We start from the raw sequence: 115,343 nt of genomic DNA, 5'->3' as shown, positions 1-115,343 counted from the left end.
GATAGCGTACCGGCATGAATAACGGATTGCGGCGACCATCCGGATACACACGATGATCCACCAGACGCAAGGCCTCATCGGCGACACCCGGCAGCGCCATGGGGTGGAGCTCGGCATTGTTGGCGAAATACTCGAAGTAGTTGCCGAAGTTGCTCCAGAACAGACGTGGCGAGGCGCCGCTCAGGCAGGAGAGCATCTCGATCAGCGGGGATACATGGCCCTGGAAAAGTGTCTCGAAGCGCTGGAAGGCATCCAGTGACGGCAGTGGCGTGCCTTCATGGGGAAGCACCAGGCGTCGGGTGCAGCCATGCTCATCGCTCTGGATGGCCATCTCGTCGAGGGTAACGGGAAGGTCGCGCTCGAGCAGCAGGTTGGCGGCCAGCGCCGGGACAACAACCGCGGCGAAGTGCCACTGGGACCAGATCGAGGCGATGGCCTTGATGTCATTGCCCTGGTGCTGGGCGGCAAGACGTTCGAGGCGCTCCTCGATAACGTTGGCGTCGAGCAGCTGGTCTGCAGGCAGTGCATCCTCCGGCAGCGTGCTACTGACCAGTGGTGGTGTCAGTTGCTCGAGAGGACCGCAATAGAGGCGGGAGAGGGCGGAGGTCATGGCACACTTTCCTGAAGCTGCTGGTAGCCTGACGCTGGCATCAGCTGATTGGGAGTAGCAGACTCCAGTATGCATTGAATGCGAATTGTTATCAAACATGCCTTGTCAGCCGACGTCGTTCAGCCTTGAAACGCGAGCAGTTCTGTACAGCGGAGTCATTCAGCCTGGCGCGGGGCTTCGGTGGGTCGTTGCCCCGGTGTGTGGAGATAGCCCGGTATGTAGCGATAGCCCGGTATGTAGCGATAGCCCGACATGTAGAGAGAAGGTCTGACTCAGCAGCAGGTCTGAGGCGCCGGGTGTTGAGATGAGTCGGGCTGAGATGAATGGGATTGAGGAGCGGGCTGCGGGTCGGTCTGAAGCTCCTCGATATGGCTGACGGTCCAGACAAGGCTGGGCGTCGGCCCTTCGTCGAGGTCCTTGCAGGTATCGACACGCAGGATGCTGATTGCCCTGCAACTGACCTGAAGACGCTGGGTGCTGCCGTCGTCATGTTGGCAATGCCACACCAACTGGCGATGTTCGTCATCTCCCTGATCGCTTTCCAGTGTCAACTCAGGCTGTCTGGGGCGAAGGTCGGTACGCTTCAACACGGCCAATTGGGCGCTCTGTTGCACGGCACTGAGTTGCGAGTCACCACGATAGCAGGGCAGATAACGTTGGCCTCTGGACTCGGCAACCAGCAGTGGCAAGGCTTGTTCAGGGCTGATGCGGCCATATTTGCGTACCGGTGACAGCACAATCATGCTTGCCGCCAGCCGGCATCCTCCGAGATGTGAGCTTTCCCACACCTTGAAGGGTAACTGGTGCTCGCCCACGGCCTTTTCCAGTGCCTGCCAGGCGGCATAACCGAATTTCGCGCAACACTTGTCCTTCTTGCCATGGGTGCAGCACAGCACCAGATCCTCGCTGACCTTGCCTGCCTGCCAGGCATCCAACGACCTGCCGGCCTGCCAGGCATCGAGAAAGGTTTCCAGATCGTCGCGCACTACATCAAAGGACAGGCGCTCGGGCATCAGGTAGATCCGATGGATATCGGACGGCTGGTCCCGGCGATGGATCAGGTTGATGCGGCGACCGCTGGCGGCAATGGCATCGAGGCGCTCGATCATCGAGTCGGGCATATCGTTGGCATGGCGCAGGCTGCGTTTCCACTTGGCGCGAGGCCAACTGATCAGCATGTTGGGCGCCGGATGAGCGGCAGTCCCGGCCAGCGGGTCGCCCTGTTGTCGACTGAGTTCGGTGCAGAAGCGATGGCTCATGACATTCGGTGCTCCGTTCCAGGGCTGTCACCGGCGGTATCTAGTGTTGGTGAGGAGGGGCGAACACGCTGCGGTACACAGATCAGGCTACCGCTGCGTGGGTCGCGGATCACCTCGGCATCAAGCTCGAAGACTCGTTTGAGGTTGGCGGCGGTGAAGACCTGTTGTGGCGTCCCACTCTCGACAATACGCCCATCACGCATCATCACCAAATGGTCCGCGTAGGCCGCTGCCAGGTTGAGGTCATGCAGCACCACCAGCAGCGTACGACCGTGTTCATGGGCCAGCCGCGTGAGCAGTTCGAGCAGGTCGACCTGTACCTTGAGATCAAGGAAGGTCGTCGGCTCGTCGAGCAGAATCAGGTCGGTGTTCTGGGCCAGCACCATGGCGATCCAGCAGCGTTGACGCTGGCCGCCGGAGAGGGCATCGACGCCCCGTTCGGCAAAATCGGTGACATCGGTATAGGCCATGGCATCGGCAATGGCACGTTCATCCTCTGCAGAATCCCGGCGCCACAACCGCTGATGGGGAAAGCGCCCCATGGCGACCAACTGACGCACGGTCAGGCCCTCGGGCGCCGTGGGACCCTGGGGCAGGATACCGAGACGGCAGGCCACATCCCGCGAGGAGCGCTGATGGATATCCTTGCCATCGAGGAGGATCTGCCCGCCGCTGGGCTTGAGTGTACGGGCCAGTGTCTTGAGCAGCGTCGACTTACCGCTACCGTTGGGACCCAGCAGTATCGTGACCTTGCCTTCGGCAACACTCAGGTCGACATCATCCAGCACTCGCCGCGATTCATAGCCGGCATGCAGGCCTTCGCCACATAGGCGAGGAGAAGCAGTAGGTCTGGGCGGTGTGACGGGCATGGATAACCGGCTCGATGGATGGTCATGGAAGCTGCTGCACACTATGACAAAACATTCTCATTTTCAATCGAAGGCGTGATCCTCTGGGAGCTGGACAGGGCGCTGGAAGGACGGTTGGAAGGCGGTCTGACGGAGGCGAGCCGGAGAGACGCTGAGGCCGTGACCATGGGACATTGGCGATAGCTGTGGTGATCTCGATGGAGGCACGAGGCCGTGCTGGTATGGGGAGGAGAAACTATGCCAATACAGGTAGACAGAATGTGCCTCAATTCTTTAAGATAATCATTCTCATTACGATAATCTCCAATATCTTGAGCTCCAGCTCTGTTTTGAGCAATAACAAGGGATACACCATTCAATGAAACGCCATGCACTCTGGCCGACAGTGTCCATGCTTGGGTTGGCCGTCTCTGCTCCGGGCCTTGCTCAGGAGGCCAACCCCGCTGAGCCAGCCTTTTCCGAACAGTCCGGTGTTTCCGAGCAGCCAGCCACTTCCGAGCAGCCGGGTACTTCTGAACAGACTAGTGCACGGACGGAACCCGCAGATGTGATGGTGGTAACGGCCTCGCGTACCGGGACCACGGTTGAGGACTCCCCGCAGACCGTGCGTATCATCACCAACGAGGAAATCCAGCAGCAGCTGCAGGTGACCACCGATTCCTCGCAGATCCTGAGCAACCTGCTACCGTCCTACTCGCCGAGCCGTCAGAAGATGAGCGGCAGTGGCGAGACCTTGCGTGGCAGGCGGCCGCTGATCCTGATCGACGGTATTCCACAGTCCAACCCGCTGCGTCCCACCGGCCGCGAAGCCCACACCATCGATTATTCGATGGTCGATCACATCGAGGTGATCCAGGGAGCCAATGCCACCAACGGCATCGGCGCTGCCGGCGGCGTCATCAATATCATCACGCGTCGCCCGGAGCCGGGGTCGTTCAATCAGCACGTCGATGTACAGATGACCACGCCGACCAGTCAGCTCAAGTCCGAGACCAACAGTTACAAGGTCAACTATGGCCTGAGTGGTAATGCCGGAGACTTCGATTACCTGTTCTCTGTCGGCTATGAGGATCAGGGGATGTTCCTCGATGGTGATGGCGACTACATCGGGGTCGATAACACCCAGGGCGACCTGATGGATTCGCGCAGCTACGACATCCTCGGCAAGCTGGCTTACTGGATCGATGATAATCAGCGCCTGCAGTTCACCGTCAATCATTATGATATCGAAGGCAACGGCGATTACGTCAGTGTTACCGGTGATCGGGAAAATGGTGTCCCGACCACTTCCGAAAGTGGCACACCGGAAGGCGACGCCCCCTTCAACGAGGTCTGGACCACTGGCCTGAGTTACGACAACTACGACCTTGAAGGTATGCACCTCAGTGCCCTTGCGTACTATCAGGACTACCAGTCGCTATTTGGTGCCACCGATTCCGGTAACTTCCAGGATCCGTCGATTGCGCCAGATGGTACGCTTTACGATCAAAGCATGGCCGAGACCCAGAAATGGGGCACCAAGCTGTCGTTGACCAACGACCAGTTATGGGACGAGCGTCTCAAGATCACTGGCGGCCTGGACACTATGGTCGACGAGACCGAGCAGTATCTGTGGCTGACCGATCGCACCTATGTGCCACCGATTCAGTACACTGATATCTCGCCGTTCCTGCAGTTCGAATTGCGTCCGGTGGATTCACTGCTGCTTTCGGCAGGGGTGCGTTATGAGTATGCCAAGCTAGATATCGACAGCTATCGGACGGTGGCGGCCAATGGCGGCGTTGATGTTGAAGGTGGTTCGCCGAGCTTCGACGAGACTCTGTTCAACTTCGGTGCCGTATGGACGCCAGTGGAGAACTGGAATCTGTTCGCCAACTACTCCGAAGGCTTCTCGGTACCCGATGTAGGGCGAGCACTGCGCGGCATCAGCGAGCCTGGCCGCTCCGTCGATAACTTCGAGAACCTGCGCCCGATCGTGACCGACAACATCGAGACCGGTGTGCGCTACGAAGGCGACCGTCTGGGTGCGGAGCTGAGCTACTACGTCTCGTCCTCCGATTTCGGTGATCGTGTCGAGGAAGTCAATGATGCCTTTGTGTTGAAGCGTGAGGAGACCGAGATCGAAGGGGTGGAAGCCTCTGTGGATTATCAGTTTACCTCCAATCACAAGGGCCGCCTGGCGTATTCGTACATGGACGGCCGCTATGATAGTGACGACAACGGCTCCCTGGATGCCAAGCTCAATGGCCTGAATGTGGCACCGGATCGCCTGATCGCCAGCTGGTCGGCGCGCTGGACTCCGGAGTTCACTTCCTTTGTCCAGGCCAACTATGCCTTCGACAAGAGCTTCGATGAGGAAGAGCGCGAGTTCGATGGCTATCTGCTGGTCGATGCTGCCGTGGGTTATGAGCTGCCGGTCGGTCAGGTGAATGTGGGTGTCGCCAACCTGTTGGACGAGGACTACGTCACTTACTACTCGCAAAGTGCACTGGTCAATGATGACCGTTACTTTGCCGGCCGTGGACGTACGGTCACGCTGGGTTATAGCGTCGACTTCTAGCGTTTGATCTCGAGAAATGAAACAACCTGGTGCTGGCCGTCACGGAAACGACCGGCACCAGGTGTCAAATGAAATCAAGTTCATAATAATACCAATCCAATAACTCTGCAGTGTGACTAGCAATGGAGGCGCTGGTGTCGTGGTGTTGTCGCCATGTTTACCAGACTGTTAATAGGCAAGGAATGTAGCGCAGGGCTCATGTGGTCATCCTGGATCTGAAAGCATCAAGCGATGATCGAGTCAGACGGTAAGTCAACATTGCGGAGCGATTATGGACATCCCCTCAAGACCTTGCTCACCGAGCGAGGCGAGTCGGCATGCGTCCCTGCATGCGCTGATGAACTGCATCATCAAGGAAATCGCCATTCCCGATGGTCTTGTGGAATATCAATGGCCTGATAATTATCAGGGGTTACCATCAAGATATATCGATATTCCACTTCATGTCAGTTGGTCAGAAGAACTTTCATTACTTGTTCTGGTGGACAGGAAGTCTGCTATTGGTAGCCAGTATTATTGTTCAGATGTGTATGTAAAGTCTCCCCGGGACCATGTGTGGCATAGTCCCGATTTCGATACTCTGGTGGTTATGCTTCTGGATAACTGCCGTGTCAACGAAACTTCAGAAACAGGCTCAATAAACAGTGAGTTGAGTGGTCAGGTCTCGCAAAGTCGACAGGTGATGGAAGATGTTCTGCGGCATGCTTCCCTCCATCAGGACTTCCGCCCGCTTCAGGACTATGCGCGCAGTGAACAGGGACTCCTGTTTGGACATCCCAATCATCCGACTCCCAAGGCCAGGCAATGGCCGAATCTGGACAATGCTCACCGTCACGCACCGGAGTTAGGTGGGGAGACAGCGCTTCACCAGTTCGAGGTGCCCCGTGACGGTCTGTGTGTCGAGACCAACCGTATCGGTGCCAGTCAAGCACTGGCGCAGGTGGCTGACCAGTCTCATCGCCAGAGTGCCGAGTATGCGGTGATCAGTATGCATCCGGTCCAGGCTGAACTGTTCCGCCGAGACGAGCGTGTCGCCGCACTGCTGCGCGATGGTGTGATTCGCGACCTTGGGGCAACCGGCCTGATCGCCAGACCCACCGCCTCGATGCGTACCTGGTATATCAAGGACCACGATTACTTCATCAAGGGCTCGCTCAATGTGCGTATTACCAACTGTGTGCGCAAGAATGCCTGGTACGAGCTGGAGAGCACTCTGGTCGTGGACCGCATCATGCACCACCTGGTGCAGCGCGATGATCCTGCGTTGGCAGGGCTGTGTGTCGCCCGGGAGCCAGCGACCCTGTATTGGGCACCGAGTGAGGCGAAAGGTGAGACCCATACCTGGTTTCGTGAGCAGACTGGCATCATCCTGCGCGAGAACTTCTGTCGTGATCAGGGTGCCTCGCGTTGCCTGTTGACCGCGACCCTGTTTGCCCGCGATGCCCAGCTGTCACCACTGGTGATGCCCTTCCTCGGCAACGGCGACTCCCAGGAGATGCCGGATGAGTCGCTGATTCTCGACTGGTTCCGCGACTACCTGGCGGTGTTGATACAGCCGGTACTGGCACTGTTCTTCCGACACGGGATCGTGATGGAGCCGCATCTGCAGAATTGTGTGCTGATTCACGACCAGGGACGTCCGTGTCAGGTGCTGCTGCGTGACTTCGAGGGCGTCAAGCTCACTGAGGACAAGGGAATCGACTGGCTGGCCGGGGAGGGCAATCTTCATCCGCGGGTACGTCAGTCGCTGACCTATAGTCGCGAGCAGGGCTGGAATCGCATCGCCTACTGCCTGTTCATCAACCATCTTTCCGAAGCGATTCTGGCGCTCAGTTGGCAGCGCCCTGCGTTATCCGATGCGCTGTGGGAGCTGGTGCGAGAAGAGCTGGTCCAGGTTCGCGAACAGCTCGATATCGAGACCCCCGAACTGGATGCGCTACTCGATGGCCAGCCGATTCCCTGCAAGACCAACTTCAAGCTGCGACTGATGGCCGAGGCGGATCGCAAGGCTCAGTACGTACAGTTACCCAGCCCGTGGTGCAGAGAGGTGGCGCATGTCTGAGTTCAATATTGCCATCCCCGGGGCGCGTGCGGATCTGCCGCTGAACGTGATTCAGGCGATCAGCAACCAGCGTCGTCAGTTGGCGGATCCCATGGCTGCCTTCTTCTATGACTTGAATGCGCTGTCCGGGCATGCTCGGCAACTCAAGGCTGAGCTGCCCGAGGGTGTCGAGCTGTACTACGCGATCAAGGCCAACAGCGAAGCACCGATCCTCGAGACCCTGGCGCCCATCGTCGATGGATTCGAGTTGTCGTCCGGCGGGGAGATTGCCCGTGCCTGTGGCTGTTCCCAGCCTCGGCCCTGGGTGTTGTCCGGTCCCGGCAAGCTGGATTCGGATATGCGTCAGGCCATCGCCAACGGTATCGAGGCCTTCCATGTCGAGAGTGTGGGTGAGATTGCGCGGTTGCAGAATATCGCCCGTGACATGGGGCAGCCGCAGTCGGTACTGCTGCGTATCAATCCGAGCCTGCCCGAGGCGGCTGGCAGCCGTTTGCAGATGGCTGGAGCTCCCACGCCCTTCGGGATTGATGAGGCTGATCTGGCCGAGGCCGTGCAGGCAGTCGACAACGCCAGTCACCTGAAGTTGGTGGGCTTTCATGTTCATGCCATGTCGCATCAGCAGGACGTCGAGCGTCACCAGCAACTGATCGCCTGGTATCTGGCGCGCTGGCCCGAATGGCAGGCGCTGGCCAGGAATCCCGAGGCGCTGGTGCAACTCAACGTCGGCGGTGGCATTGGGGTCAACTATCTGATTGACCAACCGGGCGGCGAACAGCAGTTCGACTGGCCGGCGTTGTGCCGGTCATTGGAAAGCCAATTGAACGCAATGCATAACCCGCCTCGACTACGCTTCGAGATTGGCCGCTTCCTCACCGCGTTCTGTGGCTATTACGTGATCGAGGTACTGGATCGCAAGTTCAGCCATGGCGAAGGCTTCCTGGTCTGCCGCGGAGGAACCCATCAGTTCCGCCTGCCTGCCGCCCAGAGCCATGACCACCCGGTCATTCATCTGCCCCAGGCGGGGACTGTTGATGGTGAGTCCGGCAGCTGGAGCGTCGTGGGACAGCTATGCACACCCAAGGATGTGCTCAGCCGCCATCGCCATCTGCAGAACGTGGCGGTCGGCGACCTGCTGGTCCTGCCGCTGGCGGGAGCCTACGGCTACAACATCTCCCACGCCGATTTCCTGTGTCATCCGCGCCCCGCGCAGCATTTCATTACCGAGCATCTCATTTCCGACCATGAGACTTCCATGCCACAGCTTTCCCTTGCCGACTGCACCACCCAGAATCCGGCCGATCCACGTGAGACCAGCATTGCTGTCCCCTTCACCGCCGAGGCCCAGTGGCGTCACTATCCGCGTGTCCAGCAGCGCGTGATTGGTCAGTTGCTGCAGACCTTGCTGTACGAGCAGGTCTTGAGCTATCGCGAGGCTTCGCCCTTTCCGCGCGGAGGTGAGCGTGAGTCGTGTAGTGGAGGAGAAAATGCCAATCGCCGTTTTCTGATCGAGCTGGGTGCCAACCTCTATCAGATCGACGGTTGGCAGTGTGACAGCTTCGAACTGATCCGCCTCGACTATGCCTCGATTTGCCTCCTGAGTGCGGATGGCGACGAGCAGTCACCGAGTTTTCAGCAACTGGTCGCCGATCTGAGAGCGCAGTTCGGTCAGGGAGAAGGGGGCGGTAGTGGCGCCATGCAGTCCGGCTTCATCAATGAACTGGAGCAGACCCTGATCAAGGATGCGCAGTCCGCAGCGTATCAGCAGGTGGGGTTGGAGCACCCGCAGCAGTTGGATGCCGATGCTCTTGAGCACTACTTCACCGATGCTCACAGCTATCATCCCTGCTACAAGTCGCGGCTGGGATTCTCGCTGCAGGACAACCACCGCTACGGGCCGGAGTTCGCGCTGCCGATTCGCCTGATGTGGCTGGCGGTGCCGAAGCGACTGGCGCATTGTTCCAGCGTCGATCGCATTGCCACTCGGGAGTTTGTTGATGCCGAGGCGGGGGGTGAAGTACTGGCGCGGTTGGAACGCTGGCTGGAGAGTCGGCAACTGACCCGCGACGACGTGGTGCTGATACCGGTGCACCCCTGGCAGTGGAATCACATCGCAGTGAGTGTCCTGTATCCCGAGCTGTCCCGTGGTGAGGTCCATTGTCTGGGGCAGGGCGAGGCGATCTATTCCGCACAGCAGTCGATTCGTACCCTGGCGCCACGGGATCGCCAGCGGCCCTACGTCAAGCTGGCACTGAGCATCACCAATACCTCGAGCACGCGGATTCTGGCCCGGCACACGGTCACCAACGGCCCGATCATCACCCAGTGGCTGCAGCAGCTGATCGAAACTGATGACACCGCAAGGGGACTGGGATTTGCCATCCTCGGCGAGGTTGCCGGTGCTGCAGTGGATGAGCGTGCCTTTGATGCCTCGCGCTACGCCGGGGTCTACGGCACCCTGGGGGCGATCTGGCGCGAGAACGTCAGCCAGTATCTGCGCCCCGGTGAACAGGCGGTCCCACTGAATGGCCTGAGTCAGCACCAGCGCCATGCCGATGGCTCGCAGACACCCTTCATCCAGCCCTGGATCGAGCGCTTCGGACTCGAAGCCTGGACGCGCCAACTGCTGCAGGTCAGTGTGCTGCCGATCATCCACATGCTGTATGCCGAAGGGCTGGGCATGGAGTCCCACGGCCAGAATATCGTGGTGATTCACCGCGACGGATGGCCGTTGCGTATTGCGCTCAAGGACTTCCATGACGGCGTGCGCTACAGCCCCGAGCATCTGGCTCGCCCCGAGCTGGCTCCGGAGCTGGAGCCGGTGCCTGCCAGTCACGCTGCGCTCAATCGCAACTCCTTCATCATCACCGATGACGTCGAGGCCGTGCGTGATTTCTCCTGCGATGCCTTCTTCTTCATCGCGCTGGCCGAGATGGCGATCTTCCTGCGCCGCCACTTCGCGCTGGAGGAACACGACTTCTGGGCCATGGCAGCCGATGTAGTGATTGCCTACCAGCAGTCCCATCCGCAGCATCGTGAACGTTTCGAGCTGTTTGACGTGTTCGCGCCGACCTATGAAGTGGAAGCCCTGACCAAGCGACGTATGTTCGGTGATGCCGAGCTGCAGGCGCGTCTGGTGCCCAACCCGATGGCCCCCTTCAGGCCGCAGCAGGGTGAGCGGCAGCATGAGCCAGCGGAGGCCCTATGCTGAGGACCAATCTACTCAAGCGAGCGTTGGTCGAGGGCCGCGAGGTCCATGGTGTGATGGCGTCGCTGCCGACGGCGGCATCCATCGAGTTGATCGCCGAGGCCGGCTTCGATTTCGTGATCATCGACACCGAGCATGTGCTGATCAACCCCGAAACCATCGAGCACATGATCCGCACGGCGGAGAGCTACGAGCTGACACCGCTGGTGCGGGTGGCCGACAGTGACCCCAAGGTCATGTTGCGCCTGCTCGATGCCGGTGCTCAGGGCATTGTGCTGCCCAGTATCGAGGATGCCGAAACCCTCGAGCGTGCGGTGGCCGCGTGCCGCTATGCGCCGACCGGCCAGCGCAGCCTCAATGCCGGGCGCCCGGGGTCCTTTGGCAAGTATCCGCTGAAGGACTACGTCACTCGGGCCAATGACCAGATCATGGTGGTGGCCATGATCGAGAGTCGTGCCGGGGTCGACAACATCGACGCCATTGCCGCCGTGCCGGGGCTGGATCTGCTGCTCGAGGGAGCGGCGGATCTCTCCCAGTCGTTGGGCGTCAGTTGGCAGACCCAGCACCCCGACGTCATTGAGTCCCTGCAGCGTGTCGCCGATAGCGCCCAGCGCCATGGCGTTCCCTACTGCGCCTTCCTCCGTGAGCCACAAGCCCAGGCCGACTGGCGCGCCAGAGGTGTGCGCGCCTTCATGCTGGGTGACGAACGCGGCATTGCCTTCCGCGCCTTGAGCCACGCCCTTGCCAGTGCCAGATCCTCTTCAGGAGACATGCCGTCATGAATTCAGCACAAATGCAGCCCGTATCGATGAGCCCTACGTTGATGACCTCCGCACAGACGACCCCTGAAGGGGAAAGCCACAGCAACGCTCAACAGTATGCCGAGAACCAGTTGATGCAGGCGCTGGTGGATGGCCTTTGGGTGGAAGGTTTCTTCGACGGAGTCACCGCCGAATGGCTGACGCCTGAACAGGCTGACTCACTGATCGGTGAGCTGCCCGAGCATACCCTGCTGCCCGAGTCCGTCTTGCTGAGCGAACAAGCCCTGCTGATGGAGCAGGCATCACGCCGCCTGTGGCGTTGGCAGCATGAAGCCGGTGGTTCACTGGTGATGCTGATGCAGCCGGGTATTACCCAGGCCTGGGAGAAGGTTCCCGGCAGCCGCGTTTTCCATGTCGAGGGGAACCCGGCTGGATTGGACCCGGTTGGATTGAACTCGGTTGAATTGAACCATGCCCCGTCCTGGCGTGTACTGACGCCCCGCGAGCTGATGCTGGAAGTCCTCAAGGGACAGAAGGGATTGACCGAAGACAGCCTTGGGCAGGGCGAACGGGTATTCCTCGAGGCACTGCGGGTCAGTGAGGTGCAGACGGCACTGTCGGTGGATCACCGGGTCGATACACGCCAACTGCTCGACCGCACTTCGGCGGAGTTCTTCACCGTCATGGAGCAGTGGGCCTCGCTGCTGGATCGCCCTTATCACCCCACGGCCAAGGCCAAGCAGGGGATGAGTGACAGCGAATACCTGGCCTGGATGGCCGAGTTCGCTCAACCCGTGGCACTGCTCTGGGTGGCCATTCCCCGTGACCAGATGCAGACTGGCGCCGCAGCGAATAATACCGATGGCGGTCCGGCCGCGTGGATGGCCAATGCCGAGACCCGTGACGCTCTCCAGGCTGCCCTGGCTCAGCACGGGCTGGCGGAAACCCATGTTGCTATTCCCGTGCACCCCTGGCAGCATCAGCACGCCCTGCCCAAGTGGCTGGCGCAGGCTTTCGAGGCAGGTCACTGCGTGACGCTGGAGGTCGAGTCCAAACCCTGGCTGGCCACATCCTCACTGCGCTCTCTGGCACCGATGAATGACTCGGCCCATTACCTGAAGCTGCCCATGGCCATCCACTCACTGGGGGCCTCGCGTTACCTGCCGGCGGTGAAGATGCTCAATGGCGACCTCAGCGCACGCCTGCTTCACCAGGCGCGGGACAAGGACGAACGCCTCGCTCGCTCCCTGTATCTGTGCGATGAGGGCAAGTGGTGGGCGTTCATGCCGCCGGACGCGACCCTGTTTGACGAGGCGCCACGTCACCTGTCGGCAATGGTGCGCAGCTATCCGTCACAGCTGCTCGAGGATGACAGCTACCGGCTGATTCCCATGGCAGCGCTGGGTACGCCACTGCCCGAGGGCAACCACCATTTCTTCGATGACTGGTTGGCCCATCGTGGTCTGGAGACGTCTGCCGAGACAGTGACGGGGCTGTTCACCGAGCTCTGCCAGTGCTTCTTCGAGCTCAACCTGCGCATGTTCCGCCTCGGTATGCTGGCCGAGGTGCATGGCCAGAATGCGGTACTGGTGTGGAAGGACGGTCAGTGTGACGGCCTGCTGCTGCGTGACCATGACTCGTTGCGTATCACGGTATCGCGTCTGGAAGAGCACGGTATGGAAGACCCGTGCTACTGCATCAAACCGGGACATGCCAATACCCTGTACCACGATGACCTCGAGGCGCTGCTGTTCTGGATGCAGACGCTGGCGATCCAGGTCAATCTGCGTGCCATCATCGACACTCTGGCTGGACACTACGCGATTCCTGCAGCATCGCTATGGACCGCCATGGCCCAGGTGATCGACAGCCAGATCGAGGCGATACCGTTCTCGGCAGAAGACCGTCAACTGTTGCGTGGCCAACTGTTGGAAGCCGAAGACTGGCCGTACAAGCTGCTGATCGCCCCGATCATCGAGCGTGCCGGTGGTCCCGGCAGCATGCCGTTCGGCACCGGGCGAACCACCAATCCCTTCCGGCAGGTGGCAGTGTTGGAGGAATAGGGCAACCACTGGAGCTGATGTTGCGGTAATGCCAAGGCGGCGCTCGATGAGCGCCGCCGTTTTTCGTACGGGCAGCAGAAAACTCAGACAGCAGCAAATTCAGGCGGCAGCAAATTCAGACTGCGGCAAATTGCGTGAACTCAAGGCAGGTAACGCTACCTCTCTATTACCGAATCCCCTCTTGCTACCGAAACCACTCTGGATGGTCCTGCAGCAGTTGCTGACGCTTCTGTTGTTCCTGTTGCTGCTTGGTCAGGGCGGCTTCGGCGAGGGCGTCGGCGCGGTGCGGTGGGACGATGAACAGGCCGTCGTCGTCGCCGATGATCAGGTCGCCGGGGTTGATGGTTACGCCGTTGATGGCGACGGCGGTGTTGATCTCGCCTTCCAGCTCCAGGGCGCGGGTGGTCAGCGGGCTGGCGCCACGGCTGAATACCGGCAGGTTGAGCCGGGCAATGTGCTTCCAGTCGGTGATCGCGCCGGAGGTGACCACGCCAGCCAGCTGCTTCTGCATGGCGGCGTAGGCGCGAAACTCGCCCCAGCAGGCGCGACGCTCATCGCCGGAGACATCGATCACCAGCACATCCCCGGGGCAGGCCATCTTCAGTGCTTCGCGAATGATGCTGCCATCGCCATGGGGAATACGTACCGTCAGCGCTGGCCCGAGCAGGCGCAGAGGACGACGCACGGGTGTCAGCGAGCTGATGGCCCCGAAGTCGGTCAAGTGACCCAGAGTGGAGGTGTCGATGTCGCGGAAGCGCTCCAGCGTCTCCGTCGGGAAGGCCGTGCTGCGCGGCTGGATATGAAACATCAGTCTCGGGTCCTGTAGAGCAGATAGACGAAGAAGGGCGCGCCGATCCCGGAAACGAAGATACCCGCCGGCAGATCACGGGGCAGGAAGGCCACGCGACCCAGCAGGTCGGCATACAGCAGAATCAGTGCCCCGGTGAGGGCAGCGACCGGCACCAGCCGAGCGAAGCCTCGGCCCACCAGAAGGCTGGCGATATGCGGCGCGATCAGTCCGACGAAACTCAGGCCCCCGGCATAGGCCACGGCGGCACCCGCCAGCGCCACGCTGCAACCGATCAGCACCAGGCGGCTGCGCGCCACATTGACGCCGAGACCGATGGCGACCATATCGCCCAGCCGCAGTGCATCCATGTGCCGGGCATGGCTCAGGGCCAGCGGAATGCACAGCAGCAGCCATGGCAACATGCCCACCACATCCCGCCACTGAGCGGCATAGATGCTGCCGGTGAGCCACACATAGGCATGCATGGCAGCGGCATCGTCACTGATTACGATCAATAGCGTGGTGACCGCCCCCATGGCCGCCGACAGACCAATCCCCACCAGCACCATCCGACCGGGCGCCACGCCTTTTTTCCACGCCAGCGAGAACACCAGCAGCATGGCTGCTGTGGCACCCAGCATGGCCGCTGCCGGCAGCCAGACAATGCTCAGGGTGCCGGTGAGCAGCGCCAGGAACAGTACCGCCAGCAGCGACGCGCCACTGGTGATGCCGATCACATCCGGCGAGGCCAGCGGGTTGCGCACGATGCCCTGGAGGATGGCACCGGCCACGGCCAGCGCTGCGCCGACCAGCACTGCGAGAAGAATACGAGGCAGGCGCAGTTCCCAGACAATAAAGGCGATATCGCTCTGCGCCGGCTGAATCAGTGCTTCAATCACCGCCGCGGGCGCGGTCGGATAACTGCCCAGGCACAGCGAAGCGAAGACACTCGCCAGCAGTACCAGCGATAGAGTCAGCGCGATGCTGATGACACGTCGGCGATCCGATGTTTGTTGTTGATGATCGGGCAGGGCGAGAGACTGACTCATGACGCGCTGGCCCCCCGCCGGGCGAGATGGATGAACAGCGGAGTGCCGAGCAACGCGGTCATGATGCCCACCGGGACCTCCTGGGGCGGCATCAGAAAGCGACCCAGCAGATCCGCCGACAGCAACAGGCTGGCGCCGAGCAGCGCGCAACCGGGCAGCATCCAGCGATGGTCAAGGCCAAAGAGCCCGCGGGCCATATGTGGCACGATCAAGCCAACGAAGCCGATCATGCCTGCGATGGCCACCGAACTGCCGGCCAGCAGGATCACCACCACCCCGAGCAGCAACTTGATGGCCCCGGCATTGATACCCAGCCCGGTGACCATCTCATCCCCCAGCATCAGCGCATTGGCGTGGCGTACCAGGCAGATGCACAACAGCAGCGCGATGGCGAACAGTGGCAGCAATGGCTCGAGGGCGGCAAGATCGCGACCCGCCACCGAGCCTGCCAACCAGTAGAGCACGCTCTCGAACCCCTGCTGGTCGGCGATCAACAGGCCCTGGCTGAAGGACACGAACAGCGCCGTCACTGCCACGCCTGCCAGCACCACACGCAGTGGCGAGAGCTCGCCGTGACGACCACGGCTGAGCAGGAAGACCAGCAGGGCGGCCAGACAGGCACCGGCCAGTGCCGCCCAGACATACTCGGCGGGGGAGCGCAGCTGCAGAATCGACACCGAGACCACCACCAGAAACATCGCCCCGGCGTTGATGCCGAGAATGCCCGGTGAGGCCAGCGGGTTGCGGGTCATGGTCTGCATCAGGGCACCGGCAATGGCCAGACTGGCACCCACCAGACTGGCCACCACCGCCCGAGGCAGGCGCTCGGAGAGCAGGATGATGTGGTTGACCGAGGTGGGGTCGTAATGCCACAGGGCGTCGCCCAGCGCAGTAAGGGGCATCGGGGTATTACCCAGCGCCACACTGGCGACAAAGGCCACCAGCATCAACACGGTCCCCAGGATCAGCCCGAGGATCTTCCAGGATCGGCGGTTCAGCAACGCGTGCTCCATTCAACAGATTCAGTCATTAACGACTAGCTTCGAGCTGGCCCATGTTCGTTCCCGACGAACATGGGCACTTCCCACGTCCCTGTGGGTCGCGAGCTTCGAGCTAGCGTGGCCCAGGGTCTTGGGACCCCTGATCTTGAAGTCCCTGATTTTCAAAACCCTGACTTTCAATACCCTGATTTTCAAAACCATAGTGCGCGTACAGGTCATCCAGCATCAGGTTGGCGGCGAGGATGCCGCCACCCATGATCCAACTCACCGGGTCGACTTCGTAGACTCTTCCGGCCTGTACCGCATCCAGCTGTTGCCACAGCGGATGCGACGACCAGTCACGATAGTTGTCCATGATCGCGGGGTCGTTGGGGTCCAGCAGCAGGAACAGCACATCGGCATTGAGTACCGGTATGTTCTCCTTGCTGGAGAGCTTCATGCCCCAGCCCTCGTCCTCGATGGACTCCGGTTGGGTAAAGCCGATCTCATCGAGAATCGAGCCGGCGAAGCCGGTGCTGTAGATACGCACATGGTCGCTCTTGAAGCGCACCACGGCAGCCTTCTGCGGCCATTCGTCGCCGAGCTTATCGGCAATTCGAATGCGGAAGTCGGCGACCCGCTCATTCCAGTCATCCAGCAACTGATTGGCGCGCTGTTCACGGCCAGTTGCCTCACCGAGCATTCGCAGGCTGTCCCTGAAGTCGAACACCTGACGCTGGGCCACCGTGGGTGCGATACGCTCCAGCAGCGGCCGTACCCGCTCGTGACGGAAGCGAGTGGCCACAATCAGGTCCGGCTTGAGCCAGGCGATCTGTTCCAGGTTGGGTTGGGTCTCGAGACCGACATGTTCGACGCCTTCCAGCTCGTCACGCAGGTAGCGGTACATCGGTCGTTCCATCCAGGAATCGACCACCCCAACCGGGGTGATGCCCAGAGCCACGGCACTGTCGGTGGCGCCCTGATAGAGGGTGACGATGCGCTGAGGCGTGCCCTCGATCCGCGTTTCGCCGAACTCACTGGTGACGGTATGCGTGTCCTGATACAGGTCCTTGGCCAGGCTCATCTGGCTCAGGCTGAAGGGCATTGCCAGTAGCAGGAATGACAGCAGGCGACGCGCCAGTCGCGGTGTGGAAATCATGGACGTGTCCGGCAGGGGGCAGGAGAGGGAGCATCCTGCCGCTGCTCACGGCGCAAGGTCAAGGCCAGCGGGATCATGCAGGCGGTCAGCAGTGCCAGGCCGAGAAAGGCCTCCTGCGAGGCCAGCGTGCTGGCCTGGGCCATGGAGTCACCGGCCGCGAGGCCCTGCGTCAGGCGCAGATCGTAATACAGCGAGAGCACCACCACGCCGAGGGACGACACCAGGCGCCGGGCGATATTGTTCATCGCCGCCCCCTGGGCGAGGCTGGTATCCGGCAGCGCATTGAGACCGACAGTGGTCGACGGCAGATAGGCAAAGCCCTGGCCGACCCCGCGTAGTCCCATCAAGCCGGCCACCATCCAGAACGGAGCCAACTGGCTCTGCAGGCCCATGCCGATCAGGCTGGCAGCGGTAATGAAGAGGCCCCCGGCAACCACCCAGCGCGGTGGATAGCGATCGATCATGCTGCCTGCCAGAGGAGAGCAACAGGCGGCGGCGATGGCGGTGGGCAGGAAGACCAGGCCGGTGGCCAGAGCGCTGAAGCCCAACGCGTGCTGCATCCACAGTGGTACCAGCAGAATACAGCCGAAGGTGATCACTGCCTGCACACAGGCAATGATCACGCTGGTGCGATAGCGGGATACCGCGAACAGGCCGAGATCGAGCAGTGGCTGGGCGACCCGGCGCTCGACACTGACGAAGGCCAGCAACAGCCCGATACCCAGCAGCAGGGGACCTGCGTGGTCGAGACGACTCAGGTCGTCCAGCGATGAGGTGGTACCGAGGCTGAACAGCACAGCCCCCATCCCCAGTGTCACCAGCACAAAACCCAGCGCATCGAAGCGGCGCTGGCGGTTGGGCTTGTCACGCTCGAGGTAGAGGTGTCCGCAGATCAGGGCCGCCAGTGCAAAGGGCAGGTTCATCACGAACAACATCCGCCAGTGGCTGACCTCCAGCAGCAGGCCACCGACGCTGGGGCCAATGGCCGGAGCGATCATCACCGCGAAGCCCCAGATGCCGCTGACCTTGCCGCGTTTGTCGTTCGGGTAGCTGGCAAAGATCAACGACAACGACAACGGAATCATCAACCCCGCCGCGATGCCCTGAATACCACGCGCAAGCAGAATACCGTTCAGCCCCTGAGCCAGACTGCCCAGTAGTGAACCGCCGAGAAACAGCCACAGGCCGATCAGATAGATGCGTCGGCGAGCGAAGCGGTCAGCGAGATAGCCGGTCAACGGCATGGTCATGCCCATGCTGATCAGGAACAGTGTCACCACCCAACTGACCTGCACTGCACTGGCCCCGAACACATTCATCAACTCGGCAATCGCCAGGTTCAGGGCACTGTTGTTGAGGCTGACAGTGAAGGTACCCAGCAGAACGCTGATCAGGACCTTGCTGCCGTGCTGCGATTCTTTCGGCATGGGTTTTGGCTGGGCTTGAGGAGTGAACGGGTAAGACTGAATTCGCAAACTTGAATATTGAGCTCTTGCGGAAAATCTGTGGGCGAATGAGAGTCGCACATCGCACTTGATAATGCAACGCATTATCAAGTGCGGAGAAGTAGCCGGTGGGAAGGATGGTTATTAACCCGGCATGCTTTCATGTTGGGTTTATGGCGGCACAGGGACGTGCCGCCGTCGGCCATCAGGCCGACGCGAGACCGCATCACACCAGCAGATCCGAGCATCTGTGCCAGTGTGGTGCGGACGACAATCAAATCGATCAGGATGAGCTATTTGATTGCCATGTTAATAGTGAGTGGGGATAGACTGCGAGGGGGGGCGATAACGAGGGAGGATAGACAGAGAGGGAGGATAGACAGCGAGAAGAACAGACCTCGGAGAGGGAAAGCCGCGGCGAGGAAAGGCTGCCGTCGCCAGGGACGGCAGCCGTGAGCCGGATCAGAAATCCATCGACCAACTGAGCGTATAGGTGCGACCGCGGCCCTGGTAGTCGTACAGATACTCGGGGCCGTAGTAGGGCGAATAGAACATCGCCGCGCGCTGGCCCCAGACGGTGGAGTATTGCTCGTCGAGCAGGTTGCCGATACCCAGACTCAGGGTACCCACTTCGATGTCCTGGCTCATGGCCAGGTCGAAGGTGGTGTAGCCATCGACCTGGCGGTCCTCGTTGTCCTCGATATTGTGGGCATGGCTGGCCTGCAGCCGTGCGCTGCGACCGGCGTCGTAGTCGTTCCAGCCGACAAAGGCAGTGGCCGAGGACAGGGAGGCGTAGCGGGCATCTCGTTTGACCCAGTCTCCATCGTCATCTTCCTGCTCGGAGCGCACTAGGTGCAGGGTGCCGCCGACCTCGATGCCGTTGTCGAAGTAACGAGTGACCGCCGCTTCCAGGCCGTAGTCACGCTTCTTCTCGTCGACCACGCTGACGCTCAGATCCTCGGCGTTCTCCATCGCCTTGTCCGACCAGGCGTAGTAGAGCGCGGCCTGGGTCATCCAGTCGGCATTGTTGAAACGCCAGCCCAGCTCGACCTGATTGGTCTTGATGGCATCCAGCGGATTCTCGTCGACGCTGACATCCGGGCTCTTGCCGTAGTACTTGGCCGGGTCCGGCAGCTCGAAGCCCTGGCTGAACTGCAGCCAGTTCTGGTTGCCGTTGCCCCAATCGTAGAGAGCACCGAGGTTGGCCAGGGTGGCGTCATAGTCGTTCTCACCACCGGGCACTGTCTTGAAGTCCTCGACCTCGACATCCATATGCTGCTGGCGCAGGCCGCCAGTAAGGGTCAGGCCATCGGTGATCTTCCACTCGCTCTGGGCGAAGGCGGCGTAGGTATCGACCTGATAACTCGGATAGCGCGGCTCGACGCGGCTGTTCTCCTGCACCAGGCCGCCGCTGGCGTTGGAGGTCGGAATATCGAAGTACATCTGGTCGGCATCGAAGGACTCGCGATCCCAGTCCAGACCGTAGTTCAGCGTCACCGTGTTGTTGAAGTCAGCCTCGAACAGCGCCTTGAGACCACCCATATCGGTGTTCTGCTTGGAGGTGCGGAACTCGATGCCATCTGGGGTGGAATAGGGGAAGGCGTGGAAGCTGGATTCTTCCTCGCGGTAGTAACCCTGCAGATAGAAGTTCTGACCCAGTAGATCGGCATGGTGGTACTGCACATTGACCATACGCCGATCCGTCTGGGGCTCACGGTCCGAGCTATAGCCATCACGGATATCGGCGTCGTTGAGATCCGGCACCGGCGCATCGAGGTTGGGGAAGTAGACGTCGCGATCGCCTTCGTAACCGGAGCGATACAGCTGCGCGCCCAGGGTCAGCGTCTGATCCTCGGCCAACTGGACATTGAGGTTGCCCATGATGTCGATGCTGCGGTTGTCCTGCAGATCGGTCTGGGCGATATCCGGGAAGATCTCGTCGCCACTGCCATCGTAGAAGCGACCGTTGTCCTGATAGGCCACCGCCAGGCGCCCATTGACCCGCTCACTGCCACCGCTGACCGACTGCGCCAGACGGTATTGGGCATCGTTGGAGTTGTTGAAGCCCGTGGTCACCCCGGCTTCAGTGGAGAAGTGACGACCGGCGCCTTCTCCCTTGCGGGTGATGATATTGATCAACCCACCGGTAGCACCGCCGCCATACAGGCTGGTGGCACCCGACAGCACCTCGATACGCTCGATATTGAACGGATCAATGGAGTCGAACTGGCGAGACAGGCTGCGCGAACCGTTCATCGACACACCGTCGATCAGCACCTGTGCCGTACGACCACGCATGTTCTGGCCATAGTTGGTACGGCCCTGAGGCGCCAGATCCATGCCCGGCACCAGTTGGCCCAGCGCCGTCTTCAGATCCGCACCGGTGTGCAGTTGAGTATCCAACTGCTCGCGGTCGATGACCCATACCGCACCGGGAATCTCACTGATGGCGCGTGGCGTGCGCGAGCCCACCACCACCATGGTGTCCTGCGTCTGGCTCTCCGCTGGAGCGGCGGAGGTCGCGCTGACCGAGGTGGTACCGCCATCGCCTGAGCTGACGGTTTGGGAACTGATAGTTTCGGAGCTGACAGTTTCGGAGCTGGTGGAGTCCGAACTGGTAGAGTCTGGGCTGATAGAAACAGGCGAGGTCTGGGCAAATGCCAGACCGGGTACCGTGGTGGCAGCCACCAGTACCAGATGGGTCATCCTGGGTGTGTTCATGCTTTGCCTTGAAGGATCCGGGAGAAGTTGTGTTGTTATCGAGGGAGCTGGCGCCTTTCATGCGTCTCGGATGCAGGAGCGCTACCGGCCGCAATATACCGAAATATGCAAGTAATGAGAAGGTTTTGCATTTGTGTTTGCAGATGGCGTCATGTGTAGAAGAGGCCATGCAGGAGAGGCCATGCAGGAAGGGCCATGTAAGGGAAGGACAGAGACGATGGGTTTCATGCAGCAAACTTCTCCCGGATACTCGGGTCTGAACAGCAGTCTTTCATCAGATGGAGAAGCTCATGACCAGTGTGCGCATATTGCAGCAGGGCACCATCCACTGCTTTCCCGCCGGACTGAAGGACAGTGATGGCAACCTCGTCAATGTCGAGGTATCGGCTGTGGCGTATGACGGCAAGAGCCTGATGCTGGCCAGTGACAAGCCGATCCCCGGAGAGGGACGTTCCGCCGTGTTCAAGCTGCCCCTCGACAGCAGCGGGCCGGACGACACCCGGCTGGAATACCTGACCCAGGCGAAGATCAAGCAGGCGGTGAAGTACGAGGATTTCGCACTGACCACCAATGGCCGGTACATGATTGCCACCACCGGCTTCGATCGTATCGACGATCACACCCACGACCTGAACGACTACAACCATCTGCTGGTCTGGCCGGTTGGTGAGCCGGAACAGGTGCAGGTGGTTGACCCCGATCCGCGTGACGGCGTGGAAGGATCACTGGAGCTGCGCCGCAAGATGACGGCTGCCGTGGGTGATCCCTACTACAAGATCGAAGGGCTGGCTGCCATTCCCAGCGACAAGGGCGATGGCCTGCTGCTGTTCGGCATTCGTGAGCAGGGCAGGGCGCACGACGACTTTACCTATCAGCGCCGCGTCATCGGCGCCCACTTCATCGTCAATGACAGCCACAACCTGGAATTCATCGATGCGTTGCACGATGTGTACAGCTTCGACCCCTGTGACCACGAAGGCGTGCGCTATGAGTGTGCCTTGTCGAGCATCGAGTACGACCCCTATCACGGCCAGATCTATCTGCTGACCAGCTTCGAGACCGAAATCGACGGCGAGGAAGTGATCGGTGGTTACCTGTGGGTGATGTCGCTGGAAGATTTCCATGCAGGCAAGGAGCCCACCCTGGTAACGCTGGAAGATGGCACGCCGCTGGAGTTCGAACACAAGGCGGAAGGCCTCGCGGTGCTGGATCGAGAACGGCTGTTCGTCGCCTACGACAACGACCGCAACCACCAGCTCGGCAGCGTCGACGACCGTGATGAGCGCCACTCCTGCGAAGCGCTGTACACCATCCTCGGCCTGGCATGAACCCGACGTGAGCTGAGAGGGGAGCCTGGTGCCTGGTGCAAGACAAGAAAAGTGACCGGATCATGACTCGACCACTGGAAGCACCAGGCCGCTTTGGGTATGATACTGCCCGCGTAGATTTGCCAGGTTGATCAACAGCCTGGCAACCATCGCCACCTTCCTCGCAAGACGGGCCTATAGCTCAGTTGGTTAGAGCAGGGGACTCATAATCCCTTGGTCGCTGGTTCGAGTCCAGCTGGGCCCACCAATAAAATCAGCATCTTACGAATTCTCTCTGGTGAGTCCCATAGTCCAAGGGTACAGTTTCGGTACAGTACCGATTCTTCAGCCTCCTGGAGATTTTCATGGCCACCATCGTCAAGACCCCCTCTGGTAGTTGGAAAGCCGTCATTCAGTGATACCAAGGTACTATCAACCCAACAGGCGTTAATTGCGGAGGCCGCACTCGTCAGAAAGCGCACCTAAGCCAACGGTTACCCCGAGATAGGTAGGGAAAGGTTGTCAGCGGTTGCTGCTTTCTGTCAGCACAGCACGTTTCGTCTTGGGCGCTGGAGTATGAGCGATGAGCTTACCCTTGACAGGCCTGCATAATGGCGCACGCTTCGGTCCAAGTGCCTCAAAGTGTAGAATGCTGACTCAATCATCAAGGCATGGTGCGCAGCCACAATCCCGTGGCAAGTCAGAAGAGTTATCAGAATGACCTTGAAAGAAAGCCAGATCGAGCAGAACTTGATCAGCAAGCTCGAAGAGCTTAAATATACCTACCGTCCCGACATTCGCGACAAAGTCGCGCTGGAGCGGAACTTCCGCGAGAAGTTCGAGGCACTTAACCGCGTCCGCCTAACGGATGCGGAGTTCTCCCGGCTGCGCGATGGAATCATCAACGCGGATGTTTTTCAGGCGGCAAAGACCTTGCGCGAATACGGCTACTTTCAGCGTGAGGATGGCACCCCGTTGCACTACATGCTGGTCAACCTTAAGGATTGGTGCAAAAACGATTTCGAGGTCATCAACCAACTGCGTATCAACACCGACAACAGTCACCACCGCTATGACGTGATCCTACTGATCAACGGTGTGCCTGTGGTGCAGATCGAGCTGAAAACCCTCGGCATCAATCCGCGCCGCGCGATGGAGCAGGTCGTCCAATACAAGAACGAGCCTGGCAATGGCTATGGCAACACGCTGCTGTGCTTCATGCAGTTGTTTATTGTCAGTAACCGAAGCAGCACCTATTACTTTGCCAACAACCACAATCAGCACTTTGCGTTCAATGCCGATGAGCGCTTTTTGCCTATTTATCAGCTGGCCGGCGAAGATAATACCAAAATCACCCATCTGGACGACTTTGCCGACAAGTTTCTCGCCAAATGCACTTTGAGTCAGATGATTAGCCGCTATATGGTACTGGTGGCCAGCGAGCAAAAACTGATGATCATGCGTCCTTACCAGATCTATGCGGTCAAGGCCATTGTCGAGTGCATCCAACAGAACCGGGGCAATGGCTACATCTGGCACACCACCGGCAGTGGCAAGACACTCACCTCCTTCAAGGCTTCTACCCTGCTCAAGGATACCCCAGACATTGAGAAATGCCTGTTTGTGGTGGACCGCAAGGATCTCGATCGTCAAACCCGCGAGGAGTTTAATCGATTTCAGGAAGGCTGCGTTGAGGAGAATACCAACACCGAAACTCTGGTGCGTCGCCTGCTCTCTGAGGACTACGCCGACAAGGTAATCGTTACCACCATCCAGAAGCTCGGCTTGGCGCTGGATGAAACCAGCAAAAAGGCCCAACAGCATAAGGAAAAGGGCCAGCTTACCTACAAAGAACGGCTGGAGCCTCTGCGCGACAAGCGTATCGTAATCATTTTTGACGAATGTCATCGCTCCCAGTTTGGTGACAATCACCAGGCCATCAAGGAATTTTTTCCTAGGGCTCAATTATTTGGCTTTACTGGCACTCCCATTTTTGACGACAACGCCAGCTATAAGCAGATCGACGGCACCGTTGGTTCTTACAAAACCACCAAAGACATCTTTGAAAAGCAACTACACGCCTACACCATCACTCACGCGATTGATGATAAAAACGTGTTGCGCTTCCATATTGACTATTTCAAGCCGGAAAGTCAGAAGAAAAAAGAGCAGGCCCAAGATAATAATAGCAAGGCAAAAGCGAACTCAAGGACCAAGCATGCGCTGACCCAGCAGGCCTCTGCAAGATTGATAGTGGACGCGATTCTGGAGAAGCACAATGCGGCCACCAATCAGCGCCGTTTCAACGCTATACTAGCCACGGCATCTATCAACGATGCCATTAGCTACTACCGGTTGTTCAAAGAGATTCAGGCCGAGCGCTATATCGAAGATCCGGATTATCAGTCGCTGAATGTCGCCTGCGTTTTTTCGCCGCCAGCTAACGGTAATAAGGATATCAAACAACTACAAGAAGATCTTCCCCAGGAGAAGGCTGACAACCAGCAAGAGCCGGAGCGGAAAAAGGCTGCGTTGCAAGAGATTATTTCCGACTACAATGCCCAGTACAGCAGCAATCACAATGTCAACGAGTTCGATCTTTACTATCAGGATGTGCAGCAGCGCATAAAGGAGCAGCAATATCGCAACAGTGATTATCCGCAGAAAAACAAAATCGACATTACGATAGTCGTAGACATGCTGCTTACCGGCTTCGACTCCAAGTACCTTAATACTCTGTACGTGGACAAGAATCTCAAGTACCACGGATTGATCCAGGCCTTCTCACGCACTAACCGCGTGCTCAATGACACCAAGCCCTATGGCAATGTCCTTGACTTTCGTGGGCAGGAGCAGTCCGTGGATGAAGCCATTGCGCTTTTCTCCGGCGAGGATACCGGCCGCTCTCGTGAAATCTGGCTGGTAGACCCAGCTCCCGCGGTGATTGAAAAATACGAAAAAGCCGTCATGGCCATGGAACAGTTTATGGCGCAACACGTTGAACCGAGTGATGAAAAGAGCGGCGTGGTTTTTGAACCTAAAGGCGTCTACAACCTTAAGGGCGATACCGCGCGCATTGAATTCATTAACCGCTTCAAGGAAGTCCAACGCCTGAAAACCCAGCTTGATCAATACACTGACCTGAGTGACGAACAAAAGGAAGCAATCAACACCCTCCTGCCGGAGGATGAGCTGCGTGCGTTGCGTGGCTCCTACCTGGAAACCGCCCAGCGTCTGAAAGAACAGCAAGGCAAAAGCGGTGATCAAGCAAGCGATGCACAGCAGGCCATCGAGCAACTGGATTTCGAGTTCGTGCTTTTTTCCTCCAGTCTGATTGACTACGACTACATCATGGGCCTAGTGGCCCGCTTCAGTCAGGAAGCTCCCGGCAAGCAAACCATGAGCCGCAGCCAGCTGATCAACCTGCTGGGCGCGAACAGTAACCTGATGGATGAACGCGACGATATCATCGCTTATATCAACACTCTGGAAGCAGGCAAGGGGCTGAGCGAACAAGCCATTCGCGAGGGCTACCAGATCTTCAGGTCCCAAAAGGCCCGGGATGAACTGAGTATTTTGGCCGAACGACATGGGCTAATACACGATGCCTTGCAAGCCTTTGTGGACGGTATTCTAAATCGGATGATCTTTGACGGTGAACAGTTAAGCGATTTATTTGAACCACTGGGACTGGGCTGGAAAGCGCGCAGCAAGGCCGAACTGGCACTGATGGAAGAATTGGTACCCTTTTTGAAAAAACAGGCTGGCGGACGTGAAATTTCAGGGTTGGCGGCGTATGAGTAGGGATATGAAGGACGAGAAGCAGACTTTGGTGCCTAGGCTGAGATTTCCCGAGTTCTCAGATGAGTGGGAATACAAAGAGCTTAAACCATTTCTAGAAAACTATTCGGAAAGAGTAGATGCTGCTGGAAATGATTTTCCTATTTATAGTTCCACAAGGACGGGGCTTAAGTTTCAAAAAGATTATTATGATGGGCGAGAGGTCCTGAATGAGGGCGAATACGGCATTGTCCCGGCGGGGTATTTTGTATATCGCCATATGAGTGATGATGCGACTTTTAAGTTCAATATAAATGGTACAGGGCATAGGATAGCTGTAAGCAAAGAATACCCGGTCTTTAAAACGTCGGGCTTGGATTCGCGATTTCTTCTTCACAAACTAAATGATGGTGAAGATTTTAAGCGGTTCGCGGAAGCTCAGAAAAAAGGCGGAACAAGAACTAGGCTCTACTTTAAAACGCTTTGTTCTTGGAGTGCTTTATTTCCAGAGCTTCCCGAACAAAAAAAAATCGCCGACTGCCTCTCGTCTCTCGACACATTGATCGCCTCCCATACGGAGAAGCTCGATGCTCTCAAGACCCACAAAAAAGGTCTAATGCAGCAGTTCTTCCCCCGCGAGGGTGAAAGCGTTCCCCGCCTGCGATTTCCCGAGTTTCAGGATGCGGAGGGGTGGAGGATTCGTGAGCTAGAGTCTTTGACGACGAAAGTTGGTAGTGGAATTACTCCACGAGGTGGAGATAAGAATTACAAGTCAGAAGGGCGACCGTTTATCAGAAGTCAAAATGTCGGGTGGGGTGAGTTGGTCTTAGACGACATTGTGTTCATTGATGAAGAAACCCACAAGTCTTTTGGTTCCACTGAAATCAAAGGTCTCGATGTCCTTCTCAATATAACGGGTGCGTCTATTGGGAGAAGCGCAATCGCTGATCTACGTATTTCTAGTGGGAATGTTAATCAGCATGTTTGTATCATTCGTACTAAACGGCGTGAGTTGAACCCCTTCTTTTTGAATCAATTCCTGTTGTCAGATCGTGGCCAAAACCAGATTGACAGTTTTCAGGCAGGAGGAAACCGGCAAGGGTTGAATTTTGGGCAAATTAGGTCCTTCAAAATTCCAATTCCATCGACTGAAGTAGAACAACAGAAAATCGCTGATTGCCTCTCGTCTTTCGATGCGTTGATCATCGCGCAGTCGGAAAAAATTGACGCCCTAAAGTTCCATAAAAAAGGATTGATGCAGCATCTCTTTCCAAGCCCTGAGGTAGTTGTATGAGCCTAGATGATATTGCAAAAGAAATTCAGGGAATGGATGAGAGTATTGTTCTCATTTATGCATTTAATGGTACAGGAAAAACTCAGCTTTCTGTTGCTTATAAGAATTACACTAAAGAGAGGAATGGTGGTCAGCATTCAGGTGTTTATTATAATGCTTACAGCGAGGATTTGTTTGTTTGGGATAATGATGAAGAAAACGATGGTGCCGATATCAGGCTGAAGATACTGCCAAGTCGTTTGAACCAGTTTCACAGCTTTATTTATGATGATGAAGATGCTGTGATGGAGAAGTTGGCCCAGTATAATCCGTGCTTTAGGTTTAGGTTAAACCCTTACGATGATCTTGAAAAGGGAATTGAGTCGGTCACGTTTTACAATGAGGGCGAAGAAGAAACTCCCATAAAAATTTCACGGGGAGAAGAGCGAATTTTTGTCTGGTGTTTTTTCCTTTCTTTACTAGACGTCGATGGTTGGGCTAACGAGCAGGACGCACATATTTTTATCGATGACCCGGTGTCTAGTCTAGATGATCATAATATTTTTCTGACAGCTGATACTTTATATCAGCTGGTTGAGCAGAGTTATAAGAAGAAGTCTATAATAATAACCACTCATCACATTGGGTTGTTTTCTATTCTAGCCAATCGTTTGACAGAAGGAGAAAAGAGTGGTCGATATAAAAATCTGACGGGGCTGCGTATTTTGAAGCGTACGGACGTAGGTGTAGTACTGGATGTACCACAACGAAATGTTTTCCTTTATCACCTTCATCTACTACAGGTGTTGAAGGAAGCAAGTGATAGACAGCTATACACCTATCACTTCTCCCTGTTGCGACAACTTTTGGAAAATGTTGCATCTTTTTTGGGTACTAGAGCTCCAGGATACACCTTGAGAAAAATTGGGATTGTAAATTCCGAAGAAGTTATGCATGTGATAAATATGCACTCACATAAGTCTGTGTATTATGACCAAACGGAAATGATGAGTGATCATGAGGCTGGTTTGTTTAAGGAAATATATAATAAACTGGTCGAAAAATTTCAATTTAAGTTTTGAATGAGAAATCCATGACCAAGGAACAACTCAACCAACTGGGAAAAACCCTCTGGGCTATCGCTGATGATCTGCGCGGGGCGATGAATGCCGACGATTTTCGCGACTATATGTTGTCATTTCTTTTTCTGCGCTACCTCTCCGATAACTACGAAGCGGCAGCCAGTAAAGAGCTGGGAGTGGATTACCCAAAACTGGATGGGGATGATCGGCGTGCACCACTTTCAGCTTGGTACACAGAAAATACTGAGGATGTTCCCGATTTTGAAAAGCAGATGCGCCGCAAGGTACACTATGTGATCCACCCGGATTACTTGTGGAGAAGTATCTACGAGCGCGCCCGAACCCAGAATGAAGATTTGTTGCAAACCTTGGAGCGGGGGTTTAAATATATCGAAAACGAATCCTTCGCTAGTACCTTTCAGGGCCTGTTTTCCGAGATCAATCTAAACTCGGAAAAGCTGGGTAGAACACCTGCTGACCGGAACAAAAAACTTAGTACTATAATAACAAAAATTGCTGAGGGAATTGCGAAATTTTCCACCGACAGTGACATTTTGGGCGATGCCTACGAATACTTAATCGGTCAGTTTGCTGCTGGTTCCGGCAAGAAGGCTGGGGAGTTCTACACCCCTCAATCGGTCTCCACCATTCTCTCGCGCATCGTCACTCTGGACAGCCAAGAGCCGGCCTCTGGCAAAAAGAAGAAGCTCAATGCGATACTGGATTTCGCCTGTGGTTCTGGTTCGCTGTTGCTCAATGTGCGCCATCAGATGGGGCCGCATGGCATCGGCATGATCTACGGGCAGGAAAAAAATATCACCACCTACAACCTTGCACGCATGAACATGCTGCTGCACGGAGTTAAGGATAACGAGTTCGGTATTCATCATGGCGATTCGCTGACTAACGACTGGAATCTTCTCAATGAGATGAATCCGGCCAAGAAGCTTCAGTGCGATGCAGTTGTCGCTAATCCACCTTTCAGCTACCGTTGGCAGCCCAGTGAAGCGTTAGGCGAGGACTTTCGCTTCAAAAGCTATGGCCTCGCGCCAAAATCAGCGGCGGACTTTGCCTTCCTGCTGCATGGTTTCCACTTCCTTGGTGATGAAGGCACCATGGCCATAATTCTTCCTCATGGCGTGCTTTTTCGTGGCGGTGTGGAACAGCGAATTCGCACCAAGTTACTAAAAGACGCTCACATCGATACTGTCATTGGGTTGCCTGCCAACCTATTCTTTTCTACCAGTATTCCAGTATGTATTCTGGTTCTGAAAAAGTGTAAAAAACCTGATGACGTGCTTTTTGTCAACGCTAGTGAGTGTTTTGAAAAAGGTAAGCGTCAAAATTCCTTACTGCCAGAGCATATCGATAAGATTGTCGATGCCTACCAATATCGCAAGGACGAGGAGCGCTATTCTCGGCGCGTAGGCATGGAGGAAATTGAGAAGAACGATTACAATCTCAATATTTCCCGCTATATCAGTACCGCCAAGCCTGAGCGGGAAGTCGATTTATCAGAGGTTCATAAAAAGCTAGAAGAAATTGAAATGCGAATAACAAAATCTTCCGAGGAACATAATGGTTTTCTCAAGGAGCTTGGCTTGCCCTTGATTTGAGGCTGGCATTCAGCAGACATCCACCAATAATTGAGTGAAAGTCTTCTTTCCACAGCTGTACCAAAGCTTGTGTAGCTGTGGGGAGGGACCACTTTGGAACACTTATAAATGAGGAACAGGGGAAACCATGACCCAAGGGCTCAGCATACGACTCTTTCTGGTGGACGGTACTCCCAATGGTCTGCTGACGGCGGAAATCATGAACTGGACTGGCCATGTGCTCACTGGGCCGCGTAGCAAGTTGAGTGAGTTAGTCCAGCGTCCTGAATGCGGCCGTACGGGTGTGTATTTCCTTGTTGGCTCGGACCCCGAGGGAGGTGCTCGCCCTTTGCTCTACGTTGGTGAAAGTGATGATGTGGGAAATCGGCTGAAGCAACACAACAGGCTTGAGGAGAAGGGCGGTAAGGACTTCTGGGAGAAGGTCTGTCTGGTTACCAGCAAGGACCAGAACCTTACCAAGGCTCATGTGAAGTATCTCGAGAGTTTGTTGATCAAGCATTCACTTGAGTCGGGGCGTTACAAGTTGGTCAATGGCACTGCGCATGACTATGTCGGACTACCCGAGTCAGACAAGGCGGATATGGCGTTCTTCCTTGAGCAGATCCGCACGGTGATGCCGGTGCTTGGGCTCGACTTTCTGCGTGAGCGGTCCACTTCACTGCGAATTTCCTCGGATGAGCCTGATTCACCAGTCGTCAGTACTCCCCGTTTTGTTGCAGAAGTTCCCAAGGTCAAGGCAAAAGCTTATGGGAAGGAAATCGATGGCGAATTCTATGTACTTGCTGGCTCCTTCGCTCGTGGCGAGTGGTCGGGTATCGATGGTGGCTACAAGACCTTGTACATGCAGCTGTGCGAGGAGGGAGTGTTGGTCGGCACGAATAATGGGTTAAAACAGTTCTCCACTGACTACGCCTTTTCCAGTCCTAGCGCTGCATCCGCGATAATTGTCGGGCGCAACTCTAACGGTCGTATCCATTGGAAAGTTGAAAGTTCGGGACATACTTACGCTGCTTGGCAGGACCAACAAGTCAGCGCCGTCACGACGCATGTTGAGGGTAGCATGCAGGATTGATTTGTCTGGCTTCGCATTAACTGATCAATCATTGACTACTGCTGGAAGCCATCAGCAACGTACTACCTGCTAAGGGTAGATGTTCACTATGACCGACAGCGGAAGGGGGGAGTCGAAGCGGTTTGACTCAAATGATGAAATCTTCGCGATGGTTGGGGCAGTTCAGAGCAGCAGAGCAGGCATGCCGGGCGAAGATGGAGAAGAATGCGGAGAAATATCCCGCCGACCAAGTGAAGGGAAGTGCGAAAAAGTACACGCACTATCAGGATTAATGAGATTTGCGGTCGCTTCGCTTTCTGTCGCGATTTCCTCAGCTTGGTGTTGTCCCTCAAGCTGCCGTCCCGCTACAACGTTGCGCCGGGCACCTGGATGTGAACGCGGCGCGCCGAAGTTGACCAGTTGGCCCTGCAACCGTTGCGGTGGGGCTATCCCTTGGCTCGAGCAGGGCCGGAGACGCAGCTGAAGGTTTAAATTCTGTTCTAAAAGCGGCCTTGAATGGCGATTTTGTTCTTGAAGATAAACCAACATGGTTTATTCTTCACTCTGAAGACGGAATTTAAGGCCGCTTTTTAACGTGAAAATAAACCAGCTGCTACACAAGATCCCGTATGGCGCCGTCGTGACGACCGCCTGGCTGGCGTCACACGGCGTCACATCTGATCAGGCGCGTAAGCTGGCCAGCAGTGGCTGGCTGCAACGCGTGGGGCACGGCGCCTACTGCCAAGCGGGGGAGCCTCTTACCTGGGAGAGCGCTGTGTTCGCCCTGCAGGCGAGCGACGGCTCGGGGATGCCACCATTTTGGCCGGGTGGCCAGACGGCCCTGGCACTGCATGGCTTTGCCCACTATCTGCCCATGGGGGAGCGCACGACGCATCTGCATGGCAAGGAGGCCACTCGGCTGCCCCGATGGTTGAGTGACGCCGAGTGGGTAGGGCAGATGGTGCTCCACTCTGAAAAGGGCCTGCCAGCGCAGCTTCCCGGCAGCTTTACGGACTACGCGCCGGATGGCAGGGGCTTCAGTTTGCAGGTATCGACCCCAGAGCGAGCGGTCCTGGAGTGGATCGCCGTAACGTCGAATGAGCTGCTGTTCAGCAGTGAGCTGGTGGACACCTTCGGCGGGCTTAACACGCTGCGCCCGCGCCGGCTGCAGGCATTGCTCGAGGGGTGCCGTTCGGTGAGAACCAAGCGGGCCTTCCTGGTGCTGGCTCGCCACGCCGGGCATGCCTGGTACGGTCGTCTGGAACCACGCCGACTGGACCTCGGCAAAGGCAAGCGGCAGCTCTACCAGGGCGGCAAGCTGGACAGGGAATATCACGTGACGGTGCCGGAGGCGTTCCTGCATGCCTATTGACGCTCGCTACCACGAACAGGTCAGGCTGCTGTTCTCGCTGCTGCCATTCCTCAATGACGAGCCGTGCTTCGCCCTGAAGGGCGGTACGGCCATCAACCTCTTCGTGCAGCCGTTTCCGCGTTTATCGGTCGATATCGACCTGGCCTACCTGCCGCTAGAACCCCGTGACGAAGCACTACAGCGCTGTCGCGAGGCGCTGCAGCGACTGGCACAGGCCTTCAGTGCTCGACTGCGAGGCGTGCAGGCCGAGCTTCAGGATAATCGCCGAGACGAGCTGAGGATCCTGGTGCGCCGAGGGCGTAGCCAAGTGAAGGTAGAGGTATCGCCGGTACTGCGTGGCACTCTTCACCCGCCTCAGGAGCGCGATGCCGTTGAAGCCGTGGAGGACGAGTACGGCTTTGCTGCGGTGCAGGTGGTGTCACTTCCGGACCTGTATGGCGGCAAGATCTGCGCAGCGCTGGACCGCCAGCACCCCAGAGATCTCTTCGATGTGAAGCTGCTGCTGAACCAGGGCGGCCTGGATCGAAGCGTATTCGAAGGCTTCCTGGTCTATCTGCTGGGACATCCCAGACCCTTGAACGAAGTGATCAACCCGCGACTAAAACCGCTGGACGACGTCTACCGACAGGAGTTTGTCGGAATGGCCAGAGTTGACCTTCCTTTGCAGGAGCTGGAGAGCGTCCGCGATGAGCTGCTGTCGCGGCTGGGGCAGCTAATGACCGATGAGGACGTTCGCTTCCTGATGTCCTTCAAGCAGGGAGCGCCTGACTGGGCGCTGCTTCCGCTGCAGGGCGTTGATCGGCTGCCTGCCGTGCGCTGGAAGCTCGCCAACATCCAGAGGATGGGGGCTGACAAGCACCATCGGTCACTGGGCCTGCTTGAGCAGGCCTTAGGCAGGCTTCGCGAATAATGGCTGGGACCCCGGTGATACAGCGGCGTAAGTAGACTTCTCCTGTTATCCCTGAAGCGCTAGGCTGTTACGCATAATTACGCCAGGCGCAGGGGGTGACATGGCGAACAGCGGGGAAGCTCTGTTCCAGCGGGACATCATCGAGGCCATAAGGGCCTATGGCTGGGAGGTCGGCATAGCCGGCGGCTGCGAACATACGGGGGAGGAGGTCAGCGAGCGGGATCTCACCCACTATTACCTCACCAAGCACAATGAGAAGCGCCTGCGTTTAGAAGGGGCTGAAGGCGACTACGGCCTCACCCCGGTCAGCGAGGTGGGCTCCGGCAAGCCCCACGACCCGGAGAAGCAGCGCCTGGCCAAGATTATCGACCGACTTGACGACCTCTACGGCTACGGCGCCGAGGTCAGCGACGACGACAAGCTGCACTTCACCAACGGCATTGTCGAGCGCGACGAAGCGGTCATGATCCAGGTGCAAAACCACAGCGAAGACCAGGTAATGCACGGCCTGTTCCCGAAGAAGGTTACCGACGCCGTGCTCGACGCCCTCAGCGACCAAGAGAAACTCAGCATGCCGCTGCTGGAGAATGATGAGTCAGGAAGGGAGTGTATGTTCTTGATGCTGAAGTTGTTCGCGGGGAAGTCGAGCTGTGACTTACGTTGTCAAAAGTAACCTAAAGATGATGAAAGATGACGACTTCAAAGAACTTATGCCAAACCCGCAGAGAGGATTATATGGCTCTGACCATGTGATTGCGGGCATCCCTATCCCAAAAACGCAAAGGGTGAAATTGTTTGATGAAGATACATGGGAAGAGTTTACTGAAGAGTGGGCTTCGTCTATTAAAAGTTCGTATTATCGGGTAAGACGCTTTGCTGGTGCAGGGGACCAAGGGTTAGATGTTGTAGGGTTCGTGACTTCTACCCAGTTCAGTGATGGGTGGGATAACTATCAATGCAAATTTTATGACCATCCGCTCACCCCTTCCGACGTTTGGGTTGAGTTTGGAAAGGTTATATATTTTTCCTTCCGAGGGGGCTTTCCATCTCCTCGCAAGTACTATTTTGTTGCGCCGCGGCAAGTAGGGACAAAGCTAGGTAAGCTTCTTTCAGATGCACCAAGTTTAAAAGAGGCGTTAAAAGAAAATTGGGGTAAATATTGTGAAAACGGTATTACATCTACAGATAAGGTAAAGCTTGAGGGCGAACTTCTTAAATATTTAGAAGGATTTGATTTTACCATTTTTGATACAGTCTCTCTCGTCCAGATGATTGAGCAGCATGCTACCACACCCTACCATGCTGTGAGGTTTGGCGGTGGGCTTGGTCTCCGACCGCAGCCTGAGATCCCACCAGAAGACACTGTATCTCTTGATCATCGATATGTGCGACAACTTCTTGTCGTTTATGCTCAATCTATTGGTGAGAACCAAAAAATACCGGACTTATCTTTGTTAGATAAGGACCAAAGAATACGGAACAATTTCCAAAGGCAACGAGAAAGTTTTTATCATGCTGAATCTTTGCGAAGCTTTTCTCGAGATACGGTTCCCCCCGGCGTTTTTGAGGCTCTTCAAAATGACATTTATGATGGGGTCGTGGACGTGTGTGAATCCCAACATGAAAGCGGCATGGATAAGCTAAGCTCTACACTTTCCCAGGCTGCAACTGTGGCTGTTAATGCTAGTCCATTAATGAGTGTGACCCGCGTGCGTGATAAACAAGGGATATGCCACCAGTTAGTCAATGACGAAAAGCTAAACTGGAGTGAAGATGATGGATGAGCAGAAAAAGGCAAGTGTCAATATATTTAATAGTGCATTAGAAACAGGGGTTCGCTCGCTAATAATTCTTGTGGCTAATTTTCCTACAGCCTTGGATTTGCAGAGACTTGTGGATTTCGATTATTTGGTTGTCCATTCAGGCGATGTTGACGGCCCAGCGAGTCTTCACCCACCGATTCCAATGAGAGAGGGTGAGCTTCTTATAAGGAGAAATGTTATCGAATCCGGTCTTTCATTAATGATGAGCCGGGGGCTGATTTGTAGAATTGCTTCTTCCGAGGGTATAGCTTACCAAGCTAGCGACTACGCTAAACCATTCATTGATTCACTCGAAACGCCATATGTGCGTGCTCTGCTGGATAGGGCGAACTGGGTTGCGGATGCATTTGGTAATACAGATACAACAGATGTTAATAAGGTGATCAGCAGTTTTTTTGACAAATGGACTACCCAGTTTCACCCACCACAAGGTTTAGGTGGCTAACGATATGCATGAAAAAATTCAATTAAGAAATGTTACCTTTTTGGGGGTCGTGGTCGAGCCAGCCTCAATTTCTTTCAATCAAGGATTGAATGTTGTTTGTGGCGCATCTGATACGGGTAAATCCTTCCTTGTTGAGGCTATAGACTTCCTCTTGGGAGGAAAGGATTTGAGAAGAATCCCTGAACTTGATGGATACGACAGAGCCCGTATAGCAATCCAGTCTTCCAAAAATGGCGCTTGGACTTTTGAGCGGAGCATTGACGGCGGAAACTATCGCGTGTACGAGGGTGTCATCGGCGCACGAACTGACATTGAAGATAGTGGCAAGATAAATGTCAAACATGCGGCTGGTAGAGAGGATAATATTTCAGGCTGGCTTCTCGGCGCAATTGATGTATTAAATAAATCATTGAGAAAGAACGCGCGAGGAGAATGCCGGTCTCTTAGCTTTCGTGATATAGCTAGAATGATTATCGTCAATGAGCAGGAGATTATTCGCCAAGACTCACCGTTTTTAACGGGGCAGTATGTTACCAAAACTTCTGAGAAGTCTGCGTTAAAATTTATGCTCACTGGTACGGATGATGGCGCGGTAGTTTCAACAGATATTCGTAAGCAATCTGAAGCTAATGAAATGGCGAAAGCAGAGCTTCTAGATCAATGGATAATTGATCTAGAAGATGAAATAGCTCAGCATGGTTTCAGCCGTAAAGAGCTTGAGGAACAGCTCGAAAAGCTGGATGTCTCCATTTCATCCAGCAAGCAACAACTTCAATTGGCTCAGACACATCTAAATGAAATGACAACCCGTAGGCGGGAGATTGTTAGGTGCCGCGAGAAGATCAAGGATAGAATAGATGATATTAACAATATGCTTGAGCGTTTCTCTTTGCTAAGGGCTCAATATGTTTCAGACTTACAGCGCTTGATGGCTATTGAAGAGTCTGGGTCGCTATTTGTACATTATGAGCGTAAACCTTGTCCACTTTGCGGTGCTTCACCTGATGCACAGCATAGTGATAATGAATGTGTCGGTGACGTTGAATCTATCGTTATTGCTGCCGCTGCCGAAATGGAGAAGCTTAAAAGGCTGGCAAGCGACCTCGACTCTACTGTCTCTGGATTACGAGATGAATCAGTTAGACTAGCAGAGGAGTTGGTTGATGTTGAGGATGAGTTTTCTGAAGTCGACGGTGAAATAAAAAGCGCTATTGCTCCAGAACTTTCAGGTATGCAGTCAGATTATTCGGAATATGTAGATGCGAGAAGCAGGGTTACGTCCAACCTCTCGCTGTTCTCAAGGTTAGATAAAGTTTATGCGAAAAAAGAAGAGTTGTTCGGCGATACAGATAAATCCGAAGCTGATGATCCGAAGCTTGCTGCGAAGCTACCCACGAAGACTTTACATGATTTTTCAAAAACAGTAGAGAATATATTGACCTCATGGGACTTTCCTGATGCTGGAAGCGTACATTTCGATGAGACAATAATGGACTTTGTTATCAATGGTAAAATTCGTGGTAACAGAGGGAAGGGGCTGAGAGCAATAACTCACGCAGCGGCAACATTAGGGTTGCTGGAGTTCTGTAAAGAGTACTCGCTCCCTCACCCAGGATTTGTGGTACTAGATTCACCACTGCTTGCCTATTATAAGCCTGAGGGTGAAGATGACAGCTTGCAGGGATCTTCTTTGAAACAAAAGTTTTATAAGTACCTGATAGAAGAGCATTCTGATAGTCAGGTAGTGATCATCGAAAATGAACATCCTCCTGAGGCTTTTGAGGATCAGCTTGATTTAACCGTATTCACCAAGAATCCCCAGCAAGGGCGTTTTGGTCTGCTTGCTGTGCATTAGGAATAGTTTAAAAATTAATGGATATTTTTTATAAAAATATATTGGTCGGCTTTTATTTTGCGAGGAAGAACTGTGGCGCTATAATTTTTAAATGTGCGTTCATATTAAAGTGGAGGCCGGATACGCCTCTTAATTATCTGTATAGGCGGATGTCTACATTCTATAAGGGATGCTATGATTGATGTGTTAGATTTTCTTAATCTTGGCAAATGGGCCGCTGTGGTTTTGGTCGTCGTTGTTTTATGGCGATGGGTGTTTAAAGATTTTTCAGAAAAATGGTTTCAGAATAAACTCGATCTTCGAAAACAAGAGGTTGAGTCGGCCCTTCAGATTCAAAAAGATATCGCTATCCGTGAGGCAGAGTTTCAGAAGATAAAGCTGGAGAGAGTTTTGCCGCTTCTGGAAACTATGAACTCTGTTATTTCAGAACACAAATTGATGAATAACTCGTATGCTATCTTGGATAGCGAATAAGGCTGGGATTCCTGAGGGTTTTGAAAAGAAGAGAGTTGATTTGGATGGACAGCTTCTAAAATCTCTTTATGCTTCAGATATATATTTGCCAAACCAGCTTAGAGAAGTGGTTCGTCAGATTAGAAAGATAGTAAGTTGTTCGTGGAAAGATCCATCCTCTATATACTACCTTTTGCTAGAGAAAGGAGGTGTCAGCTGTGTCTATGATGTCTGTAATGATACCAATGATGTCTATGGTGACTTACTAAATTGTTTTTATGATATGTGCAATAAGTATTTAGGAGCGAATGGGGATGATCAAAGTTATATTGACATATTAAATCGTCATGGTTTTTCTAGTGATGTAAAACCTATAAGCCAAAATTCGGCGCAACGCTTCCTTTGGAGCTATATTCTTGTCCATGAATATGTAAGTGGTGAGGAGAGATCAGAAGCGCTTGCTCAAATAGAGCGCGAATATAAGGCGTAAAAAATTGAGGCTTGCTTTATCAAGGTTAGGCACAGTTATATTTTTGATTTCTAATTTTTCTTGGCTATATTGTTTCTTCTATTAGCAGATAAATATATCAGGGAAATATAAATTACCGCTCTTTGCCGTAAGCGGTCAGCATGCCTTTGAGAGAAGCAACCTTGCGCCCCTCAGAGGCATGTTGCTCGAGAGAGTGGTGGTCCCCAAACGGTACACCAGCGGTACACACACCAGCTTCGTGTGCTATCCTTAGCTTTCGCTAAGTTACTGATTCCAAAGAACTGTACCTTTCGCACGATTACGGTCGCTTTCCCTTGTGTATCAGGAGCTTATTGATTTAAAAGCGAACTCATAATCCCTTGGTCGCTGGTTCGAGTCCAACTGGGCCCACCAATGACGTCAGTCAGCTACCCTTCCTGAATATACTCACCTCCCAAGCGCTGCTCATAGTGCATTCTCGGCACCGAGACACGGTGATACGGCTACTCATCACGGCCACATGCCGATGCGGTTCGAGAGGGACTGCGCAACCTCCCCAATAGTTTCCAGGTCTTCGAGCATGCGTTTCCTGCTTCGGCTCGCGTGCGATCTTCATGGCCCTTGTGCTGCTTGCCGTCGAGCGGTAGTCCGGCTAATCCCAGTCATGGGATGAATCTCGGGGCGATTCACTGGAATAATTTCGTTTGTAATCAATGGTTTATTGTTTTTCAGTGGTGCAGAGATATGATGGCAACTTGGATGCATCGAATTGACTGTGAGAGCAGTTGAATTCATAATTCATGTATCACTAAAAACTTCACGGCGAAATCGCTGATTGTTTTCTTTCAATGCAAGCCTTCCACAAAATCGGGGTGCTTTCCTATGGACAAGATCAGGCAGAACACCTTGCATGGTGAGGTCGCCGAGCGGATTCGAAACATGATTTCCCAGGGGACTCTGGTCCCTGGTAGTCGTGTCCCGGAGAAAGCATTGTGTGAGCAGTTCGGGGTGTCTCGAACGCCACTGAGAGAGGCCCTCAAGGTCCTGGCTCATGAAGGCTTTGTTGAGCTCTTACCGAATCGTGGCGCACGGGTAGCCAAGTTAACCAAGGCAACACTCAAGAACACTTTCGAGGTCATGCAGAGCCTCGAGGCGCTAGCTGGCGAACTGGCTGGACAGCGAATTACCGAGGAGGAACTGACCAACATCGAGGCGCTCCATTACCAGATGTTGTCACACTACAAGAGTGGCAATATGTCGGAGTACTTGTTGGTCAATCAGCAGATTCATGAGGCTATCGTTGTGGCCTCTCAGAACGACGTACTCATCGACGTCTACAAGAATCTCAACCATCGTGTGCGGCGGGTGCGTTTCACCGCTGAGCTGAGCAATGACTACTGGTCTCAGGCGGTTAGTGAGCACGAGTCCATGGTCGAGGCGCTACGGGCCCGCGACGGCGCTACCCTCGGGGCGATTCTTCGCCGCCACCTGCGCAACAAGGTGGAGATGTCGGCGCTGGAGGAAATGGCCGAATAACCCTCTACATACCAGGTTACCACCTGTTCAGCGCATCAAGTGCCGAGCAGGTGATAACTGCCTTCATGTGCTTTCCAGGGACACATTCATACGATAGAAACGCACGGCATTGTCGTGAAATAGCTTGAGTCTTTCTGACTCGCTGAAGGACTCGGTGATGGTCATGAAACCCTCGAAGAGGGTGGAGAAGGAAGCGACCAGGCTATCGACCGGAAAATTGCTGGCAAACATGCAGCGTTCCACGCCGAAGCAGTCGATCGTCTCGAGCACGACGCGTCGATTCAGTTCTACCGTCCAGGGCGAACCGGGAACACCGATACCGGAGATTTTCACCGCAACATTGGGTTGCCGGGCTACTGCCGACATGGCTTCTCGCCACCCCCGCAAACCTGCCTCGCTGCGATCCGCAGGAAGTCCGGTATGATTGATGATGATCTGGATGTCCGGATGGCTCGCGGCGAGGTCGGCCGCTTCATGGAAGTGCCACCATGGGCTCTGCAGGTCGAAGGAGAGGCCATGGGCGGCCAGTCGAGCGAAGCCGCGGCGCCAGGTCGGATCACTCATGGATCCCGGGGCGCCGGTCTCCACTTCGTTGGGTGATGGCGCGGCTCGGGGCTTATGGCGAATACCGCGGACTCGTGAATAGCCACAGTGGGCTGCCAATATGTCTTCGACATCCGGCTGGTCGAGGCGTGCCTGGGCCACCATCACGCTGGGCAGCCCCTCTCGTTCAGCCAGTTCATGGACCCAGTGGGTTTCCTGCACGGGTGTCTCGGGATTCCACTCCGTCTCGATGAACACCGACCCAACCACTCGATAGTCTGCCGTGTCGCGCCGGTAATCCTCAGGCAGGTAGTTGTGCCGGATGGCACTGTAATCGCCATAGCGAAACGGAATCATTGGCTCGTCACAGAGCCATGGCAAATAGTTACGCTCAAGGTCCCAGAAGTGCTGGTGAGCATCAATGATGGGAAGTGACTTCATGACGTGCGCTCCGGCGTGACACCTTCCAGAAGCGACACGATGGCGGCGCCATCCAGCTCTCCCTTGCCCTGGGAAACCAGCATGCTGTAGAGGGAGTTGGCGGTACCTGCCATGGGCATGGAAACATTCAAGGCATTGGCGGCGTCCTGCAGCATATGCAGGTCCTTGAGAATCTGCCGGGCATAGCCACGCGGTTCGAAGTCGTTCTCGACCATGCGGGGCAGGAGGTCGTTGAGCAGATTGCTGCCGGCATAGCCCGAGGAGAGGGCATCGGGAATCTTGCTGACATCGATACCGAAACGGTTACCGAGGTTACAGGCTTCGGCGATCACGCAGTAGTTGGAGAGCACCAGCGCCTGGTTGATCAATTTGGTGGCTTGTCCTGCGCCGACCTCACCCATGCGCGTGCATTTTCCCAGGGTGCTCATCAAGGGTTGGATCGCCTCGATGGCGGCCTGATCTCCACCGGCCATGATGGCCAGGCGTCCCTCGGCGGCGGCACCGGGTCCACCTGAAACCGGGGCGTCGACAAATTGCATGCCGGTCCGCTCCATCAAGGTCTTTGCCAGGCGTCTGGTGGTCTCGAGTTCCGTCGTGGAGTGGTCAATCACGGTCTTGCCCTGGCCCTGGGTGACCTCGATGAGGCCTCCCTCACCGAGGAGGACCGCTTCCACGGCAGTCGTGGAGATCACACACACTTGAATGATGTCGGCACGCTCGGCGACCTGGGCCGGCGATTCGGCAATGTCGACGCCCCGGGCTCTTGCGGCCTGGCAGCAGGTGTCGTCGATGTCGTAGCCGATGACCGAATAGCCACTTTCGACGAGGCGCGAGGTGAAGCCAGCCCCCATCTTGCCGAGGCCGATAAAACCGATAATTGGCGTGTTTGTCATTGTATTACTCCTTCATGCAAGGCTGACCATTGGTTGGGGTCACACGACTTAGCGCAGGAAGCTTGGCAGCCACAGCACCAGATCAGTCGAGAAGGTAATGATGGCCAGAGTGATCAGCAGGGGGATGTAGAAGGGCATCAGCGCTTTCAACAGCTGACGCAGTGAAACCTGGGCGATCGATGACACGAGGAACAGGGACAGGCCCATTGGTGGGGTCAGTAACCCGATCATCAGATTGAAGATGGCAACGATGCCCAGATGTACGGGGTCGACACCTGCAAGCACCATGGGGGGCGCCACGATAGGCACGATCAACAGGGTCGCGGTGGTCGAATCAAGGAAGATACCGGCGACAAAGAATATCAGGTTGGCGATGAGCAGCAGCATGAGTGGGTCTTGGGATATCTGCAGTATGAATGCAGCAAACTGCTGAGGAATCTGCTCGACGGACAGGATCCAGCCAAACATCGAGGCGGCGGCCACGATGATCAGTATCGCGCTTGTTGTCTTCAGTGTGGCCATCATCGAGTTTATCAAGTGTGACCAGGTCAGCTCCCTGTAGAAGAGTGAGCTGACCAACAACACATAGGCAGCGGTAACTGCCGCGGCTTCCGTCGGGGTAAACAGGCCCAACAGCATGCCCGAGATCATCAACGAGGGGGCCAGAAGGGCTGGCAGGGCGGGTAGGAACGAGTGATAGAGCTCTCTGGCCGTAGGTAGCCTCGGGGCGCGAGGCATCTTGTGCTTGATGGCCAGAATTGCCGCGGTGATCATGAGTAGTGCTGTGCAGATCAAGGCCGGAACGATCCCGGCGAGAAGCAGCTGCACGATAGAGACGCTGGTGACGGACCCATAGACGATCAACGGAATACTAGGAGGGAATATTGGCCCCACGACGGCTGATGAGGCCGTGACCGCTGCGGAGAAGGGAGCCCCGTAACCCCGTTTCTTCATGGCTTCGATTTCTATCTTTCCCAGCCCGCCCACATCGGCAAGAGATGCGCCTGACATGCCCGAGAATATCAGGCTCGAGAAGATATTGACCTGTGCCAACCCTCCTGGGGCCCTGCCAACCAGTGTATTGGCAAAATGGAAAATTCTGTCGGTGATGCCGGACTGGTTCATCAAGTTCCCGACAAAGATGAAGATGGGCACAGCAACCAATGGAAAACTATCGAGAGAATAGGTGATCCGCTGACCGAGAAGTCCCACCGGAAACCCTTCGATGAGAACATAGACCACGGAAGGGATGAGAATGGCATAAACGACAGGGAACCCAAGCAGGAAAAATACTAAAAAGAACGCCAGTATCATGAAGCCCATTATTTTTTCCTATGCACCGGTGCTGTGTTTAGGGCGTGGAGACTTCAGTCCCTGGCGGAAATGCATGAAAGCTGCTCCGACAAAACCCAGTAAAGTGGTGAGAAAAAAGATCCAGTAGGGAATCTTCAACACGGGAGTTGCCTTGTTAAGATTAGCCAGCACCGTAATGAATGCAGCATAAGCAATGAACAGACAGGCAACGATGGACAGTAGGGCTATGACCTTGCAGAGAAGTATCTTTAATTTTCCGGGAAGCATCTCTCGTAGCTCAGCCATCTCGATGTTTTCACCGCTCGATATGGCCAGCGGATAAGAGGAGAAAACCAGGCAAATCAGCAGGAAGCGAGTGAGCTCTCCCGCGCCAGGAATGGAAAATCCGAATATGGAACGAGTGATAACCTGCATGAAAGGAACAAATATCATGCCTGCCAACAATGCCAGGCAGAAAATTTCCAGCAAATTTTTTCCGGATCTCAAGCTTTTCCCGGTCCTCATGTTTTTTCCGGCGCTCATACTTTCGCCCCCATGTGAAAGGTAGTGTCAGTAAGGACCAGCAGCCCTTACTGACAAACGGTTACTCTATTTCCGAGATCTGTTCGATATAGGGTTCGAAGTTGGGGTAGTCTTCGTTGATTTGTGCAAGAACCTTCTCACGGAAGGCATCCAGATCAAGGTCGTTCTCTTCGGTGACGAAAGTCATGCCCTTTTCCGTCAGCTCCTCAACAAGGCGAGTCTCGCGCTCCTGTGCCCATTGAAGGGATTCCTGGGCTTTTTCCTCGAGAATCCGTGTAATGACTTCCTGGTCACCTTCGTCCAGGGACTGCCATGTGTCCTCGTTGATGAATACCGCCAGTATGGAGTGCATGTGGCCGGTCATCGATACATGCGACTGCACTTCATAAAGGCTGTTGGACATGAGCATGGTCAGCGGGTTTTCCTGGCCAACTACGAGCCCGGTCATTAATGAGGTCGGAAGTTCAGAGACTTCCACGGGAGTTGGCTCGGCACCGAATCCCTTGACCATGGAAATCCATATGTCTAGCGGTACAGCGCGGAAGGGCTTGCCTTCCAGGTCGGCGGGGGAGCGAACGGGGAAGTTGGCAGTAATGTGCCGTGCACCACGGTACATCCGGCCGATGATACGTAAGTTACCTTCTGCGACCAGTTGGTCATTCATCTCGCTGACGACGGGGGATTGAGGATCGGTGGCTTTCAGTGCGTGTGCGGCGTCACGATAGATAAAGGGGGCGTTGAAGACGGCTATATCGGGGACGATCTGGGCGAGCGAGGCAAATTCGTGATGTGCCAGTGAGATCGAACCAAGTGACACACCGTCGACCATTTCAGCAACACCACCAAGCTGGCTAGCCGGGAACAGATCGATCGTTATTTCTCCGTTGGTGGCCTCCTCGATGGCAGCTGATGCTTCCGATGCATAGCGTGTCTGAGAATCGCCCTCCGAACCGACATGGGCATAGCGTAGTGTTTCGGCTGATACGGAGATGGTAGTGAAGCTGAAAGCTAAAGTGGCAATTGTCAGAGCGAGCTTTTTCTTGAGAAACATCTTGTACCTCTCTTTTGTTGACGTGCCGCTAACTTATTGGCGTGCCGCTAGGGCTGATCTTGTTATCGTTCGCCTCTGAGCAATGTCATGCACAGAGTGTGCTACGGATACGCTTTCGTATTTCCATCGTCCCTGGTTGATCGTCCTGGCCGGACAGGAAAGGCATCGAGCTTCGCTTCCTGTACTATATTATTATGAACTCATAATTCATTTTTGCGTTTTGTACTTTCGTCGCTGTTGCCGGTCTGGCGACCGGCATGGTGTCGACAGTAGTATTTCCGCGGGCGTCACGGGCCGGGGTGGTGTAGACGGGGTGATATAGACAGGGCGATCCTGTTCGCGGTTGTGCTTGCCAGTGGTGGACGAATTGGACGAATTGGACGAATTGATCGATGAGTTGAGGCAACAAGCCCGGTTGGCGTTGGTCAGTGAGATTGGCCATGGACATTGCCCAGCAGCGCCATCGGCATCTCACTTTCTTCGCGCCTGGTCTGTCAGGATACTGACCAGTTCAGGCACCGTGGAATGGGCATGGCCCGGGGACTGTGCGTCCTCCAGCACCTGATGGATTCCTGCGGCGGCGCTCTGGGTCGCATTGGTATCCCTGGCCATTGCCAGGTAGTAGCCCAGATCCTTGTGCGCATTGGAGATGCTGAAGCGAAAGCCACTGTCGTCCCGCGCGAGAATGTAGGGCCGCAAGCGCTCCAGGACGGTTCCCGCGCCACCGCCCTGGGCCAGTACGTCGACCAGCACTTCGGCCTCGATACCACCTTGTTCGGCACAGGCCGCCGCTTCCGCCAGCACTGTGGAAAAGCCGATCGATACGAAATTGTGCAGCAGCTTCAGTTTATGGCCCGAGCCCACCGGCCCGGCATGGGTGATATTTTCGGCATAACTCTGCAGCAGGGGGAGTTGGGCTTCGAAGAGTTCACGGTCCCCCCCTACGATCAGGTTGAGTCGCCCCTCTGCGGCTTCCTTGGGGGTACGGGTCATCGGAGCATCCAGGAAACGACCACCCGCGGCTTCCACCGCCTCGGCAATCCGCAGGGTGGAGCTGGGTATCGCCGTCGAGCAATCGATGACAACCCTCCCCGTACGAAGTCCCTCCAGAACGCCGCCATCACTGAACAACACGTCTTCGACCTGAGGAGTGCCTGTCACGCAGAGGATGATGACATCGGAGTCGGCGGCGAGTGCCGCCCCACTGGAGTAGGCGGTTGCTCCCCTTGAGATCAAGTCCTCGACCGGCTGGTTGCCAGGATGTTCCAGGAAGTTCAAGGACCAGCCGTGGCGTTGCAGGCTGCTGGCGATGCCATGCCCCATCAACCCGACGCCGACCATGCCGACCCATTGTTGCTTGCTGCTCATATGCCATGTCCTGTGTCGTTTACCCGGTCGAAATTCAAAGGCCGCCCATGCAGAGATACTTGATCTCGATATAATCATCGATGCCGTACCTGGAGCCTTCGCGACCGATACCGGACTCCTTGATCCCGCCAAAGGGGGCCAACTCGCTGGAGATGATGCCCTCGTTGATACCTACGATGCCGGATTCCAGGGCTTCCGCTACGCGCCAGACGCGCCCTACGTCACGGGTATAGAAGTAGCTGGCCAACCCCAGCGTGGTGTTGTTGGCCTGGCGGATCACGTCATCTTCATCGCTGAAGCGCAACAGCGGGGCCACGGGGCCGAAGGTTTCATCGTGCATGAGCATCGAGTCGGGGGAGACGTTTGTCAGGATCGTCGGTTGGAAGAAATTCCCCTGCAGCTCGTGGCGTTTCCCGCCCAGATAAACGCTAGCCCCCTTGGCTTTCGCATCCTCGATATGTTGCTCCACCTTCTCGACGGCCGCCGGGTTGATCAATGGCCCTAGTGCGACGTTCTCCTCGAGACCGCTGCCTACCTTGAGTGCGCTGACGGCAGAGGCCAGCCGGTCGGCAAAGTCGTCGTAGATCCTGTCGTGAACGAAGATCCGGTTCGCGCAGACACAGGTCTGGCCGGTGTTGCGAAACTTGGAGGCCATCACCCCTGCAACCGCCTGGTCGAGATCGGCATCCTCGAAGATGATGAAGGGCGCATTGCCACCCAGTTCCATCGAGACCTTCTTGACGGTTTTCGCGCACTCGCCGAGTAGTATCTTGCCGACTTCGGTGGAGCCGGTGAAGGAGAGCTTGCGAACGCGTGGGTTGTCGGTCAGCTCGCTACCTACGACGTCCGAGTTCCCCGTGACAACATTCAGCACGCCCCGAGGTACGCCGGCCCGCTCGGCGAGTTCAGCCAGCGCCAGGGCCGAGTAGGGGGTACTTGAAGCGGGTTTGACCACCACGGTGCATCCGGCCGCCATGGCCGCGGCCGCCTTGCGGGTGATCATGGCGTTGGGGAAGTTCCAGGGGGTAATGGCAGCTACCACGCCGACCGGCTCCTTGGTGACAACAATACGTCGATCATTGGCATGAGCCGGGATGATATCGCCATAGATCCGTTTGGCCTCTTCGCCAAACCATTCGATAAAAGAGGCGCCATAGGCGATTTCTCCACGTGCCTCCTGAAGTGGCTTGCCCTGTTCCAGGGTCAGGATCTGAGCCAGATCCTCCTGATGCTCCATGCATAGGTCGAACCAGCGACGAAGGATCGAGGCACGTTGCTTGGCTGTGCTGGCTTTCCACAAGGGAAAGGCACGATCGGCGGCATCAATGGCTGCGCTGACTTCGTCCTTGCTCAGCCTGGGTACCGTACCCAATCGGTTACTGGTGGCCGGATTGGTGACCTCGATGGTGGCCTTTCCTTCGGCCTCTGCCCAGCGTCCATCGATATAGCAGTGTTGTCTGAAAAGGGCGGGATCATTCAGGTTCATGGTATTTCCCGAGTAGTGAGTTTCATGGAACTAGTCGTGGGTTTTAATGAACGAGCCGACATGTGCCGATCGGCCGCTGGCGCAATGTGGGCCGCGATCCTGGCCGTGCTTGATGTCTCTCTGAGTCAACCCTGTCTGAGTCAACCCTGAGCCTGCTGTCTGACATGACCGATAGGAGGGGGGAGTCAACAGGATGATTTAATATGAATTATGAATTCATTATACTAAATGCCACTTTCGTCGATAATTTTCTTGGGTCTGGAGAGGCACATGGAGGACAGGAAGGGAAGGTCGGCTGCTATCGCCAGATTCTCTCAGAGAAATGTCAGTAAAATCAGATTTTTGTGACTGATAAAGCACTGCTTGAGTCTGGTTCTGGAATGTCACTTCCGGGGCTGTCGGTGGTAGCCGGGGCTTCTGGAGGAAGCCGGAACAATGTGTGGGTAGACTAAAGTTCTCATTGATAAAATGAATTATGAGTTCAAAATTACAATAATCATGACTGCGAGGGCAGGCCACAGGGCTTTCGGCCTGGCGGTCCTGGCAGGAGTGCGCTGCAAGAGGATGTTCCGGTGGCCAGTGCTGGACATGCCCGTCGCAGCTATGGGTCTGTACATGCCGTGCAACAATTACAAATCGGAGTGACAGAATGACCAGAATGAAATGGGTAGGGAAAACAGCAATGTCAGGTGTGCTTTGCCTGGCAGTTTTCAGTGGTAGCGCAAGCGCTTGGGAGCCGGAGCGTAATGTTGAATTCATTGTGCCGTATAGCGCCGGCGGAGGCAGTGATATCAATGCGCGCATGCTGGTGGAAGTCATCCGCCAGAATGACTTTGTCGACCAGACGATCCTGGTCAACAACCGACCGGGCGGCTCGGGGGCCGTTGGTAATAGCTATACCTTCAACAAGAGAGGGGATGACCATACCATCATGACCTTCAATGGAGGCCAGATGATGAGCATGGTGACGAACGACGCCGATGTTCAGCTGGAAGACTTGACCCCTCTCGGTACCTTGGCGCTGGATACGCTACTTCTGGGTGTGGCTGCAGATAGTGATATCGAGAATGTCGATGAATTGGTCGAACAAGCGAAGCAGGATCCGGGCAGCGTCACCATTGGCGGTGCTGGAAGAGGAGGAGAGGACCACCTTGCCTTTGCCATGCTCAACTCCAGTCTGGGCGCCGATTTCCAGTACGTTCCCTTCGGCGGCACTGGCGAAGTGACTTCAGCCTTGCTGGGTGGCCATATTGATGCGGCCGTATACAAGCTGGGTTCACGTATGGATCCTGCACAGGTTAGAAGCCTTGCCGCTCTTGCGGAAGAACGCCTGGAAGCCCCCTATGACGATGTCCCCACCTTCGCCGAGCTTGGTCATCCTGATATCAAGCTCATGATTTTCCGCGGCTATGCCGGTCCTCCAGATATGCCTGCGGAAGCCGTAGCCTACTGGGAAGGTGTATTGGAAAAGGCCTCAGAAAGCGAGCAATGGAATAATGACTATATCGATAAGAATAACCTGATTGGTACTTTTGTGGGTGCCGAGGAAAGTGCTGAGTTTTATAGTGAAGAGAAGGCAAGGTATACCGAGAAATTCAAGGAAGTCGGTATCATCGAGTAAAATTTCTGGCGGCGTTATGGTGTTCCTGCTATACCATTCGCCGCCTTTTTTTATGTGATCATTGCAAGCGACTATTTTAATCTTCCGATGTGTAGCGAAACGAGGCTGTCATGGTAAGGGGAGGGGGAAATATGAATATTGAAAAGTCTCCTGAGAAAGAGAGCCTATCCTGTCTTCCGGGTCTAGTCACCATCGGTATTGTGTTGATGGGGGCTGCGTGGGCAGCGCTTGGATACTTCAAGTACGGATTTTGGGTAAATAGTGGCCCTGGAGGTGGGTTCTTCCCGGTTGTAGCAGGATTGGGGGCGGCCGTGCTGGGAATCTATGAGTTCTTGTTCTCTCCTGTAAAAGTCAAAGCTGTGGGAATCAAGGGGCTTTGGCCAGCGGCTGCCATGGCCGTTACAGTAGCCAGTATTCCCTTGATAGGCATGGTGTTGGCCATGGCGTTGTTCATCGTGCTATGGATCCTGATCGTAGAGCGAAAATCCTGGTACAAGGCCGTTCTGACCGGAGCCGGTGCTGGTGCAGCAATTTACCTCGTGTTTTCCCTATGGCTGAAGGTGCCATTCCCTCAAGGATTTTTCCTTGAAATGATAAAATAAAGGGGAAGTCTTCTATGGATATCCTGCAGTCCTTGCTGTTGGGTTTTGCCACCTCTCTGACAGTTCCTAATGTATTTGCTGCGCTGGTCGGGGCCAGCTTGGGTATCATGATCGGCGCGATACCAGGGCTTGGCTCCGTGACCGGTGTTGCCTTGTTATTGCCGCTGACATTTCAAATGGATCCGATCACAGGGATCATCATGCTTGGTGCGCTGTATTATGGTTGCATGTATGGCGGATCTTACAGTGCCATCATGCTCAATATACCCGGTGATGCACCCGCCGTAGTCACGGCCCTGGACGGTTACCCGCTTTCGAAGAAAGGTCAGGCCGGGAAGGCTCTATTCACTGCCAATATTTCTTCTTTCATTGGCGGTACCGTAGGCATTGTGATGCTCACTTTCATGGGAGCAGCCCTGGCCAGGATCGGCTTGATGTTTGGGCCTGCAGAAGTCGCCGCACTCGTGGTCCTTGCTCTCTGCTCCATCGGTTGGCTGCTCGGTGATAGCCCGAAGAAGGGGCTGATCTCGACGTTTGTCGGTGTCATGCTGTCGATGGTGGGCATTGGCTTGGCGTTTGGGCAACCACGCTTCACCTTCGATTCCATGTATTTGCTGAATGGAATTTCCTTCATTCCCCTGGTCATCGGAATGTTCGGGTTTAGCCAGGTGTTGGAAATGATGGTCAACAGGATAGATGCCGAAGGGTTGATGCAGAAAATTGGTCTGCGGAAGAGTCTGTTGGATAGAAGTGAAGTTCGCCGGATTATTCCGGTATCGCTCCGTTCTGGCGTGTTGGGTAACCTTGTAGGGATTCTTCCAGGAGCCGGCGCCACCACCGGCTCTTTCCTGGCGTATGTGCTCGAGAGGAAGGTAGGGCGCAACGGTGATGAGCTTGGTACAGGGAAAATCGAGGGTGTGGCAGCTTCGGAAGCAGGCAACAATGCCGCAGCGGCCGGCTCCTTTGCCCCTCTTCTTTCCCTGGGCATTCCGGGGTCCGGTACTGCCGCCGTCCTATTGGGAGGCTTGATGATGTGGGGCGTACAGCCGGGCCCCATGCTCTTTCAGAACAGCCCTGATTTTGTCTGGGGTCTGATTTCTTCCATGTACCTGGGTAATGTCATGGCGGTACTGGCAGCATTGGCCATTATCCCCTTCCTGGTAAAACTGTTGAGAGTTCCGCCTGCCTTCATGATTCCTGTCATCGCGGTTATCTGTGTAGTGGGGGCCTACAGTGTCAATAACAGCATGTTTGATGTCTGGTTCATGCTGGGGGCCGGGGTAGTGGCCTATTTCATGAATGTCGCCAAATATCCAGTAGCGCCCTTGCTATTGGCCTTTGTACTTACACCCAGGCTTGAGACGAGCCTCCGTCAGGCACTGGATATCTCACGTGGAGATTTCTCGATATTCTTCAATAGCCCAATTGCTCTCACGTTGTTGGGAGTCACTGCATTGTTTGTTGTGTTTCCTTTTGCAAGGAAGCTTCTCCCATCTCAAAAAAGAAAGATGTTGGCAAAATAATCCTGGGAGCCCTCTTTTCAAGGGGAGAGGGCTCTAGATTAATTATCTACTCCTGCTTGTTTTCCCCATTCTTTGGGGAGGTGAAATATACACGATAGATTCAGGCTTGCAGTGGCCTCAGGTGCTCAAGGTAGCGATCCTTGCGCGCTACGTAGCTCTGACTGCTCTCGGCCAGTCCCGCCACTTCCTCCGGTCTTAGGGTCCGCACCACCTTGGCTGGTGAGCCGAGGATGAGTGAGTTGGAGGGAAATTCCTTGTTGGCGGTGACCACCGAGCCGGCTCCGATCAAGCAATTCTCGCCGATCCGGGCGCCGTTGAGGATGGTCGAGTGCATGCCGATCAGGGAGCCGTCACCGATGGTGCAACCATGCAACATGACCAGATGACCGACGGTGACGCCCTGGCCGATGCTCAGAGGAAAGTCGGGGTCGGTATGCAGCACGCAATTTTCCTGGATGTTGCTGTTGGCACCGATATGAATCGGCTCGTTGTCGCCTCGTAGCACGGCTCCCGGCCAGATGCTGACATTCCTGCCCAGCCGGACGTCACCGATGATGGCTGCCTCACGAGCGATGAAAGCGCTGGCATCGTAGCGGGGCGAAAGCTCCTCGAGCGCGTAAGTGGTCATGTCCTGTCTCCTCTTGATGTAGGTCAACGGCTGTTGACTGTTCGGCAGCCGGCAGTGTCGCCGCCCAAACATGAACACGATAGGAAGCTCCGCGGGTGGTGTCAAAGAAATGTATTCATAATTCACATCAGTAGATGGAGTCGGTCTTTCTATAACTTCATGTATTTTCTCTGAAATTCATCTATATGCGGAATAAGGCAGACAAAGGTCTAGTGCCTAAGAATGAATTATGAGTTCATAATTCAAAAAATGAACGATAACATTCTTGAGCCATGTACTGCTATCCAGATGACATGAGGACCTGATCGCACTCTGCTACACCAGCCGTGATTACAAGAGCGCCGTCAGCGCTTTCATCGACAAGACATCACATGCCTGGCCCGGAAAGTAGTGGCGGCTCCATAACAGTTCGTGGCCTTTGCCGATTGCAATACTTTCATATCACAACGAGGTGGTTAGCATGCTTCCATTAACGAAGATGAAGGTTCTCGACATTTCCCAGATCATGGCTGGTCCATACTGCACCATGGTGCTTGGCGATATGGGAGCGGAGGTCATCAAGGTTGAGAAGAAGGGCGGTGATGACAGCCGCCAGATGGGTCCTTACGTCAATGATGAGTCAACCTGCTTTGCACAGATCAACCGCAACAAGAAGAGTATTTCACTGAACCTCAAGGAGGAGGAAGGGCGCGAGATATTCTATCGGCTCGCCCGGGAAGCCGATGTGATAGTAGAGAACTATCGCACCGGTGTGGCAAAGAAACTCCAGGTGGATTACGAAACCATCAAGGCCCTCAATCCTGGCATCATCTACTGTTCCATCTCCGGTTACGGGCAGACCGGCCCTTATAGCCAGAAGGGGGGCTTCGATCTGGTTGCTCAGGGAATGACGGGGTTGATGTCGATGACCGGTGAGCCAGGTCGACGTCCGTTGAAGACCGGCATTGCTGTCTACGATATCGGTGCGGGCATAACCGCCGTCTATTCGATTCTTGCCGCCTACATCCACAAGATGAATACCGGAGAGGGGCAGCACGTAGATGTGGCCATAGCCGAATGCGGTCTTCCCTGGTTCACTTGGGAAGCTGCGGCATATTTCGCGGAAGGTACTGTTCCCGAGCCCACTGGCTGGCGTCATCGAGTATCCGCACCTTATCAGGCCATCGAGGTACAGGATGGCTATATCATGTTGGGTTGTGCCAACCAGCGTACCTGGGAACGTCTCTGTCACGAGGTTATCCATCGTCCGGACTTGTTGAAAGATCCGCGCTTCCGGACTAATCATCTACGTGGACAGAATGTCGAAGAGCTGGAAAGCGTGCTTGAGGAGATATTCGTGCAGCATGGGCGTGAGTACTGGTTATCGAAGTGTGATCAGGCGGGCGTCCCGGCTGGCCCTATCAATAACTTTGCCCAGGCCCTGGAAGACCCACAGTATCAAGCGCGTGGGATGGTGCAGGAAATAGATCACCCGGCAATCGGCAGGATGAAAACTATTGGTTTTGCCAGCAAGCTCTCGGAGACCCCTCCCCAGATACGTCGGCCGGCACCGCTCTATGCCCAACACACTGATGAAATCATGGCTGAGCTGGGCATCGATGAGGCACGCTGTGAGGAGCTACGTCGAAAGGGGATAATCAAGTGACAAGGACAGCATAACAGTCGAGGCGGAGCGTCCATATTCTACTGCTTAGCCGATGTGGGGGCGGTCTCTCGCGACCGAACGACCGACCTGCGGGTAGATTGCACCAGCTTGTAGAATTTACTTTCCATACGAAACCGCAGCGTTTGGAAGGATCCAGGGGCACTCGGCTAGATAACGATGTTGGAAAGCGACGATATCCTGCTCCCATGCGAGCGTGGCCTGGATATCGTCGATGCCGTGTAGTAACCGCTCACGGCTACCTTCATCGATATCGAAGGTCAGGCAGTTATTCTCTTCCCAGCGAATCTCGCAGCGCTCCAGGTCGACCGATAGCTGCGCTTGGGTATTGGATTGGCAGTGAACGACGAGGGTATAGAACGCCTCTTGCTCGAGTTGGATCGGCAATAGGCCGTTGCGCATCGCATTGTTGCGAAAGATATCGGCGATCTTCGTCGAGATGATTACCTGGATACCGTAGTCGACGAAGGCATAGACTGCTCCCTCGCGGGACGAGCCACAGCCGATGTTGTGGCCGGCCAGCACGATGGAGCAAGGCGGCATTGATGCCGGGATTGGCGAATCGACACGCTCGTTGCCGTCCATGTCGTAGCGAGCATCATAGAGCAGATAATGGTGATAGCCGCTATTACGGGGCTTGCGCAAAAAGCGGGCTGGGATGATCTGGTCGGTGTCGATATTTTCGTTGAGCAGAAGCAATGCGGGGCTGGTGATCTGAGATACAGGCTTCATGCGGGCTCTCCTGATACCTGGCGGACATCGACGAGTCGGCCGTGCAAGGCAGCCGCGGCAGCCATTGCCGGGCTCATCAGGTGGGTACGAGCACCAGGACCCTGACGGCCGGGGAAGTTGCGGTTACTGGTGGAGGCGCATCGCTCACCGGGAGCGACGCTGTCGCCGTTCATCGCCACGCACATCGAGCAGCCGCTCTCGCCCCAGTCGGCGCCGGCGGCACGGAACACATCGGCCAGTCCCTCAGCTTCTGCCTGGGCCTTGACGTGATTGGAGCCGGCGACGATCAGTGTCGGCACTTTGACCTTGCCTCCAGCAAGCACTGTCGCGGCGGCATGCAGGTCGCTGATTCGCGAATTGGTACATGAGCCAATGAATACCTGATCGATGGGTAAGTCGCGCAGCGGCTGGCCGGGGACGAGCGCCATGTAGCTCAACGTTGGGTGGTTGTCGTCGAGTTCGGGGACGACGCCGGTGTTGATGGGCAGAGACTGCTCTGGGTTGGTACCCCAGGTAATCCGTGGTTCGACCTCACAGGCGTCGATGACGACGGTCCTGCCGTATTCTGCTCCCGGGTCGCTGTAAAGGCTTTGCCAATACCGTTCGGCCTGTTTCCAGGCTTCGCCCTTGGGGGCGTGTGGCGCTTGGCGTAACCAGTCGAAGGTAGTGTCATCGGGAGCGACCATACCCACCCGAGCGCCGGCTTCGATCGTCATGTTGCACAACGTCATGCGGGCATCCATGGACATCGTGCTGACAGCCGGCCCGGTGTACTCGACGGCGTGATTGGTGGCGCCACCGGTGCCAATCTCGTGAATGATATGCAAGGCCAGGTCCTTGGCGGTCACGCCTTCCCTCAGGTGTCCTTGGATATGGATTCGCATCGTCTGCGGGCGCCGTTGCCAGAGTGTCTGGGTGGCTAGCACGTGCGCGACTTCAGTGGCTCCGATGCCCATGGCCAGAGCGCCGAAAGCGCCATGGGTTGTGGTGTGGGAGTCGCCGCAGACGATGATCAAGCCAGGCAGGGTCAAGCCGAGTTCGGGGGCAGCGACATGCACAATGCCCCGATCCTCATGGCCCAGCCCAAGATAGGTCAGATGATGGCGGCTTGTATTCTCGTCGAGTAGACGAATCATGCCGGCGACCTCGGGGTCGTCCTCGAGACCGGCGAGATTGGAAGGCACATAGTGGTCAGCGATGCCAAAGGTCAGCTCTGGGTGAGCAATCTCGCGCCCGCTACTGTCGAGCTTGTCGAAGGCATGGAAGGAGCCCTCATGGACGAAATGTCGATCGACCCAGAGCAGGTCGAAATCGCCAGAAGTGGCCACCGAATGTTGGCGCCAGATCTTGTCGAAGAGTGTCAGGGCGGGTTGCGACATATTGGGCCTCCGAATCTCATTGGGTCGCGGCACGCCGGCGTTTGAGTACGCCGTTGATGATGCGTGGCGCAAGCGACAGCAGCAGCAAGGCGAGTAACACCAGGGTGATGGGACGGTCGGTGACGAAGCCGATATGACCGCCGCTGATTTGCATGCTGCGCACCAGTTCCCCTTCCGCCATGCCACCTACCAACAAGCCAACGACGGTGGCCGCGACCGGATAACCGTAGCGGCGCATCAGCCAACCGATGATGCCGGTGGCCACCACCGTGATCGGCCCAACCATATTGCCGGTGATGGCATAGGAACCGACGACCGAAAGCACCATGACGATGGGGATCATCAGTTTCAGCGATAGCTTGACGATGTAGCCGGCGAGAAAGATGAATACGCTGCCGATGAACAGCAACAGCAGGGCCTGAGCCATGTTGCCCAGGATCAGTGCGTAGACGATATCGGTATTCTCACGGATGAAGCGCGGACCACCGGTAACGTTGTGCAGTGCGAAGGCACCCAGCAGTACGGCGGTACCGGCGCCGCCGGGCAGGCCAAGGGCAAGCAGGGTGATCATCGAACCACCTTCGGAGCTGCTGTTGGCCGATTCGGCGGCCATCAATCCGTCGGGATTGCCTTTGCCGAAAGATTCCGGCTCTTTTGAGCGTTGCTTGGCGGTGGCATAGGCGGCAAGGTTGGCGATACTCGCGCCAACCCCGGGAATGGCGCCGATAACCGCTCCCATGACACCGCCCCGCAGTAGCTGGAAAGGCTTGCCGAGGGCGTGGCGCATGCCACCGAGAATGTTTCGGAACTTGACCACGCGCAGACGACTGTCATCGACGATGTACTGCTTTCCGATAAGGTTGAACAGTTCCGATGCAGCGAAGAAGCCGATCAGCGCAGGAATCGCCGGAATGCCATCCAGCAAGTACATGCTGCCGAAGGTGCCTCGCATTTGGCCGGCGTCGCTGTAGCCGATGGTACTGATCAGGATGCCGAGTATGCCCGCTGCGATTCCTTTGGAGATACTGGCGTCATTGAGTACGGCGATCAGCGTGACGCCCCAGAGCGCTATTACCAGCATCTCGGTGGGACCGAGTCGCAATACCCAGTGAGAAATGGATTGAACGGTGAGCAGTAGCAGAACGTAGCCCACCAGGGTGCCGAGTACCGACCCAACCAGGCCGATACCGAGTGCCTGGGCGTGTTCGCCACGGCGAGCCATTGGGTAGCCGTCGAAGGTGGTAGCGACTGATGAAGACGTGCCGGGGATATTGAGCATGATGGCGGGAATGGCACCGCCGAAGCCGCCTCCTGTGAAGATGGCGGTGAGAAACAGGATCGCCGGCAGAAAGTCCATATACAGGGTGGCCGGCAGGAAGACGGCCATGGCGATCGAGATCGAGAGCCCGGGAATCGAGCCGAAGAATAGCCCGATGATCAGCCCCGGGGGCACCACCAGCCAGGCACCAGGTGTGCTGAGCAAGTTGATGGCTGCCTGGAAGGCATCGACGTTGATCATGGTGCGTTATGCCTCCTGCTAGATCAGCAGCGTGGGAAGACGGACGTTCAGCAACTCGATGAACACCATTACGACAAGCGCCGATACCGCAAGGGAAAAACCGAGAATGGCCCACCAGCGTTTCTCGCCCTGTAGATAAAGGGCCAGGCTGATGAACACAAAGCTGCCTAGATCGAATCCGATGGTGGGAATCAGTGCCACATACAGCGTTAGAAGCCCCATGAACAGCACGGCGGGCATGGGGGAGGCACCTGACGTGCTGTTTGAGGCATCGTGGGCAGGCATATGGCGGCGGCGATACCAGTCGGTGACCTTGGTCCCCGCATTGATCAGCAGCGCGGTGATACCGATACCCGCTGCTGGAACGATCAACAGCCAGTCAGTGACGCCGCGGGCATCGGCGTGTACATCATGGGCGTAGTAACCGAATGCCGCTGCCAGCGCCAGGGCGAACAGTACGTTACCCAAGGGAAACTGCTCTTTCCGATTCTCCGATGCCATGCTGCACCCCCTACTTGCTTTGAGTGGCCCCGTATCACTTGAGCAGCGGAGCGTACTGTTTGACCACCTCATAGGCTTCGTCGATCAGCGCCTGACTTTCCTCCGGAGTCACCCAGTCAGCGCCAACTGATGCTTCGGCTGCCCACTCCCGGAACTCATCGCTTTGCAGGGTTTCCTTGTAAACCTGAGCGATGCGTTTATAACGCTCGGGATGCTCCTCCTCCAATGAGGCGTGAGCGATGAGACCAGTCACGTTGCCACCGATCAGTGGCAATGGGTCGACACCCATCTCAGCCATCTCATCGTTGAAGAGTGGAGCGTCCCAGTTGTCGCCAGGTCGGTTGTTGACCACGGCCAGTGCACGAACCTCATCGCTGATGGTCAGCGCGGCTTCGGCGGCCAGGATCTCGAAGTCGACTTGATTGCCCGCCAGCGCCGTGCGCAATGGGGCGCCGCCGCTGTAAGTTACGAAGCGCACGTTGTCATGTTCGATGTCGAGGGCATCCATCATCACCAGTGTCTGTAGGTGTCCGCCGTTACCGACGATGATGCCGGAACTCAATTCGCCGGGTTCCCGCATGGCGTCGACCAGCTCTTCCAGGCTCTTGTACGGGCTGTCCTTATGAACGGCGACGATTCCATAGTCGTTCCATTGGGCGCTGAGCAGCTGGAAGTCTTCCCATTTGACCGGGGCTCCACCGATCTCAATGGCGCTGGCCAGGTAGGGTGTCGCTTGCATGACCAACAAGGTCTGTCCGTCGGCGGGCTGCTGCTGAAAGTAAGTGGCACCCAGTGCACCGGCTCCACCGGCACGGTTAACGACACTGACCGGCACATCGAAGCGTGGCGACATGTGCTCAGCGAGGCCTCGGGCCACGCGATCCGCACTGCCCCCAGCATCGAAGGGCACGATAATTTCGATGGGCTCTTCCGGCCAATCCGCCTGGGCAGCGGTGACGACTCCAATGCTTAAAACGAGGCAGGACATACCAGCTGCCAGCTGAGGCAGGCCACGCTTTATCTCTGAGTCAAGAGGCTTCTGGTGAGGTTTCGTGAAGTGGTTCATTTGGCGTCTCTCCAGAGTCGTTATTGTTGACCTTGGCCAAGAACTGGCATGGACTATTGATGCATGGTATTTTTGTTATGTCAATAGGACATGACGGTTGCTTACCGGCAACCCGATTGGAGGGAGATGAGAATGGTAGAGCACGCGAAACGGCACGCTGCAGGTGAGGCGAGCGACCCTTGGCCAAAACACCATCGTGTCTATCTGGTGTTGCGGCAGGAGATTCTGGAGGGGCGTTACACGCCTGATAAACCGTTGCCCAACGAGCTGTTGCTGACCGAGCAGTTCCAGGTGTCACGCATTACCATTCGCAAGGCGATGGAACGCCTGGATCGTGAAGGTTTAGTGGTGCGCTACCGCGGCAAGGGAACCTTTCCGGTGGCATCCAATGAATCGTCGCCGGTTCAGGCGAGCATCTCAGGGGTGATCGAGAACTTGATCGCGATGGGCCTCAAGACCGAAGTCAGGGTGCTCGACTTCAACTACGTGGCGGCATCGGCCAACGTCTCCCAGGCACTGGCGATCCCACCGGGTGCCCTGGTGCAGAAGGCAATACGGGTTCGGAGCCATCGTGATTCGCCATTCTCCCTTCTGACGACCTATGTGCCCGAGGCTATCGGCCGCACTTTCAATCAGGGCGATTTGACCCACCAACCGCTGTTGCTGTTACTCGAACGCGCCGGCGCCAAAGTCACGCGTGCCGAGCAGTCCATCACCGCCAAGCTAGCCACGCCGAAGCAAGCGGAGGTTCTGGAAATGGAGCCGGGAGATGCTTTGCTCTGCATTCGTCGCATCGTATTCGATGAGAACGATCTCCCAGTGGAGTACATCGAGGGCTACTACCGCCCCGATACCTACGAGCATCAGATGTCGCTTGGTCGCCAGATGCACGACGACAGGTGCGTCTGGGAGACACGATAAAGCCTTTTGAATGATCGATAACCACAACAGAGGAACTGCTATGACGCCGTTAGCGATGCTGATCGACCAAGCCGAGGGAGCTGTCGTTGCGCCGGGAGTCTATGATCCATTCACGGCCAACCTGGCGACTCAGGCGGGTTTCGACTGCCTGTATCTCTCCGGCGCAAGCCTGGCCTATACCCAGTTGGGGCGGCCCGACCTGGGACTCGTGACCATGACCGAGGTTGCCGACAGTATCGCGGCCATTCGCGACCGCGTCGATGCTGCACTGATCGTAGACGCTGATACCGGCTACGGTAACGCGCTCAATGTGCAGCGTACCATGCGGATGTTCGAACGCAGTGGAGCGTCGGCCATTCAGCTAGAGGACCAAACCTTTCCCAAGCGCTGCGGGCACCTCAGCGGTAAATCGCTGATCTCCGCCGATGAAATGGTAGGCAAGATTCAGGCGGCGGCGGATGCACGGTACAGCGAGGCGACCCAGATCATTGCCCGTACCGACGGGATTGCTGTCGAAGGCATCACCGCGGCGCTGGAGCGGGCCGAGCGCTACCTGGAGGCAGGCGCCGACGTATTATTCATTGAGGCGCCGCAATCCCTTGAGCAACAGCGGATGATAACCGAACATTTCGGCCAGAGGGTGCCACTGTTGGCCAATATGGTGGAAGGTGGCCGCACCCCGGCAGCCAGTGCTGATGAGCTGGCCGAGATCGGCTTCAAGCTGGTGATCTTCCCCGGCGGGTTGGCAAGAGCGGTGAGCCGCCAGGTCATCGCTTACTTCGAGAGCCTCAAGGCTCACGGTACCACCGAGCCCTTTCGCGACCGAATGGCCGGGTTTGATGAGTTGAACCGAGCCGTAGGGTTACCGGAGATGCTGGAAACTGCCGAGCGATATGCAGTCAATTAGTGCCCGTTATGAGCGGCCGCACCACCGGGGCAGTGGTGCGATGACGTCAGGCACGAGTCGAGATTTTAAAGCTTTACAGTCACGTTCTTGTTACGCAGGTAGTTGTCCAGTGCCAACCATCCTTTCTCTCGGCCGAAGCCGGAGTGCTTTGTGCCGCCTGCAGGTGCGTAGATTCCACCGGCGAAGTACTTATTGATGGTGACCTGGCCAGCGCCGATCTCGGCGGCCGGCCAGGCGCACAGACCATAGTCGGTGCCGTTAGCCATGGCGAGGGCTTCCTCGTCGTTGCTGATTACCTGCATCGCCAGCACCGGCCCGAAGAGCTCTTCCTGGACCAGGCGGTCGTCTCTTTCTAGTCGGTCGATCACGGCAGGCTCGAAGAACCAGCCTTGGCCACCTGTCGGATGCTTTGGATCCGGAACAGATTCGAGCTGGCCGCTCCAACCGTCGAAATAAGGTGCTGAGGGGACAGAACCGATTGATCTGGTGCCTGCCGCTGGGTGTCCTCTATCATCAGCTCCACTAGCAGGCGGAGCACCAGCATTTCGCGTTCCAGACTCATGAAGTATGCGGCTTCAGCGTTCCAGCTTCCCCCGATCATCACATCCCATACTGTCGACATGAGCTGGGTGTGCTATTAACCCGGCATGCTTTCATGTTGGGTTAATGGCGGCACAGGGACGTGCCGCCGTCGGCCATCAGGCCGACGCGAGACCGCACCACACCAGCAGATCCGCGCATCTGCGCCATGTGGTGCGGACGACAATCAAATCGATCAGGATGAGCTATTTGATTGCCATGTTAATAGTACAGCCGCAGCCACTCTCGTCAGTACGCCACTTCATGCCACGTGACGCGGCTCTCCTGATCCCCAACTGTTGTAAAACCCCAGGCGCGGCAGGGCTTCACGGCTCAGCGCCGGTGCTTTTTCCATGGAGAGCTCTTGGTGAAATATGCGTTGGAAGTGCTTGATTCAAGGGGCTGAGGGTATAGGCTGAGGTTAAAGGAGCCGGGACATTCATATGGAGGTGATGGTGTACGCACTCTTTCGCGTAGCAGTGGCGCTGGTGGTGGCAATCGCCTTCGTGGTCTTTGTGACACGGGCCCAGGAGGCGTTGGCCAATGGTCCGCTCTTTTCGTTTGTGGCCGATTGGCAGATTGTGACCAAGGTCTTCGGTGTGGTTGTTGCCGTTGGGGTCTGGACGCTACTGGGGAAAAAGTAACCGGGCTTTCGAAGAGGCGGTGGCGCTTCAGCAGCCCAGGGACGGCTGTTGATCTGCTGAAAGCCGTTTGTCGGATGGTTTGGCAGTGGGGCTGGTCTATTCCGGCACCAACCACTCAACACAGGAACGGGGCTCATGTGGCCCCGTTCGTGTTTCTGCTGATTGTATTTCTGCTGATTGTGTTCAGCGCTTACATGGCGGTGATAACGGTCATCACCAGGTTGTCGTCGACCTTGACCGGGCCGTCTTCTGTGGCGCCCAGCGTGTATTCGAATACGCCAGCCTGCGTGCCGCCATCCTCACCGTGGAGCATCAACATCAGGTGATCGCCGGAGGCGACGGATTCGGTGAGCAGGGCGGTCACGTCCGTATTCTCGCCAGCTCTGAGAGGGGCATAGCCGACCACGGGACCGGGTTTGTGGCTCTCGTCGGTACGGTGCACCACCAGCCAGCCGTTGGCATCGGCCGTGATCTTCTGCGCCGAGACGGCTCCATCGGCAACGGATTGATCCTCAGCCCAGACGCCCAGCTCCATGTGGCCTTCATGACCTTCTTCCGACATGTCCTCCGCATGATGGGCGGCAAGCACTACGGATGCTCCAGCGATCAGAGACGCAGAAACAATGGCGCTGGAAACGAGTTGCTTGATCATCGTTCTCTCCTTGCTTTGAGGGCACGACCCATCTGATTGAAGTGGTTTTCGATGGGTGTGCCCGTAGCTACGAGAGAAATCCCGGAAGGTTTCAGCCATGGTGAAAAAATCTACAGACTGTGTTGGCCATCCTCGTCGGCAGTGGAGTAGAGGTAGCCGTGTATGGCCGGGCCAGTGGGTTGTCCGGTGGGGGAGCCGCCTTCCGGCTCGACGCTGATGCCGAAGGTCGCGTTCCTGAGCAGGTCCGGGTCGTACTCTTGAAGTGCGGTGCTCTGGAGTCTCATATCGTCGGTCAGTACGCCCACGGAATGCGGTTTCGGGCCAAGAGATGGCTCCTTGATCCAGAGCTGGTAGGACTGGCCGGAAAGTGGCTCGGCAGTTACCGCCTGAACTTGTAACTGACGGCTCTCGAGATCGACGGTGAGCATGAAGGCCGGTTGCTGGTCGTTCTGCTGGAAGACGGCCACGAAGGACTGTGGTGTCGAAGGCTGCAGGATCTGGGCAAGCAGAACGCCCACCAGCACCAGTGCTGCAGCGGAGGTCAGCCCGGTGCTCCACTGCCAGAATCTGAGGCGTTTGTGGAGCGCGACAACACGGTTGTCCTCTTCGCGAGTGCTGGTTGTCGGCTGCTGGGTGCCGTTCTCCAGTGTTTCGATGCGCTGCTCGATGCGTGCCAGCAATCCAGGGCCGGGGACGATATCCTGTACCTCGTCACCGAGCGGCGCCAGACGCTGCTGCCAGAGCTCGATCAAGGCCTCCAGCTCGGGTTCCTGTTGGCGTCGCTGTTCAACCAGCGCGCGTTCGCGGGAATCCAGTGTGCCCAGCACGAATTCTGCGGCCAGCATGTCGAGATCGTCGTGTTCGTTCATGATGACAAACACCCCTTGAGTTGCTTGAGCGCACGATGCAGCCAGGTCTTGATGGTATTCACCGGTTGGTTGAACTGTGTGGCCAGGTCGGCCCGTGACCAGCCATCCAGATAGGCGAGTCGTACCATCTCGCGACGATCCCGCTCCAGTTCATCCAGACACTGGTACAGGCGTTGGGCGTCCTGCTGATGCTCGAGATGTGCCTGGGCGCCGGGGTCACTGGAGGCGGTCTGGTTCAGGACGTCATCGCCTTCCGGCTGGCTGGCGGGTTGGCGACGCAGGTAGTCGATGGCGCCATGGCGAGCAATGGTTACCAGCCAGGTGATCGGTGAGGCCTTGCGGGCGTCGAACTGGGCGGCCTTCTGCCAGATGTTGACGTAGGCCTCCTGGACGATGTCTTCCGCGAGTCCGCGATGATTCTGCAATCCCTTGTTGCTCAAGATACGCAGCACCGTGCCGAAGAGTTTCGCGGATGTTGTTGCGTAGAGCAGGGCAAAGGCATCGCGGTCCTTGTGTGCCACACGCTGGAGCAGGTCGTTGAGCCTGGCAATATCGGCTGTCGGCGCTGAACGGCTGGGGGCGTCCTGTCGTGCAGCGGAAGAACCGGATGCGTCGGTCATGCAGGAGTTCCTGATGAATGGACCGCAAAGTCGTCCAGGTCGAGGTAGAGTGCTGTCTCTGGTGCGTATTGGTCAAGATTGCACTGGGGGAGCCTGCAGCATCTCCCCCAGCATCGGCAGCATGTCGCGGGTCTGTTCAGGTTTTGGTCGGCCCTCTAGAAGGGATACGTCCGGGGCGTATTCATCAGACTTACCCATTGTGATTGTGTGAACTCTTCGAGGTTGGCTGGGCCGCCGAATCTGCCTGAATTTCCCGAGTCCCCGAAGCCACCGAAGGGCACCTGGAACTCATTGTTCACGGTTTGATCGTTTATGTGGATCATGCCCGCCGGGATTCTTTCCGCCAGGTCCAGCGCCCGTCCAATAGAGCTGGAGTGGATGGCTGCAGCGAGCCCGTAGGATGATGCAGAAACTTTCTCGATCAGTTCTTCTTCATCATGAAAGGTGGTTACTGGAGCAACGGGGCCAAACAGTTCCTGCTGGAATGCGGGCATATCGATACTGACGTTGCTGAGCACTGTGGGGCGATAGAATTGACCGTGGCTGTGGCCGCCCGTGACCAGCCGAGCGCCATCATTGATCGATGCAGTAACGGCCATGTCGAGCTTTTCCAACTGCTGTGCATTGATCAGCGGGCCGATATCCGCAGTACCGAGAAACGGGTCGGCAACCGTTAGTCTCTCGGCGCGCTCGGCCAGCTTGCTGATGTATGCCTCGGCCACGCTGTGGTGGACAAAGTGCCTGCCGGACTGCATGCAGATCTGGCCTTGATGAAGGTAGGCACCCCAGGCGCCGTGGGATGCCGCTGCATCGATGTCTGCATCATCCAGCACGATGAAGGCATTGTTGCCGCCGAGCTCCAGGGCGGATTTCTTGAGCAACTCACCACAGGTCCTGCCGATTTTTCTGCCGACGGCGGTTGAGCCGGTGAATGAGATCATGGCTGTCAGCGGGTGTGTTACCAACGCTTCGCCTGCTTCAGCGCCCCCCGGTATTACCTGGAGCACGCCGGCGGGTAGACCCGCCTCCTCGAACAGTCTGGCAATGAGCAATCCACCGGTCACTGCGCTTTGATGGTCTGGCTTCAGCACCACGCTATTGCCCACCGCGATAGCTGGAGCCACCGAGCGCATGGCCAGCAGCAGAGGAAAATTCCAGGGAGTGATGACACCGACGACACCCAACGGAACTCGCCGACAGGTGTTGCGTCGTCCGGGCATGCTCGATGGCAGGGTGATGCCATCGGGTTGCATGGTCATGGCCGCGGCCATGTTCAGCTGTTCATGGGTGGAGTGAAGCTCGGCTTCAGCCTTGGGGACAATGGAGCCGCATTCGCGGATGTTCCATTCGATGAAGGTGTCCCTGTGCTCGAGAAGGAGCTCGGCCGCGCGCCGCAGAATACGAGCTCGTTGATCGAAGGGCAGGCGTGCCCATGCGGGCTGTTGAGCCTTGGCTTCTACGATGGCCTCGCGGATGTCCTCGCTGTTACCTATTGCGGTGCGAGCGAGCACCTTGCCTGTCGCTGGCTCGACGACATCGCTGGTTCCGCCCCGAGATTCGCGCCAGTCATTGAGGTAGATCCTGTTGCTGTAGGTTTCCGCGTTGAAGAAAGTGCTCATTGCTGTTGGCTCCATCAAGGAATTGGTGGGGTCGCTCAGGACTGAGGAACGTTGACCTTACGGGTGTGTCCGATTTCCGACCAGACCGCCCACACAGCGGTGATCAACGAGACGGCAATGAAGAACAGGGGCACCGGACGTGTCAGCAGTGGTAGGTAGCTGTTGCCGTAGACAACCAGTCCGGAACGAAGGTTCTCCTCGGCCATCGGCGTCAGAATGAAGGCGATGATGAAGGGACCAAGAGGGATTCTGGCGCGAGACATGAGGTAACCCAGGCATGCAAATCCGATCATTGCAGTGACATCGAAGATCCGCCCGGATACCGAGAATGCGCCGATGAAGCAGAAGATCACGATAGGCGGAAGCAACCAGGCCTTGTCGATATACATCATGCGTGAGATGAGCGGCGTGGCGAACCACATCACTGCCAGCATGACCAGGTTGGCGGCCAGCGCACCGGCGATGATGGTGTAGGCCACTTCCGGATTCTGGGCGAAGAGAAGCGGGCCCGGATTCAGGTTGTGAATGACCATGGCGCCGAGGAGGATGGCGGTAACGACCGACCCGGGAATACCCAGGGTGATAAGCGGCACCAGCGCTCCCACTGATCCCGCGTTGTTGGCGCTCTCCGCGGCCACGATACCTTCACTGCAACCTGTGCCGAATTTCGAGGAATCCTTCGAGAATCCCTTGGCAGTCGAGTAGGAGGCAATCGAGGCCGTGGTGCCACCCACTCCCGGGAGAATGCCGATCCATGTCCCGATGATGGACGATCTGATGACGTTCCAGACGTTGTCTTTCAGATCCCTGATCTTGATGGTCACTTTATTGGAGCTGTCACTCTTCTGGATCAGGCGATCGCCAGTACTGCCGCTATCGATCAACACCTGGCTGAGCACCAGGAGCCCGAGCATGACGGGCAGCAAGGTGAAGCCGTTATCCAGTGCTGGAACGCCAAAGGTGAGGCGCAGTGCTCCGGATACGGGGTCGATACCTGGAAGTGAGAACATGGCTCCGAGTGCGGCAGCCAGTAGCCCATTGATGAAACTGCCCTTTGAAATAGCGGCAATCAGGGTGAGTGCAACGACCGCCATGGAGAAGATTTCGTAGGGACCGAAACGCACGGCCAGCGTTGAAAGCAGCGGTGAGATGGTCGCAAGGACCAGCCACGCGGCCATGCCTCCAACGAAGGAGGCAACCACCCCGAGTCCGAGAGCTCGAGCAGGCTCACCCTTCTGGGCCATGGGGAAACCGTCGAGTGTGGTCATTATCGCTGACTCCGTTCCCGGCATGCGCATGAGCGTTGCGCTGATCAATCCGCCGGTAGTAGAGCCGATATACATGGCCACCAGAAGCACCAGGGCGTCTGATGCCTGCATGAAGTAGGTGGCAGGCAATGTCAGTGCAATTACCATCGCGCCGGATAGACCCGGAATCGATCCAATCAGTATTCCCACGACGGTGCCAAGCAATACCCATAGCATTCCGGAGAACGAGAAGACTTCCATATATGCGCTAATCATGATCTGCACCTGTTGGTGTTTGATTACAGGTCAAGGTACAAAACCTGAGTGGCGATGTAGTCCAGTATCAGGGAGAAGGCCACGATCACCAGACACCGGATGATGAGGGGAGTGACCCCGGCAGGCTTTTTCAGGAAAGACATGGCCGCCATCAGAAACAGTGATGTACTGATCCACCATGCCAGATTGAGAAAATGGGTCATCGCGACGAAGGCGACGAGTAGTGACAACATGACCAACGATCTTGTGAATCGTGAGCTGTCTTTCTCTTTCTCTTTCTCTTTCTCGTTCTCTTTCTCCTCGCGTGCTTGTGGGGTAACAAATAATTGCAGAGATTTCAGCAAGACAAGCAGCACAGTCACCGTGGCAATGGCGCTCGGGAAGGCTGCTGAACCCATGGGTTCGAAGGTTGGTTCGGGAAGCTCTCTTGCACTGCTGAACGCCAGTATTCCCATCATCAGAGCAATGAAAAGAAAGCTGATCTCATAGCGGAGTCTGAATAGGTTTGTCATTGGTCACTCCGGACAAGTCGGCATAAGCGGGCCGTAGCCCGCTTACTGATCAGTTGGTAGGGGTGCCCTTGACGATATCGGCGACCTCAACGAAGGTTGCGTACTCTTCATCAACGAGTGTGCGCAGCTCCTCACCTCTGACGATCTTCAGTGTCTCGCCGGACTCGGCCAGGTATTCCTTCACTTCATCGGTATTCGCCGCAGCCTCGATGGCATCTGCCAGTACATCGATGTTCTCCTGGGGCGTGCCCGATGGCGCCCAGTATCGACGGTTTAGGCACGCGGTGACGTCGTAGCCCTGCTCTGCAGCTGTCGGGACATCGGGAGCAGAGTCATAGCGCTCATCACCCAATACGGCGAGGGGACGAACCTTGCCTGCTGCGCGCTCCAGCCACAGGGGCGAGAGCAGAGCCATATTGGTAAAGCCGCCCTGTAAAGATGAAAACCGGGCTGAGGTGGCCCCCACCGGAACGACGGGCCACTGCACATCCGCCGCTTTCATCAGCTGTACGGAAGGAAAGTGAGTGGCACCACCAATATCGTCTGCCTGACGAAAGCTGTCTGGCGCTTCATTGATACCGCTGAACATTTCATCGAGATTGGTATAGGGAGAATCTTCGCTGACAGCGACAAACATGCAGGCTTCACTGACCTGGATAATGGGCTCGAAGTCTGCTGGCGTGTAGTCCACTCGGCCAATGGCTGACGCGGCGAACATTTCCTGGTGGATCTGAAGGATGGTGTAGCCATCGGGGTCCGAAGCCAGCAACTGGCGAGTGCCGACGGCGCCGGCAGCGCCATCCGCGTTGACCACGACAAAAGGCACCGGAAGGAGGTCATCCTGTTCTATGGTTCGCTGGATGGCGCGGGCCAGGCCGTCTGTTCCCCCACCTGCGCCGAAAGGCACGATCAGCTTGATGGGGCTGGAGGGGTAGTCGTCCGCAGCGTAGCTCACGGAAGTCGATGACAGCGCTAGAGAGGTCATGAGTATTATTGTCAGTCTCTTCATGATGCTGTTCCTGTTGTTATGGAGCTGCTATTGAGCTGCTATTGAGTTGGCGTAATTCGAGTTGATGTCGCACGAGTCGGTGTTATATGGGCTCGCGTATTACGAGTTCGCGTATTGCAGAAAACAGGCGCTTTGATCACTTACCCAGCCCGCGAGATGTGGGCATTCTGGCGAGTTCCTTCAGAGCATCTTTATTCAGGGTGAAGCCGAGGCCGGGGTTGCTCGGGGCATGGATCAGCCCGTTCTCTGGCTTCGGCAATCCATCGAAGATCTGCTCGAGGCACTTCACGGCGAAAATGTGGTACTCCACCATGCCGCCGTTTCGGACTCCGGCGTGGAGATGGAGGTTATGGAAGGGCCAGGCGCCACCGTTGTCGATTCCGGTGTTGAAGGCTTCGGCCATACCGGCGATCCTGGCGCATTGGGTGTAGCCACCAGTGATGGCAACATTGGGTTGCAGGATATCCAGCGATTCGTTGAGCAGGAGTTGCTTGAACTTGGAGGACTGGCCTTCATTCTGCCCACCCGCCAGCGGTATGCGGGTGCGTGCTCGTAGTTGTTTCAGCTGTTGCGGATCATTGCCGATAATGGGCTCCTCGAAGAAGGAGATGTCATAACCTTCGAGGCGTTCGGCCAGCCAGGCCGCATGATAGGGGTCGAGGTTGCAGTTGGCGTCAATGAAGACTTCGGCATCCTTGCCTACGGTTTCCCTGAGTGTCTCTACGCGGCGAATGTCATTACGCAATGCGTCCAGTATCGGCCTGGGCTCATCTCGGCGTTTGAGGGCGTTATGACCCACCACCATCTTGAATTTGTTGAATCCCTCGGCCTGCCAGGTGCGGGCTACATCTGCCAATTGGTCGTTGTCGAAGAAGTCGAAGCCGATGGTGGCATAGGTGGCCACCTTGTCCCGGGCGCCGCCAAGGAGTTTCCAGACGGGCTGGCCCAGGGCTTGTCCCTTGATGTCCCACAGAGCAATATCGACCGCTGCGATGGCGTGGCAGGCGTATCCTGATTGGCCTCGAGGTGTCATCAGCCAATACAGCTTGTTCCAGATCCTGTCGGTACAAATAGGGTCTTCGCCGATGATGGCGGGGGCCACGATGTTGTTGATGGTAAAGGCGATGACTTCCTCTTCAGTGATCGCCGTCATGCCCACACCGACCAGCCCGTCGTCGGTAGTCACTTCCACCACACAGATGCCCAGTGTCGCCTTCCTTGGCTTCCCACATGAGTTGAACTCTGCTGGTACGTTGACTGCGGTGGCCTTGATCTCTGCAATTTTCATTATTCAATCTTCCTGGATGGTGGCTTGTTGATTGGAGTTTTCTACAAGATTTCCTTCTAGTTCGGAGACCGTTGAGCAACCCAGTTGGCTCATGCAGCCCTCGAACTCATCCTTGAGAATACTCAGTGCCTTGAAGGCGCCTTCTTCTCCCCCGGCCGCAAGGCCGTATAGCGCTGCACGCCCGATCAGAGTGGCATTCGCGCCTAGCGCGCAGGCCTTGGCGATATCACGTCCACGTCGAATTCCGCCATCGATCAGCACATCAGCGTTGAGGTTTCTGGTATCGAGACTTGCCAGTGCATCGATTGTCGAGACCGTCGTGTCGAGCTGGCGGCCACCGTGATTCGACAGCACTACACCTTCGATTCCGTAGCGTTGGCACTTATCGAGATCGTCCTGATGCAGCAGCCCCTTGAGGATGATCTGGCCCGGCCAGAGGTCTCGTATTCTCGCCACGTCGTCCCAGGTGAATCCCGCATCCATGGAGCGACTGAGTAGTGCTGCGCGGGCTTCGGGAGACAGGGCGTCACGGTCGGCGAGATTCCCGAGCTGTGGCGTGCCATTTTTCAGGAAGTCGAGTGCCCAGGCTGGATGGGTCAGCCCGTCGAGGATGGTCTTCAGGTTGTAGCGGATGGGGAGACCGAAGCCGTTGCGTAGATCGCGCTCGCGCTTGCCATTGACGACCACGTCAGTGGTGATGACGAGCTTGCGATACTCGAGATCTCTGGCACGACGCACCAGGCTCTGAGCCAGGCTTTTCTCGATCACATAAAGCTGAAACCAATGCTCTCCGTCTACCTGTTCGGCGACCGCCTCCAGCGAGTCGGAGGATGCTGTCGAGAGCACGAATGGAATGCCCACGCGGGCGGCTGCCTTCGCCAGAGCGATATCACCATTGGGCCAGAACAATGAATTGAGCCCGGTTGGTGCCATCACTCCGGGGAACGAGGCGGGGCTGCCGAGAATATGGGTGGAGGTATCTACTGTCGTCAGGTCCGTCAGCCGACGTGGTTTGAATTTCCAGTGGTCGAAGGAAGTGATGTTGTCGGACAGGTTGTGTTCGTCCTCGGCTCCTCCTTCCAGATAGTCGAAGACGAGCCGAGGTAAACGAGAGCGAGCGCCACTTCGCATTTCGTTGATATTGTGGATGTTCTTCAAACGATGCATGGTCAGACACTCTCTATCATGGCTTCGATAAGCACTGGAGAAGCGTCGGAAATAGCGCTGTCGAATGCCTGAGAGAATTCAATGCAGGTCGACACCCTGAGTGCCTTCATACCGTAACCTTCGGCGAGGCGAACGAAGTCGACACCTTCAATTTCAATGCCTGGTACGTTGTGTGTCTTGAACTGGTGGCTGAACCACTTGAGAGCACCGTAGCCACTGTTGTTGATGATGACGAAGACAACGGGCAGTCGGTATCGCACCGCTGTCCAGAGGGCGGTAATGCTGTAGTGAGCGGATCCATCACCGATGAAGGCCACGACAGGCCTGTCCGGGTTTGCGAGCTTTACGCCGAGTGCCGCGGGCATGGCGAAACCCAGTCCTCCCGCTGCTGCGAAGTAATAACTGCCGGGCTCCACCATGGTGACTCGTTCCCACAGGGTGGCAATGGTGGAAGTCGCCTCGTTCAGGTAGGTGGTGTTGCGCGGTGCGATGGATTCCACGATATCGAAAATGGCGCTGGGTTGGAGTGGACTCTGGTCGATCTCATGGCGCTGAATCGGCTTGCGGAAGTCCGGGCAGTCGCCGGTTTTTCGCACACCATGCTCAAGCAGGTAAGAGAGCACTGCATCGACATTCGCCACGATGGCGTTGCCAACCGGAGCTCGCGCGGCTTCCTGAGCATCACCGGTTACCAGAATCAGGCGTGCGCCATCCGGGAGAATATTGCCGGGATCATTCTGGTGATAGCGGAACACGGGTCCGCCAATCACCACGATGAGGTCGTGGTCCGACAGTTTCTGCGCGAGACTTGCCTCACCCGCCGGGAGTATTCCTGCAAAACAGCGATGGTTGGTCGGGAAGGGGCATCGAGGTGCGGAAGGGGCCACCCATACCGGCGCATGTAGCTGCTCGGCGAGTTGCGTGGCCTTGTGGTTGCAACACTGGGCGTCGACTTCTGGGCCGAGAACCAGTACTGGGCTGCTGGCCTGTTCCAGGGCATCCAGTAGCGGCTGGATATCATCGATGCCTGGTGCGCCGAAGTGGACGACTCTACGTGTACTCAGAAGGCGAGCATCATCGGCTATGTGTTTATCCCAATCATCGTAGGGAATGGATACATAAACCGGCCCTCTGGCTGGTGACATGGCACAGTGCAGGGCACGGCTGATGGCGTGGGGGACTTCCTGAGCACTCAAGGGTTCGTAGCTGTCTTTTACCAGAGGCAAGGGCAGCATGCTGGCAGCGGAGTTCTTCAGCAGAGGGTCGGAATAGACCATCGTCCTGGCCTGCTGACCGGCGGTGACCACCAGAGGTACATGGGAGTTTACGGAATTGCTCAAGGCACCCATGGCATTCCCGGTGCCTGCTGCCGCATGCAGGTTGACGAAGCCGGGGAGCCCGGAAGCCTGGGCGTAGCCCTCCGCCATACCAATCGCAACGCCTTCATGCAGGCATAGGATGTACTCGAAGTCGTCAGGAAAATCCTTCAGGAAGTTGAGCTCATTGGAACCGGGGTTGCCGAATACCTTGCAAATTCCATTTTCTCTAAGTATCTGATAAACAGAATCTTTAACAGTTGTTGTCGACTGATTTTCCACCAGAGCTGCCTCGGTTTTTGTGTTTTTCCTTAAGCTAGCTGCGTGGGTTTATTTGAGCAAATAGATAGTTTTTGCTACTCATTATAGATCTCATCTATATCTACGGTGCTCGAATGGCCTCCAAGGTCGACTTGAATCTCATCAAGGTGTTTCTCGCCATCCATGAGACGGGGAGCGTCAGCGCTGCTGCGAAAAGGCTTCATCTGACACAGCCATCGGTCAGCTATTCGCTGTCCAGGCTCAGGTCATTGCTCAATGACCCCTTGTTTCATAGGACTCGAGATGGAATGCAGCCAACTTATTCGGCGGATAAGTTGTATGAGGTGTTTCGTGTGTCTGTAATGAATATTGAATTGGCAATTTCTTCAACAAGGGAATTTGATCCATCGCAGTCGAGGCGGACCTTTAGAATTGCCTTGTCGGATCTAGGGGAAATATTTCTCCTTCCCATCCTCATGAAAGCTTTTCGTGAGCTGGCGCCAAAGGTTTCCATAGATGTTGTCCCCATGGAAGTGGGCCAGGTAGAAGAGTGGCTGTTGAAAGGTCGCATTGATGCAGCCGTCGGAAATCTGACCTTCCTTAAAGGAAAGGTTCAGTCATTGCCCGTCTTCGAGGAGTTTTATTCATGTCTTGTCTGTGCGAAGCATCCACGAATTGGCAGTAAGATGACGCTGGATAAATTTCTCGGTGAGAGCCATGTCAGTGTGTCGCATACCACAGGGCACTCGATGGTTGAAGAGATGCTGAAAAAATTGGAAGTATCACGGCATGTGGCGCTGAATATACCTCATTTTTCCGCCTTGCCGAGTATTATACCTGGTAGTGAGCTGGTTGCTTGTCTACCCAGTAGAGTCGCTGGCATGTTTGCGGAAAATGGGGAGATGCGAGTGATGGCGTTACCTTTCGACCTCCCGACGTTTGAAGTGGGAGTGTATTGGGAAAACAAGCTGGGGGACTCAAGTGAACAGCAATGGCTGTGTCATACGATGCGCCGGGTTCTGGAAGTCCTGTAAGTTTTACGGTGCTGTTTTGTGCCTCTTTTGATGGGGCTTCATATAGACAAGTATTATATGGTCAAGGACATTATCTGGAGCAGTATCCATGGAGGAGCCTGGGGGCTCGGTCAGCCGTCACTCCAGCTCAGGTCATCCATCTTCCACAGGGCCGCCGGTGTCGTTCTTCATGGCTTCTATTGCATCGGTATTCGTCTCGTCTGCAGCACCGCCTTCCGTGGCTGGCTTCTCCGATGAGGCGGTGGATTCAATCCAGCCCTGTTCCCGGTAGTAGCGCAGGGCCCCTTCGTGCAGTGGCGCGGAGAGGCCATCCTCGATCATTGTCTCGGGTGCCAGTACCGAATAGGCCGGGTGGAACTCGGTGAAGCGCTCGAAGTTGTCGAATACCGCGGAGACCAGTTTATAGACCAGATCCGGGTCAGTATTCTCGCTGGCCAGTAGGGTAGCTCGCACGCCGAAAGTGGTGATCTCGGGTTGGTCTTCGTAATAGAGTCCAGCGGGGATGGTTGCCCGGCTGTAGTAGAGAGTGCTTTCCAGCAGGGCGTCGACGGCGGGCCCTTCGACATCCACCAGTACGGCATCACAGAGATCGGCGGCCTGGCGGATGGAAGTATCCGGGTGACCCACTGTGTAGACCATGGCATCGATGTTGCCGTGACATAGCTCCAGTGACTGCTGGTCGGCGGGGAGCTCGTTGACCAATGCGAAGTCGCTGAGGCTCCAGCCCTGGGCGGCGGTCAGCTGCAGCATGGTGGCACGCTGGCCGGAGCCCGGGTTACCGATATTCACCGAGCGTCCCGCCAGTTCATCAAAGGTTTCCACGTCAGCGTCTCGGCGTGCCACGAGGGTGAAGGGCTCGCTATGCACCGAAAAGAGGGCGCGTAGGCTCTCATCGGGGCCTGCCTCGGCGAACCCCTCTATTCCTGACACCGCATGGTACTGCAAATCCGACTGAGCCAGGGCGAAGGGCACTTCCCCGACGCGCAGGGCTTGGAGATTGTCCATGGAACCATCGGAAGGACGAGCTTCGCAGGGGGCCTGCATCAGCCGACACAGGGCCCGACCGGTGATGTGGTAGACCCCGGTGGGACTGGCGGTGGCAATCACCAGCGGAGTGTCCACCGAGGCAGCTTCAGCAGGCCCCAGAACCAGGGTTGCCAGCAGTACGGAACCTGTCAGTTGGCTGAGGCGCTGAGAAATGAGCGTCGGGATACCCATCGCGATCTCCTTGGGACATAGTGGCGTTCCCTGATGTTGAGTCTAGGCCCCCGTTGAAAGGGGGCCAAGGAATCACGACACAAAAGCGAAGGTCTGAAAGCGAAACCCCAGCTCCAGTGAGTCAACACCAGGTTCGGTTCTGGTTGACGCCTGGCTGCAGCGGCACCTTGCCCCGGACCGTGCTCTGTGCATGATCGTGCCGTACCTGATGTCGAGCGTTTCGCTCGTTCCTTTAAGGGGGGTATCGGTCGCTGGTGGTTCGAATTGGACAGGGGGTTAGGGCATGGTGGTTACAGGTCGCTGAGTTCGCAACGACAACGGAGAACGGACCTGCCAGTCTCCAGGCTGTGTGTCTCCCCGAATACATCCGGTACCGGTAACCAGAGGGAGAAAACAGGGGCATTTCGTCTTCGCTGTGATGTTGATCACGAGCGGGGTGCGTTGACGCGGTAATTCCTACCCAGTGGGATTTCTACTTTTCCACATTTAAAAAAACCGGTAGTAGGCAGCTCAACCCCCATTGAGCGGACTCGCTACCTAAGGGGGAATTTCGTGGCCTGGGGCTTATTCGAAAAAATAATGCTTTTTGTCGATGTTTGCAGTGTTTTTTCTGAACTTGTTTTTCTTGTGGAAATCTTTGCTTTTTCTATGCTTTCACCTCTTGGGCTTGCCTTTTATTTTTTACGAGGTATGGTTGTAAGCATCTGGGATAGAAAGTATCACTAAAATATTTCCATGCGTGCATGGGGATTTTTCTTGAGGCATGACTGTGTCTTTAAGGTGTCGAGTTATTTCTGCAAATCGTTCAATTGACAGGATTTTATCCAAGAGCATGTGCCACCCTTTCTTCTTTCGGGGACGGTCGATAGATTACGCATCTGTCATTGAGAAAGTTGAACGGCTGGCAGCCGGTGGAGAAAGTGATCCTGGTGTAGTATCTGTAGATAAAGTTATCCGTATCGTGGACTTGTCTACAGGGGAACGTCGTACTTATACATTAACCGCGCCTGACAAGGCGAAACCACACTATGGATTTATTTCCATTTTTTCACCTCTCGGATCAGCGCTGCTTTCCTCGAGAGTAGGAGATGTTGTGAAAGTGGTAGTCATGGGGTTTGAAAGGAAGGTGCGTATCATTTACGTACAATAAATTTCCCGCGCCTGGATAAAGCCAGGATTAAGTAGGCCTCCAGTGCACATGCGGAAGTGCCTGGGTTATATCGAGGAGGTTTGTATGAGTAAAGAGAAGGAAAAGAAAAAGCCACAGAAGACGCTGAAGGAAAAGCGCAGAGAAAAGAAAGAAAAGGAAAAAAATTAATGTTGTAGAAATGCCCGCCTGACGGTGGGCATATTCATGAAATGAGCTCCAGTCAATATACCCAGTCTATCGCTGTCGGTGACTTTCTTCCGATACATCACGGAAGCGCTGTGCTGCAGCTGCGTTTGATGTAGCCCCTTTGCGGGAATGATTTTGCGCTTCGCATGGGTCCGCTGTTCCTCTGGCTCCTTGGGCGTACCGGGGCCATTTGCAGGTATGACGTAGAACGCGACCATAGCGAAAGGACGGTCTGGCTGCGATGTCTTCAGGTTTCTCAGCACTCCTGACAGCCGTTGGCCTGGTGAGCCCAACCGCCCAGCATGGGGGCCAGTGATCGAACAGGCCCTTTCGATCTGAAACCAGGACATACTTCCGTTCATTGTCGGCTAGTACCGGGCAACGGCGGCAACCTTTTCTCCACGGGGGACGACTGGATGATGGATGTGTTGGTCATCGCATAGGGCACGATCTGGTCGATCACTCGCTCCATGTCCGCGATGGAGGCGAGGTGGGCACGGGCCAGAAAGCAGTCTTCTCCTGTCACGCGGTCGCACTGCGTGATTTCGGGAATCCCCTTGAGGATCTCCGCTACTCTCTGCATTTCTCCGGGGACCGGGCGTACTCGGAGCCAAACCGCGATTGGCAGCCCGATGGCTTCAGGTGAGATCGAAGCGCTGTAGCCGGTGATGACGCCAGCGTCCTCCATGCGCCTGACACGCTCGGCCACGCTGGGTGATGACAGGTTCACCTTGCGGGCCAGCTCGGCCGTCGTCGTTCTGCCGTTCTCGACCAGGATCGTCAGAATCGTCTCATCAATCTCGTCCAGGCCGTAATTTTTATATCGAAGGGTTTTCACGTTAATAGCCTTTCTTGTTTATGGAGATTGCTCATGAATAACTGGCTATAAATATGCAGATCGTCGTTTTCCCTCTTCATAATATAGGTGATGAAGAGGAGTCATTCATGAAGCCTGACGTTACCGGATCGCCGAGGCTTGATCGTGCTGCCGAGGCTGTACCACCGCATGCGTGGTTCGGCGTCAGTGCGATCTTCCACTATCTTGGTCCGTCCTTTGCGGTCTTGCTGTTCCCTGTGTTGGGAGTGCTGGGGATCGCCTGGTTGCGGATTGCGACAGCCGCTCTGGTCTTTGCTCCAATCACCAGGCCCTGGAACACCATCCGGGAGGCTGACCCCGGAACCCGATGGTTGCTGATTGGACTCGGCGCTTGTCTGGCGGTAATGAATACGTCCTTCTATCTCGCGCTCGACAGGTTGCCGATGAGTCTTGTCGCAGCGATGGAGTTTGTCGGAACCATCGGTGTGGCGCTCTATGGGCTAAGAACCAGACGAAACCTTCTGGCGCTGGTGATGACCGTCATTGGTGTGCTCATTCTGATCGACGTGAAATGGGCCTCCGATCCGCTCGGATTGTTCTGGGCAGCCTTGAATGCCACCTTGTTTGTCGGATACATCATCCTTGGCCACAAGGCCTCCGAGGGTGGTGCGAGCCGTGGGGTCGAGCGTCTCGGGGCCGCGATGTCCATTGCCTTCATCATGCTCATGCCGGTCGGTTTCATGGCTGCGGCACAGGCATTCGGTATGCCGTTGGTGATCCTGGCCGGCATGGGCGTTGGAATCTGCTCGTCAGTGATTCCCTATGCCTGTGACCAGCTTGCCATGTCGCGCTTGCCGCGCGCGTCATTCGCCTTGCTGTTGGCGCTCTTGCCGGCGTCGGCGACGATCATCGCGGCCATTGTGCTGGTCCAGATTCCAACGCTGCAGGATCTTCTCGGCATCGCCCTCGTCATGCTGGGTATTGCCGTGCACAGACCGGCCGGGATATAGGTCTTGAATGACTTGACCTCGAAGGGTCTGGTCTCAAACGGCATAGTCTCAAACGGCATAGTCTCAAACGGCATAGTCTCAAACGGCATGGCCTCGAATGTATCAGCGGGAGGTTCACCGTGCCGAGCCGGCTTGGAGGAGTTCAGGCTGGATACGCAGGAGTAGAACAGGCATGCTTTCAGCAATCAAAACCAGCAGAACCAGGTGAGCCCCGCATGTCTGATCCCTTCAAGCAGCTGCATACCGCGATGAACCAGTTTGCCGCTGAGCGCGACTGGGATCAGTTCCATTCACCCAAGAACCTGGCCATGGCGCTGACGGTGGAGGCGGCGGAGCTGCAGGAGTGCTTCCAGTGGTTGACCGAGGAGCAGTCCAGAGCGCTGGATGATGAGCAACTGGCCGCCGTGCGTGACGAGATTGCCGATGTTCAGCTTTACCTGATCCGTCTGGCGGGCAAGGTGGGCGTGGATATCGAGCAGGCCTGCCGGGACAAGATGCAGAAGAATGCGGCCAAGTATCCGGCGGACGAAGTCCGAGGCAGCTCGCGCAAGTACACCTGGTATCAGAAGTGATTGAATGACGGCTTGTTGATACAGCAGCGGGCCACAACAAGCATTGTTGGGGCCCGCTGCGATGTCGCTGTTATGGCAATACTTCAGCAGCTCGTTGTGTCTTCATGCGTTGCTGAACGGCGAGGATCGCGATGATGATACCGCAGCCGACCAGCGTGCCCGTTACCCCCGGGATCAACGTCAGGATTGCGGCTGCCGCCAGCAGCAGGCGTACAGGCCATCTGGTGCGTACAAAGCCCTGGCCGACCATGGCGACATTGAGTGCCGTGAGGGCCAGAGCACTGATGACGACGACGTAGATTCGCTCGAGCACACTGCCTTCCAACATCAGCAGTTCCGGCCTTGCCACGAACAGGAAGGGCAGGAAGAATCCTGGAAGCCCGATTTTCACCGCCTGCATGGAAGTGCTGAAGTAGCTTGCTTCGGCAATGCGCGCAGCAACCAGCGAGGCGACTGCCACGGGGGGCGTCAGAGCCGAGAACACGGCAAAGTAGAGCACGAACATATGCGCCGCCATCACGCTCAGTCCCATGTCGATCAGCGCCGGTGCAGTGAGAAGGGCGACGAGAATGTAGGCGGCAGAGGTCGGCAGCCCCAGGCCGAAGACCAGACAGGCCAGAGCAGCGATCAGCAACAGTATTCCCAGGTGCCCATCGGCATAGTCGAGCATCAGGTAGGACAGTTTCTGAGCGAAGCCTGTGGCCGTCAGCACCTCGACGAAGATGCCGATCACCGCCACGATCACCGCAATGGTTGCTCCGCTGAATCCGCCTTCCCGCAAGCCGTCGATGAGACGTGCTGCGGCTTCCTTGAAGGCCTGCAGGGGTTGGTGGCGCTGGCGGATAGCGTTGCTGATAAACTCCAGAACGATGATCGAGAGGCAGCCATAGGCCGCTGCGTAGGGTGGCGGCATGCGGCTGACCAGAAGATAGACGAGCACAACGATCGATACGAGCAGGTGACCGTAGCGTGCCAGCAGTACCCTGGCGGGCGGTACCTCGATGCGCTTGTCATTGTTTGCCTCTTGCTCCACACCATCGCGAGTGGCCTGAAGGTGTACCGCCAGCAGTAGATAGAAATAGTAGAGTGCGGCGGGCAACGCTGCGGCCAGGATAACCGTGTCATAGGCCAGTCCAGTCACGCCTACCATCAGGAAGGCGGTCAGCCCCATGACCGGTGGTGTCATCTGGCCACCGGTGGAAGAGACGGCTTCCACGGCAGCGGCAAAGGGCCCCTTGAAGCCCGAGCGCTTCATGGTCGGTATGGTCATGCTGCCAGTACTGGCGATATTGGCCACGGTACTGCCCGAGATCATGCCCATGAAGGCGCTCGCCAATACAGCGATCTTGGCCTGGCCGCCACGGGAGTTGCCGGCCAGTTTGGTGGCGAAGCCCATGATGAAGTCGATGCCGCCTGTCGACTTGAGCAGCCCGGCGAATACCATGAAGACGAAGATGGTGCTTGCGGAGAGCTCGGTCAGCGAGCCCAGTACGCCCTGGAAATTCGGGATCGAGGCGTAGGAGACCAGCCGGTCGAAGCTCATCCCACCGTGGTGGAGCAGATCGGTAGGCAGTTGGTTGCCGAAATAGCCATACAGCAGGCCAAGCACTCCGATCAGGGGAATGGTGATTCCCCATTGCTGCCAGGCGGCGATCAAACAGGTAGCGATCAGCAGGCAGCCGACCACCACGTCCATGGGCTCAGGACCGAACACTCTCTCGGTAGTCAGGCCGCTGTATTCGACCAGAACGTAGCCCGCGGCCAGAGCCGCTATACAGAAGCACAGAGCAAGGATGGCACGGGCCAGGGTGTGTCGTGCCTGGCCGACGGCACTGGCGAAGATGATCAGCAGAGCGAGTCCCAGGTGCAGAGCCTTGAACTGCCCGGAAGGAAGGTAGTACTCGAAGGTCTGGGCCAGATGAGTAGCCACCATCAGCAGTGTCAGCAGCAGGACCAGGTTGGCAGTATTCAGGTAGCTGCGTTTGTCGCTCAGTAGCGTTGGAGTCATGGTCAGGGGGCTCTGGCGTCGAGGATGAAGCTACCATGCCCGGTGACGGGGCATGGTAGACGGTGGAGTCACGCACTTACCGGGTCGGCGATGACCAGTTCGTCTCGCCATACACCCTGTTCCTTGAAATAGCGTGCAGCCCCGGCGTTGACCGGGTACTCCTTCAGCAGATACTCGACAGCGAAATCCACACTGATGTCCTGTAGCTGCGCCCCTACGCGGCGCACTTCTTCAGGGTTGTCGAAAATGGCCTTGCAGACGGCATAGGCCTCGTCGTCGGTTACCGAGGGCGGAGTGGCCAGCACGCCGGAGATCGCCGGTATCAGCATCTCGCCATCGATCTTGTCCCACTGGTCCGCCGTGACGGTGGTGGCGATCAGGCCCGAGTTGATCTGTTGGGCGCGAGTCAGCACATCCGGATCAGTCGGCAGAACGCGGAACTCCACGGTGTTGTCGATCTCTGCGAGAGACGGAGAAGGGCGGCCATTGGTCAGCGTCGAGGGAATGGCATCGACCGCCCCTGACTGAAAGGCGCTGAAGGTGTCGTTCCAGGAGCCGAATGTCCAGTCGACCTGGTCGGCGACACCCGCGGCTTCAAGGATGGTCTGGTGCATGATGGCGGTGGCGCCGCCCGCAGTGGAGGGCATGACGCGTTTCCCGGCGAGATCTGCAAGGCTGTGGATGTCCGAGTCCTTGCGTACGATCAGCGGGATGTTCCACACCGTATAGGCGAAAACCTGACGAGCATCGATCGGGTCCGGGAAGGGCTGTTTGCCCTGCGTGGCCGGTGGCCAGTCAGTGGAAGTGGTCTGGCCGAAATCAATCTCTCCTCGACCGGCCATGACCATGTTCTCGGCGCCCCCGGATGTGGCCAGGGTGGTACAGCGCATCTCGCTGTTGCGCTGGACTGCCTGGGCCAGGGCCTCGATGATGATATACCCGGTCGACCCCAGGCTGGCAGAACCCCAACGCAGCTCGCGTGCCGGCGCGGCGTGAAGAATGCCGGGAAACATCGCCACGCCTGCTGTTGCGATACTGGCCTTGAGAAGCTGTCGACGATTGAGGTCGATTTTCGAGAGGGCTGTACTGAATTGTCGTTGTTGTAGTGATGTGGAGCGTGATGTGGATCGTGTCATGACTCGGCCTTCTTGTTGGTGGGTCCGAAATGGCATTGCCATGTCCGTTGGCGTTGGCGTTGGCGTTGGCGTTGTTGTCCTTTACGCCTGCTTTCAGGCGCCGCTTCCCCGCGTTACCTGTGCGGGTTGCATTGCCTGAGTAGTGATCTCTATCTCCCGGTGGCCGGGTTGCAGCTCGAAGCGCTGGAAGGTGGTGGGCAACCCGTCCCGTGAATACCCACGAACCTGCCACTGCATGCCGCACTGAACGTCATCGGGTAGCGCGAGGGAATGTCTGGCGTCCGCCGAGAATGGACCTACACCCAAACGATGCATGAAGCGGCTGGTCAGAATGCGTTGGGTGTGGAACAGGTACTCATGGAGTGATAGCCCGTCAAAGTCGCTGGCTGGCCGTTCCATCAAGGCTTCTGCATACGCCAGTGGCATATAGAACTCATTGAAGGTCCATGGCTCACCTTCGACTTGTACCAGACGCTGTACAACGGCGGCCCTTTGCTGACCGAAGAACTCGGCCAGCTCGGTATCCAGCTCCACTTCACGAATACCCAACCCCTGCAGGTTCAGCGGTAGCGGGCGTCCCTCATCGAGGAAGCGGAAGACACGGATATCCTCGAATTTCACTTCCTGGTCACGAATGAAGGTCCCACGACCGTGCTCGCGGATGACAATGCCATCGTCCGACAGTGCCTTGAGGGCCTTCTGCAATGTACCGAGGCTAGCTGGTAGACGTGCGGAGAGCGCCTGCTCCGATGGCAGCTTGTCTCCCGGCAGGAGATCACCGGCATGAACGGCTTGCTTGATGGCGTTATAGAAACGCGCATATTTCGGTACCCCGAGATGTTCGTTCTCGAAGTGGGGAAGACATGCCTTGACGATCTTTTCCAGGGTCATGAGTCGGGCCGTCTGTGGTGGTAGTGATGACGTCAATAATAGCTATATAGCTTTAATGTTGCATAGAGGTCATGGTAGTTTCAAGCGTATTGATGTGTTTTCCCTTTCACCGCTGGAGGACCTGCCTGCGATGTCGACCTTGCCGCCGTTCACCACTCGCCCAGAGATAAAGGGAACCTTCGGAGCCGTTTCCACCACTCACTGGCTGGCCTCGAGCGTGGGCATGGCGATACTCGAGAAGGGAGGAAATGCCTTCGATGCGGCGGTGGCATCGGGGTTCGTCCTGCAGATCGTGGAGCCGCATCTGAATGGCCCAGGAGGCGAGGTACCAATCATCGCCATGCGTCATGATGACGAGGCGCCCCGTGTCATCTGTGGTCAGGGTGTCACCCCGATGGGAGCGACTCACGAACACTTCGCCTCTCTCGGTCTCAAGACGGTACCTGGTACTGGCCTGCTCCCAGCAGTGGTGCCGGGGGCCTTCGACGCCTGGATGAGGTTGCTACGTGATTACGGCACTCTGTCACTGGAGACAGTGCTGGAGCCGGCCATCGGTTATGCGGAGCGAGGCTTTCCGATGCTGACAAGGGCCGTGTCATCGATTCTGGCGGTGGTCGATTTCTTCAAGCAGGAATGGCCGAGCTCCGCCGAACAGTGGCTGGAAGGGGGCAGGGCCCCCAGAGCAGAAGCCTTGTTTCGATCCCCGGCGATTGCTGCCACCTATCGTCGTATTCTGGCTGAGGCCAGATCGGCTGGTTCGGATCGCATTGCCCAGATAGAGCGCGCTCGCGATACCTTCTACAAGGGCTTCGTGGCCGAGGCCATTGATGACTTCTACCGACAGCCGTTGATGGACAGCAGCGGCGAACGTCATGCCGGTGTGCTTTCGGGGGAGGATATGGCGCGCTGGTCGGCCAGTGATGAGCCGACCATCAGCCGCCCCTATGCGGGCCTTGAAGTACACAAGGCCGGCCCCTGGAGTCAGGGGCCGGTGTTCCTTCAGCAATTGGCGCTGCTCGAGGATGTGGATTTTACTGCCTTCGGGGCAGAGAGCGCCGAGTTTGTCCATCAGGTGGCAGAGGCAGCAAAACTTGCCTTCGCTGACCGTGAGGTCTGGTATGGCGACCCCAATAGCGCGGAGGTACCGCTGGCAACTTTACTTGGTCAGGCGTACAACGACGAGCGTCGGAAACTGGTCGGGGAGCGGGCTTCGTTTGAGATCCGCCCTGGACTGGAGGGGGGCAGGCAACGGCTCGAGGCCATCATGGCACTGGCCGGTAGTGAGCCGACCGTTGGCCCCGGTGGCGGCGAACCCACCTTTGCTCCGCTGCCATCGGTCGAGGGAGATACCGTGCATCTGGATATCGTGGATAGGCACGGCAATATGGTGTCCGCCACGCCCAGTGGCGGTTGGTTGCAGAGTTCACCCAGTGTTCCGGGGCTGGGATTCTCGATCTCTACCCGTGCCCAGATGACCTGGCTGGTGTCGGGTCTCGCCTGCTCTCTGGAGCCGGGAATGCGGCCACGCACGACGCTGTCGCCTACGCTGGTGACCCGAGATGGTAGACCGTACCTTGCACTGGGAACGCCTGGCGGAGACCAGCAGGACCAATGGAGCCTGGCGACCTTCCTGCGTATTGTGCATTACGGCTACGATCTGCAACGCGCCATTGATGCACCATTATTCCAGGTTCGCCATTTCCCGGCCTCATTCCATCCGCGCAAAAGTGTGGTGGGGCGGCTGTTGATCGAACGTCGTTTTTCCGAGCATGACCTGGCGGAACTGCGCCGCAGAGGGCACGAGCTTGCGGTACAGGGCGATTGGTCGTTGGGCAGAATGTGTGCCGTTGCCCAACACAACGGCATGTTGCATGCCGGCGCGTCGGCCAGACACATGCAGGGGTATGCCGTCGGTCGTTGAGCCCAAGGGGAGAGGGCAGTTAGATCCCGGCCCACCACTCGTAACCACGATCCTCCCAGTAGCCGCCCTTGCCGCCATACAGGTCGCGGAAGCTTTCCACCACCTCGACTCGCATGACGTATTTGGCATGTTTATAACCCAGCTGGCGTTCTGCGCGTAGGCGAATCGGCGCGCCATTGGCCACCGGAAGAGCATCGCCGTTGAGGTCGTAGGCAAGAATGGTCTGCGGGTGGTAGCTCTCGATCATGTCGAGGCTTTCGTAATAGAGGTCGGAGCGGCCGTAGGTGTGGTCGGCACAATGGAAGACCACAAAGCGGGCGTTGTCGTGAGGCTCCGCCTGATCGAGCAGGTCGCCCAGCACCACGCCGGTCCATTCGCCGATGCAGCTCCAGCCTTCCACGCAGTCGTGGCGGGTGATCTGTGTGCGTGATGGCATTTCTCGCAATTGGGCGAGGGATAGCTCCAGTGGCCGGTTGACCAGGCCATCGACACGCAACTGCCAATCGGCGAAGCCATTCTCCACCATGCGCAGGTATTCCGGCTCTTGCGGGTCGGTGGTGCCATTGGCGCGGAACACCGGGGCAATGTCGCTCTTGTCGAATTCCTGCGCCAGAGATTGTCGGGAGGCAACCAGCCGTTGTGCGCCGCGTGTCAGCTTCTCCATCGAGCCGAGTGCCTCTCGCACTTGAGGATTGCGGGAGATGCTATCGTCACAACCCGGTAGAAGGGTTCCCGCACCGAGTGCGCCCAGTCCGGCCAGCAGCTTGCGGCGGCCGCGATTCACGCGGCGTGAAGTATCATCGTTCATCGCGTTGGTTGGCCTCATCCGATACGTTGATGCGGTAGGTTCCTGTCACCATCGAGCGCAGGTTGTTGAAGAATCCCGAGATCACCACCAGTCCGACATGAATCACCACGAACAGCACAATGGCAACGGCACCAATGAAGTGGAAGGTGCGTGCGCTCTGGCGGCCGCCGAACATCTCGGGTAGCCAGGGCCAGGCGGCATCCATGGTTGGTGACATGGCCAGGCCGCTGAGCACCAGCATCGGCAATAGTCCGAACAGTACAACGATGTAGGTGAGCTTCTGGATCACGTTGTAGTCGGAAACGTGATGGAAGCGAAAGCGTGCGTGGTCGAGAAACGTCTGCTTCATCTGACGCCACTGATGGGCGCTGGGAAATATCTGTCGCCTTCGCTGTCGTCGGATGACGGTGTAGATCAGGTAGGCCACCAGTGATGTCGCGAATATCCAGGCAGCGAGGAAATGCCAGTTGCGTCCCATTGCCAGCCATTTGCTGCCTGGCAGGGTGGCCCAGGCAGGAAAGGCGCGTTGGCTGTATTCGTCGTTATGCTGTGACCACCCCAGCACTCCGGTGGTGTCGAAACGATAATCGGAAATCTGCAGGTAGCCTCGGGCCTCGCCCTCTGCTGTCCGCCGTGCGCCGATGGCAAGCACGGCATTCTCGGACAGTGACTGGTCCCCCCAATACAGCGTGGGGTGAGCATTGAAGATCTGCAGGCCGCTCATCAGCAGGATCACCAATGCGACCAGGTTGATCCAGTGCCAGACACGAGTCCCGGGGCTGTGGCGTTTGATCAGCCTGGTGTTGCTGCTCTCCGGTGACGGTGAGCCTGATGGTGGCTCATGGTCAGTGGCGGTGTTGGCAGGGGATGTCATGGTGCTGGCCTCTCTGGTCTGTCATCGGGGGTGGGCGCGGCCCAGTTACGGGTGCGCCCACCAACGTCTCCCTGGCACGGGCGCCAGGACAGCCCCCTTTCCAGCGCCTTGCTCGGTGACTCTGTGTATCGGGTTCAGGAATCCTTTTCCATGGAATCATCTTCCATCATGTCGCCTTCCATTGAGTCACCTTCCATCATGTCGCCGTGCTCCATGGAATCACCTTCCATCATATCGCCTTCCATTGAGTCGCCTTCCATCATCGCGTCGTGCTCCATGGAGTCACCGTCCATCATGTCACCGTGCTCCATGGAACCACCTTCCATCATATCGCCGCTCATGGCGTCGTCGGCCATCTTGTCATCAGCCAGGGCGACGGTGGCAGTGGCAGCCATCAGGCCACTGGTGAGCAGGGCGGCAGTCAGTGTTTTCAACATGGTCGAGGTCATCCTGGTCATGGTTCTACTCCGGTATCAGGGAAGTTTCAGCCGGCCGCGGAAGTCATGTTGCGGTACTCAGCTTTCCGCACATTAGCCAGTGTAGGCGCATCGAATCATCACAAAACGATAACGTGGTAGGTACGTTTTCGTATGTAATGCAGCAGCGAGCTGGCCAGGGCACACTGCAGTCATCACCGGACCGGGGTTAACAAGCCGGACTGGGGTTAACAAGGCATGGATCAGGGCTGACAGGATATGGGACCAACAGAACATGCAAAACAAGCGTTCAATATTGTGTGTTGAGGACGCCGAGGATATCGGCCACCTGCTGACCGAAATACTGGAGAGTGCCGGGCACTCTGTTGAATGGGTCAGCGATGGAAAGACAGCGCTGGGCCGCTGGCAGAAGGCCGCACTCATCATATTGGACCTGACGTTGCCTGACATCGATGGCCTGGAGGTATGCCGTGAGATCCGCGCTAGAGATAGTCTCGTGCCTCTGATCATGTTGACCGCGCGGGCGGCTACCCGCGATGTAGTGGAAGGCTTCGAGCTGGGCGCGGATGATTACATCACCAAACCCTTCGATGCCGATATCCTGTTGGCTCGGGTGCAGGCGTTGTTGCGTCGCCACGCTCAGCAGGAACATACACCGGATTCAGCCCCTATCCATGTTGGGGATCTGGAGGTCGATGTCGCCAATCACCGGGCCACACTGAAGGGACAACCATTGTCCCTGACGGCGCGTGAGTTCGCATTGCTGGCCCATTTCGCTCGTCATCCCGGCCGAGGCTTCTCGAGAGGGGACCTACTGGATGTGGTTTGGGGTCCCGAGTTCGATGGTTTCGACCATACCGTCAATACGCACATCAACCGGTTGCGCGGCAAGATTGAAACGGATCCTCGACACCCTCGCTATATTCTCACCGTCTGGGGAGTGGGCTACCGATTCACTGATGAAGCCGAGGTGGGTGAAGCGCAATGAAGGAAGTGCAATGAAGAGATTCTCGGTGCCGCGTCTGTTTCGCAGCCTGTATGCTCGGATTGCATTCATATACCTGACCAGCCTGGTGATCATGTCATTGGCTGCGGCCTGGGTTGCGGTAGCGCAGTTCGATCAACTGGGTCGTGAGTGGCTTCAGCGCAGTCAGCTTGATCTGGCGCAGCAACTCGCCACGGTCATGCAGGAGCCACTGACGCATGGTGCCAATAGTGCCCAGGCTCAGGCGGCCGCCGAGCGTATCTTCAATATCAATCCTTCGGTCACCCTCTACGCGGTGGATCTCGACGGGAAGGTGGTGGCGGCCTGGTCAACCAGGGATTGTGGGGAAGGAGCTGTCATCGAGACCGCGCCCATTCGTCAGATCCTGTCGGAGACTCCCATGTTACCGGTGTATGCGACGATGCCATGCGCCGGTGGCGAGAACGTCTTCTCCGCCGCCCATGTCACCTTTGGGGCCGATCAGCAGCCGGGGTATCTGCTGGTTTCTCTCGAAGCCAATGCGCACCTGACCATGGTGGGCATGTGGCAGACCAGCAGCATCATGCGCTCCATGCTGTTTGCCGGAGCCGGGGCTCTGGTGCTGTCCGCCGGGGCGGGATTGCTGCTGTTCGCGCTGATGACACGGCGCTTCTCGCAACTGACTCATGCCGTTCAGCGCTTTGCCCAGGGCGATTACCGCAAGCGAATTCCCGCGGATATCGACGATGAAATCGGTCAGGCCGGGCGCGCCTTCAATGACATGGCGGCGACAATCGAGGCCCAGCTCGAGGCGCTGCGGGTGAACGATAGCCAGCGGCGGGAATTGATCGCCAATCTCTCTCATGACTTCCGCACGCCACTGACCTCGGTTCAGGGCTATGCCCAACAGCTACGTCAGGCTCCGGATCTCTCTGATACGCGCTCACAGAAGATGGTCGAGTCGATCCTGTCCAATGTGGATCGCCTTGCACGTCTGGCCAATCAGTTGTCACAGCTGTCTCGCTTCGATGTGTCGGACCGTCCGCTGGCGGTTGAGGCCTTTTCCCTGACCGAGCTCGCCTATGACATCGTCGGCAAGTTTCAGCCCCATGCCGATGCGACTGGCGTGGCCTTGAGCGTCGACAGCAGCATCGGGCTTCAGCAGATAACGGCCGACCTGGAATTGATCGATCGAGCCATAACCAACCTGGTCGATAATGCGTTGTCTGCTACCGGTGAGGGAGGTGCGGTGACGATCGAGTTGCGTGCCCATGATGCCGGGATCGAGGTGAGTGTGATCGATACCGGTGTCGGGCTTTCGTCGGAAGAAATCACGCTGGTGGTACAACGCTTCTACCGTACTGAGGGCAGTCGCAGTCGCGGAGAGGGCTCAGGGCTTGGGTTGTCGATCGTGACAGAGATTCTGGCTCGGCATCGGTCGCGCCTCGAGTTGACCAGCCGGCCGGGAAAGGGGACTCGGGCGAGATTTGTTCTGAATGACGTGATCGACACCGTGTAGAGCGCTGCCTGTAGTCGCGGTGCCGTGGAGTTCGCCAGCTCCAGGAAATCCGAGCATTGAGAGGCTCAGCCACAATTGCGTTGCGGGGTTCACGGATGCCGGCGATTGGCGCAAGATAGCGAGCTATCCAATAAAGTATTATTTCAGGATGTTCCTATGCCGATCTTCGAGCGTATCAATCGCCTGTTCCCTGTCTGGGCGATTCTCTTTGCCCTCTGCGCTGCATGGCAGCCGGACTGGTTTACAGGTCTGGCTTCCCGGATTCAGCTGCTGCTGGCGATCATCATGTTCGCCATGGGCCTGACGCTATCGCGTCATGACTTTCTCGGCGTGATTCGTGCACCTCTGCCGATTGCCGTGGGTCTGATACTGCAGTTCTCGATCATGCCGTTGGCGGCATTGCTGATCTCCTGGGCACTGGGACTGTCGCCGGAGCTCACTACAGGCATGGTGCTGGTCGGCGCCACTGCGGGTGGCACTGCTTCCAACGTGATGACCTGGTTGGCGGGCGGCAATGTGGCGCTGTCGGTATCCATGACGCTGGTCTCGACGCTGGTGTCGGTGGCCGCCACGCCTCTGCTGACCTGGGCGCTGGTGGGACAGAGTGTTGAAGTTCCGGTATGGGGCATGTTCCTCAGCATTGCCAAGCTGGTGATCGCGCCGATTGCTCTGGGGGTGGTGATTCACCATTTCCTGGGTCGACAGATCAAGCGCGTCGAGCCGGCATTGGCGACCCTGGCGATGTTTGCCATCGTCATCATCATCGCCATTGTGGTGGGCCTCAATGCCGGTCGGCTGGCCACACTCGGCCCGATGGTGGCACTGGCGGTGATACTGCATAACGCCATCGGTCTGGCTGGAGGCTACAACATCGGTCGTATGCTTGGTTTCGACAAGCGTACTTCCAGGACCATCGCCATCGAGGTCGGGATGCAGAACTCCGGGCTGGCGGTGTCGTTGGCCAGCCAGTTCTTCTCCGCGACGTCGGCGCTGCCCGGAGCGCTGTTCTCCGTCTGGCACAATGTTTCCGGCTCACTGCTGGCCGGCTACTGGAAGCGTCGTTCGGTAGATGACGAGCCGTTGGATACGAATGCTGCCAGGTCCTGATCTGGCGCAACCCCGGATCTAGCGCAACCTCAGATGACGAACAAGGGCCGAGCACAGCAATGTGCTCGGCCTTTTTGAGGCTGGCGGAAAACACTCGCCTGCTATGCTTGCCTGTAGTGATCAATACAGCACAGGTTGTATGCGTTCTTATCGGCCTGGCCGGTGCCATGGCAGTACTCGTCACGCCCTGGGTGTTCCCTTTCTGAGCCAGTTCCGTATCGTCGAGAGCCTATCAACAGGGAAGGGAAAGGGAATGGTCTGGCATACCGTAAACATGAGATCCCCCCACCAGGATGCGTGGCGGAGGTGGTATTCCCCGTCATTGGCCGGTGTTCTGCTGGGTGGGCTGCTGTGTGCTCTGACCTTCATGCCGTCGCTGGTGCCTCGTCCATGGATCCATCAGGCCATCCTGACCGGACTTGCCTTCTTTCTGGGATACGGGGCGGGCCTGCTCATGAGCTGGCTATGGCGGTTCATGGAGTTGCCAACCTTCCGTGCCAGGTGGCGACCGGCAGCGTTCGGCATACTGGTGACGATTCTTTGCGTCCACCTCGCGTACCACCTCTGGCATGCAGCAGACTGGCAGAATTCCACCCGACAGTTGATGGGTATGCCGCCGGTGGAAGGTGTCTATTACCTGCGAATACTTCTGGTTGCCGGAGCCGTCGCAGTTTCGTTGATGCTGCTGGGGGCTGGACTGATCTGGGGCATTCGCGTTGCTGCTGCCTTTCCACGCCGTTACATCCGGCGGCGTGTGGCCTCGGTGGTTGGGGTGGTGGTGTTTCTGATGCTGTTGGTCAATGTGGTCAACGGCACCATGGTCAGTTATGCCATTACCGCGGTGGATCAGGTTCAAGCGGCGGTGGATGTCAGTGACCCTCCTGGCGTATTGCCTCCGTCTCGATCAACCCGCTCTGGAAGCCCGGATTCCTTGATTGCCTGGGATCGTCTGGGGCTGGCCGGAAAGCGCTATGTGAGCGAGGGGCCGCGAGCCGAAGACATTGCGTCCTTCACCGGGCAAGCGGCCATGGAGCCCATCCGTGCCTATGTGGGCTTGAGATCTGCCGATGATACGGAGGACCGGGCTCGCCTGGCGCTGAAGGAGCTGCAACGCACGGGAGCCTTCTCGCGCGAGTTGCTGGTCATTGCCACACCGACGGGAACCGGTTGGCTCCAGAACGAAGCGCTGGCACCACTGGAATTCATGTACGGCGGGGATACCGCGATTGTGGGTGTCCAGTACTCCTACCTTCCCAGCCCCCACTCGCTGATTCTGGAGCCGGGGAGGGCGCAGCAGTCCGCGGCTATCGTCTTCAATGAGATCTACGAGTACTGGAAGACGTTACCGATATCCGAGCGGCCTCGGTTGTATCTGTTTGGGCTGAGCTTGGGGTCGTTGGGCTCGGAAGCATCCGCTCCAATGTATGCCTACATCAACCAGCCGATTCAGGGAGCGGTATGGGCGGGGCCAACCTTTCGCAATCCGATGTGGAGCCGCATCCAGGCAAATCCCGAGGGAGACTCACCGGCCTGGCAACCCGCATTCGAGGATGGCTCCTTCATTCGGGTGATCGGTGCTCAGGATGGAGATGACGCGGATCATCGTGAGTGGGGGCCGGTACGCATTGCCTACATCGTCAATCCATCGGATGCGATTTCGTTCTTCGACGAGAACATGTGGTTTAGAGAGCCCAACTGGATGAGACCGCCAAGGGGGCCGGATGTGTCACCGCTGTTTGAGTGGGTGCCCGTGGTCAGCTTTTTCGAGGTGGCGATGGATATGCTGACCGCTGGGAAGGCTCCCCCAGGCCACGGGCATAACTACTCGGCACGGCAATACACACGGGCCTGGCTGGCGGTGACCTCTCCCGCTGACTGGTCAGAAGAAGATACCGAGCGGTTGCTGCGCTTCATGCCTGCGTCCGAAGAGTGAAGTGAATCGCTATAAGACTGTGCAGATGAAGACAGGGGCGCCGGTACCGACGCCCCTGAATGCATTCCAGTCGATGTTTCCAGTCAGCTCTGAAGCTGGCGTGCAATGCTGGCAACGTCGCTGAGATCGGTGATGGACCAGGCCGCGGTGATCAGCGCATCCTGAGCGTCATCAGCAAGAACACCCGCGCAGCAGGAGCGAACCTTGGCTTCGAGCTCAGCGTCGCTCAATGGATTTTCCGGCCCACCACGATAACGCTCGTCTGCCCAGCCACTGACGCTTTCACCGTTGTTCAGTTCTATCGTGATACGTGAGCGCATCTTGTCGAAGCCCTGGGCCTCGATGTCGGGATCCAGCTGTGTGCGTACTCGGTGCTGCATGGCCTGCATGGCATCCGAGGCGACAAACTCGTCAGAGAACTCGACCTTGCCGGCCTGCCGGTTCAAGGCAATCATCGCCAGGGCAGCAGGCAGGGAGAACTTTGCCTGCAGATGATTGGCTGCAATCGGGTAGCGAATCGGATTGAGGATGTTGGAACCGGCGTGCACCACGACAGTATCGATATCCTCCGGTTGAATGTCGGCCTCGGAGACCAGTCGTAGCATGAGGTCGATGGTCGGATGGGTCAGTACACCACACGGATAGGGTTTGATGGAGACACCGGGATCAAGGATGGACCAGGTCTTGCCGAACCCCTGTTTCAGTTTGTCTGCGCTGGCGCCGCCGCCATGGACAGCCATGAACCCCCAGGGGCCATCCAGTGCCTCGGGGTCAGCGGTGAAGCCTCGCTGGGCAAGAAGCGCAGCGGTGACGCCGTTTTCCGATGCACGGCCAACATGCAGGGGCTTGGTCATGGTGCCGAAGTTGCAGCGAATACCAGCGGCCAGGCTGGCGGCGATACCGAAGCCATGGCGCAGACGCTCGCCTTCGAGACCCAGGAGCTTGGCAGCACTGGCGAAGGCGCCAAAGGTGCCGACGGTGCCGCTGGAGTGCATTCCCTGCATGTAGTGGTGGGGCAGCATCCATTCCGAAATCTTGCACTCCACCTCGAACCCCGTCAGGAAAGCCTCCATGAAGCGTTCCCCGCTGACCGCACCCAATCGTTGACTCATTACCAGACTGGCTGTCAGCGGCGGGATTGTCGGGTGAGTGAGAAGACCATAGATATGTGAGGGATCCAGGCTGACCTGGCTGTCATCCCAGTCATGGGCGTGGCCTGCGGTGCCCAGGACCCGCGCGGCAAGCGCGACGGGGCCGCGTTGGTTCTCCAGCCCCAACAATAGAGCGTCCTCACGGCCGCCAGCCTCGGCTGCATCTTCGGCCAGCATGCGTACCGAGTGTTCTTCTGAGCCTGCGACGAACAGGCCCAGCCCATCCAGCAGACAGCGCTTGCCGATCTTCAGTGCCTCATCGGGAATATCCGCGAACTTGACCTGCTCCACGAAAGCAGCGGCTTGAGCGGTGATGTCGGTATTCTCTGGCATTTCGGCAAAGACATTACGGGTAACAGACACATGGTCCTCCAGGGTCATTCATCAGTAGTGGAGTTACGGGTGAGCCTCGCCCAGAGAGGCCCTGCGAAGAGATTGACGGTGACAGCACGGACAGCATGAAAGGCCGCCACCAGGGCGGCGTTCTGGCCAAGGACCTTGGCGGTAAGGGTCATTTCCGCCATGCCGCCTACGGCGAAGCTCAGCACGAGGGTCATGGCGGTCTCGCCTTCGCTGAACAGCGCGAAGATCAGCGCCGCACCGGACACCAGCGAACCGATCACCAGCAGGATGACGATGCCGGTGACCAGCGAGCGTGGCAGTGCGAGCAGGGATTCGCGCTTGAATTTGGCGCCGAGACTGAAGCCGACGATCAGTTGGGCGATGATCAGCAGCCATCCCGGCATCTGCCCGCTGTTGGTGAACTCCGCGCCAGACATGACGCCACTGATGATCAAGGGCGTCAGCAGCCAGGCGGATGGCATACCGAGACGTGAGGTGAAGGTACTGGCCAGCATGGATAGTCCAAGGACCGAGATCAGCAGGGGAGCCGACAGGGCGTGGCCGCCGCCGGACAACATCGGGACCTGGTGCCCGTAGTGCTGCGCAATGGCAGGAATCAGCGTGACGATGAGGCCGACGCGTGTGGCATGCAGAGCGGCGATGGCAGCGCGGTTTGCGGAATAGCGCTCGCCGATCTCTGCCATTTCGATGACGCCGCCCGGCAGCAGGCAGAAATAGGCTGTCGCCGTATCGAGGCCGGATAGGCGGGCAAAAAGGGGCGTCAGTGCAATGGCCAGGGTGATGCCCAGAACTGCGGAGACCAGCATGACCGGCAACCATCCGAGCATCTGCGAAGCCACTTCGGGAGTTACCCATAATCCTACGCTGGACCCCACGATCAGAAGCCCACCACGGTGCAGCGGCTTGGGCATCTGGATGGATAAGCCGCTCAATGCCAACCCACCGATCATGATCGCCGAGCCCATCAGCCAGCCCAAGGGCAGGCCCAGGGTCTGCCACAGGTAACCGCCCAGTGTTGCCGCGATGGCGGGAAGAATGAGTGTCCTGACAAGCGGTGCAGGAGCTTCTGATCTCTTCTCGCTGGCGTGGAGAGGTGGCCGGTTGTCCATCGGATTACCCAAGGTAACGACCACCGTTGATATGCAGTGTCTGACCTGTGATGTAACGGGCATCGGGGCCTGCCAGGTAAGCGACCATGGAGGCCACTTCCTCTGGTCTGCCAAGGCGTTGGGCCGCCGTGGACCCCGAGGCGAGCTGTGGTGTAGGCGAGTTGACGGGGCGTTGCGTATCGATCTGCCCGGGTACAACACAGTTGGCGGTGATGCCACGCTCTGCCAGCTCCACGGCCAGAGCACGGGTCAGTCCGACGACTCCCATCTTCGAGGCGATCACACCGGCTCGTTCCGCAGCACCGAGGTGAGCGCTGACACCACCGAAGGTGAGGATGGCGCCCTGATCCGAGGCAGACAGTAGTGGTAATGCTGCTCTCGTTGCCAGAAAGGGGCCATCCAGGTTGACGGCCATGACCTGCCGCCAGACATCTGGAGTCAGTTCATCCACTGGCTGATGAGGGCGGATGGCCGCACAGCAGACAAGAATATCGAGCTGCGAGAAACGGCGGCCGAGCTGCTGCACCGCCTGCTCCATCGCCTCGGCAGACGATACATCGGCGCACAGGCCAATGGCCTGGCGGCCAAGGGACTCGATGTCCTGCAGAGTGCGGGCCATGTCTTCGCCGTCGCGGCTGGCGAGGACGGCCACATCGGCGCCTTGCCGTGCCAGTTCCAGGCAAACTGAACGTCCGATGTTGCGTGTCCCTCCGGTTACCAGGGCAACGCGACCACGAAGCGGTGTCGAGGATGTCATCAGCTATGGCCTCCGTTGACGGCTCTGCGTCTCTTCAGACCTTTCAGTCCGTTGGAGAGCGGCTTGGCAAAGATGCTCAGGAAGGCGAGCAGGAAGAAGCCGAGCGCGATAGGACGCTCCAGGAAGCGAGAAGCGTCCTGGTCGAAGATGATCAGCGATTGAGCGAGGGAGTTTTCCACCAGTGAGCCGAGGACAACGCCCATGATGATGGGAGCAGCACCGAACCCGTAGCGCTTCAGCCAGAACCCGATGAAGCCTGCAATCAGCATGATGGTGACATCGACCAGGCTCTGGTTGACGCCGTAGGCACCGACGACGCATAGAGCAAATACGGTTGGCCACAGGAACGTTCGTGGAATCAGCGAGATGCGAGAGAACAGTCTGGCGCCGACCAGACCGAAAACCAGAAACACCAGGTTGGCGACAAGCATGGCGGCAAAGATGGAATACAGCAGTTCGGGTTGGTTCTCGAACAGGTAGCTGCCCGGACGTATGCCATGAATCTGCAGGCCGCCCAGAATGACTGCAGCGGTGGCTGAGCCGGGGATGCCGAGTGCCAGTGTCGGCACCATGGATCCGCCTGTTGCTGCATTGTTGGCTGCTTCCGGCCCGGCGATACCTTCGATCTCGCCAGTGCCGAACTTGTCACCATTCCTGGACCAGCGTCGTGCTTCGTTGTAGCCGATCATGGATGCCATGGTGCTGCCTTCGGCGGGCAGAATGCCGATGAAGGTACCGATACCGGAAGAGCGCAGGATGGTCTTCCATACCTTCTTGAAGTCGTCTCTGGAGGGCAGCTTGATGGCCTTCAGGGTAATGCGGTCCATGGCCCGGTCGACGACATCGGCCTGGGAGAGCAGTTCGGCGACAGCAAACAGACCGATGAGAATCGGAATGAAGCTGATGCCTTCGTAGAGTTGCGGAATACCGAAAGTGAAACGCTCGACGCCGGTGGTCAGGTCAACGCCGACCGTGGCAATCAGCAGCCCGAGAGCGCCACCGATGAGATTCTTTACCGGAGATTTGCCACTGATGGATGCCAGCATGGAGAGGCCGAAGATGGCGAGGGCAAAGTATTCCGGTGGTCCGAATGAGTGGGCAATGCGTGCCAGAGCCGGCGCTGCCAGGACCATGACGATCAACGATAGAATGCCGCCGATGACGCTGGAAACGGCCGCCATGCCCAGGGCACGTCCGGCTTCGCCATTCTGGGCCATCGGATAGCCATCAAAAGCGGTGGCGGCGGCAGGAGGTGCGCCTGGCGCATTGATCAGGATAGCGGTGATGGAACCACCAAAAGTGCCGGCACAATACAGTGCGGCGAGCATGGAAATGGCAGGTATCGGTTCAAGATAGATAGTGAACGGGAGCAACAGTGCAACAGCCATCGAGGAGCTGAGTCCCGGCAACGCACCTACCAGCACACCGATAATAGTGCCCAGCAGGATAACGGCGATGGCGATGGGGTCAGCCAGAATGCTGAGCCCGGTGAGAATCGGTTCCATGAGTACTTTCCTTCAGCTCAGCCAGGGAGACAGCACACCCTGAGGCAGCCGCAATTGCAGGACATGAGTAAACAGCAGATAGATGCAGACAGGAGTGGCGATGGAATAGATGGCAACCCTGGTGATTCGTCGTTCCCCCCACAACAGCGGAATAGCGAAGCAGGTCAATGCTGTCGTCAGCGTTATGCCCAGACGTTCGAACAGGAAAACCGCGCTCAGGAGTAGTGCCGAAGTCGCCCAGAAGCGCCATGACATGGTGGGCTTTTCCTCTTCTCCTTGCGCATGTCCCTGATAGATCATCACCAACGCCAGAGCGGCGATCAGCAGTAGAATCAGTTGGGGCATGGCAGATGACTGCATTCCCTGAGCAAAGGCTGCAGGGACGGTGTCGAATTGCAGGGTGACGGCGAACAGCACCGCGACCATGGCCAACAGCAACAATCCGGGCAGGAGATCTTTCCAACGACTCGGCATTCCATAGTCTCCGGGACAGATAGAGGTACGAGGACAGTGGCCAGCCCGGGCAGGGCCGGCCCACGGAAGCGTTATTGCATAAGGTCCAGTTCGGTCATGGTCTTCTCACCGGCTTCATACATCCGGTGGAGCTGCTGGTCCCAGGTTTCGGCACCCGCGATGCTGGACTCGTCAAGCCCGATGCCCTGCAGATATTCCTGGTAACGATCGCTGGCCATGCCGTCCAGCATGGCTTCCTCCAGTATCTTGAGGCGGTCCGATGGTGTGTCCTTCAGCACCACATAGCCGCGCACCGTGGAGAACGACACATCCATGCCGTTTTCGGCGAGGGTGGGGACATCAGGGAGGGCCCCCATGCGCTCATCAGCCATGACTGCCAGGGGGCGGAACTCCCCTGCATCGATCTGATCCCGAGTCTCGGAGATATTCAGCCCTGCTGCATCGATGTCACCTCGGGATAGCGCCGCGGCAAACTCGGCACCACTGTCGAAGGGCACATAGGAGACCGTCATGTCAGCGGCATCGGCGAAACTCATGGCCGCAATGTGATCGACACCGCCGACTTGAGTCCCACCCCATTTGATGGTGCCTTGCTGGCCGGCTTCGACCAGTTGGTCGAGAGTCTGGTAATCGCTGTCCCCACGTACCATCACGATGATCGGGTCGTCGGTGGCACGCGCCACGCCCTGGATGTCATCGATGCTCAGCGGTGCATTGCCGCGCATCATGGTGAACAGGTGGGTTGGCGTCACCGCCATGACGGTATAGCCATCAGCAGACTGTTCACTCAGGTAGCTCATGGCGACGGAGCCACCACCACCCTTGCGGTTCTGTACGAAGACATTGCTGTCGAGCTGTTCCTTGGTGGTCAGCGCCACCATTCTGGCCGTGGTATCGGTGCCTCCTCCCGGGGAGGTGTGCACGGCTATCTCGATGGGTTCGGAGGGAAAGTCGGCGGCCAGTGTGGATGCACTCACACTCAGGATCGCCGTAGTCACACTGGCGATGATATAGCCGTGCTTCATCGGGAGACGCATGGAAGACCTCTCTTGCTGGAGTTGTTGGTAGAGGCAGTCGATATGTTTTGTTAACTGTTAACAGTTGACAGTAAGCAAGGTAGAGGAAGCTGCCGGTATATTCCTACTAGACAATAGTTGTAACGGCATGATCTGGAGGCAGGGGCAGGGGCAGGGGCAGGGGCAGGGGCAGGGGCAGGGGCAGGGGCAGGGGCAGGGGCAGGGGCAGGCTACCGTTTCGATAGCGAAAAGTGAGAAAAAGTGAGAACAGGCGCCGCAGAGGATGTGGCGCCCGTGCCGGAGTGCGGGTCAGCTTGCCTCGACCATACGCTGCCAGCCTGCCATGACATGATCGCTCAAGCGCTCCGATGCAGCTGTGGCATCACGCTGGAGCAGGGCTTCCACGATATGGCGGTGCTCGGCGTTGGAAGCATGCAGATTGCCGCGCTGGACCAGGCCGCGACGGCGAAACAGGTGCAGCTGCTTGACGATGTCGTCGTAGTAGCGCGCCAGAGAGGCGTTGCCGGCACCCGCCATCATGGTGTCGTGGAATTCCAGGTTGAGGCTGTAGTAGCTGTCCAGGTCATCTTCATCCGCGGCCTTGCTCATCTGGTCGACAAGCTGTTCCAGCTCATCAAGCAGTTCATCAGAGGCTCGTTCCACCAGCAGTTGTCCAACCAATGCAGTCAGCGCTCGGCGAACCTCATAAAGCTCACGAGCTTCGTCCAGTTTCATCTCGCGGACATAGGCTCCCTGGTTTGTTACATTGCGCACCAGCCCGGCATGCTCGAGACTGCGACAGGCCTCCCTGATCGGGCCACGACTGATGTTGAAGCGAGTGGCGAGTGCGCTCTCGTTGATTCGATCGCCGGCACTGAGTTCGCCAGTGATGATCATCTCTTCGATGGCTTCCTTGGCAATGGATGTCAGCGTATTGGAGCGTCGCTGACCGATGCGCTCGAGAGCGCTGACAGATCCAGGTTCCTTTCTCATCGCGTAGTTCCATAATTGTTAACTGTTAACAACATAGAGCCTGAGCGATATCAAGACAAGCCAGTCTGTGAACCTGGACTGGGTGTGTACCTCAGCAGTTATTTGCCGATTTCTTTTTTAAATCAATTATTAACCCGGCATGCATTCATGTTGGGTTGATGGCGGCACAGGGACGTGCCGCCGTCGGCCATGTGGCCGACGCGAGACCGCACCACACCAGCCGATCCGCGTATCTTCGCCAGTGTGGTGCGGACGAGAATCAAATCGATCAGGATGAGCTATTTGATTGCCATGTTAATAGTGATTTCCTCATCTCCATGGGCAGTTGAGGTGAGAGTTTCACGCCATGAGGCCGGTTCTCGTTGGCCTCAACTGCCCATTTCGATCCGTTGTTCCCTGCTGCACCCAACGGTTTCCCGGGCTACGTCAGGGCTGGAGGAGTGAGGCGAGGCAGGCGCTGCTCCAGCAGCATGGCAGCATGCAATACTCGCATGTCCTCGTAACGCGGGCCGACCAGATGCAGGCCGACCGGAAGCCCATGGTCGTCCAGTCCACAAGGCACTGAAGCCGCCGGTTGCTGGGTGAGGTTGAAGGGGTAGCTGAATGGCGTCCAGTCCATCCAGTCTCGCCAGGGGCCTCCCGGTGGAACATTGTGGCCGGCGGCGAAGGGAGCGATGGGTAGGGTTGGGGTGATCAACAGATCATAGCGCTCATGGAAGGCCTGCATCCGGGCGACCAGCTGTTCCCGCTCACGCCGCGCCGCGAGGTAACGAGACAGGGAGATATTCTGGCCGCGCTGTGCGATGTCGAGAAACCCGGGGTCCAGCTGTTCCACCTGCTGATCATCAAGATCTTCCAGCACCTGAACGGCTCCCGCAAACCATAAGGTATTGAAGGTCTCGAGGGGATCATCGAAGCCGGGGTCCACTTCCTCGACCACTGCGCCCAGTTCCGTGACCAGGCGAATGGTTTCCTCGATGCGCGCGGCGATATCGGGTGCGACATCCACATAACCCAGAGTGGGGCTATAGGCGATGCGCCAACCTTCCAGCGACTCCGGCGCCGGGGCCAGCCAGTCCACACTGCGAGGGTTGCCCAGGTAGCCATCGCGACTATCGGGTTGCGCGAGTACGCTCATCATCAGCGCGCTGTCCCTGGCGGTGCGTGTCATCGGCCCCAGGTGGGAGAGTGTCGACATGGCGCTGGATGGCCATTGCGGCACCCAGCCGAAGGTGGGCTTGATGCCGAATGTGCCGGTGAAGCTGCAGGGGATGCGTATCGAACCTCCGGCGTCGCTGCCCTGGTGCAGCAGTCCCAGATTCAAGGCCGCTGTTGCTCCGGCTCCCCCCGAGGATCCTCCCGGTGTCAGCCGCGTATCCCAGGGGTTTCGAGTGATGCCGTGGAGGGGGTTGTCGGTGACTCCTTTCCAGCCGAACTCCGGCGAGGTGGTCTTGCCCAGGATGACGGCTCCGGCAACCTTGAGGTGCTGGCTGACCGGCGCATCCTGATCCCATGGCCCCTTGTCGGAGGTCGTTGCCGAGCCCTTGCGTGTCGGCATTCCTGCGGTCAGGGTCAGATCCTTGATGGTGGTGGGGATGCCATCCAGCGGTCCGCAGGGGCGTCCCGCCTGCCAGCGTGCCTCGGATGCTCTGGCCGCCTGCATGGCGGTATCCGGTGCGAGGTGGGCAAAGGCATTGACCCGTGGGTTGTCGCGTTCGATACGCTGCAGGCAGTCCCGGGTCAGTTCGACCGGGGACAAGGCGCCACTCCGAAACAACTCCAGTGCCTCGCAGGCAGTCACATCCTTGAGATCAGTGGCGGCAGACTCTGGCATCATCATTCCTCCCCATCATCAACGATGCCTGCCTGTTCCAGCATGGCATGCAGCAGCACATTGCAGCCTACATGGAGGTGTTCCGGCTCGGCATTCTCGCTCTCATTGTGGCTGATGCCGTTCTCGCAAGGCACGAAGATCATTGCCGCAGGGGCGATTCGCCCCATGAAGATCGCATCGTGACCGGCGCCACTGACAATATCGAGATGAGATGCGCCGAGGCGCTCGGCGGCGTTACGTACCGAGCTGACACAGCTTTCGGCAAAGTGCTCGGGAGCGAAGTCCGCCGCTGGAGTGAGCTCCGCCGTCAGGCCGTGACGTTGGCAACTGTCTTCCACTGTCTGCTGCAATTCATCGCTCATCTGCGCCAGGATTTGCGGCTCGAAGTGCCGCAGATCGATGGTCATCTTCACCTGACCGGGAATCACGTTGCGTGATCCGGGGTGCAACTGAAGCATGCCCACTGTGCCGCGGCCATGGGGTTGATGGCGAAGGGCGATGGCGTTGATGGCCTGAGTCACCTCGGCGGCACCAAGCATGGCGTCCCGGCGCAACGACATCGGAGTCGGGCCGGCGTGAGACTCCTGGCCCGTCAATGTCAGATCGAACCACTTCTGCCCCAGCGCACCCACCACGACGCCGATGGTAGTGTGTTGATCCTCGAGGATCGGCCCCTGCTCGATATGGCACTCGAAGTAGGCCTTGATGCCCTCACGCTCGATGACATCGCTGCCACGATAGCCGATGGCGTCCAGCGCATCGGCCACCGTTACGCCATCGGTATCGGTCTGGCGCAGCATCTCGTGCTCGGCAAGCTGTCCGGTGAAGACGCCGGAGCCCATCATGCAGGGAGCAAAGCGGCAGCCTTCCTCATTGGTCCAGGCGACCACTTCGATCGGTGACTCGGTCTGGATGGCGTGTTGGTTCAGCGTGCGTATGACTTCCAGACCGGCCATTACACCGTAACAGCCGTCAAACTTGCCGCCGGTCGGCTGGGTATCGAGATGACTGCCGGTCATGACGACAGGGGCGTCAGGGTTGGTGCCGGGGCGACGGGCGAGGATGTTGCCGATGGAGTCCACTCGAATGCTGCAGCCTTCTGCGCGGCACCATTCAATGAACAGGTCACGCGCCTGACGGTCGAGCTCGGTCAGCGCCTGTCGGTTGACGCCACCTTTGGCAGTGGCGCCGAGGCGGGCCAACTCCATCAGCGACTGCCAGAGGCGGTCACTGTCGGTGGACCGCGCTCGGGTCCCGGTAGTCTGTACATCGGAGGTCGAAGTCGTCGTCATCGGTGGGGCCTCGCAGGTTCAGGTTGTTGTTGATTGGAGTGTTGATTGGAATGTTGGTGGAAATGTTGGTGGAAATGTTTGTTGGCAGTCAGGAGACCACCCGGCTGACGGTTCTCCGTCGTGGTACCGGGTGATGTCGTTGTTGTTGTCGGCGCTAGCGGAGCTGCTGGGCCATCTGCGTCAGTGGGGAGGCATCTGAACCCTGAGATAGACTCTCCGGTGCAATCAACATCTGGCCGGCCATCTCGGCTTCCAGCGCTGACATGTGTCCTTCCGCGTCACACATGTGTTCTGACATCAGGGTACGCACGCGCTCGGAATCCTCGGCACGAAAGGCTGCTACCAGGTCACGGTGATAGCGGTGGTTGGCCTCATCGAACTGTTTGCGTTCCGGTATGTACGCTTTCTTGACGACCACCAGGTCTCGCAACATGTCGTTGAGAAAACGGCACATGAACGCCAGCAGAGGGTTGGGGCAGGCTCGAGCCAGACAATTGTGGAACTCGAGCTCGAGGAACCGCTGCCGCCGGTGATCTTCTTCATGCGGCTGAGCGCATTCACAGCTCTCCATGTTGGCTTCCAGGCTGGCAAAGTCATCCTCGCCAAGACGCCCGACCACGGACACTGCCATTTCGACCTCAAGCAGACGGCGGAGCTGGTACACCTGATGGCCGTCGAGAGACTGGAAGTGGAGGAAGTTCCTCAGCATGCGGCTGGCGGGCTCCATACTCGGTGTGTGCAGAACGGCGCCCCCGCCTGGGCCTGTCTTGAGGGTAATGAGCCCTTCGACTTCGAGAATCTTCAGTGCTTCACGAACGGTGCCCTTGGCGCAGCCGTACAACTCCATCAGGGTGCGTTCGTTGGGCAGACGATCACCTTCCACCATGCCCTCGGTGGCGATCCAACGCTTGATGTCATCGCTGATCAATTCAGCGAGTTTCTGGCGGCGCCGTGGTGAAGGCGTCTGGACCATGTTCAGCTCCTTGAGAAGAGGCCGCGGCATGCCGGGCCCCGAGTATCCATTAACATGGCAATCAAATAGCTCATCCGGATCGATTTGATTGTCGTCCGCACCACACTGGCGCAGATGCACGGATCTGCTGGTGTGGTGCGGTCTCGCGTCGGCCTGATGGCCGACGGCGGCACGTCCCTGTGCCGCCATTAACCCAACATGAAAGCATGCCGGGTTAATAATCAACGTGCTTGATTGGCATCACCGACCACGGTCTGCCGACCATCGCATTGTTCTGGATGGTACTCCGCGACATAGTCCTGGCGCGCCTGATCGAAGCGCTCCACCACATCATGGTCACGCCGTTCCAGTGCCAGACTCAGTACAACGAAGAGTGTGGTGTTGATGATCAGCCCCCAGATACCGGCATGCAGACCCAGTGGGTTGCTGATATCGGCACCGTAGGTCAGCCACAGCACACAGCTGACACCAGCGACCAATCCCCAGAAGGCCGCCATGGGATGAGCACGGCGCCAGGTAATGGCACCGATGGTCGGGACGATCAGTTGTGCCGTACCTGCCAGAGCGGCGATACCGATGGTGACCAGTAGACCCGGCACCGTGAGCGCCATGATGTAGGCTGCCAGCGAGAAGCCGACCAGTGACAGTCGCCCGATGAAGACGATGCGTGACTGACTGGCATTGCGATTCACGTAACGCTGGTAGATATCCATGGTCACCACCGTCGAGACAGCGTGAATCTGGGAGTTAGCCGTGGACATGGCTGCGGCAGCGCCGGCTGCCATGATCAGCGATGCCAGCAGGTAAGGGGCGTAGTTCATCAACATGACGGGAAGTACCTGATCGGCATTCTCCAGTCCTGGTTCCAGCAGTACACCGGTGTAGCCGGTCAGTACTGAACCGAAGTAGGCAAAGGCGGCCAGACCCAGCAGGAATGGCATCAGGTTGAACAGCCGACCACTCTTGACCGAGTACATGCGGAGCCAGATCTGCGGGCCCATGAAGGCGCCAATGGCCACGATCATGAACAGCGAGAACCACATGCCGTAACCCATGTTGCCGTTGGGGCCGGGCATGGTCAGGTGTTCCGGAGAGGACGCAGATAGTCTGGCGAACAACTCGACAGGCCCACCCACCTGGCCGGAAATGTAGTAGCCCGCGAACATCATGCCGAAGAACAGTAGTGCACCGTAGATCACGTCGGTCCAGGCGATGGCACGGATCCCTCCGACCCAGACATAGACGATGATGATGAAGTAGAACAGCAGGGCGGCGAGCCAGAAGGGGACGACGCCTCCTGAGGCCACCTCGATCAGATAGGCTCCGCCGGTGAGCTGGATCTGCAGGTAGGGAACAGTGAACACCAGGGTGATGACGGCAACGAGGACGCGCAGGGCTTCGCTATTGTAGAAGTCGCCCAGCAGGTCGGACGGGGTCAGATAGTTGAAACGCTTCCCCAGATACCAGACACGCTTGCCGATCCAGTAATACATGAAGCCGAACAGCAGGTTCCAGGCCAGTGCGGTCAGGTATACCGGACCGCTGGTGTAGAAGGTGGCGTTGGAGCCGAGGAAGGCAAAGGCGCTCCACCAGGTGGCAGCGACGGTGAAGAATACGGCGACACTGCCCATGGCTCTGCCCTGGACGAAGAAATCCTCGCTGGTGTCCTGGAGCTGACGTGACGAGACCAGCCCAACGATCAGTGGGATGATCATGAACGCGGCAATGATCAGAATACTTCCGGTCATGGTGGCTCTCCTCAGCTGTCACGCTCTGGGTTGGATCGCGAAGCACTTCCCCAGTTGGTGAGGTAGGCCACCAGAAACAGGACCGTAAGGAACGCCCACCAGAATAGGTTCCAGACGAACAGGAATGGAATGCCCATGATCATGGGCTCTACCTGGTTGGCGACGAGGATGAGTGGGCTTTCCAGCATGATGAAGCCAAGTAACAGGCCACCATAGATGGTGAGCTTTCGGGTAGTGAAGGTCTTGCGCATCTTTGATTCCCCTTTGTCTTGATTGAGTTGTTTTGACTTGGTGGGGCGGGTCATTTCCCGATAACAGCTGCTATCGGGAGAGAGCAGACTGGCATTGCTTCATTTGTTGTATTTATACGAATAAATATACCAATAGGATCTGCAGGGCAGTCTGTCAAGGTTCGGCCATGAGCCAGGAGAGGAGGGGGTCATACTTTGTGATGAATTGTTAAAAACAGACTGGACGGTTTTTTATATAAGTGGTTATCTTGATTGATCAGAACAACAAGGCTCTGGGGCGTATATGCGGCCCGGGGGCACGACATCGAGGCACTTATGAAATGGCAGCAACAGAAGAGCCTGGCCACTCGCGAGAAGGTTCTGCGTGCCGCACTGGTCTGTCTGGAGCGCGATGGCTTCCATCATCTCAGTCTGGTGCGGGTGGCCAGTGAAGCCGAGGTGTCGAAGGGAGCCTTGACCCATCACTTCTCCAGCAAGGATGAGTTGATCACTCTGGCCATGGAAGTGCTGCTGGATGAGTTCGTGCAAACGCTACGGGCATCTGTCGATGATGTGCATGCCGGTAGGGTGAGCCTCGATGAGTGCCTCGACGGCATCTGGCACTTCATGAGTGGCCAGCTGTATATGGTGACGCTGGAGATCGCGCTGAAGGCGCGCCACGAAGCGGCGTTCAAGTCCGCATTGACCCCTCTGGTTCAGCACTTCCATGCCCAGTTGAACGATATCTGGATCAGGCTCTTTCCTGACCTCACGCCCGAGCGTGCTCAGGTGTTGATGAATTTGACCATGAACCTGCTGCGTGGGATGGGGACGCAAAGTGTTTTCCGTGAGGATCCCTCGTACTTCAACGAGTTGCTTGATACCTGGAAAAACATTCTCGACCAGCAACTGCCTCGTGGAAAAGACCACAAATACTGATTCGGTAACGAATCACATAACCCATCGCTGGCCTGTCCTGAACAGCGATGCCGCCAAACCGCTGCTTCACTGACGCTCTACAACGCACCGACGTTCTACAACAACTACCCCACAGGGGAGGTATGTCTGATGTACGCACTGGTACTCTTGCTCTATCTGGTGTTGATGGTTCTTGCGGGAATCTACTATTCAAAACGCAAGGTTCATAACGATACGGATTTCCTGGTCGCAGGCCGGTCCCTGTCATTCTTCGTGCTGACCGGAACGCTGCTGGCCACCTTCGTCGGCTCGGGATCCGTGATTGGCGGTGCCAGTTTCGTGTTCCAGAATGGCCCCGGTGCGGCAGTGTTCTTCTTCGCCGGTACGCCGATCGGCGCCATGGCCATGTATCTATTCCTGGCCAAGCGTATTCGCGAGTCTGAAGCGACCACCATTCCCGAACTGATCGAGCGGCGTTATGGCCGACATGCCCGTACCGTGGGTTCGATCATCATTCTGCTGGCCTATATCGGTATCGTGGCCTACCAGTTCATCGGTGGTGGCTATGCGTTGCATCTGGCCTTTGATATCCCCGCCTGGCAGGGCACGCTGATTTCAGCCTGTCTCATTACTGTGCTGGCCACCATGGGCGGGCTGGTGTCGGTGGCCTATACCGATTTCATCAGCGCCTTGATCATCTTCGTCAGTATGTTGATCGGTGTGCCTCTGGTGCTCAGCCAGTTGGGTGGGTTGTCTGGTCTGTACGCGGCGCTGCCGACGGAGCAACAGAGCTGGACCGGCGGGCTCAGCCTGTGGCAGGCAATCGGCTTCTTTCTACCGCTGTTCCTGCTATTGCTGGGAGACCAGAATCTGTTCCAACGCTTTGCCGCAGCCACTGATGGCAACACCGCCAAACGTTCGGCATTGGGCTTCTGCATTACCGGCCTGATTGCCATCACCCTGATTGTCATCCTGGTATGTGGCGCGCGAGTGATGTTCCCGGACATCAACCCGGATACCGCCATGCTGGTAATGGCCGAGCAGGGCCTGCCGGGCATTCTGGGAGCGTTTCTGCTGGCATCGGTGGTCGCCTTGATTCTGACTACCGGTAACTCGTACCTGCTGTCGGCATCGGCCAACCTGACTCAGGATCTCGTTGGCGGGTTGTTTGGTGTCTCGATCCCTGAGCGCAAGCGGCTGGCGTTCAACCGTGTCAGCGTAGCCGGACTGGGCATTGCGGCCTATGTCCTGGGGTCCTTCTTCCCCAGTGTTCTGGCCATCCAGATGTATTCCTATGGCATGTATGGCGCCGCCATTACTCCGGCGCTACTCGCCGCCCTGCTATGGAAGCGTGCCACTGCCTGGGGCGGCATGGCCGGGATGCTGACCGGCTGTATCGTTACGTTGGTCTGGGAGATCGGGTTGGGTAAACCATTGGGCTGGAACAGTGTGCTGGTCGCCATGCCGCTGGCAACGCTGATGCTGGTCGTGGTTAGCCTGCTGACGCAGTCAGCCAATGAACGTACTCAGGGGTTGAGGCAATAAATGGAGTCTGTGATGTTGATCATCAATAACTGTCGTGTATTCGATGGTGTCAACGACACCGTCAAGGACGACCAGAGCGTCATTGTCGAAAATGGGCAGATTCGTGATGTGGTCAGCGGCCGGGAGACGGCCGCTGCAGCGGAGGTCATCGATGCGCGGGGCGCGACCCTGACACCGGGGTTGATCGATGCCCACGTCCACGTACTGGCGGCGCATGCCAGCCTACGTCAGGTTGATCTGATGGCGCCTTCCTACGTGGCGCAGTTTGCCCATCATTCTCTGCGCGCCATGCTGCGTCGTGGTTTCACCAGTGTGCGTGATGCGGCTGGGGCTGACTATGGGCTTGCCCAGGCCATCGAGGAAGGGTTGATCGATGGCCCGCGGCTGTTCTATTGCGGTAAGGCACTAAGCCAGACCGGGGGGCACGGTGACTGGACACCTTTCGAGGGCGGTTGTATCTGCGGTTGTGGTGCGTCGACCAGCATCTCGCGGATTGCCGACGGGGTCGAAAGCGTTCAACACGCGGCGCGTGATGAATTACGCCGCGGCGCCCATCACATCAAGATCATGGCGGGCGGTGGTGTGGCTTCACCTTCGGATCCCATCGATGTGCTGCAGTACACCGAGGACGAGATTCGCGCCATCGTCTGGGAGGCAAATGCCTGGGGCAAGTACTGCCTGGCCCACGCCTATATTCCTGAAGCCATTTCCCGCTGCCTGGAGTATGGGGTTCGTTCCATCGAGCACGCCAACCTGATCGATCGCTCGAGCTGCGAGCTGGCGAAGCAGAAGGGTGCCTTTATCGTGCCCACGGTTAGCACCTACGAGGCGCTGGCGAAGCACGGGCGCGAAATGGGGTTGCCCGAGGTCAGCTGCGCCAAGGTCGAGGATGTGCGTCAACAGGGGCTGGATGCCCTGGAGTTGCTACGCGATACCGGTGTTCAGGTAGGCCTTGGCAGTGATCTGCTCGGTGACATGCAGCGTTACCAGATGCGTGAGTTTGCTCTGCGTGGTGAAGCCTTCACTCCAACGGAAGTCCTCAGGCAGGCGACCTCGATCAACGCAAGGCTGCTCGACCGTGAAGGAAGTCTCGGTGTTGTCCAGCCTGGAGCGCTGGCCGATCTCGCCCTTTGGGATGGCTGTCCTGACCAGGACCTGGGAGTACTCGAATATCCTGAAAAGACCTTGAAGGCAGTGATCAAGGGAGGGCGTCAGGTAGTGCTGTAGGCATTATTAACCCGGCATGCTTTCATGTGGGGTTAATGGCGGCACAGGGACGTGCCGCCGTCGGTGAAACTGAACTTCCAGAACTGTCTCTCCAAAGCTTGCTCGATAGAACCGGAAAATTTCTGCCAGAGGTGCCGTGTCGGCGCTCGCTGACGGGTATGCCTCCTTCTCATTAAAGTTGCTCTTCTCGAAGTGGACTGCTGGAACTGCGGTCCATCGCGCGTATTGATACTGACGTTTGTGAACCGGGTTTTCCTGGTGAGGAAGTGAAAACTTCTCTTCTTCAAGAGCGATGCCCGTGCCATTCCTGTGTCTTTCCTGGCCTTTGATCAGTGGATGATTCTGGCAGATAGTTCATGGAGGCCATTTCATTATGTCTAGAGTTTATGGTGTAAATGGCTTGTAAGTCCGAAGAGAATAATAGCTTTTCTTGTAAAAGGTAGAAACAAGATGATTCGGTTTTGAGTGTTTCGGGCAGCCCTTCAAAACGCTGGGTGACCGTCTGTTGAGATAGAGCAGTCTGGAGTGCTTGCTGCAATACGCGATGACGACTCTGCGAGGAAGGATGCCAATCTGGCTTCCGGCCTTTGAGCTGGGTGTCTCTGAAAGGAGTCAACAGATGAATTCCTTCAAGGAGTCGTTGTTCAGAGACCTGATACATAGGGTATTGGAGTGGCTACAAAGTGTTACTTCATTTGCTTCCGGGCTCAAGGAACGAGAGGTTCACCGCTTGTTATTGATCTGTCACAAGTATTACGGAGGGAAACGTCAGCATGCATTCCGAAACAAAGTGTACTTATGTGTATTTTGGTTTCCAGTGATGGTTTTTGTGGTTTTTATTGTTCGGTTTGTTGCTTGTTTTGAGTTCTTTGTTTTTGTTTATCTATTGTAGTCAAAGGTTTCTTTTCCCTTCTTGTTGTTCTGTTTTGTTTGTATTCGTATGTGCTTAATTATTTCTGGCACAAATTGAATTCCCTGATTAAGCTCTTTCTCAAGTGCATATGGAGTGCATGTTTCGTTCTTTTATTTCGTCAGTGAAAGAAGAGATCATTATAAAGGGATCTGAGCAATGAACATCAAAACCACGCCGCTGAATGCAGGGTTCGAAGACGCCATCTCATGGACTCTGGAAGGGGACTTGGCGGTTCAGGAACCGTCCAAGATTTTGCTGGACCTGGATCCAGGGTCTGTTCAACAGCTCACCAGAGACGGTGCCGATCTTGTTATCGAGACCGTGGACGGTCAGTCCATCAAGATTCTCGATTTTTACGCAGATAACGGGGCAGGCCCCAGCCAGCTTTATCTGGTGGATGAAGAAGGCGAAATCGTCTGGGCTCAACTGGAGCCAGCGGCAGCGGATGGAAGCGTTGCCGTTGCAAGCTACGTTCCCCAGGGTGAGATGGCGGACTTCGGCCTGGTGACGGCTGCAGAGTCAGGTTCTGATGACGGTGTAGCTGGGTGGGCGATCCTCGGCGCCCTCGGGGCTGCTGGCACTATCGCTGCTGTCGCCGCCGCGGATGGCGGAAGTAGTGGTGGCGGTGGAAGTGATAATGATGTTGATACCACCGCTCCAGATGCACCTACTGACGTTGTAGTTAGTGATGATGGCACCACGGTTACCGGTTCCGGTGAGCCCGGTACAACGGTCACTATTACCGACCCCGATGGCACTGTAGTGGGCGAGGGCACGGTCGGTGATGATGGCCAGTTCACAGTGGATCTTGATGATCCGCAGAACAATGGTGAATCACTGGAAGTGGTGGTGACAGATGGGGCCGGTAATGAGTCTGACCCCACCAATGTCACCGCCCCCGATACCACTGCTCCAGATGCTCCCTCCGACGTTGCCGTGAGTGATGATGGCACCACGGTTACCGGCTCCGGTGAGCCCGGCACAACGGTCACTGTTACCGACCCCGATGGCAATGTAGTTGGCGAGGGCACGGTCGGTGATGATGGCCAGTTCACAGTGGATCTTGATGATCCGCAGACCGATGGAGAGTCACTGGAAGTGGTGGTGACGGATGAGGCGGGTAATGAGTCCGATCCCACCAATGTCACCGCCCCCGATACCGGTGGTCCAGGTGATCCCGACACCACTGCTCCCGATGCACCTGCCGATGTTGCCGTGAGCGATGATGGCACCACGGTTACCGGCTCCGCTGAGCCCGGAACAGCAGTCACCGTTACCGATCCCGATGGTAATGTGGTTGGCGAGGGCACGGTCGGTGATGATGGCCAGTTCACGGTGGATCTGGATGATCCGCAGAACAATGGCGAATCACTGGACGTGGTGGTGACAGATGATGCGGGAAATGAGTCCGATCCCACCAATGTCGTAGCACCGGATACCACCGCTCCCGATGCGCCTACTGATGTTGCCGTGAGCGATGACGGCACCACGGTCACCGGCTCCGGAGAGCCCGGAACAACGGTCACTGTTACCGACCCCGATGGCGCTGTGATTGGTGAAGCTGCAGTAGGAGAGGATGGCCAGTTCACGGTGGGTCTGGATGATCCTCAGAACAATGGCGAATCGCTGGAAGTGGTTGCGACGGATGATGCGGGCAATGCATCTGACCCCACCAGTGTCGTAGCCCCCGATACCACTGCTCCAGATGCTCCCTCCGATGTTGCGGTGAGTGATGACGGCACCACGGTTACCGGCTCCGGTGAGCCCGGCACAACGGTCACTGTTACCGACCCCGATGGCAATGTAGTTGGCGAGGGCGCTGTCGGTGATGATGGCCAGTTCACAGTGGATCTGACCGACCCGCAGACCGGTGGCGAGTCACTTGAAGTGGTGGTGACGGATGAGGCGGGTAATGAATCCGCTCCCACCAATGTCACCGCCCCCGATACCGGTGGTCCAGGTGATCCCGACACCACTGCTCCCGATGCACCTGCCGACGTTGCGGTCAGTGACGATGGCACCACGGTCACCGGTTCCGGTGAGCCGGGCGCAACCGTGACGGTGACCGACCCGGATGGCACGGTGATCGGTGAAGGCACTGTCGGCGACGGTGGTCAGTTCGAGGTCACGCTGGATACACCGCAGGTGGATGGCGAAGCGCTGGAAGTGGTCCAGGCTGATCCGGCAGGCAATGCGTCGGAGCCTGCCACGGCGACAGCACCGGACAACACTGCGCCGGCTGCTCCTGCCGACGTTGCGGTCAGTGACGATGGCGCCACGGTTACCGGTTCCGGTGAGCCGGGCGCAACTGTAACCGTGACTGACCCGGATGGCACGGTAATCGGTGAAGGCACTGTCGGCGACGGTGGTCAGTTCGAGGTCACGCTGGATACCCCGCAGGTCGATGGTGAAGCGCTGGAAGTGGTCCAGGCCGACCCGGCAGGCAATGCGTCGGAGCCCGCCACAGCCACAGCACCGGATAATACCGCGCCGACTGTGTCGATGGATCCGCTGACCACCGACGATGCGACGCCGGCACTAAGCGGTACGGTGAATGACCCGGATGCGACAGTCACGGTTACCGTGGATGGCACGGCCTACGATGCCACCAACAACGGTGACGGTACCTGGAACCTGGCCGACGATACGCTGGCGGCACTGCCGGTCGGCGACACTACCGTCACGGTGACGGCTGCCGATGCAGCGGGCAATGAAACGGCAGTGGATGTCACAGTCACGGTTTCCGACAGTGGCGGTGGCGCTGACGGTAGCCTGAGCTTCGACGATGGCGGCGACGGCATGTTGAATGCTACCGAGGCTGCCAATGTCACTCTGAGCGGTGAGCTGGAGCCCGGTGGTGCCATTACCAGCCTTGTCATCAGTGATGGCACCAACGAAGTCATCGTGGCAGCGGCGGATATCAGCGTTGACCCGGATACCGGTGCTATCGCTGTCGTAGGTCAGGACCTGAGTGGTCTGACCGAAGGCGAGATCACGGTCACCGCCGAGGGCACGAATGCCGCTGGCAATCCCATCTCCCTTACCGATACCACCACACTGGATGCTACCGCTCCGGAGGCTCCGGCCGATGTCACGGTCAGTGATGACGGCACCACGGTTACCGGTTCCGGTGAGCCGGGCGCAACCGTAACGGTGACCGACCCGGATGGCATGGTGATCGGTGAAGGCACTGTGGGCGACGGTGGCCAGTTCGAGGTCACGCTGGATACCCCGCAGGTGGATGGTGAAGCGCTGGAAGTGGTCCAGGCTGACCCGGCAGGCAATGCGTCGGAGCCAGCCACGGCTGCGGCACCGGACAATACTGCACCGAACGCGCCGGCTGATGTGGCCGTCAGTGACGATGGCACCACGGTCACCGGTTCCGGTGAGCCGGGCGCAACCGTGACGGTGACCGACCCGGATGGCACGGTGGTTGGTGAAGGCACTGTGGGCGACGGTGGCCAGTTCGAGGTCACGCTGGATACCCCGCAGGTCGATGGCGAAGCGCTGGAAGTGGTCCAGGCCGACCCGGCAGGCAATGCGTCGGAGCCCGCCACGGCGACAGCACCGGACAATACCGCGCCGACTGTGTCGATGGATCCGCTGACCACCGACGATGTGACGCCGGCACTAAGCGGTACGGTGAATGACCCGGACGCCACAGTAACGGTCACCGTGGATGGCACGGATTACGATGCCACCAATAACGGTGACGGCACCTGGAACCTGGCCGACGATACGCTGGCGGCACTGCCGGTCGGCGACACTACCGTCACGGTGACGGCTGCCGATGCAGCGGGCAATGAAACGGCAGTGGATGTCACTGTCACGGTTTCCGACAGTGGAGGTGGCGCTGACGGTAGCCTGAGCTTCGACGATGGCGGCGACGGCATGTTGAATGCTACCGAGGCTGCCAATGTCACTCTGAGCGGTGAGCTGGAGCCTGGCAGCACTATCACCAGCCTGATCATCAGTGACGGTACCACCGAGGTTACGGTGGCCCCGGCGGATATCAGTATCGACGCGGACACCGGCGCGATCACGGTCGCAGGGCAGGACCTGAGCGGTCTGGCGGATGGCGAGATCACGGTGACGGCTGAGGGTACGGATGCTGCTGGTGGCGCTATCTCGCTGACCGATACCACCACGCTGGATGCTACTGCGCCGGCTGCTCCTGTCGACGTTGCGGTCAGTGACGATGGCACTATGGTCACCGGTTCCGGTGAGCCGGGCGCAACCGTAACGGTGACTGACCCGGATGGCACGGTAATCGGTGAAGGCACTGTCGGCGACGGTGGCCAGTTCGAGGTCACGCTGGATACGCCGCAGGTCGATGGCGAAGCGCTGGAAGTGGTCCAGGCCGACCCGGCAGGCAATGCGTCGGAGCCTGCCACCGCGACAGCACCGGACAACACTGCGCCGGCTGCTCCTGCCGACGTTGCGGTCAGTGACGATGGCACCACGGT

The 115,343-nt window shown here is 57.2% G+C and carries 96 protein-coding genes and 1 tRNA gene (1 of these 97 cut by a window edge); 43 read left to right on the top strand and 54 right to left on the bottom strand.

Annotated features, from left to right (window positions below; genetic code table 11):
- The 3 genes from fhuF to BUE38_RS06145 all read right to left on the bottom strand — a co-directional run.
- Positions 1–610 carry the 5' portion of a siderophore-iron reductase FhuF gene (gene fhuF / locus BUE38_RS06155; RefSeq protein ID WP_073434124.1) on the bottom strand. 218 nt of this gene lie to the left of the window's left edge, so only the first 610 of its 828 coding nucleotides appear in the window; it begins with the start codon at positions 608–610; its stop codon lies beyond the left edge, outside the window.
- Positions 611–882: 272 nt separating this feature from the next.
- Complete coding sequence (locus tag BUE38_RS06150) at positions 883–1,869, bottom strand: sucrase ferredoxin (RefSeq protein WP_073434123.1); 987 nt, start codon at positions 1,867–1,869, stop codon at positions 883–885.
- Complete coding sequence (locus BUE38_RS06145) at positions 1,866–2,738, bottom strand: ABC transporter ATP-binding protein (protein ID WP_073434122.1); 873 nt, start codon at positions 2,736–2,738, stop codon at positions 1,866–1,868. Before BUE38_RS06145 ends, BUE38_RS06150 begins: the two co-directional genes overlap by 4 nt.
- A 358-nt stretch (positions 2,739–3,096) precedes the next feature.
- Here BUE38_RS06145 and BUE38_RS06140 point away from each other — a divergent pair, with 358 nt between their 5' ends.
- From BUE38_RS06140 to BUE38_RS06110, 5 genes are all read left to right on the top strand, one after another.
- Complete coding sequence (locus BUE38_RS06140; RefSeq protein WP_084541761.1) at positions 3,097–5,298, top strand: TonB-dependent receptor; 2,202 nt, start codon at positions 3,097–3,099, stop codon at positions 5,296–5,298.
- A 682-nt stretch (positions 5,299–5,980) separates the two neighbouring features.
- Complete coding sequence (locus tag BUE38_RS06135) at positions 5,981–7,360, top strand: IucA/IucC family protein (protein ID WP_234986792.1); 1,380 nt, start codon at positions 5,981–5,983, stop codon at positions 7,358–7,360.
- Positions 7,353–10,568: an IucA/IucC family protein gene (locus tag BUE38_RS23235; protein ID WP_084541760.1), complete on the top strand. Its 3,216-nt coding sequence runs from the start codon at positions 7,353–7,355 to the stop codon at positions 10,566–10,568. The genes BUE38_RS06135 and BUE38_RS23235 overlap by 8 nt, the downstream gene beginning before the upstream one ends.
- Positions 10,562–11,347, top strand: coding sequence for an HpcH/HpaI aldolase family protein (locus tag BUE38_RS06115; protein ID WP_073434120.1), 786 nt, complete (start codon positions 10,562–10,564; stop codon positions 11,345–11,347). The genes BUE38_RS23235 and BUE38_RS06115 overlap by 7 nt, the downstream gene beginning before the upstream one ends.
- The gene (locus BUE38_RS06110; protein WP_200802148.1) at positions 11,344–13,389 is read left to right on the top strand and encodes an IucA/IucC family protein; all 2,046 of its coding nucleotides are present in this window, start codon (positions 11,344–11,346) and stop codon (positions 13,387–13,389) included. Before BUE38_RS06115 ends, BUE38_RS06110 begins: the two co-directional genes overlap by 4 nt.
- A 184-nt stretch (positions 13,390–13,573) precedes the next feature.
- On the opposite strand, the gene BUE38_RS06105 is transcribed toward BUE38_RS06110, so the two are convergent.
- From BUE38_RS06105 to BUE38_RS06085, 5 genes are all read right to left on the bottom strand, one after another.
- Positions 13,574–14,197, bottom strand: a complete 624-nt coding sequence (locus tag BUE38_RS06105) for an RraA family protein (protein ID WP_073434119.1) — start codon at positions 14,195–14,197, stop codon at positions 13,574–13,576.
- Complete coding sequence (locus tag BUE38_RS06100) at positions 14,197–15,228, bottom strand: FecCD family ABC transporter permease (RefSeq protein WP_073434118.1); 1,032 nt, start codon at positions 15,226–15,228, stop codon at positions 14,197–14,199. The genes BUE38_RS06105 and BUE38_RS06100 overlap by 1 nt, the downstream gene beginning before the upstream one ends.
- Positions 15,225–16,229: a FecCD family ABC transporter permease gene (locus tag BUE38_RS06095; RefSeq protein WP_073434117.1), complete on the bottom strand. Its 1,005-nt coding sequence runs from the start codon at positions 16,227–16,229 to the stop codon at positions 15,225–15,227. Before BUE38_RS06095 ends, BUE38_RS06100 begins: the two co-directional genes overlap by 4 nt.
- A gap of 112 nt (positions 16,230–16,341) precedes the next feature.
- Entirely contained in the window at positions 16,342–17,367 is a 1,026-nt protein-coding gene (locus BUE38_RS06090; protein ID WP_084541759.1) for an ABC transporter substrate-binding protein, read from the bottom strand.
- Positions 17,364–18,794 carry an MDR family MFS transporter gene (locus tag BUE38_RS06085; RefSeq protein WP_073434116.1) on the bottom strand — a complete coding sequence of 477 codons (1,431 nt, stop codon included), beginning with the start codon at positions 18,792–18,794 and terminating at the stop codon, positions 17,364–17,366. Before BUE38_RS06085 ends, BUE38_RS06090 begins: the two co-directional genes overlap by 4 nt.
- A gap of 191 nt (positions 18,795–18,985) precedes the next feature.
- On the opposite strand from BUE38_RS06085, the gene BUE38_RS22895 reads away from it, so the two are divergent.
- Complete coding sequence (locus tag BUE38_RS22895) at positions 18,986–19,141, top strand: hypothetical protein (protein WP_159438860.1); 156 nt, start codon at positions 18,986–18,988, stop codon at positions 19,139–19,141.
- A gap of 133 nt (positions 19,142–19,274) precedes the next feature.
- Here the strand turns inward: BUE38_RS22895 and BUE38_RS06080 are convergent, their stop codons facing one another.
- Positions 19,275–21,533 (bottom strand): TonB-dependent receptor, encoded by a 2,259-nt coding sequence (locus tag BUE38_RS06080; protein ID WP_234986791.1) that lies wholly within the window; start codon positions 21,531–21,533, stop codon positions 19,275–19,277.
- A gap of 290 nt (positions 21,534–21,823) precedes the next feature.
- Between BUE38_RS06080 and BUE38_RS06075 the strand changes: the two genes are divergently transcribed.
- From BUE38_RS06075 to BUE38_RS06005, 16 genes are all read left to right on the top strand, one after another.
- Positions 21,824–22,861 carry a hypothetical protein gene (locus BUE38_RS06075; RefSeq protein WP_073434115.1) on the top strand — a complete coding sequence of 346 codons (1,038 nt, stop codon included), beginning with the start codon at positions 21,824–21,826 and terminating at the stop codon, positions 22,859–22,861.
- Positions 22,862–23,031: 170 nt separating this feature from the next.
- Positions 23,032–23,108: transfer RNA gene (locus tag BUE38_RS06070), tRNA-Ile, on the top strand.
- A gap of 449 nt (positions 23,109–23,557) precedes the next feature.
- Positions 23,558–26,644, top strand: a complete 3,087-nt coding sequence (locus BUE38_RS06065; RefSeq protein ID WP_073434114.1) for a type I restriction endonuclease subunit R — start codon at positions 23,558–23,560, stop codon at positions 26,642–26,644.
- Positions 26,645–26,648: 4 nt separating this feature from the next.
- A complete protein-coding gene (locus tag BUE38_RS06060) occupies positions 26,649–27,914 on the top strand; it encodes a restriction endonuclease subunit S (protein WP_200802147.1) in 1,266 nt (421 codons plus the stop codon).
- The gene (locus tag BUE38_RS06055) at positions 27,911–28,975 is read left to right on the top strand and encodes an AAA family ATPase (RefSeq protein WP_073434113.1); all 1,065 of its coding nucleotides are present in this window, start codon (positions 27,911–27,913) and stop codon (positions 28,973–28,975) included. Before BUE38_RS06060 ends, BUE38_RS06055 begins: the two co-directional genes overlap by 4 nt.
- An 11-nt stretch (positions 28,976–28,986) precedes the next feature.
- Positions 28,987–30,591: a type I restriction-modification system subunit M gene (locus tag BUE38_RS06050; RefSeq protein ID WP_073434112.1), complete on the top strand. Its 1,605-nt coding sequence runs from the start codon at positions 28,987–28,989 to the stop codon at positions 30,589–30,591.
- 127 nt (positions 30,592–30,718) lie between these two features.
- A complete protein-coding gene (locus BUE38_RS06045) occupies positions 30,719–31,663 on the top strand; it encodes a GIY-YIG nuclease family protein (protein ID WP_073434111.1) in 945 nt (314 codons plus the stop codon).
- A 574-nt stretch (positions 31,664–32,237) separates the two neighbouring features.
- Entirely contained in the window at positions 32,238–33,014 is a 777-nt protein-coding gene (locus BUE38_RS06040; protein WP_073434110.1) for a type IV toxin-antitoxin system AbiEi family antitoxin domain-containing protein, read from the top strand.
- Complete coding sequence (locus tag BUE38_RS06035; protein ID WP_073434109.1) at positions 33,004–33,924, top strand: nucleotidyl transferase AbiEii/AbiGii toxin family protein; 921 nt, start codon at positions 33,004–33,006, stop codon at positions 33,922–33,924. The genes BUE38_RS06040 and BUE38_RS06035 overlap by 11 nt, the downstream gene beginning before the upstream one ends.
- Before the next feature lie 100 nt (positions 33,925–34,024).
- Entirely contained in the window at positions 34,025–34,597 is a 573-nt protein-coding gene (locus BUE38_RS06030) for a hypothetical protein (RefSeq protein WP_073434108.1), read from the top strand.
- A gap of 7 nt (positions 34,598–34,604) precedes the next feature.
- Positions 34,605–35,708: an ABC-three component system protein gene (locus tag BUE38_RS06025; protein WP_073434107.1), complete on the top strand. Its 1,104-nt coding sequence runs from the start codon at positions 34,605–34,607 to the stop codon at positions 35,706–35,708.
- A complete protein-coding gene (locus BUE38_RS06020; RefSeq protein WP_073434106.1) occupies positions 35,698–36,192 on the top strand; it encodes an ABC-three component system middle component 2 in 495 nt (164 codons plus the stop codon). Before BUE38_RS06025 ends, BUE38_RS06020 begins: the two co-directional genes overlap by 11 nt.
- Positions 36,193–36,196: 4 nt before the next feature.
- Positions 36,197–38,047 (top strand): AAA family ATPase, encoded by a 1,851-nt coding sequence (locus BUE38_RS06015; protein ID WP_073434201.1) that lies wholly within the window; start codon positions 36,197–36,199, stop codon positions 38,045–38,047.
- A gap of 174 nt (positions 38,048–38,221) precedes the next feature.
- Complete coding sequence (locus tag BUE38_RS06010) at positions 38,222–38,521, top strand: hypothetical protein (RefSeq protein WP_073434105.1); 300 nt, start codon at positions 38,222–38,224, stop codon at positions 38,519–38,521.
- Positions 38,499–38,990 (top strand): hypothetical protein, encoded by a 492-nt coding sequence (locus BUE38_RS22425; protein WP_143166209.1) that lies wholly within the window; start codon positions 38,499–38,501, stop codon positions 38,988–38,990. Before BUE38_RS06010 ends, BUE38_RS22425 begins: the two co-directional genes overlap by 23 nt.
- Positions 38,991–39,851: 861 nt before the next feature.
- Positions 39,852–40,505 carry a GntR family transcriptional regulator gene (locus BUE38_RS06005; protein ID WP_073434104.1) on the top strand — a complete coding sequence of 218 codons (654 nt, stop codon included), beginning with the start codon at positions 39,852–39,854 and terminating at the stop codon, positions 40,503–40,505.
- A gap of 63 nt (positions 40,506–40,568) precedes the next feature.
- Here BUE38_RS06005 and BUE38_RS06000 read toward each other — a convergent pair whose 3' ends face one another.
- The 7 genes from BUE38_RS06000 to BUE38_RS05970 form a co-directional block, all read right to left on the bottom strand.
- Positions 40,569–41,489: an amidohydrolase family protein gene (locus BUE38_RS06000; RefSeq protein WP_073434103.1), complete on the bottom strand. Its 921-nt coding sequence runs from the start codon at positions 41,487–41,489 to the stop codon at positions 40,569–40,571.
- Entirely contained in the window at positions 41,486–42,382 is an 897-nt protein-coding gene (locus BUE38_RS05995; protein ID WP_073434102.1) for an NAD(P)-dependent oxidoreductase, read from the bottom strand. The genes BUE38_RS06000 and BUE38_RS05995 overlap by 4 nt, the downstream gene beginning before the upstream one ends.
- A gap of 48 nt (positions 42,383–42,430) precedes the next feature.
- On the bottom strand, positions 42,431–43,705 hold the full coding sequence (locus BUE38_RS05990; protein ID WP_073434101.1) for a TRAP transporter large permease: 1,275 nt from the start codon (positions 43,703–43,705) through the stop codon (positions 42,431–42,433).
- A 9-nt stretch (positions 43,706–43,714) separates the two neighbouring features.
- Positions 43,715–44,218, bottom strand: a complete 504-nt coding sequence (locus BUE38_RS05985; RefSeq protein ID WP_234986790.1) for a TRAP transporter small permease — start codon at positions 44,216–44,218, stop codon at positions 43,715–43,717.
- 61 nt (positions 44,219–44,279) lie between these two features.
- The gene (locus BUE38_RS05980) at positions 44,280–45,269 is read right to left on the bottom strand and encodes a TRAP transporter substrate-binding protein (protein WP_073434100.1); all 990 of its coding nucleotides are present in this window, start codon (positions 45,267–45,269) and stop codon (positions 44,280–44,282) included.
- A gap of 471 nt (positions 45,270–45,740) precedes the next feature.
- Positions 45,741–46,637, bottom strand: a complete 897-nt coding sequence (locus BUE38_RS05975) for an NAD(P)-dependent oxidoreductase (protein WP_073434099.1) — start codon at positions 46,635–46,637, stop codon at positions 45,741–45,743.
- A gap of 34 nt (positions 46,638–46,671) precedes the next feature.
- The gene (locus BUE38_RS05970; protein ID WP_073434098.1) at positions 46,672–48,123 is read right to left on the bottom strand and encodes an NAD-dependent succinate-semialdehyde dehydrogenase; all 1,452 of its coding nucleotides are present in this window, start codon (positions 48,121–48,123) and stop codon (positions 46,672–46,674) included.
- Positions 48,124–48,772: 649 nt separating this feature from the next.
- Between BUE38_RS05970 and BUE38_RS05965 the strand changes: the two genes are divergently transcribed.
- The 3 genes from BUE38_RS05965 (at position 48,773) to BUE38_RS05955 (ending at position 51,869) form a co-directional block, all read left to right on the top strand.
- Complete coding sequence (locus tag BUE38_RS05965) at positions 48,773–49,744, top strand: Bug family tripartite tricarboxylate transporter substrate binding protein (RefSeq protein ID WP_073434097.1); 972 nt, start codon at positions 48,773–48,775, stop codon at positions 49,742–49,744.
- A 131-nt stretch (positions 49,745–49,875) separates the two neighbouring features.
- Positions 49,876–50,346 carry a tripartite tricarboxylate transporter TctB family protein gene (locus tag BUE38_RS05960; protein WP_073434096.1) on the top strand — a complete coding sequence of 157 codons (471 nt, stop codon included), beginning with the start codon at positions 49,876–49,878 and terminating at the stop codon, positions 50,344–50,346.
- A gap of 14 nt (positions 50,347–50,360) precedes the next feature.
- Positions 50,361–51,869, top strand: a complete 1,509-nt coding sequence (locus BUE38_RS05955) for a tripartite tricarboxylate transporter permease (RefSeq protein WP_073434095.1) — start codon at positions 50,361–50,363, stop codon at positions 51,867–51,869.
- A gap of 100 nt (positions 51,870–51,969) precedes the next feature.
- Here BUE38_RS05955 and BUE38_RS05950 read toward each other — a convergent pair whose 3' ends face one another.
- Entirely contained in the window at positions 51,970–52,497 is a 528-nt protein-coding gene (locus BUE38_RS05950; protein WP_073434094.1) for a gamma carbonic anhydrase family protein, read from the bottom strand.
- Between the two features lie 460 nt (positions 52,498–52,957).
- Here BUE38_RS05950 and BUE38_RS05945 point away from each other — a divergent pair, with 460 nt between their 5' ends.
- On the top strand, positions 52,958–54,142 hold the full coding sequence (locus BUE38_RS05945) for a CaiB/BaiF CoA transferase family protein (protein WP_073434093.1): 1,185 nt from the start codon (positions 52,958–52,960) through the stop codon (positions 54,140–54,142).
- Positions 54,143–54,259: 117 nt separating this feature from the next.
- On the opposite strand, the gene leuD is transcribed toward BUE38_RS05945, so the two are convergent.
- From leuD to BUE38_RS05920, 5 genes are read right to left on the bottom strand one after another with little or no spacing between them, the layout of a single operon-like run.
- Positions 54,260–54,892: a 3-isopropylmalate dehydratase small subunit gene (gene leuD, locus BUE38_RS05940; protein WP_073434092.1), complete on the bottom strand. Its 633-nt coding sequence runs from the start codon at positions 54,890–54,892 to the stop codon at positions 54,260–54,262.
- Positions 54,889–56,271, bottom strand: coding sequence for a 3-isopropylmalate dehydratase large subunit (gene leuC / locus BUE38_RS05935; protein WP_073434091.1), 1,383 nt, complete (start codon positions 56,269–56,271; stop codon positions 54,889–54,891). Before leuC ends, leuD begins: the two co-directional genes overlap by 4 nt.
- A 16-nt stretch (positions 56,272–56,287) precedes the next feature.
- Positions 56,288–57,790 (bottom strand): tripartite tricarboxylate transporter permease, encoded by a 1,503-nt coding sequence (locus BUE38_RS05930; RefSeq protein WP_073434090.1) that lies wholly within the window; start codon positions 57,788–57,790, stop codon positions 56,288–56,290.
- 18 nt (positions 57,791–57,808) lie between these two features.
- Positions 57,809–58,291 (bottom strand): tripartite tricarboxylate transporter TctB family protein, encoded by a 483-nt coding sequence (locus BUE38_RS05925; RefSeq protein WP_159438859.1) that lies wholly within the window; start codon positions 58,289–58,291, stop codon positions 57,809–57,811.
- A gap of 34 nt (positions 58,292–58,325) precedes the next feature.
- Positions 58,326–59,357: a Bug family tripartite tricarboxylate transporter substrate binding protein gene (locus BUE38_RS05920; RefSeq protein WP_084541756.1), complete on the bottom strand. Its 1,032-nt coding sequence runs from the start codon at positions 59,355–59,357 to the stop codon at positions 58,326–58,328.
- A gap of 132 nt (positions 59,358–59,489) precedes the next feature.
- Here BUE38_RS05920 and BUE38_RS05915 point away from each other — a divergent pair, with 132 nt between their 5' ends.
- Together BUE38_RS05915 and BUE38_RS05910 are read left to right on the top strand one after the other, a co-directional pair.
- On the top strand, positions 59,490–60,278 hold the full coding sequence (locus BUE38_RS05915) for a GntR family transcriptional regulator (RefSeq protein WP_073434088.1): 789 nt from the start codon (positions 59,490–59,492) through the stop codon (positions 60,276–60,278).
- A gap of 40 nt (positions 60,279–60,318) precedes the next feature.
- Positions 60,319–61,185, top strand: a complete 867-nt coding sequence (locus BUE38_RS05910; protein ID WP_073434087.1) for an isocitrate lyase/PEP mutase family protein — start codon at positions 60,319–60,321, stop codon at positions 61,183–61,185.
- A 65-nt stretch (positions 61,186–61,250) separates the two neighbouring features.
- Here the strand turns inward: BUE38_RS05910 and BUE38_RS23230 are convergent, their stop codons facing one another.
- Positions 61,251–61,553 (bottom strand): aldehyde dehydrogenase family protein, encoded by a 303-nt coding sequence (locus tag BUE38_RS23230; RefSeq protein ID WP_073434086.1) that lies wholly within the window; start codon positions 61,551–61,553, stop codon positions 61,251–61,253.
- On the bottom strand, positions 61,550–61,807 hold the full coding sequence (locus BUE38_RS23225; RefSeq protein ID WP_073434085.1) for a hypothetical protein: 258 nt from the start codon (positions 61,805–61,807) through the stop codon (positions 61,550–61,552). Before BUE38_RS23225 ends, BUE38_RS23230 begins: the two co-directional genes overlap by 4 nt.
- Before the next feature lie 400 nt (positions 61,808–62,207).
- On the opposite strand from BUE38_RS23225, the gene BUE38_RS05895 reads away from it, so the two are divergent.
- Positions 62,208–62,408 (top strand): hypothetical protein, encoded by a 201-nt coding sequence (locus BUE38_RS05895; RefSeq protein WP_073434084.1) that lies wholly within the window; start codon positions 62,208–62,210, stop codon positions 62,406–62,408.
- A gap of 190 nt (positions 62,409–62,598) precedes the next feature.
- Here BUE38_RS05895 and BUE38_RS05890 read toward each other — a convergent pair whose 3' ends face one another.
- The 10 genes from BUE38_RS05890 to mdlC form a co-directional block, all read right to left on the bottom strand.
- Positions 62,599–63,060, bottom strand: coding sequence for a DUF7282 domain-containing protein (locus tag BUE38_RS05890; RefSeq protein ID WP_073434083.1), 462 nt, complete (start codon positions 63,058–63,060; stop codon positions 62,599–62,601).
- 110 nt (positions 63,061–63,170) lie between these two features.
- On the bottom strand, positions 63,171–63,929 hold the full coding sequence (locus tag BUE38_RS05885) for an anti-sigma factor (RefSeq protein ID WP_073434082.1): 759 nt from the start codon (positions 63,927–63,929) through the stop codon (positions 63,171–63,173).
- A complete protein-coding gene (locus BUE38_RS05880; RefSeq protein ID WP_084541753.1) occupies positions 63,926–64,549 on the bottom strand; it encodes a sigma-70 family RNA polymerase sigma factor in 624 nt (207 codons plus the stop codon). Before BUE38_RS05880 ends, BUE38_RS05885 begins: the two co-directional genes overlap by 4 nt.
- A gap of 155 nt (positions 64,550–64,704) precedes the next feature.
- On the bottom strand, positions 64,705–66,168 hold the full coding sequence (locus tag BUE38_RS05875; protein WP_073434081.1) for a benzaldehyde dehydrogenase: 1,464 nt from the start codon (positions 66,166–66,168) through the stop codon (positions 64,705–64,707).
- A 35-nt stretch (positions 66,169–66,203) separates the two neighbouring features.
- Complete coding sequence (locus BUE38_RS05870) at positions 66,204–67,691, bottom strand: tripartite tricarboxylate transporter permease (protein ID WP_073434080.1); 1,488 nt, start codon at positions 67,689–67,691, stop codon at positions 66,204–66,206.
- 23 nt (positions 67,692–67,714) lie between these two features.
- Positions 67,715–68,203: a tripartite tricarboxylate transporter TctB family protein gene (locus BUE38_RS05865; protein ID WP_073434079.1), complete on the bottom strand. Its 489-nt coding sequence runs from the start codon at positions 68,201–68,203 to the stop codon at positions 67,715–67,717.
- A 49-nt stretch (positions 68,204–68,252) separates the two neighbouring features.
- Positions 68,253–69,212: a Bug family tripartite tricarboxylate transporter substrate binding protein gene (locus BUE38_RS05860; protein WP_073434078.1), complete on the bottom strand. Its 960-nt coding sequence runs from the start codon at positions 69,210–69,212 to the stop codon at positions 68,253–68,255.
- Between the two features lie 136 nt (positions 69,213–69,348).
- A complete protein-coding gene (locus tag BUE38_RS05855) occupies positions 69,349–70,500 on the bottom strand; it encodes a mandelate racemase/muconate lactonizing enzyme family protein (protein ID WP_073434077.1) in 1,152 nt (383 codons plus the stop codon).
- A 3-nt stretch (positions 70,501–70,503) separates the two neighbouring features.
- Positions 70,504–71,667, bottom strand: a complete 1,164-nt coding sequence (locus BUE38_RS05850; RefSeq protein WP_084541752.1) for an alpha-hydroxy-acid oxidizing protein — start codon at positions 71,665–71,667, stop codon at positions 70,504–70,506.
- Positions 71,668–71,669: 2 nt separating this feature from the next.
- The gene (gene mdlC, locus BUE38_RS05845) at positions 71,670–73,265 is read right to left on the bottom strand and encodes a benzoylformate decarboxylase (protein ID WP_073434076.1); all 1,596 of its coding nucleotides are present in this window, start codon (positions 73,263–73,265) and stop codon (positions 71,670–71,672) included.
- 113 nt (positions 73,266–73,378) lie between these two features.
- On the opposite strand from mdlC, the gene BUE38_RS05840 reads away from it, so the two are divergent.
- Positions 73,379–74,278, top strand: coding sequence for a LysR family transcriptional regulator (locus BUE38_RS05840; protein WP_073434196.1), 900 nt, complete (start codon positions 73,379–73,381; stop codon positions 74,276–74,278).
- Between the two features lie 132 nt (positions 74,279–74,410).
- Here BUE38_RS05840 and BUE38_RS05835 read toward each other — a convergent pair whose 3' ends face one another.
- Positions 74,411–75,496 carry a TAXI family TRAP transporter solute-binding subunit gene (locus BUE38_RS05835; RefSeq protein ID WP_073434075.1) on the bottom strand — a complete coding sequence of 362 codons (1,086 nt, stop codon included), beginning with the start codon at positions 75,494–75,496 and terminating at the stop codon, positions 74,411–74,413.
- A gap of 763 nt (positions 75,497–76,259) precedes the next feature.
- Here BUE38_RS05835 and BUE38_RS23465 point away from each other — a divergent pair.
- On the top strand, positions 76,260–76,646 hold the full coding sequence (locus tag BUE38_RS23465; RefSeq protein WP_084541751.1) for a GreA/GreB family elongation factor: 387 nt from the start codon (positions 76,260–76,262) through the stop codon (positions 76,644–76,646).
- Between the two features lie 544 nt (positions 76,647–77,190).
- Here the strand turns inward: BUE38_RS23465 and BUE38_RS05820 are convergent.
- Entirely contained in the window at positions 77,191–77,670 is a 480-nt protein-coding gene (locus BUE38_RS05820) for an Lrp/AsnC family transcriptional regulator (protein WP_073434072.1), read from the bottom strand.
- 107 nt (positions 77,671–77,777) lie between these two features.
- Here BUE38_RS05820 and BUE38_RS05815 point away from each other — a divergent pair, with 107 nt between their 5' ends.
- On the top strand, positions 77,778–78,659 hold the full coding sequence (locus BUE38_RS05815; protein WP_073434071.1) for an EamA family transporter: 882 nt from the start codon (positions 77,778–77,780) through the stop codon (positions 78,657–78,659).
- 215 nt (positions 78,660–78,874) lie between these two features.
- On the top strand, positions 78,875–79,231 hold the full coding sequence (locus BUE38_RS05805) for a nucleotide pyrophosphohydrolase (RefSeq protein ID WP_073434070.1): 357 nt from the start codon (positions 78,875–78,877) through the stop codon (positions 79,229–79,231).
- Between the two features lie 70 nt (positions 79,232–79,301).
- Here BUE38_RS05805 and BUE38_RS05800 read toward each other — a convergent pair whose 3' ends face one another.
- The 3 genes from BUE38_RS05800 to BUE38_RS05790 form a co-directional block, all read right to left on the bottom strand.
- Positions 79,302–81,239 (bottom strand): TRAP transporter permease, encoded by a 1,938-nt coding sequence (locus BUE38_RS05800; protein ID WP_073434069.1) that lies wholly within the window; start codon positions 81,237–81,239, stop codon positions 79,302–79,304.
- A gap of 68 nt (positions 81,240–81,307) precedes the next feature.
- Entirely contained in the window at positions 81,308–82,375 is a 1,068-nt protein-coding gene (locus tag BUE38_RS05795) for a TAXI family TRAP transporter solute-binding subunit (protein WP_073434068.1), read from the bottom strand.
- Between the two features lie 93 nt (positions 82,376–82,468).
- Positions 82,469–83,266 carry a GntR family transcriptional regulator gene (locus tag BUE38_RS05790; RefSeq protein WP_073434067.1) on the bottom strand — a complete coding sequence of 266 codons (798 nt, stop codon included), beginning with the start codon at positions 83,264–83,266 and terminating at the stop codon, positions 82,469–82,471.
- On the opposite strand from BUE38_RS05790, the gene BUE38_RS05785 reads away from it, so the two are divergent.
- Positions 83,244–85,187 carry a gamma-glutamyltransferase family protein gene (locus BUE38_RS05785; protein ID WP_200802145.1) on the top strand — a complete coding sequence of 648 codons (1,944 nt, stop codon included), beginning with the start codon at positions 83,244–83,246 and terminating at the stop codon, positions 85,185–85,187. The two genes, BUE38_RS05790 and BUE38_RS05785, sit on opposite strands and share 23 nt — an antisense overlap.
- 19 nt (positions 85,188–85,206) lie before the next feature.
- Here BUE38_RS05785 and BUE38_RS05780 read toward each other — a convergent pair whose 3' ends face one another.
- The 3 genes from BUE38_RS05780 to BUE38_RS05770 form a co-directional block, all read right to left on the bottom strand.
- Complete coding sequence (locus tag BUE38_RS05780; protein ID WP_073434065.1) at positions 85,207–85,995, bottom strand: molybdopterin-dependent oxidoreductase; 789 nt, start codon at positions 85,993–85,995, stop codon at positions 85,207–85,209.
- A complete protein-coding gene (locus BUE38_RS05775) occupies positions 85,985–86,869 on the bottom strand; it encodes a cytochrome b/b6 domain-containing protein (RefSeq protein ID WP_084541748.1) in 885 nt (294 codons plus the stop codon). The genes BUE38_RS05780 and BUE38_RS05775 overlap by 11 nt, the downstream gene beginning before the upstream one ends.
- 134 nt (positions 86,870–87,003) lie before the next feature.
- Complete coding sequence (locus BUE38_RS05770; protein WP_200802143.1) at positions 87,004–87,327, bottom strand: pentapeptide MXKDX repeat protein; 324 nt, start codon at positions 87,325–87,327, stop codon at positions 87,004–87,006.
- Between the two features lie 253 nt (positions 87,328–87,580).
- Between BUE38_RS05770 and BUE38_RS05765 the strand changes: the two genes are divergently transcribed.
- The 4 genes from BUE38_RS05765 (at position 87,581) to BUE38_RS05750 (ending at position 92,829) form a co-directional block, all read left to right on the top strand.
- A complete protein-coding gene (locus BUE38_RS05765; RefSeq protein WP_073434064.1) occupies positions 87,581–88,294 on the top strand; it encodes a response regulator transcription factor in 714 nt (237 codons plus the stop codon).
- 10 nt (positions 88,295–88,304) lie between these two features.
- The gene (locus BUE38_RS05760) at positions 88,305–89,789 is read left to right on the top strand and encodes a sensor histidine kinase (protein WP_073434063.1); all 1,485 of its coding nucleotides are present in this window, start codon (positions 88,305–88,307) and stop codon (positions 89,787–89,789) included.
- Between the two features lie 156 nt (positions 89,790–89,945).
- Positions 89,946–90,896, top strand: coding sequence for a bile acid:sodium symporter family protein (locus BUE38_RS05755; RefSeq protein WP_073434062.1), 951 nt, complete (start codon positions 89,946–89,948; stop codon positions 90,894–90,896).
- Positions 90,897–91,170: 274 nt separating this feature from the next.
- On the top strand, positions 91,171–92,829 hold the full coding sequence (locus BUE38_RS05750; protein ID WP_159438858.1) for an alpha/beta hydrolase: 1,659 nt from the start codon (positions 91,171–91,173) through the stop codon (positions 92,827–92,829).
- 83 nt (positions 92,830–92,912) lie between these two features.
- Here the strand turns inward: BUE38_RS05750 and BUE38_RS05745 are convergent, their stop codons facing one another.
- The 7 genes from BUE38_RS05745 to BUE38_RS05715 all read right to left on the bottom strand — a co-directional run bounded on the left by BUE38_RS05745 (position 92,913) and on the right by BUE38_RS05715 (position 100,197).
- A complete protein-coding gene (locus BUE38_RS05745; protein WP_073434193.1) occupies positions 92,913–94,343 on the bottom strand; it encodes an MmgE/PrpD family protein in 1,431 nt (476 codons plus the stop codon).
- A 14-nt stretch (positions 94,344–94,357) separates the two neighbouring features.
- Positions 94,358–95,452: an AbrB family transcriptional regulator gene (locus BUE38_RS05740; RefSeq protein WP_073434060.1), complete on the bottom strand. Its 1,095-nt coding sequence runs from the start codon at positions 95,450–95,452 to the stop codon at positions 94,358–94,360.
- 4 nt (positions 95,453–95,456) lie between these two features.
- Positions 95,457–96,209, bottom strand: a complete 753-nt coding sequence (locus BUE38_RS05735) for an SDR family NAD(P)-dependent oxidoreductase (RefSeq protein ID WP_073434059.1) — start codon at positions 96,207–96,209, stop codon at positions 95,457–95,459.
- The gene (locus BUE38_RS05730; protein ID WP_073434058.1) at positions 96,209–97,714 is read right to left on the bottom strand and encodes a tripartite tricarboxylate transporter permease; all 1,506 of its coding nucleotides are present in this window, start codon (positions 97,712–97,714) and stop codon (positions 96,209–96,211) included. The genes BUE38_RS05735 and BUE38_RS05730 overlap by 1 nt, the downstream gene beginning before the upstream one ends.
- Positions 97,715–97,726: 12 nt before the next feature.
- Positions 97,727–98,188, bottom strand: a complete 462-nt coding sequence (locus BUE38_RS05725) for a tripartite tricarboxylate transporter TctB family protein (protein ID WP_073434057.1) — start codon at positions 98,186–98,188, stop codon at positions 97,727–97,729.
- A gap of 71 nt (positions 98,189–98,259) precedes the next feature.
- Positions 98,260–99,225, bottom strand: coding sequence for a Bug family tripartite tricarboxylate transporter substrate binding protein (locus BUE38_RS05720; protein WP_084541744.1), 966 nt, complete (start codon positions 99,223–99,225; stop codon positions 98,260–98,262).
- A 288-nt stretch (positions 99,226–99,513) separates the two neighbouring features.
- A complete protein-coding gene (locus BUE38_RS05715; RefSeq protein WP_073434056.1) occupies positions 99,514–100,197 on the bottom strand; it encodes a GntR family transcriptional regulator in 684 nt (227 codons plus the stop codon).
- A 158-nt stretch (positions 100,198–100,355) separates the two neighbouring features.
- Here BUE38_RS05715 and BUE38_RS22890 point away from each other — a divergent pair, with 158 nt between their 5' ends.
- Positions 100,356–100,526: a hypothetical protein gene (locus BUE38_RS22890; protein ID WP_159438857.1), complete on the top strand. Its 171-nt coding sequence runs from the start codon at positions 100,356–100,358 to the stop codon at positions 100,524–100,526.
- Between the two features lie 92 nt (positions 100,527–100,618).
- Here the strand turns inward: BUE38_RS22890 and BUE38_RS05710 are convergent, their stop codons facing one another.
- From BUE38_RS05710 to BUE38_RS05690, 5 genes are all read right to left on the bottom strand, one after another.
- Positions 100,619–102,031, bottom strand: coding sequence for an amidase (locus BUE38_RS05710; RefSeq protein ID WP_073434055.1), 1,413 nt, complete (start codon positions 102,029–102,031; stop codon positions 100,619–100,621).
- 2 nt (positions 102,032–102,033) lie between these two features.
- On the bottom strand, positions 102,034–103,323 hold the full coding sequence (locus BUE38_RS05705; RefSeq protein WP_073434054.1) for a Zn-dependent hydrolase: 1,290 nt from the start codon (positions 103,321–103,323) through the stop codon (positions 102,034–102,036).
- A 154-nt stretch (positions 103,324–103,477) separates the two neighbouring features.
- A complete protein-coding gene (locus BUE38_RS05700; protein WP_234986789.1) occupies positions 103,478–104,485 on the bottom strand; it encodes a FadR/GntR family transcriptional regulator in 1,008 nt (335 codons plus the stop codon).
- 32 nt (positions 104,486–104,517) lie between these two features.
- The gene (locus BUE38_RS05695; RefSeq protein WP_073434052.1) at positions 104,518–106,044 is read right to left on the bottom strand and encodes a sodium:solute symporter family protein; all 1,527 of its coding nucleotides are present in this window, start codon (positions 106,042–106,044) and stop codon (positions 104,518–104,520) included.
- Positions 106,045–106,055: 11 nt separating this feature from the next.
- A complete protein-coding gene (locus BUE38_RS05690) occupies positions 106,056–106,295 on the bottom strand; it encodes a hypothetical protein (RefSeq protein ID WP_073434051.1) in 240 nt (79 codons plus the stop codon).
- A 315-nt stretch (positions 106,296–106,610) separates the two neighbouring features.
- Between BUE38_RS05690 and BUE38_RS05685 the strand changes: the two genes are divergently transcribed.
- The 4 genes from BUE38_RS05685 to BUE38_RS22885 form a co-directional block, all read left to right on the top strand.
- Positions 106,611–107,213, top strand: coding sequence for a TetR/AcrR family transcriptional regulator (locus BUE38_RS05685; protein WP_073434050.1), 603 nt, complete (start codon positions 106,611–106,613; stop codon positions 107,211–107,213).
- 129 nt (positions 107,214–107,342) lie between these two features.
- Positions 107,343–108,737, top strand: a complete 1,395-nt coding sequence (locus BUE38_RS05680; RefSeq protein WP_073434049.1) for a sodium:solute symporter family protein — start codon at positions 107,343–107,345, stop codon at positions 108,735–108,737.
- A 12-nt stretch (positions 108,738–108,749) separates the two neighbouring features.
- A complete protein-coding gene (locus BUE38_RS05675) occupies positions 108,750–109,964 on the top strand; it encodes a metal-dependent hydrolase family protein (RefSeq protein ID WP_159438856.1) in 1,215 nt (404 codons plus the stop codon).
- Between the two features lie 1,069 nt (positions 109,965–111,033).
- A partial coding sequence (locus tag BUE38_RS22885; protein WP_234986788.1) for an Ig-like domain-containing protein occupies positions 111,034–115,343 on the top strand: 4,310 nt, incomplete at its 3' end.

The sequence above is a fragment of the Halomonas cupida genome, from assembly GCF_900142755.1.
Taxonomy (GTDB): Bacteria; Pseudomonadota; Gammaproteobacteria; order Pseudomonadales; family Halomonadaceae; genus Halomonas; species Halomonas cupida.
This window is presented reverse-complemented; position numbering and strand designations above follow the sequence as displayed.

What these genes read in the sequence shown, in the direction of transcription:
- BUE38_RS06150 (WP_073434123.1), bottom strand. Translation starts at nt 1,869, where the DNA reads ATGAGCCATCGCTTCTGCACCGAACTCAGTCGACAACAGGGCGACCCG.
- BUE38_RS06145 (WP_073434122.1), bottom strand. Translation starts at nt 2,738, where the DNA reads ATGCCCGTCACACCGCCCAGACCTACTGCTTCTCCTCGCCTATGTGGC.
- BUE38_RS06140 (WP_084541761.1), top strand. Translation starts at nt 3,097, where the DNA reads ATGAAACGCCATGCACTCTGGCCGACAGTGTCCATGCTTGGGTTGGCC.
- BUE38_RS06135 (WP_234986792.1), top strand. Translation starts at nt 5,981, where the DNA reads ATGGAAGATGTTCTGCGGCATGCTTCCCTCCATCAGGACTTCCGCCCG.
- BUE38_RS23235 (WP_084541760.1), top strand. Translation starts at nt 7,353, where the DNA reads ATGTCTGAGTTCAATATTGCCATCCCCGGGGCGCGTGCGGATCTGCCG.
- BUE38_RS06115 (WP_073434120.1), top strand. Translation starts at nt 10,562, where the DNA reads ATGCTGAGGACCAATCTACTCAAGCGAGCGTTGGTCGAGGGCCGCGAG.
- BUE38_RS06110 (WP_200802148.1), top strand. Translation starts at nt 11,344, where the DNA reads ATGAATTCAGCACAAATGCAGCCCGTATCGATGAGCCCTACGTTGATG.
- BUE38_RS06105 (WP_073434119.1), bottom strand. Translation starts at nt 14,197, where the DNA reads ATGTTTCATATCCAGCCGCGCAGCACGGCCTTCCCGACGGAGACGCTG.
- BUE38_RS06100 (WP_073434118.1), bottom strand. Translation starts at nt 15,228, where the DNA reads ATGAGTCAGTCTCTCGCCCTGCCCGATCATCAACAACAAACATCGGAT.
- BUE38_RS06090 (WP_084541759.1), bottom strand. Translation starts at nt 17,367, where the DNA reads ATGATTTCCACACCGCGACTGGCGCGTCGCCTGCTGTCATTCCTGCTA.
- BUE38_RS06085 (WP_073434116.1), bottom strand. Translation starts at nt 18,794, where the DNA reads ATGCCGAAAGAATCGCAGCACGGCAGCAAGGTCCTGATCAGCGTTCTG.
- BUE38_RS22895 (WP_159438860.1), top strand. Translation starts at nt 18,986, where the DNA reads ATGGCGGCACAGGGACGTGCCGCCGTCGGCCATCAGGCCGACGCGAGA.
- BUE38_RS06080 (WP_234986791.1), bottom strand. Translation starts at nt 21,533, where the DNA reads ATGAACACACCCAGGATGACCCATCTGGTACTGGTGGCTGCCACCACG.
- BUE38_RS06075 (WP_073434115.1), top strand. Translation starts at nt 21,824, where the DNA reads ATGACCAGTGTGCGCATATTGCAGCAGGGCACCATCCACTGCTTTCCC.
- BUE38_RS06065 (WP_073434114.1), top strand. Translation starts at nt 23,558, where the DNA reads ATGACCTTGAAAGAAAGCCAGATCGAGCAGAACTTGATCAGCAAGCTC.
- BUE38_RS06060 (WP_200802147.1), top strand. Translation starts at nt 26,649, where the DNA reads ATGAAGGACGAGAAGCAGACTTTGGTGCCTAGGCTGAGATTTCCCGAG.
- BUE38_RS06055 (WP_073434113.1), top strand. Translation starts at nt 27,911, where the DNA reads ATGAGCCTAGATGATATTGCAAAAGAAATTCAGGGAATGGATGAGAGT.
- BUE38_RS06050 (WP_073434112.1), top strand. Translation starts at nt 28,987, where the DNA reads ATGACCAAGGAACAACTCAACCAACTGGGAAAAACCCTCTGGGCTATC.
- BUE38_RS06045 (WP_073434111.1), top strand. Translation starts at nt 30,719, where the DNA reads ATGACCCAAGGGCTCAGCATACGACTCTTTCTGGTGGACGGTACTCCC.
- BUE38_RS06035 (WP_073434109.1), top strand. Translation starts at nt 33,004, where the DNA reads ATGCCTATTGACGCTCGCTACCACGAACAGGTCAGGCTGCTGTTCTCG.
- BUE38_RS06030 (WP_073434108.1), top strand. Translation starts at nt 34,025, where the DNA reads ATGGCGAACAGCGGGGAAGCTCTGTTCCAGCGGGACATCATCGAGGCC.
- BUE38_RS06025 (WP_073434107.1), top strand. Translation starts at nt 34,605, where the DNA reads ATGATGAAAGATGACGACTTCAAAGAACTTATGCCAAACCCGCAGAGA.
- BUE38_RS06020 (WP_073434106.1), top strand. Translation starts at nt 35,698, where the DNA reads ATGATGGATGAGCAGAAAAAGGCAAGTGTCAATATATTTAATAGTGCA.
- BUE38_RS06015 (WP_073434201.1), top strand. Translation starts at nt 36,197, where the DNA reads ATGCATGAAAAAATTCAATTAAGAAATGTTACCTTTTTGGGGGTCGTG.
- BUE38_RS06010 (WP_073434105.1), top strand. Translation starts at nt 38,222, where the DNA reads ATGATTGATGTGTTAGATTTTCTTAATCTTGGCAAATGGGCCGCTGTG.
- BUE38_RS22425 (WP_143166209.1), top strand. Translation starts at nt 38,499, where the DNA reads ATGCTATCTTGGATAGCGAATAAGGCTGGGATTCCTGAGGGTTTTGAA.
- BUE38_RS06005 (WP_073434104.1), top strand. Translation starts at nt 39,852, where the DNA reads ATGGACAAGATCAGGCAGAACACCTTGCATGGTGAGGTCGCCGAGCGG.
- BUE38_RS06000 (WP_073434103.1), bottom strand. Translation starts at nt 41,489, where the DNA reads ATGAAGTCACTTCCCATCATTGATGCTCACCAGCACTTCTGGGACCTT.
- BUE38_RS05995 (WP_073434102.1), bottom strand. Translation starts at nt 42,382, where the DNA reads ATGACAAACACGCCAATTATCGGTTTTATCGGCCTCGGCAAGATGGGG.
- BUE38_RS05990 (WP_073434101.1), bottom strand. Translation starts at nt 43,705, where the DNA reads ATGGGCTTCATGATACTGGCGTTCTTTTTAGTATTTTTCCTGCTTGGG.
- BUE38_RS05985 (WP_234986790.1), bottom strand. Translation starts at nt 44,218, where the DNA reads ATGAGCGCCGGAAAAAACATGAGGACCGGGAAAAGCTTGAGATCCGGA.
- BUE38_RS05980 (WP_073434100.1), bottom strand. Translation starts at nt 45,269, where the DNA reads ATGTTTCTCAAGAAAAAGCTCGCTCTGACAATTGCCACTTTAGCTTTC.
- BUE38_RS05975 (WP_073434099.1), bottom strand. Translation starts at nt 46,637, where the DNA reads ATGAGCAGCAAGCAACAATGGGTCGGCATGGTCGGCGTCGGGTTGATG.
- BUE38_RS05970 (WP_073434098.1), bottom strand. Translation starts at nt 48,123, where the DNA reads ATGAACCTGAATGATCCCGCCCTTTTCAGACAACACTGCTATATCGAT.
- BUE38_RS05965 (WP_073434097.1), top strand. Translation starts at nt 48,773, where the DNA reads ATGACCAGAATGAAATGGGTAGGGAAAACAGCAATGTCAGGTGTGCTT.
- BUE38_RS05960 (WP_073434096.1), top strand. Translation starts at nt 49,876, where the DNA reads ATGAATATTGAAAAGTCTCCTGAGAAAGAGAGCCTATCCTGTCTTCCG.
- BUE38_RS05955 (WP_073434095.1), top strand. Translation starts at nt 50,361, where the DNA reads ATGGATATCCTGCAGTCCTTGCTGTTGGGTTTTGCCACCTCTCTGACA.
- BUE38_RS05950 (WP_073434094.1), bottom strand. Translation starts at nt 52,497, where the DNA reads ATGACCACTTACGCGCTCGAGGAGCTTTCGCCCCGCTACGATGCCAGC.
- BUE38_RS05945 (WP_073434093.1), top strand. Translation starts at nt 52,958, where the DNA reads ATGCTTCCATTAACGAAGATGAAGGTTCTCGACATTTCCCAGATCATG.
- leuD (WP_073434092.1), bottom strand. Translation starts at nt 54,892, where the DNA reads ATGAAGCCTGTATCTCAGATCACCAGCCCCGCATTGCTTCTGCTCAAC.
- leuC (WP_073434091.1), bottom strand. Translation starts at nt 56,271, where the DNA reads ATGTCGCAACCCGCCCTGACACTCTTCGACAAGATCTGGCGCCAACAT.
- BUE38_RS05930 (WP_073434090.1), bottom strand. Translation starts at nt 57,790, where the DNA reads ATGATCAACGTCGATGCCTTCCAGGCAGCCATCAACTTGCTCAGCACA.
- BUE38_RS05925 (WP_159438859.1), bottom strand. Translation starts at nt 58,291, where the DNA reads ATGGCATCGGAGAATCGGAAAGAGCAGTTTCCCTTGGGTAACGTACTG.
- BUE38_RS05920 (WP_084541756.1), bottom strand. Translation starts at nt 59,357, where the DNA reads ATGAACCACTTCACGAAACCTCACCAGAAGCCTCTTGACTCAGAGATA.
- BUE38_RS05915 (WP_073434088.1), top strand. Translation starts at nt 59,490, where the DNA reads ATGGTAGAGCACGCGAAACGGCACGCTGCAGGTGAGGCGAGCGACCCT.
- BUE38_RS05910 (WP_073434087.1), top strand. Translation starts at nt 60,319, where the DNA reads ATGACGCCGTTAGCGATGCTGATCGACCAAGCCGAGGGAGCTGTCGTT.
- BUE38_RS23225 (WP_073434085.1), bottom strand. Translation starts at nt 61,807, where the DNA reads ATGTCGACAGTATGGGATGTGATGATCGGGGGAAGCTGGAACGCTGAA.
- BUE38_RS05895 (WP_073434084.1), top strand. Translation starts at nt 62,208, where the DNA reads ATGGAGGTGATGGTGTACGCACTCTTTCGCGTAGCAGTGGCGCTGGTG.
- BUE38_RS05890 (WP_073434083.1), bottom strand. Translation starts at nt 63,060, where the DNA reads ATGATCAAGCAACTCGTTTCCAGCGCCATTGTTTCTGCGTCTCTGATC.
- BUE38_RS05885 (WP_073434082.1), bottom strand. Translation starts at nt 63,929, where the DNA reads ATGAACGAACACGACGATCTCGACATGCTGGCCGCAGAATTCGTGCTG.
- BUE38_RS05880 (WP_084541753.1), bottom strand. Translation starts at nt 64,549, where the DNA reads ATGACCGACGCATCCGGTTCTTCCGCTGCACGACAGGACGCCCCCAGC.
- BUE38_RS05875 (WP_073434081.1), bottom strand. Translation starts at nt 66,168, where the DNA reads ATGAGCACTTTCTTCAACGCGGAAACCTACAGCAACAGGATCTACCTC.
- BUE38_RS05870 (WP_073434080.1), bottom strand. Translation starts at nt 67,691, where the DNA reads ATGATTAGCGCATATATGGAAGTCTTCTCGTTCTCCGGAATGCTATGG.
- BUE38_RS05865 (WP_073434079.1), bottom strand. Translation starts at nt 68,203, where the DNA reads ATGACAAACCTATTCAGACTCCGCTATGAGATCAGCTTTCTTTTCATT.
- BUE38_RS05860 (WP_073434078.1), bottom strand. Translation starts at nt 69,212, where the DNA reads ATGAAGAGACTGACAATAATACTCATGACCTCTCTAGCGCTGTCATCG.
- BUE38_RS05855 (WP_073434077.1), bottom strand. Translation starts at nt 70,500, where the DNA reads ATGAAAATTGCAGAGATCAAGGCCACCGCAGTCAACGTACCAGCAGAG.
- BUE38_RS05850 (WP_084541752.1), bottom strand. Translation starts at nt 71,667, where the DNA reads ATGCATCGTTTGAAGAACATCCACAATATCAACGAAATGCGAAGTGGC.
- BUE38_RS05840 (WP_073434196.1), top strand. Translation starts at nt 73,379, where the DNA reads ATGGCCTCCAAGGTCGACTTGAATCTCATCAAGGTGTTTCTCGCCATC.
- BUE38_RS05835 (WP_073434075.1), bottom strand. Translation starts at nt 75,496, where the DNA reads ATGGGTATCCCGACGCTCATTTCTCAGCGCCTCAGCCAACTGACAGGT.
- BUE38_RS23465 (WP_084541751.1), top strand. Translation starts at nt 76,260, where the DNA reads ATGACTGTGTCTTTAAGGTGTCGAGTTATTTCTGCAAATCGTTCAATT.
- BUE38_RS05815 (WP_073434071.1), top strand. Translation starts at nt 77,778, where the DNA reads ATGAAGCCTGACGTTACCGGATCGCCGAGGCTTGATCGTGCTGCCGAG.
- BUE38_RS05805 (WP_073434070.1), top strand. Translation starts at nt 78,875, where the DNA reads ATGTCTGATCCCTTCAAGCAGCTGCATACCGCGATGAACCAGTTTGCC.
- BUE38_RS05800 (WP_073434069.1), bottom strand. Translation starts at nt 81,239, where the DNA reads ATGACTCCAACGCTACTGAGCGACAAACGCAGCTACCTGAATACTGCC.
- BUE38_RS05795 (WP_073434068.1), bottom strand. Translation starts at nt 82,375, where the DNA reads ATGACACGATCCACATCACGCTCCACATCACTACAACAACGACAATTC.
- BUE38_RS05790 (WP_073434067.1), bottom strand. Translation starts at nt 83,266, where the DNA reads ATGACCCTGGAAAAGATCGTCAAGGCATGTCTTCCCCACTTCGAGAAC.
- BUE38_RS05780 (WP_073434065.1), bottom strand. Translation starts at nt 85,995, where the DNA reads ATGAACGATGATACTTCACGCCGCGTGAATCGCGGCCGCCGCAAGCTG.
- BUE38_RS05775 (WP_084541748.1), bottom strand. Translation starts at nt 86,869, where the DNA reads ATGACATCCCCTGCCAACACCGCCACTGACCATGAGCCACCATCAGGC.
- BUE38_RS05770 (WP_200802143.1), bottom strand. Translation starts at nt 87,327, where the DNA reads ATGACCAGGATGACCTCGACCATGTTGAAAACACTGACTGCCGCCCTG.
- BUE38_RS05765 (WP_073434064.1), top strand. Translation starts at nt 87,581, where the DNA reads ATGCAAAACAAGCGTTCAATATTGTGTGTTGAGGACGCCGAGGATATC.
- BUE38_RS05760 (WP_073434063.1), top strand. Translation starts at nt 88,305, where the DNA reads ATGAAGAGATTCTCGGTGCCGCGTCTGTTTCGCAGCCTGTATGCTCGG.
- BUE38_RS05755 (WP_073434062.1), top strand. Translation starts at nt 89,946, where the DNA reads ATGCCGATCTTCGAGCGTATCAATCGCCTGTTCCCTGTCTGGGCGATT.
- BUE38_RS05750 (WP_159438858.1), top strand. Translation starts at nt 91,171, where the DNA reads ATGAGATCCCCCCACCAGGATGCGTGGCGGAGGTGGTATTCCCCGTCA.
- BUE38_RS05740 (WP_073434060.1), bottom strand. Translation starts at nt 95,452, where the DNA reads ATGGACAACCGGCCACCTCTCCACGCCAGCGAGAAGAGATCAGAAGCT.
- BUE38_RS05735 (WP_073434059.1), bottom strand. Translation starts at nt 96,209, where the DNA reads ATGACATCCTCGACACCGCTTCGTGGTCGCGTTGCCCTGGTAACCGGA.
- BUE38_RS05730 (WP_073434058.1), bottom strand. Translation starts at nt 97,714, where the DNA reads ATGGAACCGATTCTCACCGGGCTCAGCATTCTGGCTGACCCCATCGCC.
- BUE38_RS05725 (WP_073434057.1), bottom strand. Translation starts at nt 98,188, where the DNA reads ATGCCGAGTCGTTGGAAAGATCTCCTGCCCGGATTGTTGCTGTTGGCC.
- BUE38_RS05720 (WP_084541744.1), bottom strand. Translation starts at nt 99,225, where the DNA reads ATGCGTCTCCCGATGAAGCACGGCTATATCATCGCCAGTGTGACTACG.
- BUE38_RS05715 (WP_073434056.1), bottom strand. Translation starts at nt 100,197, where the DNA reads ATGAGAAAGGAACCTGGATCTGTCAGCGCTCTCGAGCGCATCGGTCAG.
- BUE38_RS22890 (WP_159438857.1), top strand. Translation starts at nt 100,356, where the DNA reads ATGGCGGCACAGGGACGTGCCGCCGTCGGCCATGTGGCCGACGCGAGA.
- BUE38_RS05710 (WP_073434055.1), bottom strand. Translation starts at nt 102,031, where the DNA reads ATGCCAGAGTCTGCCGCCACTGATCTCAAGGATGTGACTGCCTGCGAG.
- BUE38_RS05705 (WP_073434054.1), bottom strand. Translation starts at nt 103,323, where the DNA reads ATGACGACGACTTCGACCTCCGATGTACAGACTACCGGGACCCGAGCG.
- BUE38_RS05700 (WP_234986789.1), bottom strand. Translation starts at nt 104,485, where the DNA reads ATGGCGGCACAGGGACGTGCCGCCGTCGGCCATCAGGCCGACGCGAGA.
- BUE38_RS05695 (WP_073434052.1), bottom strand. Translation starts at nt 106,044, where the DNA reads ATGACCGGAAGTATTCTGATCATTGCCGCGTTCATGATCATCCCACTG.
- BUE38_RS05690 (WP_073434051.1), bottom strand. Translation starts at nt 106,295, where the DNA reads ATGCGCAAGACCTTCACTACCCGAAAGCTCACCATCTATGGTGGCCTG.
- BUE38_RS05685 (WP_073434050.1), top strand. Translation starts at nt 106,611, where the DNA reads ATGAAATGGCAGCAACAGAAGAGCCTGGCCACTCGCGAGAAGGTTCTG.
- BUE38_RS05680 (WP_073434049.1), top strand. Translation starts at nt 107,343, where the DNA reads ATGTACGCACTGGTACTCTTGCTCTATCTGGTGTTGATGGTTCTTGCG.
- BUE38_RS05675 (WP_159438856.1), top strand. Translation starts at nt 108,750, where the DNA reads ATGTTGATCATCAATAACTGTCGTGTATTCGATGGTGTCAACGACACC.